The sequence below is a fragment of the Planococcus donghaensis genome, from assembly GCF_001687665.2.
GTDB classification, from domain to species: Bacteria; Bacillota; Bacilli; order Bacillales_A; family Planococcaceae; genus Planococcus; species Planococcus donghaensis.
Window position 1 is genome coordinate 230,686 of the sequence record NZ_CP016543.2, and the last position, 114,816, is coordinate 345,501.

121 protein-coding genes, 1 riboswitch and 1 other annotated feature (1 of these 123 only partly in view) are annotated in these 114,816 nt (G+C 40.2%); of the genes, 81 read left to right on the forward strand and 40 right to left on the reverse strand.

Annotated features, from left to right (window positions below):
- The 19 genes from flgF to BCM40_RS01310 form a co-directional block, all read left to right on the forward strand.
- A protein-coding gene (gene flgF, locus BCM40_RS01220; protein WP_065527516.1) for a flagellar basal-body rod protein FlgF crosses the window boundary here: on the forward strand, positions 1–307 show its 3' end. Its footprint begins 461 nt before the window's first position; only the last 307 of its 768 coding nucleotides appear in the window; its start codon lies off the left edge, out of view; its stop codon occupies positions 305–307.
- A gap of 23 nt (positions 308–330) precedes the next feature.
- Positions 331–546, forward strand: coding sequence for a flagellar FlbD family protein (locus tag BCM40_RS01225; protein ID WP_008431761.1), 216 nt, complete (start codon positions 331–333; stop codon positions 544–546).
- 13 nt (positions 547–559) lie between these two features.
- Positions 560–1,543, forward strand: a complete 984-nt coding sequence (gene fliM, locus BCM40_RS01230; RefSeq protein ID WP_065527515.1) for a flagellar motor switch protein FliM — start codon at positions 560–562, stop codon at positions 1,541–1,543.
- A complete protein-coding gene (gene fliY / locus BCM40_RS01235; RefSeq protein ID WP_065527514.1) occupies positions 1,533–2,588 on the forward strand; it encodes a flagellar motor switch phosphatase FliY in 1,056 nt (351 codons plus the stop codon). The genes fliM and fliY overlap by 11 nt, the downstream gene beginning before the upstream one ends.
- A 26-nt stretch (positions 2,589–2,614) precedes the next feature.
- Positions 2,615–3,256 carry a flagellar biosynthetic protein FliO gene (locus tag BCM40_RS01240; RefSeq protein WP_083394450.1) on the forward strand — a complete coding sequence of 214 codons (642 nt, stop codon included), beginning with the start codon at positions 2,615–2,617 and terminating at the stop codon, positions 3,254–3,256.
- Positions 3,253–3,942 carry a flagellar type III secretion system pore protein FliP gene (gene fliP, locus BCM40_RS01245; RefSeq protein ID WP_008431770.1) on the forward strand — a complete coding sequence of 230 codons (690 nt, stop codon included), beginning with the start codon at positions 3,253–3,255 and terminating at the stop codon, positions 3,940–3,942. Before BCM40_RS01240 ends, fliP begins: the two co-directional genes overlap by 4 nt.
- A 16-nt stretch (positions 3,943–3,958) precedes the next feature.
- Positions 3,959–4,228, forward strand: a complete 270-nt coding sequence (fliQ, locus tag BCM40_RS01250; RefSeq protein ID WP_008431772.1) for a flagellar biosynthesis protein FliQ — start codon at positions 3,959–3,961, stop codon at positions 4,226–4,228.
- Between the two features lie 6 nt (positions 4,229–4,234).
- The gene (gene fliR, locus BCM40_RS01255; RefSeq protein WP_065527513.1) at positions 4,235–5,014 is read left to right on the forward strand and encodes a flagellar biosynthetic protein FliR; all 780 of its coding nucleotides are present in this window, start codon (positions 4,235–4,237) and stop codon (positions 5,012–5,014) included.
- Complete coding sequence (gene flhB / locus BCM40_RS01260; RefSeq protein ID WP_008431775.1) at positions 5,015–6,103, forward strand: flagellar biosynthesis protein FlhB; 1,089 nt, start codon at positions 5,015–5,017, stop codon at positions 6,101–6,103.
- Between the two features lie 24 nt (positions 6,104–6,127).
- Positions 6,128–8,167 (forward strand): flagellar biosynthesis protein FlhA, encoded by a 2,040-nt coding sequence (gene flhA / locus BCM40_RS01265; protein ID WP_065527512.1) that lies wholly within the window; start codon positions 6,128–6,130, stop codon positions 8,165–8,167.
- Complete coding sequence (flhF, locus tag BCM40_RS01270) at positions 8,164–9,273, forward strand: flagellar biosynthesis GTPase FlhF (RefSeq protein ID WP_065527511.1); 1,110 nt, start codon at positions 8,164–8,166, stop codon at positions 9,271–9,273. Before flhA ends, flhF begins: the two co-directional genes overlap by 4 nt.
- Complete coding sequence (locus BCM40_RS01275; protein WP_008431780.1) at positions 9,266–10,135, forward strand: MinD/ParA family protein; 870 nt, start codon at positions 9,266–9,268, stop codon at positions 10,133–10,135. Before flhF ends, BCM40_RS01275 begins: the two co-directional genes overlap by 8 nt.
- A gap of 35 nt (positions 10,136–10,170) precedes the next feature.
- Positions 10,171–10,929, forward strand: coding sequence for a FliA/WhiG family RNA polymerase sigma factor (locus BCM40_RS01280; protein WP_065527773.1), 759 nt, complete (start codon positions 10,171–10,173; stop codon positions 10,927–10,929).
- Between the two features lie 29 nt (positions 10,930–10,958).
- Positions 10,959–11,396: a DUF6115 domain-containing protein gene (locus tag BCM40_RS01285; RefSeq protein ID WP_083394451.1), complete on the forward strand. Its 438-nt coding sequence runs from the start codon at positions 10,959–10,961 to the stop codon at positions 11,394–11,396.
- On the forward strand, positions 11,397–11,834 hold the full coding sequence (locus BCM40_RS01290) for a YaaR family protein (protein WP_065527510.1): 438 nt from the start codon (positions 11,397–11,399) through the stop codon (positions 11,832–11,834).
- A gap of 20 nt (positions 11,835–11,854) precedes the next feature.
- Entirely contained in the window at positions 11,855–12,205 is a 351-nt protein-coding gene (locus BCM40_RS01295) for a PilZ domain-containing protein (protein WP_065527509.1), read from the forward strand.
- 145 nt (positions 12,206–12,350) lie between these two features.
- On the forward strand, positions 12,351–13,115 hold the full coding sequence (locus tag BCM40_RS01300; protein ID WP_065527508.1) for a hypothetical protein: 765 nt from the start codon (positions 12,351–12,353) through the stop codon (positions 13,113–13,115).
- Positions 13,116–13,162: 47 nt separating this feature from the next.
- The gene (locus BCM40_RS01305; RefSeq protein ID WP_065527507.1) at positions 13,163–13,627 is read left to right on the forward strand and encodes a hypothetical protein; all 465 of its coding nucleotides are present in this window, start codon (positions 13,163–13,165) and stop codon (positions 13,625–13,627) included.
- A 25-nt stretch (positions 13,628–13,652) separates the two neighbouring features.
- Positions 13,653–14,282: an NUDIX hydrolase gene (locus BCM40_RS01310; protein WP_065527506.1), complete on the forward strand. Its 630-nt coding sequence runs from the start codon at positions 13,653–13,655 to the stop codon at positions 14,280–14,282.
- Between the two features lie 60 nt (positions 14,283–14,342).
- On the opposite strand, the gene BCM40_RS01315 is transcribed toward BCM40_RS01310, so the two are convergent.
- Positions 14,343–14,714 (reverse strand): DUF3899 domain-containing protein, encoded by a 372-nt coding sequence (locus tag BCM40_RS01315; RefSeq protein WP_065527505.1) that lies wholly within the window; start codon positions 14,712–14,714, stop codon positions 14,343–14,345.
- A gap of 136 nt (positions 14,715–14,850) precedes the next feature.
- Here BCM40_RS01315 and BCM40_RS01320 point away from each other — a divergent pair, with 136 nt between their 5' ends.
- The 4 genes from BCM40_RS01320 to BCM40_RS01335 all read left to right on the forward strand — a co-directional run bounded on the left by BCM40_RS01320 (position 14,851) and on the right by BCM40_RS01335 (position 20,094).
- On the forward strand, positions 14,851–16,494 hold the full coding sequence (locus tag BCM40_RS01320) for a peptide ABC transporter substrate-binding protein (RefSeq protein ID WP_065527504.1): 1,644 nt from the start codon (positions 14,851–14,853) through the stop codon (positions 16,492–16,494).
- A 570-nt stretch (positions 16,495–17,064) separates the two neighbouring features.
- Positions 17,065–17,994 (forward strand): ABC transporter permease, encoded by a 930-nt coding sequence (locus BCM40_RS01325; RefSeq protein WP_008431790.1) that lies wholly within the window; start codon positions 17,065–17,067, stop codon positions 17,992–17,994.
- A complete protein-coding gene (gene opp3C, locus BCM40_RS01330) occupies positions 17,991–19,049 on the forward strand; it encodes an oligopeptide ABC transporter permease (protein WP_065527503.1) in 1,059 nt (352 codons plus the stop codon). Before BCM40_RS01325 ends, opp3C begins: the two co-directional genes overlap by 4 nt.
- Positions 19,050–19,062: 13 nt before the next feature.
- Positions 19,063–20,094 (forward strand): ABC transporter ATP-binding protein, encoded by a 1,032-nt coding sequence (locus BCM40_RS01335; RefSeq protein WP_065527502.1) that lies wholly within the window; start codon positions 19,063–19,065, stop codon positions 20,092–20,094.
- Positions 20,095–20,168: 74 nt separating this feature from the next.
- Here BCM40_RS01335 and BCM40_RS01340 read toward each other — a convergent pair whose 3' ends face one another.
- The 5 genes from BCM40_RS01340 to BCM40_RS01360 all read right to left on the reverse strand — a co-directional run bounded on the left by BCM40_RS01340 (position 20,169) and on the right by BCM40_RS01360 (position 24,935).
- Entirely contained in the window at positions 20,169–21,374 is a 1,206-nt protein-coding gene (locus BCM40_RS01340; protein ID WP_065527501.1) for an NRAMP family divalent metal transporter, read from the reverse strand.
- A 21-nt stretch (positions 21,375–21,395) separates the two neighbouring features.
- Positions 21,396–22,166: a LamB/YcsF family protein gene (locus BCM40_RS01345; RefSeq protein WP_065527500.1), complete on the reverse strand. Its 771-nt coding sequence runs from the start codon at positions 22,164–22,166 to the stop codon at positions 21,396–21,398.
- Positions 22,163–23,143: a 5-oxoprolinase subunit C family protein gene (locus BCM40_RS01350; RefSeq protein ID WP_065527499.1), complete on the reverse strand. Its 981-nt coding sequence runs from the start codon at positions 23,141–23,143 to the stop codon at positions 22,163–22,165. The genes BCM40_RS01345 and BCM40_RS01350 overlap by 4 nt, the downstream gene beginning before the upstream one ends.
- Complete coding sequence (pxpB, locus tag BCM40_RS01355) at positions 23,127–23,825, reverse strand: 5-oxoprolinase subunit PxpB (RefSeq protein WP_065527498.1); 699 nt, start codon at positions 23,823–23,825, stop codon at positions 23,127–23,129. The genes BCM40_RS01350 and pxpB overlap by 17 nt, the downstream gene beginning before the upstream one ends.
- Positions 23,826–24,086: 261 nt before the next feature.
- Positions 24,087–24,935: a transporter substrate-binding domain-containing protein gene (locus BCM40_RS01360; protein WP_065527497.1), complete on the reverse strand. Its 849-nt coding sequence runs from the start codon at positions 24,933–24,935 to the stop codon at positions 24,087–24,089.
- Between the two features lie 311 nt (positions 24,936–25,246).
- Here BCM40_RS01360 and BCM40_RS01365 point away from each other — a divergent pair, with 311 nt between their 5' ends.
- Entirely contained in the window at positions 25,247–26,164 is a 918-nt protein-coding gene (locus tag BCM40_RS01365; RefSeq protein WP_065527496.1) for an ABC transporter ATP-binding protein, read from the forward strand.
- On the forward strand, positions 26,164–27,774 hold the full coding sequence (locus tag BCM40_RS01370) for an ABC transporter permease (protein WP_065527495.1): 1,611 nt from the start codon (positions 26,164–26,166) through the stop codon (positions 27,772–27,774). The genes BCM40_RS01365 and BCM40_RS01370 overlap by 1 nt, the downstream gene beginning before the upstream one ends.
- Positions 27,775–27,820: 46 nt before the next feature.
- Here BCM40_RS01370 and BCM40_RS01375 read toward each other — a convergent pair whose 3' ends face one another.
- Together BCM40_RS01375 and BCM40_RS01380 are read right to left on the reverse strand one after the other, a co-directional pair.
- A complete protein-coding gene (locus BCM40_RS01375) occupies positions 27,821–28,510 on the reverse strand; it encodes an LrgB family protein (RefSeq protein ID WP_065527494.1) in 690 nt (229 codons plus the stop codon).
- Positions 28,510–28,875, reverse strand: a complete 366-nt coding sequence (locus BCM40_RS01380; RefSeq protein ID WP_065527493.1) for a CidA/LrgA family holin-like protein — start codon at positions 28,873–28,875, stop codon at positions 28,510–28,512. The genes BCM40_RS01375 and BCM40_RS01380 overlap by 1 nt, the downstream gene beginning before the upstream one ends.
- Before the next feature lie 519 nt (positions 28,876–29,394).
- Between BCM40_RS01380 and brnQ the strand changes: the two genes are divergently transcribed.
- On the forward strand, positions 29,395–30,765 hold the full coding sequence (gene brnQ, locus BCM40_RS01385) for a branched-chain amino acid transport system II carrier protein (RefSeq protein WP_065527492.1): 1,371 nt from the start codon (positions 29,395–29,397) through the stop codon (positions 30,763–30,765).
- 97 nt (positions 30,766–30,862) lie between these two features.
- Here brnQ and BCM40_RS01390 read toward each other — a convergent pair whose 3' ends face one another.
- On the reverse strand, positions 30,863–31,525 hold the full coding sequence (locus BCM40_RS01390; RefSeq protein ID WP_065527491.1) for a GntR family transcriptional regulator: 663 nt from the start codon (positions 31,523–31,525) through the stop codon (positions 30,863–30,865).
- Between the two features lie 182 nt (positions 31,526–31,707).
- On the opposite strand from BCM40_RS01390, the gene BCM40_RS01395 reads away from it, so the two are divergent.
- Positions 31,708–32,064 (forward strand): SpoIIAA family protein, encoded by a 357-nt coding sequence (locus tag BCM40_RS01395; RefSeq protein WP_065527490.1) that lies wholly within the window; start codon positions 31,708–31,710, stop codon positions 32,062–32,064.
- 49 nt (positions 32,065–32,113) lie between these two features.
- Here BCM40_RS01395 and BCM40_RS01400 read toward each other — a convergent pair whose 3' ends face one another.
- Positions 32,114–32,317, reverse strand: coding sequence for a hypothetical protein (locus BCM40_RS01400; protein WP_065527489.1), 204 nt, complete (start codon positions 32,315–32,317; stop codon positions 32,114–32,116).
- 119 nt (positions 32,318–32,436) lie between these two features.
- Between BCM40_RS01400 and BCM40_RS01405 the strand changes: the two genes are divergently transcribed.
- The 5 genes from BCM40_RS01405 (at position 32,437) to BCM40_RS01425 (ending at position 38,222) form a co-directional block, all read left to right on the forward strand.
- On the forward strand, positions 32,437–33,630 hold the full coding sequence (locus tag BCM40_RS01405) for a class I SAM-dependent rRNA methyltransferase (protein WP_065527488.1): 1,194 nt from the start codon (positions 32,437–32,439) through the stop codon (positions 33,628–33,630).
- Positions 33,631–33,762: 132 nt separating this feature from the next.
- Positions 33,763–34,074 carry a DUF3817 domain-containing protein gene (locus BCM40_RS01410; RefSeq protein ID WP_065527487.1) on the forward strand — a complete coding sequence of 104 codons (312 nt, stop codon included), beginning with the start codon at positions 33,763–33,765 and terminating at the stop codon, positions 34,072–34,074.
- Between the two features lie 121 nt (positions 34,075–34,195).
- Positions 34,196–35,935 carry an ABC transporter ATP-binding protein gene (locus BCM40_RS01415; protein ID WP_065527486.1) on the forward strand — a complete coding sequence of 580 codons (1,740 nt, stop codon included), beginning with the start codon at positions 34,196–34,198 and terminating at the stop codon, positions 35,933–35,935.
- 49 nt (positions 35,936–35,984) lie between these two features.
- Positions 35,985–36,740: a MerR family transcriptional regulator gene (locus tag BCM40_RS01420; RefSeq protein ID WP_065527485.1), complete on the forward strand. Its 756-nt coding sequence runs from the start codon at positions 35,985–35,987 to the stop codon at positions 36,738–36,740.
- A 642-nt stretch (positions 36,741–37,382) separates the two neighbouring features.
- On the forward strand, positions 37,383–38,222 hold the full coding sequence (locus tag BCM40_RS01425; RefSeq protein WP_065527484.1) for an endonuclease/exonuclease/phosphatase family protein: 840 nt from the start codon (positions 37,383–37,385) through the stop codon (positions 38,220–38,222).
- Positions 38,223–38,244: 22 nt separating this feature from the next.
- On the opposite strand, the gene BCM40_RS01430 is transcribed toward BCM40_RS01425, so the two are convergent.
- Together BCM40_RS01430 and queF are read right to left on the reverse strand one after the other, a co-directional pair.
- Complete coding sequence (locus tag BCM40_RS01430) at positions 38,245–38,895, reverse strand: queuosine precursor transporter (RefSeq protein ID WP_065527483.1); 651 nt, start codon at positions 38,893–38,895, stop codon at positions 38,245–38,247.
- A gap of 11 nt (positions 38,896–38,906) precedes the next feature.
- Positions 38,907–39,401, reverse strand: a complete 495-nt coding sequence (queF, locus tag BCM40_RS01435) for a preQ(1) synthase (RefSeq protein ID WP_008428689.1) — start codon at positions 39,399–39,401, stop codon at positions 38,907–38,909.
- A gap of 99 nt (positions 39,402–39,500) precedes the next feature.
- Positions 39,501–39,548, reverse strand: a riboswitch (PreQ1 riboswitch).
- Between the two features lie 107 nt (positions 39,549–39,655).
- Here queF and BCM40_RS01440 point away from each other — a divergent pair.
- From BCM40_RS01440 to BCM40_RS01455, 4 genes are all read left to right on the forward strand, one after another.
- On the forward strand, positions 39,656–40,558 hold the full coding sequence (locus tag BCM40_RS01440) for a cation diffusion facilitator family transporter (RefSeq protein ID WP_065527482.1): 903 nt from the start codon (positions 39,656–39,658) through the stop codon (positions 40,556–40,558).
- A gap of 126 nt (positions 40,559–40,684) precedes the next feature.
- A complete protein-coding gene (locus BCM40_RS01445; RefSeq protein ID WP_065527481.1) occupies positions 40,685–41,620 on the forward strand; it encodes a phosphotransferase family protein in 936 nt (311 codons plus the stop codon).
- Between the two features lie 83 nt (positions 41,621–41,703).
- Positions 41,704–42,231 carry a TraR/DksA C4-type zinc finger protein gene (locus BCM40_RS01450; RefSeq protein ID WP_065527480.1) on the forward strand — a complete coding sequence of 176 codons (528 nt, stop codon included), beginning with the start codon at positions 41,704–41,706 and terminating at the stop codon, positions 42,229–42,231.
- Positions 42,232–42,734: 503 nt separating this feature from the next.
- Complete coding sequence (locus BCM40_RS01455; RefSeq protein WP_065527771.1) at positions 42,735–43,133, forward strand: thiol-disulfide oxidoreductase DCC family protein; 399 nt, start codon at positions 42,735–42,737, stop codon at positions 43,131–43,133.
- Between the two features lie 64 nt (positions 43,134–43,197).
- On the opposite strand, the gene BCM40_RS01460 is transcribed toward BCM40_RS01455, so the two are convergent.
- Entirely contained in the window at positions 43,198–44,391 is a 1,194-nt protein-coding gene (locus BCM40_RS01460; RefSeq protein ID WP_065527479.1) for a DUF3238 domain-containing protein, read from the reverse strand.
- 142 nt (positions 44,392–44,533) lie between these two features.
- Between BCM40_RS01460 and BCM40_RS01465 the strand changes: the two genes are divergently transcribed.
- Positions 44,534–45,403, forward strand: a complete 870-nt coding sequence (locus BCM40_RS01465; protein ID WP_065527478.1) for an STAS domain-containing protein — start codon at positions 44,534–44,536, stop codon at positions 45,401–45,403.
- A 128-nt stretch (positions 45,404–45,531) separates the two neighbouring features.
- On the opposite strand, the gene BCM40_RS01470 is transcribed toward BCM40_RS01465, so the two are convergent.
- On the reverse strand, positions 45,532–46,032 hold the full coding sequence (locus tag BCM40_RS01470; RefSeq protein WP_065527477.1) for a metallophosphoesterase family protein: 501 nt from the start codon (positions 46,030–46,032) through the stop codon (positions 45,532–45,534).
- A gap of 288 nt (positions 46,033–46,320) precedes the next feature.
- Here BCM40_RS01470 and BCM40_RS01475 point away from each other — a divergent pair, with 288 nt between their 5' ends.
- From BCM40_RS01475 to BCM40_RS01485, 3 genes are all read left to right on the forward strand, one after another.
- Positions 46,321–46,944, forward strand: a complete 624-nt coding sequence (locus tag BCM40_RS01475) for a cell wall hydrolase (protein ID WP_065527476.1) — start codon at positions 46,321–46,323, stop codon at positions 46,942–46,944.
- 103 nt (positions 46,945–47,047) lie between these two features.
- Entirely contained in the window at positions 47,048–47,395 is a 348-nt protein-coding gene (locus BCM40_RS01480) for an ASCH domain-containing protein (RefSeq protein WP_065527475.1), read from the forward strand.
- Positions 47,396–47,402: 7 nt separating this feature from the next.
- A complete protein-coding gene (locus BCM40_RS01485) occupies positions 47,403–47,837 on the forward strand; it encodes a hypothetical protein (RefSeq protein ID WP_065527474.1) in 435 nt (144 codons plus the stop codon).
- A gap of 37 nt (positions 47,838–47,874) precedes the next feature.
- On the opposite strand, the gene BCM40_RS01490 is transcribed toward BCM40_RS01485, so the two are convergent.
- From BCM40_RS01490 to BCM40_RS01500, 3 genes are read right to left on the reverse strand one after another with little or no spacing between them, the layout of a single operon-like run.
- The gene (locus BCM40_RS01490) at positions 47,875–48,681 is read right to left on the reverse strand and encodes a carbohydrate ABC transporter permease (protein ID WP_065527473.1); all 807 of its coding nucleotides are present in this window, start codon (positions 48,679–48,681) and stop codon (positions 47,875–47,877) included.
- Positions 48,682–48,699: 18 nt separating this feature from the next.
- On the reverse strand, positions 48,700–49,575 hold the full coding sequence (locus BCM40_RS01495; protein ID WP_065527472.1) for a carbohydrate ABC transporter permease: 876 nt from the start codon (positions 49,573–49,575) through the stop codon (positions 48,700–48,702).
- 4 nt (positions 49,576–49,579) lie between these two features.
- Entirely contained in the window at positions 49,580–50,833 is a 1,254-nt protein-coding gene (locus BCM40_RS01500; RefSeq protein ID WP_065527471.1) for an ABC transporter substrate-binding protein, read from the reverse strand.
- Positions 50,834–51,047: 214 nt separating this feature from the next.
- Positions 51,048–51,257, forward strand: a binding site (T-box leader).
- 98 nt (positions 51,258–51,355) lie between these two features.
- Between BCM40_RS01500 and trpE the strand changes: the two genes are divergently transcribed.
- Both trpE and BCM40_RS01510 read left to right on the forward strand, forming a co-directional pair.
- Positions 51,356–52,705 (forward strand): anthranilate synthase component I, encoded by a 1,350-nt coding sequence (gene trpE / locus BCM40_RS01505; RefSeq protein ID WP_065527470.1) that lies wholly within the window; start codon positions 51,356–51,358, stop codon positions 52,703–52,705.
- A complete protein-coding gene (locus tag BCM40_RS01510; RefSeq protein WP_065527469.1) occupies positions 52,702–53,295 on the forward strand; it encodes an anthranilate synthase component II in 594 nt (197 codons plus the stop codon). Before trpE ends, BCM40_RS01510 begins: the two co-directional genes overlap by 4 nt.
- 37 nt (positions 53,296–53,332) lie before the next feature.
- On the opposite strand, the gene BCM40_RS01515 is transcribed toward BCM40_RS01510, so the two are convergent.
- Positions 53,333–54,187: a dimethylarginine dimethylaminohydrolase family protein gene (locus tag BCM40_RS01515; protein ID WP_065527468.1), complete on the reverse strand. Its 855-nt coding sequence runs from the start codon at positions 54,185–54,187 to the stop codon at positions 53,333–53,335.
- A 140-nt stretch (positions 54,188–54,327) separates the two neighbouring features.
- Here BCM40_RS01515 and BCM40_RS01520 point away from each other — a divergent pair, with 140 nt between their 5' ends.
- Positions 54,328–54,771, forward strand: a complete 444-nt coding sequence (locus BCM40_RS01520; protein ID WP_065527467.1) for a GNAT family N-acetyltransferase — start codon at positions 54,328–54,330, stop codon at positions 54,769–54,771.
- 31 nt (positions 54,772–54,802) lie between these two features.
- Here BCM40_RS01520 and BCM40_RS01525 read toward each other — a convergent pair whose 3' ends face one another.
- Both BCM40_RS01525 and BCM40_RS01530 read right to left on the reverse strand, forming a co-directional pair.
- The gene (locus tag BCM40_RS01525) at positions 54,803–55,186 is read right to left on the reverse strand and encodes a nucleotide excision repair endonuclease (protein ID WP_008428720.1); all 384 of its coding nucleotides are present in this window, start codon (positions 55,184–55,186) and stop codon (positions 54,803–54,805) included.
- Between the two features lie 94 nt (positions 55,187–55,280).
- Positions 55,281–55,928 carry an SDR family oxidoreductase gene (locus tag BCM40_RS01530; RefSeq protein WP_065527466.1) on the reverse strand — a complete coding sequence of 216 codons (648 nt, stop codon included), beginning with the start codon at positions 55,926–55,928 and terminating at the stop codon, positions 55,281–55,283.
- A gap of 131 nt (positions 55,929–56,059) precedes the next feature.
- Here BCM40_RS01530 and BCM40_RS01535 point away from each other — a divergent pair, with 131 nt between their 5' ends.
- Complete coding sequence (locus tag BCM40_RS01535) at positions 56,060–56,341, forward strand: DUF6509 family protein (RefSeq protein ID WP_058386598.1); 282 nt, start codon at positions 56,060–56,062, stop codon at positions 56,339–56,341.
- Between the two features lie 40 nt (positions 56,342–56,381).
- Here BCM40_RS01535 and BCM40_RS01540 read toward each other — a convergent pair whose 3' ends face one another.
- A complete protein-coding gene (locus BCM40_RS01540) occupies positions 56,382–57,113 on the reverse strand; it encodes a SurA N-terminal domain-containing protein (protein ID WP_065527465.1) in 732 nt (243 codons plus the stop codon).
- A 233-nt stretch (positions 57,114–57,346) separates the two neighbouring features.
- Here BCM40_RS01540 and hisC point away from each other — a divergent pair, with 233 nt between their 5' ends.
- Positions 57,347–58,456 carry a histidinol-phosphate transaminase gene (hisC, locus tag BCM40_RS01545; RefSeq protein WP_065527464.1) on the forward strand — a complete coding sequence of 370 codons (1,110 nt, stop codon included), beginning with the start codon at positions 57,347–57,349 and terminating at the stop codon, positions 58,454–58,456.
- Between the two features lie 41 nt (positions 58,457–58,497).
- Here the strand turns inward: hisC and BCM40_RS01550 are convergent, their stop codons facing one another.
- Entirely contained in the window at positions 58,498–59,253 is a 756-nt protein-coding gene (locus tag BCM40_RS01550) for a YwaF family protein (RefSeq protein WP_065527463.1), read from the reverse strand.
- Between the two features lie 166 nt (positions 59,254–59,419).
- Here BCM40_RS01550 and BCM40_RS01555 point away from each other — a divergent pair, with 166 nt between their 5' ends.
- Positions 59,420–59,719 carry a hypothetical protein gene (locus tag BCM40_RS01555; RefSeq protein ID WP_065527462.1) on the forward strand — a complete coding sequence of 100 codons (300 nt, stop codon included), beginning with the start codon at positions 59,420–59,422 and terminating at the stop codon, positions 59,717–59,719.
- Positions 59,720–59,807: 88 nt separating this feature from the next.
- Entirely contained in the window at positions 59,808–60,176 is a 369-nt protein-coding gene (locus tag BCM40_RS01560) for a nuclear transport factor 2 family protein (protein ID WP_065527461.1), read from the forward strand.
- A 92-nt stretch (positions 60,177–60,268) separates the two neighbouring features.
- Here the strand turns inward: BCM40_RS01560 and BCM40_RS01565 are convergent, their stop codons facing one another.
- Genes BCM40_RS01565 through BCM40_RS01575 form a run of 3 tightly spaced genes read right to left on the reverse strand, consistent with a single transcriptional unit; the run spans position 60,269 to position 62,689 of the window.
- The gene (locus tag BCM40_RS01565) at positions 60,269–60,841 is read right to left on the reverse strand and encodes a 5' nucleotidase, NT5C type (RefSeq protein ID WP_065527460.1); all 573 of its coding nucleotides are present in this window, start codon (positions 60,839–60,841) and stop codon (positions 60,269–60,271) included.
- Positions 60,838–61,941, reverse strand: coding sequence for a bifunctional diaminohydroxyphosphoribosylaminopyrimidine deaminase/5-amino-6-(5-phosphoribosylamino)uracil reductase RibD (gene ribD, locus BCM40_RS01570; protein WP_065527459.1), 1,104 nt, complete (start codon positions 61,939–61,941; stop codon positions 60,838–60,840). The genes BCM40_RS01565 and ribD overlap by 4 nt, the downstream gene beginning before the upstream one ends.
- Positions 61,928–62,689, reverse strand: coding sequence for a GTP cyclohydrolase II (locus BCM40_RS01575; RefSeq protein ID WP_065527458.1), 762 nt, complete (start codon positions 62,687–62,689; stop codon positions 61,928–61,930). The genes ribD and BCM40_RS01575 overlap by 14 nt, the downstream gene beginning before the upstream one ends.
- 244 nt (positions 62,690–62,933) lie before the next feature.
- Between BCM40_RS01575 and BCM40_RS01580 the strand changes: the two genes are divergently transcribed.
- From BCM40_RS01580 to BCM40_RS01590, 3 genes are all read left to right on the forward strand, one after another.
- Positions 62,934–63,431 carry a ferritin gene (locus BCM40_RS01580; protein ID WP_065527457.1) on the forward strand — a complete coding sequence of 166 codons (498 nt, stop codon included), beginning with the start codon at positions 62,934–62,936 and terminating at the stop codon, positions 63,429–63,431.
- 64 nt (positions 63,432–63,495) lie between these two features.
- The gene (locus tag BCM40_RS01585) at positions 63,496–64,227 is read left to right on the forward strand and encodes an ABC transporter ATP-binding protein (RefSeq protein WP_065527456.1); all 732 of its coding nucleotides are present in this window, start codon (positions 63,496–63,498) and stop codon (positions 64,225–64,227) included.
- Positions 64,224–64,976: an ABC transporter permease gene (locus tag BCM40_RS01590; protein ID WP_065527455.1), complete on the forward strand. Its 753-nt coding sequence runs from the start codon at positions 64,224–64,226 to the stop codon at positions 64,974–64,976. The genes BCM40_RS01585 and BCM40_RS01590 overlap by 4 nt, the downstream gene beginning before the upstream one ends.
- Positions 64,977–65,018: 42 nt before the next feature.
- On the opposite strand, the gene BCM40_RS01595 is transcribed toward BCM40_RS01590, so the two are convergent.
- Complete coding sequence (locus BCM40_RS01595) at positions 65,019–66,080, reverse strand: saccharopine dehydrogenase family protein (RefSeq protein WP_065527454.1); 1,062 nt, start codon at positions 66,078–66,080, stop codon at positions 65,019–65,021.
- Between the two features lie 182 nt (positions 66,081–66,262).
- Here BCM40_RS01595 and BCM40_RS01600 point away from each other — a divergent pair, with 182 nt between their 5' ends.
- The 5 genes from BCM40_RS01600 (at position 66,263) to BCM40_RS01620 (ending at position 71,692) form a co-directional block, all read left to right on the forward strand.
- Positions 66,263–66,658, forward strand: coding sequence for a DUF485 domain-containing protein (locus tag BCM40_RS01600; RefSeq protein ID WP_065527453.1), 396 nt, complete (start codon positions 66,263–66,265; stop codon positions 66,656–66,658).
- Positions 66,655–68,190 carry a solute symporter family protein gene (locus BCM40_RS01605; RefSeq protein WP_008428756.1) on the forward strand — a complete coding sequence of 512 codons (1,536 nt, stop codon included), beginning with the start codon at positions 66,655–66,657 and terminating at the stop codon, positions 68,188–68,190. The genes BCM40_RS01600 and BCM40_RS01605 overlap by 4 nt, the downstream gene beginning before the upstream one ends.
- A gap of 122 nt (positions 68,191–68,312) precedes the next feature.
- Positions 68,313–69,317, forward strand: coding sequence for a S8 family peptidase (locus tag BCM40_RS01610; protein ID WP_065527452.1), 1,005 nt, complete (start codon positions 68,313–68,315; stop codon positions 69,315–69,317).
- 231 nt (positions 69,318–69,548) lie between these two features.
- A complete protein-coding gene (locus BCM40_RS01615) occupies positions 69,549–70,910 on the forward strand; it encodes a copper amine oxidase (protein ID WP_065527451.1) in 1,362 nt (453 codons plus the stop codon).
- A 224-nt stretch (positions 70,911–71,134) separates the two neighbouring features.
- Positions 71,135–71,692, forward strand: coding sequence for a copper resistance CopC family protein (locus tag BCM40_RS01620; RefSeq protein ID WP_065527450.1), 558 nt, complete (start codon positions 71,135–71,137; stop codon positions 71,690–71,692).
- Positions 71,693–71,827: 135 nt separating this feature from the next.
- Here BCM40_RS01620 and BCM40_RS01625 read toward each other — a convergent pair whose 3' ends face one another.
- Positions 71,828–72,733, reverse strand: a complete 906-nt coding sequence (locus BCM40_RS01625) for a sensor domain-containing diguanylate cyclase (RefSeq protein WP_238323741.1) — start codon at positions 72,731–72,733, stop codon at positions 71,828–71,830.
- Between the two features lie 298 nt (positions 72,734–73,031).
- On the opposite strand from BCM40_RS01625, the gene BCM40_RS01630 reads away from it, so the two are divergent.
- Positions 73,032–73,859 (forward strand): mechanosensitive ion channel family protein, encoded by an 828-nt coding sequence (locus BCM40_RS01630; RefSeq protein WP_065527449.1) that lies wholly within the window; start codon positions 73,032–73,034, stop codon positions 73,857–73,859.
- Positions 73,860–73,934: 75 nt separating this feature from the next.
- Here the strand turns inward: BCM40_RS01630 and BCM40_RS01635 are convergent, their stop codons facing one another.
- Entirely contained in the window at positions 73,935–74,411 is a 477-nt protein-coding gene (locus BCM40_RS01635) for a DUF948 domain-containing protein (protein WP_065527448.1), read from the reverse strand.
- A 207-nt stretch (positions 74,412–74,618) separates the two neighbouring features.
- Here BCM40_RS01635 and coaW point away from each other — a divergent pair, with 207 nt between their 5' ends.
- Positions 74,619–75,434, forward strand: coding sequence for a type II pantothenate kinase (gene coaW, locus BCM40_RS01640; RefSeq protein WP_065527447.1), 816 nt, complete (start codon positions 74,619–74,621; stop codon positions 75,432–75,434).
- A gap of 66 nt (positions 75,435–75,500) precedes the next feature.
- Here coaW and BCM40_RS01645 read toward each other — a convergent pair whose 3' ends face one another.
- Positions 75,501–76,058 (reverse strand): nitroreductase family protein, encoded by a 558-nt coding sequence (locus tag BCM40_RS01645; RefSeq protein WP_065527446.1) that lies wholly within the window; start codon positions 76,056–76,058, stop codon positions 75,501–75,503.
- 155 nt (positions 76,059–76,213) lie between these two features.
- Between BCM40_RS01645 and BCM40_RS01650 the strand changes: the two genes are divergently transcribed.
- On the forward strand, positions 76,214–77,617 hold the full coding sequence (locus BCM40_RS01650) for a protoporphyrinogen oxidase (RefSeq protein WP_065527445.1): 1,404 nt from the start codon (positions 76,214–76,216) through the stop codon (positions 77,615–77,617).
- Positions 77,618–77,750: 133 nt separating this feature from the next.
- Here BCM40_RS01650 and BCM40_RS01655 read toward each other — a convergent pair whose 3' ends face one another.
- Positions 77,751–78,806, reverse strand: coding sequence for a C40 family peptidase (locus BCM40_RS01655; protein WP_065527444.1), 1,056 nt, complete (start codon positions 78,804–78,806; stop codon positions 77,751–77,753).
- Positions 78,807–79,206: 400 nt separating this feature from the next.
- On the opposite strand from BCM40_RS01655, the gene BCM40_RS01660 reads away from it, so the two are divergent.
- The 7 genes from BCM40_RS01660 (at position 79,207) to BCM40_RS01690 (ending at position 86,502) form a co-directional block, all read left to right on the forward strand.
- Positions 79,207–80,781 carry a fatty acid--CoA ligase gene (locus tag BCM40_RS01660; RefSeq protein WP_065527443.1) on the forward strand — a complete coding sequence of 525 codons (1,575 nt, stop codon included), beginning with the start codon at positions 79,207–79,209 and terminating at the stop codon, positions 80,779–80,781.
- A 34-nt stretch (positions 80,782–80,815) separates the two neighbouring features.
- Positions 80,816–81,205, forward strand: coding sequence for a hotdog fold thioesterase (locus BCM40_RS01665; protein ID WP_420330056.1), 390 nt, complete (start codon positions 80,816–80,818; stop codon positions 81,203–81,205).
- A gap of 119 nt (positions 81,206–81,324) precedes the next feature.
- Positions 81,325–82,287 (forward strand): hypothetical protein, encoded by a 963-nt coding sequence (locus BCM40_RS01670; protein ID WP_065527441.1) that lies wholly within the window; start codon positions 81,325–81,327, stop codon positions 82,285–82,287.
- A 92-nt stretch (positions 82,288–82,379) separates the two neighbouring features.
- A complete protein-coding gene (locus BCM40_RS01675; protein ID WP_065527440.1) occupies positions 82,380–84,044 on the forward strand; it encodes a formate--tetrahydrofolate ligase in 1,665 nt (554 codons plus the stop codon).
- A gap of 248 nt (positions 84,045–84,292) precedes the next feature.
- Complete coding sequence (locus BCM40_RS01680; RefSeq protein WP_065527439.1) at positions 84,293–84,514, forward strand: hypothetical protein; 222 nt, start codon at positions 84,293–84,295, stop codon at positions 84,512–84,514.
- 16 nt (positions 84,515–84,530) lie between these two features.
- Complete coding sequence (locus BCM40_RS01685) at positions 84,531–85,829, forward strand: DUF4139 domain-containing protein (protein ID WP_065527438.1); 1,299 nt, start codon at positions 84,531–84,533, stop codon at positions 85,827–85,829.
- Between the two features lie 58 nt (positions 85,830–85,887).
- Positions 85,888–86,502, forward strand: coding sequence for a PH domain-containing protein (locus tag BCM40_RS01690; protein WP_065527437.1), 615 nt, complete (start codon positions 85,888–85,890; stop codon positions 86,500–86,502).
- A gap of 44 nt (positions 86,503–86,546) precedes the next feature.
- Here BCM40_RS01690 and BCM40_RS01695 read toward each other — a convergent pair whose 3' ends face one another.
- Positions 86,547–87,542, reverse strand: a complete 996-nt coding sequence (locus BCM40_RS01695; protein WP_083394452.1) for an alpha/beta hydrolase — start codon at positions 87,540–87,542, stop codon at positions 86,547–86,549.
- A 252-nt stretch (positions 87,543–87,794) separates the two neighbouring features.
- Between BCM40_RS01695 and BCM40_RS01700 the strand changes: the two genes are divergently transcribed.
- Both BCM40_RS01700 and BCM40_RS01705 read left to right on the forward strand, forming a co-directional pair.
- The gene (locus BCM40_RS01700) at positions 87,795–88,532 is read left to right on the forward strand and encodes a hypothetical protein (protein ID WP_065527436.1); all 738 of its coding nucleotides are present in this window, start codon (positions 87,795–87,797) and stop codon (positions 88,530–88,532) included.
- 112 nt (positions 88,533–88,644) lie between these two features.
- A complete protein-coding gene (locus BCM40_RS01705) occupies positions 88,645–89,586 on the forward strand; it encodes a ring-cleaving dioxygenase (protein WP_065527435.1) in 942 nt (313 codons plus the stop codon).
- A gap of 43 nt (positions 89,587–89,629) precedes the next feature.
- Here the strand turns inward: BCM40_RS01705 and BCM40_RS01710 are convergent, their stop codons facing one another.
- Entirely contained in the window at positions 89,630–90,538 is a 909-nt protein-coding gene (locus BCM40_RS01710) for a proline dehydrogenase family protein (RefSeq protein ID WP_065527434.1), read from the reverse strand.
- 296 nt (positions 90,539–90,834) lie between these two features.
- On the opposite strand from BCM40_RS01710, the gene BCM40_RS01715 reads away from it, so the two are divergent.
- Positions 90,835–92,244, forward strand: coding sequence for a hypothetical protein (locus BCM40_RS01715; protein WP_065527433.1), 1,410 nt, complete (start codon positions 90,835–90,837; stop codon positions 92,242–92,244).
- A 200-nt stretch (positions 92,245–92,444) separates the two neighbouring features.
- Here BCM40_RS01715 and BCM40_RS01720 read toward each other — a convergent pair whose 3' ends face one another.
- Positions 92,445–93,005, reverse strand: a complete 561-nt coding sequence (locus BCM40_RS01720) for a shikimate kinase (protein ID WP_065527432.1) — start codon at positions 93,003–93,005, stop codon at positions 92,445–92,447.
- Between the two features lie 187 nt (positions 93,006–93,192).
- Between BCM40_RS01720 and BCM40_RS01725 the strand changes: the two genes are divergently transcribed.
- The gene (locus tag BCM40_RS01725; protein WP_065527431.1) at positions 93,193–94,233 is read left to right on the forward strand and encodes a lactonase family protein; all 1,041 of its coding nucleotides are present in this window, start codon (positions 93,193–93,195) and stop codon (positions 94,231–94,233) included.
- A gap of 64 nt (positions 94,234–94,297) precedes the next feature.
- On the opposite strand, the gene BCM40_RS01730 is transcribed toward BCM40_RS01725, so the two are convergent.
- Together BCM40_RS01730 and BCM40_RS01735 are read right to left on the reverse strand one after the other, a co-directional pair.
- Positions 94,298–94,627 (reverse strand): hypothetical protein, encoded by a 330-nt coding sequence (locus BCM40_RS01730; protein WP_065527430.1) that lies wholly within the window; start codon positions 94,625–94,627, stop codon positions 94,298–94,300.
- A 4-nt stretch (positions 94,628–94,631) separates the two neighbouring features.
- Complete coding sequence (locus BCM40_RS01735; protein WP_065527429.1) at positions 94,632–95,210, reverse strand: SCO family protein; 579 nt, start codon at positions 95,208–95,210, stop codon at positions 94,632–94,634.
- A gap of 231 nt (positions 95,211–95,441) precedes the next feature.
- On the opposite strand from BCM40_RS01735, the gene glgB reads away from it, so the two are divergent.
- The 8 genes from glgB to BCM40_RS01775 all read left to right on the forward strand — a co-directional run bounded on the left by glgB (position 95,442) and on the right by BCM40_RS01775 (position 105,598).
- Positions 95,442–97,304 carry a 1,4-alpha-glucan branching protein GlgB gene (glgB, locus tag BCM40_RS01740; protein ID WP_065527428.1) on the forward strand — a complete coding sequence of 621 codons (1,863 nt, stop codon included), beginning with the start codon at positions 95,442–95,444 and terminating at the stop codon, positions 97,302–97,304.
- Positions 97,301–98,449 carry a glucose-1-phosphate adenylyltransferase gene (locus tag BCM40_RS01745; RefSeq protein ID WP_083394453.1) on the forward strand — a complete coding sequence of 383 codons (1,149 nt, stop codon included), beginning with the start codon at positions 97,301–97,303 and terminating at the stop codon, positions 98,447–98,449. Before glgB ends, BCM40_RS01745 begins: the two co-directional genes overlap by 4 nt.
- A complete protein-coding gene (locus tag BCM40_RS01750) occupies positions 98,425–99,468 on the forward strand; it encodes a GlgC family sugar phosphate nucleotidyltransferase (RefSeq protein WP_238323742.1) in 1,044 nt (347 codons plus the stop codon). The genes BCM40_RS01745 and BCM40_RS01750 overlap by 25 nt, the downstream gene beginning before the upstream one ends.
- Positions 99,465–100,892: a glycogen synthase gene (locus BCM40_RS01755; RefSeq protein ID WP_065527426.1), complete on the forward strand. Its 1,428-nt coding sequence runs from the start codon at positions 99,465–99,467 to the stop codon at positions 100,890–100,892. The genes BCM40_RS01750 and BCM40_RS01755 overlap by 4 nt, the downstream gene beginning before the upstream one ends.
- 15 nt (positions 100,893–100,907) lie before the next feature.
- Positions 100,908–103,295, forward strand: a complete 2,388-nt coding sequence (locus tag BCM40_RS01760) for a glycogen/starch/alpha-glucan phosphorylase (protein ID WP_065527425.1) — start codon at positions 100,908–100,910, stop codon at positions 103,293–103,295.
- Positions 103,296–103,314: 19 nt separating this feature from the next.
- Complete coding sequence (locus tag BCM40_RS01765; protein WP_065527424.1) at positions 103,315–104,124, forward strand: SDR family oxidoreductase; 810 nt, start codon at positions 103,315–103,317, stop codon at positions 104,122–104,124.
- An 86-nt stretch (positions 104,125–104,210) separates the two neighbouring features.
- Positions 104,211–105,332, forward strand: a complete 1,122-nt coding sequence (locus BCM40_RS01770) for an MBL fold metallo-hydrolase (protein WP_065527423.1) — start codon at positions 104,211–104,213, stop codon at positions 105,330–105,332.
- Between the two features lie 5 nt (positions 105,333–105,337).
- Positions 105,338–105,598, forward strand: coding sequence for a DUF3006 domain-containing protein (locus BCM40_RS01775; protein WP_065527422.1), 261 nt, complete (start codon positions 105,338–105,340; stop codon positions 105,596–105,598).
- Positions 105,599–105,645: 47 nt separating this feature from the next.
- On the opposite strand, the gene BCM40_RS01780 is transcribed toward BCM40_RS01775, so the two are convergent.
- From BCM40_RS01780 to BCM40_RS01795, 4 genes are all read right to left on the reverse strand, one after another.
- Complete coding sequence (locus BCM40_RS01780; RefSeq protein ID WP_065527421.1) at positions 105,646–105,948, reverse strand: DUF3219 family protein; 303 nt, start codon at positions 105,946–105,948, stop codon at positions 105,646–105,648.
- Positions 105,949–107,115, reverse strand: a complete 1,167-nt coding sequence (locus BCM40_RS01785; RefSeq protein WP_065527420.1) for an acyl-CoA dehydrogenase family protein — start codon at positions 107,113–107,115, stop codon at positions 105,949–105,951.
- A gap of 266 nt (positions 107,116–107,381) precedes the next feature.
- The gene (locus tag BCM40_RS01790) at positions 107,382–108,437 is read right to left on the reverse strand and encodes a YkvI family membrane protein (RefSeq protein WP_197681398.1); all 1,056 of its coding nucleotides are present in this window, start codon (positions 108,435–108,437) and stop codon (positions 107,382–107,384) included.
- 234 nt (positions 108,438–108,671) lie between these two features.
- Positions 108,672–109,001, reverse strand: a complete 330-nt coding sequence (locus tag BCM40_RS01795; protein WP_065527418.1) for a YflT domain-containing protein — start codon at positions 108,999–109,001, stop codon at positions 108,672–108,674.
- Positions 109,002–109,118: 117 nt separating this feature from the next.
- On the opposite strand from BCM40_RS01795, the gene BCM40_RS01800 reads away from it, so the two are divergent.
- The 4 genes from BCM40_RS01800 to BCM40_RS01815 all read left to right on the forward strand — a co-directional run bounded on the left by BCM40_RS01800 (position 109,119) and on the right by BCM40_RS01815 (position 112,461).
- The gene (locus BCM40_RS01800; RefSeq protein ID WP_065527767.1) at positions 109,119–109,853 is read left to right on the forward strand and encodes an MBL fold metallo-hydrolase; all 735 of its coding nucleotides are present in this window, start codon (positions 109,119–109,121) and stop codon (positions 109,851–109,853) included.
- A gap of 157 nt (positions 109,854–110,010) precedes the next feature.
- On the forward strand, positions 110,011–110,655 hold the full coding sequence (locus tag BCM40_RS01805) for an NAD(P)-dependent oxidoreductase (protein WP_065527417.1): 645 nt from the start codon (positions 110,011–110,013) through the stop codon (positions 110,653–110,655).
- 163 nt (positions 110,656–110,818) lie between these two features.
- Entirely contained in the window at positions 110,819–111,085 is a 267-nt protein-coding gene (locus BCM40_RS01810) for a hypothetical protein (RefSeq protein WP_065527416.1), read from the forward strand.
- Between the two features lie 83 nt (positions 111,086–111,168).
- Positions 111,169–112,461, forward strand: coding sequence for a purine/pyrimidine permease (locus tag BCM40_RS01815; protein WP_065527415.1), 1,293 nt, complete (start codon positions 111,169–111,171; stop codon positions 112,459–112,461).
- Positions 112,462–112,722: 261 nt separating this feature from the next.
- On the opposite strand, the gene pepF is transcribed toward BCM40_RS01815, so the two are convergent.
- On the reverse strand, positions 112,723–114,534 hold the full coding sequence (gene pepF / locus BCM40_RS01820; protein WP_065527414.1) for an oligoendopeptidase F: 1,812 nt from the start codon (positions 114,532–114,534) through the stop codon (positions 112,723–112,725).
- Positions 114,535–114,816 lie beyond the last annotated feature (282 nt).

The following is a 114,816-nucleotide window of genomic DNA, read 5'->3' on the forward strand; positions in this document are numbered from 1 at the left end:
AGTAGTGGGAAGACAAGCAGACGGTACAGAAACGACAATTGCATTTGTTGGTATATCGAACCCTGAAAATCCTGAAGGTTTGAAAAAAGTCGGAGGTTCGATGTACGAAGTGCCACCAAATACGCCAACACAAACAGCTGCACTAGCGAATACAGAAATTGGCTCGGGTATGTTGGAAATGTCGAACGTTGACTTAACAGAAGAATTCACAGAAATGATCATTGCACAGCGTGGCTTCCAAGCAAATTCACGAACCATAACTACTTCTGATGAGATTTTACAGGAAGTTATGAACTTGAAACGTTAATAGAGGAGGCTTAGCAAATCGATATGATTCAATTAACTAGGTTAAACCGATCTGCTATCGTTTTAAACGCAATTTATATTGAACGAATAGAATCGACACCCGATACATTGGTGACGTTAACAACAGGAAAGAAACTCCATGTATTGGAAACAGTAGAGGAAGTTATGGATAAAGTAACGGTTTATTACCGGAAACTGAACATTTTACCTCGTTTGCATGAGCCGAACTTGGACGAATGAGGGGGCGAGCAAGTTGACAGATGTTTTATCAGACAAAAATATGGAAGCCATTCTTTCAACCTTAGGAGAAAAAAGCCCAAAAGGGGTTGAAAAGAAAAGAAATGTGCAAGCATACGATTTCAAAAAAGCTTTACGTTTCTCACAAGATCAGATTCGTACTTTGTCTCGTATTCACGAGAACTTTTCTCGCTTATTGTCCTCTTATTTTTCAGCCCAACTTCGCACGTATGTCCAAGTTGGGGTGGAAGTTGTAGCGGAGATTTCTTATCACGAGTTTGTTGATAATGTCCAGAAAAAATCAATGTTAGGAGTTTTCGAAGCCGCACCGCTACAAGGCAGTATGGTAATGGAATTTTCTCCAAACGTGGTCCATGTCATGTTCGATCGACTTTTAGGTGGACAAGGACATGTTTTAGAAAAAGACAGCGAATTAACAGAAATCGAAATCAGCGTTATTGAACGTGTATTTGCTAAAGCACTGGATTGTTTTCAAGAAGCTTGGTTATCGGTAGTGAAACTGTCACCAGAACTTAAAGAGATTGAAGTCAACTCACAATTTTTGACTACCTCTCCACCCAACGAAACGGTTATTCTGGTCAAGTTGCAAACAAAGATAGGAAATGTAGAAGGCGTTATTAATATTTGCTTACCCCACGTTGTGCTGGAGCAGATTTTGCCGAAGTTATCAGCAAAACATTGGTTAGCAAATCAGAAAAAAGCGATCGAAGCGCATGAAGTGATTGCTTTGGAAGAAAAGCTTCATGGCACCAAAATGGAAATTAAAGCTGTACTGGGCCAATCCATGATAGAGTTTGGGGATTTTTTGAATTTGAAAAAAGGGGATGTGATTCGTTTGGACGAATCGTACGATTCTCCTGTAACACTACAGGTAGATAATAAGTTGAAATTTTATGCACAGCCCGGTGTTTCAAAAGGGCGAATGGCTATACAAGTAACAGAAGTATCCGCGCAAGGAATTTTCTTCAATGACGAATAGCCAAAATTCCTTAGAAGAAATCGCGAGCTTACTGAATCAAAAAGAGACGGGGGTGACGACCATGTCAGAAAGTTCATTGACGAAAACAGAAAAAGAAGCAGTCACTGAGCTGTTGAATACTTCACTAGGCGGGTCTGCTGCCGTGCTGTCTTCACTACTTTCCGAACAGGTTTTTGTGACTTCACCAACGTTGAAGATCAAGGAAAAAGATGAGATTTTCGCTTCTGCTACTGCACCGTTTTACGTAGCACTTGGAGAATACACGGGCGCTGCTACTGGAATGCAAATTTTAGCTGTTTCAAAAAGAGAACTCGATGTAGCACTAGTAACTGGGCAGGATCTTACAGAAGAAGACACCAAGTTTAAAGCAGTTCAAGAACTAATTGAACAAATGTTTGTCGCGGTTGCGCAGTCGATGTCTACATTAATGGAAAAAGAAATGGCTCACTCTTTAACGGGCGTAGATATTGTTAACCAAATTGAAGATTTTTCTGTAAATAATTTCACAAAAGAGCAGTGGTTTACGGAATCAGAATTCCAGATAAATGTTAGCAGCAAGCAAAACATTCGCTTGCATCTGTACCTGCCTGTGCTATTTGTTAAAGTTTTAGTATCTATGTTAAATGAACAGTTTGATGAAGAAGAACAAGGAACGAAGGAGGCAGGTGAAATGCCAAAACAGTCAGCGTCAGGCTTCCAATCAGAAGAACAAAGTCCAGAAGCACCAACAGTACAAAATGTTCAATTTTCAAGCTTTGACAACACAGATGTCGCGTCTTCAGAAACGAACAACCTAAACTTGTTACTGGATATTCCACTTCAAGTTACAGTGGAGTTGGGCCGGACAAAACGCATGGTTAAAGACATACTGGAAATTTCACAAGGGTCTATCATAGAACTGGATAAATTAGCGGGTGAACCCGTCGATATTTTAATCAATAACAAGCTAATTGCAGTCGGAGAAGTCGTTGTCATCGATGAGAATTTCGGTGTGCGTGTGACAGATGTACTGAGCACAGCTGAACGAATTTCAAAACTGCGGTAATGACTGATAAAAGGGGTTTATGAAGAGTGAACAAATTATTCTATGTCTACATGTCGCTACTCATGGCAGTTCTACTTTTTAGTGTATTGTCGCTACCGTTAGCTGCTCAAGCCAGCCCCAATGTTGTGGAATGGCTAAACAACGAAACACCGACAGAAGAAGTGCCGGCGGAGTCTGTAGAAGAAACAACTGTAAAAGAAAACAGTCTAGCAGGCATTATCGGTCAGTTAGCACTTTATACATTATTGATCGTAGTGTTGATTTATGGACTCATTAAGTTTTTGGCAGCACGTCAAAAAAATCTTCAACCCAATCAAGCAGTCCAGTTAATGGGCGGAACACCTCTTGGCAACAACAAATCAGTGCAATTGATAAAAGTAGGTGGCCAAATCTACTTGATCGGTGTTGGGGATGAAGTTACGTTGATCAAGGAGTTTTCAGTAGCATCAGAGATTACCACGATTGAACAAGATTTTGAACAGCAATCTGGACTCTCCAAAAATCTTCGCGCTTTTAGAAAGAAAAAGAATAAAAATCTAAAAAGCGATCATGAAGAAGGCTTAGAACAATTGTTCAGTCAAAGTTTAAACAAACAAAAGACCAAACAGCAGTCACTAGAAAAAGAGTTTGGGCAAGGACTGTATGAACGGGAAGGACGTCGGTTATGATTCCGGAAATTTTATCTTCTATCAATATTCCGGGGATTGACTTTGGCGCAGAATCACCTGAAGATGTCTCCTCCACGCTCCAACTGCTGGCGTTATTAACAGTTTTATCGTTAGCGCCAGGCATTCTCATCATGATGACCAGCTTTACACGCATTATTATCGTCTTATCATTTGTCCGCACAGGACTCGGGACACAGTCGATGCCGCCGAACCAAGTGCTGGTCGGCTTAGCACTCTTTCTAACATTTTTTATTATGTCGCCTATAGTCGTGGAGATGAACGACACGGCACTCCAACCTTATTTGGACGGAGAGATGGAACAACAAGAAGCATTAGATACAGCTGTTGTGCCATTAAAAGAATTTATGGCAAAAAATACGCGAGAAAAAGATTTGGCCCTGTTTTTTAAATACGCAGAGCTAGAAAAACCGGATAGCATTGAAGAGATTCCACTCACTTCTTTAGTTCCGGCATTTGCTATTAGTGAAATGAAAACCGCTTTCCAGATCGGCTTTGTGATTTTTATTCCTTTTTTGATTATCGATATGGTGGTGGCGAGTACACTCATGGCGATGGGGATGATGATGTTGCCGCCAGTTATGATTTCGTTGCCATTTAAAATTCTATTGTTCGTCTTAGTGGATGGCTGGTACTTAATAATCGAATCGCTGCTGGTCAGCTTTTGACGAAAGGAAGAAAACAATGACTCCAGATATGGTGATCAAACTAGCCGAACAATCGATTTTTACTGTTATTCTTATATCTGCTCCGATGCTATTAATCGCGTTAGCGGTCGGGTTATTGGTCAGTGTTTTCCAAGCCATGACGCAAATTCAAGAACAAACACTGGCGTTTATTCCAAAAATATTGGCGGTCTTTATCGCACTGGTGGTCTTTGGACCGTGGATGTTGACCTTGCTGCTAGATTACACACGAGATTTGTTTGAGCAGCTGCCAAGAATTATCGGGTAATCGGGTATGAATGAAATTTTTGACATCCTGCCTTATTTTTTACTTATGCTTGTTCGGTTGACAAGCTTTTTCTTACTAGCTCCCGTATTTTCCATGCGAGGTGTACCGACGCAATTTAAAGTCGGAATCGCTGCTTTTTTAGCCTTTGTGGCCGTTTCGACCTTGCCAATCGGAGAAACAATTTTACTGGACTCATCTTATTTCTTATTAATTATTAAAGAGTTAGCAACCGGTTTGGCACTTGGCTTTACCGCAGCGCTTGTGTTGTATACGGTGCAAATTGCAGGAGCGTTTATCGATTTTCAAATGGGATTCTCGATGGCAAACGTACTAGATCCACAAACAGGTGCACAAGTACCGATTATCGGTCATTTCAAGTACATGATGGCGTTGTTGTTCTTATTGACTGTAAACGGTCACCATTTGATGCTTGATGGCGTTATGCAGAGTTTGCGTGTATTTCCTGTAGAACGGTTAGCCATTTCGGTGGAAGCTGGGGATATTGCCCAGTTTATGACAAGCTTATTTGTAGAAATGTTCATGATTGCACTACAAATTGCGTTGCCAATTGTGGGCGCGTTATTTTTAGTAGATATTGCGCTTGGTATTTTAGCGAAAACCGTGCCTCAGTTAAATATTTTTGCTGTTGGGTTGCCGTTGAAAATTTTTGTGGGCTTTATCATGCTTTTTCTAACCATGCCGGTGTTTTTCTATATCTTGCAGATTCTCTTTGAGAAACTCTTGGTGAGCATGGCTCAACTGATCAGTTTATTAGGAGGAACATAAGTGGTAAAACGATATCCCTTAGATCTGCAATTTTTTGCTGGTGAGAAAACTGAAAAAGCGACGCCGCAAAAACGTCAGGAATCTAAGCGGAAGGGCCAAGTAGCGAAAAGTCCGGAAGTCGCCGCTGCCATGATTATTATTGGTGGAATCGTATTGCTAAATTCAATGGGTGGCTGGATGATGGACCGGATTTTAGCTATTTACCGCATCCATTTTACGCAATATATTTCCTGGGAAATAACACCCGCGACGATTCGAACTTTGTTTGAACAAATGGCAATGAATGCATTTTTGTTAATGTTGCCTATCATGCTAGTTGGGATGATTTTTGGTTTTCTAGGGAACTTTATCCAAGTAGGCGCGATTTTCACGGCAGACCCCATTATGGCAAAGTTTGAACGGCTAGATCCGATAAAAGGGGCTAAGCGAATTTTCGCCCTTCGCGCTTTAGTCGAACTGGGAAAATCACTTTTGAAAATTGCCATCATCGGAGGTGCTGCATTCGGCGTACTCTGGGTTGGCAAAGATGAATTGTTTACGTTATCACAGAAAAGCATTGGTTATTCATTTTCCTTTATTGGCTCACTGGTTTTTCAAATGGGCTTGATTGCAGGGCTAATTTTGTTGAGTTTATCCGTCCTGGATTACATTTATCAAAAATACGAATTTGAAAAAGGCATTAAGATGTCAAAACAAGACATTAAAGATGAATACAAAAAAGCGGAAGGCGATCCGCTGATTAAATCCAAAATAAAAGACAAGCAACGTCAAATGAGTATGAACCGCATGATTCAAGATTTGCCAAGTGCCGATGTGTTAATCACCAACCCTACACATTACGCCATAGCGATTAAGTACGACGCCGAAACGATGGAGGCTCCGGTCATCATTGCAATGGGGAAAGATTACTTAGCGTTAAAGATTAAAGAAAAAGCAAAAGAATTTGGCATTGTGACGATGGAAAACAAACCTCTTGCACGAGCGCTTTATGCTCAAGTTGAAGTTGGAGACGTGGTGCCAGAAGAATTATTTCTGGCTGTGGCCGAGGTTTTAGCATATATTTACCGATTAAAAGGAAAAGTTCGATAATAAAGGATAGAGGAGGGGACCCGCGTGAAATTCAGAGATTATGCCATCATGGTAGCCGTTATCATGATTGTGGTGATGATGGTCATCCCTCTTCCGCCGCTCTTGTTAGATGTATTAATCATGATCAATATCAGTCTTGCCTTAACCATTCTATTGGTGGCAATGAATACAAAAGAACCGCTGCAATTTTCTATTTTTCCTACATTACTATTATTAACAACGTTGTTTCGATTAGGATTAAACGTTTCAACGACTCGTTCGATTTTAACCAATCAAACAGGTGGGCAAGTGATTGAGACATTTGGTTCATTCGTGGTCGGGGGAAGCGCCATTATTGGTATTTTGGTCTTCCTAATCTTAGTGATTATCCAGTTTCTTGTTATCACAAAAGGGTCTGAGCGAGTAGCCGAAGTTGCTGCACGTTTTACGCTTGACTCGATGCCAGGTAAACAAATGAGTATTGACGCTGATCTTGGTGCGGGTATGATTTCGGACCAAGAAGCCAAACACCGTCGTGAAAAAGTCGGCTCAGAAGCGGATTTCTACGGGGCTATGGACGGTGCCAGTAAATTTGTTAAAGGAGATGCCATTGCCGGTATCATTATTACCATCATCAATATTATTGGTGGTCTATTAATTGGTGTCATGGTCCATGGTTTGCCGTTTGGAGAAGCTGCTCAGCTGTTTGCACTGTTATCTATTGGAGATGGTTTGGTTTCACAAATTCCTGCGCTCTTGATTTCAACAGCGATGGGTATTGTTGTGACACGTGCCGTATCCGACGGTAATTTAGGTTCAGATATTACGAAGCAACTTTTTGCGTATCCAAAGATGTTGTACATTGTTGCCGGAACGTTAATGATGTTTGCAGTCTTTACGCCGATTAGCCCGATGTTAGTAGGTCCGATTGCGGCCGTTATTGCTTATGGCGCATTCCAAATGCAACGAACATTAACGTCTGAAGAAAAACAGGAAGTTGAAATAGGCAAAGACGATAAAGAAATAGAGGGCATGAAAAGTCCTGAAAGTGTCATCGACTTGTTGCACGTAGATGCCATTGAATTTGAATTTGGTTACGGCCTTATCCCGATTGCCGATAAAAATCAAGGAGGCGATTTGCTCGATCGTGTCATTATGATTCGTCGTCAATGTGCGATGGAGTTAGGCATAGTTGTTCCAGTTATTCGAATACGTGACAATATCCAATTGCAACCAAACGAATATGTGATTAAGATCAAAGGCAACCGTGTGGCATCAGGCGAAATCATGCTGGATCATTATTTAGCGATGAGCCCGGGTGTTGACGATGAATCAGTAGAAGGCATTGAAACGGTTGAACCCGCCTTTGGCATGCCCGCCTTATGGGTAGATGAAGACATGAAAGAAGAAGCAGAAATGGCGGGCTACGCCATTGTCGATCCACCGTCTGTTGTGTCGACTCATTTAACCGAAGTGATCAAACGTCATGCCCATGAATTGATCGGCAGACAAGAAGTGAAATCACTCATTGAAAACATGCGTGAAACGGCACCAGCAGTAGTCGAAGAATTGGTGCCAAACTTAATGACTATTGGTGAAGTTCAAAAAGTGCTGATGAAATTATTAAAAGAAAAAGTATCGATTCGCAATTTGTTGGCAATTTTAGAAACACTAGCCGATTATTCCTCGCAGACAAAAGACACTGATTTATTGACTGAGTATGTTCGCCAAGCTTTATCTCGACAAATCACTTTGCAATACGCAACACCAAAAGAACCGCTGCAAGTCATCACAGCAGGAGCAAGTCTTGAAAAGAAATTCGCTGATTCGGTGCACCGGACAGAGCAAGGTAATTTCTTGTCTATTGACCCGGAATCTTCCCAGACGATTTTTCAGAGAATCACAGAACAAGCAGCGCAGCTTCAGCAAAGCGGCGTTCAACCCATTTTACTGACGTCTCCTGCCATTCGCATTTACATGAGACAATTTGTTGAACGTTTTGCACCGGACCTGCCCATCTTGTCCTATAATGAATTAGAACCGGAAATCGAAATTCAAAGTGTTGGAGTGGTGAACATCTCATGAGATTAAAAACATATATCGTCAGCACAATGGCTGAAGCAATTCCAATGATCAAACGGGATTTGGGTGAAGACGCGTTAATACTAAATACGAAAAAGATCAAAACGGGTGGATTTCTAGGGCTTTTCAAAAAAAACAAGCTAGAAGTTACGGCTGCTATCGATCCAGGAGCAGCTAAAAAACGCAAACAAATCGAAGAATTAGAAGCGGAACCCCCAGCAGCTTCACATGTGCAGCAAGATGCCTCAGCTGACTTGATCAATGAACTAAAAAACATTAAGCAGTTTATGGTGCACCAAATCAATCAAGAAAATCTTCCGAAAGAATTACAAGTAGTGAGAGAGCGATTAACACAACAAGAAGTTGTCGTTGATGTTCAAGAAAAATTAATTGAAAAGTTAATGACAAGAGACGAGTCAGAGACAGCACCTGCTATGGAGAATACGTGGCAAGTAGCTCGCGAAAAGCTAATCAGCATGATCGTAGAAAACCAAACCCAACTTGCTACTGAAAACCCAAGAATTACGTGTTTTATTGGGCCGACCGGTGTTGGGAAAACGACGACAATTGCTAAAATTGCAGCGAGTCATACATTAAATAGTGATAAAAAAGTAGGATTGATAACAGCTGATACGTACCGTATCGCGGCTGTTGAGCAATTGAAAACTTACGGTGGCATTTTGAATATTCCAGTCCAAGTGATTGAATCGGCAGCGGATTTAACAAAAGCAATTGAGGATTTTGAGGATTGTGACATTATTTTAATTGATACTGCAGGACGCAATTATCAACAAACGGAATATGTCGAAGAGTTAAAGAATTTGTTGCCGGCTGACAGCAATGTGCAAGTGCATTTAGTGCTGAGCCTCACCGCTAAGTACGAAGACATGAAAAGAATTATAGACAACTTCCAATCGATTTCGCCGAATGAGTTGCTACTAACTAAAAAAGATGAAACAGGCTCTTCAGGAGCCATATTGAACTTGATTTGTCATTACGATATTCCAATCCGTTATATTGCAAATGGACAAAATGTGCCAGATGATTTATTGGCACTCACTCCTGAATTGGTAGCGGATTTTGTCATGGGGGAAGAAAATCATGCTTGACCAAGTGAGCCAGTTAAGAGAAAAAATGTTGAAGAAGAAGTCTGGAGTCCTTGATTTAAAGCCCATAAAGAAAACTAGAGTATTAGCCGTTACGAGTGGCAAAGGCGGAGTGGGGAAAACCAATTTCGCGTTAAACTTTGGTTTAAGTCTCGTCGAACAAAATAAAAAAGTCTTGATTTTTGATGTGGATCTTGGCTTTGCCAATATTGATGTGTTGCTCGGGCAAATGCCACGGGAAACGATTGCTACCATGATTGAAAAAGATTTAACGGTTTACGACATTATTGAAGAAGGTCCGAATGGCTTACTGTTTATTTCAGGCGGGAACGGCTTTAATGAGTTGTTTCGAATGGATGATTTGAAACTTAAGAAGTTTTTCCAAGAATTAGGGACGCTTCAAGGTCAAGTTGACTACATCATATTGGATACAGGTGCCGGATTGTCTTATGAGAATCTTCGATATATTTTGGCTGCAGATGATGTGATTTTAGTAACCACTCCCGAGCCAACTTCGATTACCGATGCGTATTCGATTGTAAAAATGGTCCATGGAAAAGATCCCAACGTTCACATGAAGCTAGTGGTAAATCAATGCGTTAGTTTGAAAGAAGGACAGCGAACAGCTGCCAATTTCAAGCAAGCAGCTGAGCAGTTTTTAGGGAAAGAAATTGGAACGTTAGGATCTATTCCTAACGACTCCCATATTCCAGAAGCGGTGAAAAAGCAGCAACCGCTTATGTTGGCCTACCCATCTAGTGAATCGGCAATAGCCATTCGCCAAATGACTGGAGAATTTCTACAACTTCGGATGCCTTATAAATTAGGCCTGAAAGGGTTTATCATGAAAATGTTATTTAAATAAGAGCGGCTTATCGCTTGGAAATGGTGGTGAAAATCATGCTGAATCATAAATTATCAAAAGAAGAGCTTGTTTGTTGGAGTGACTGGCAACAACACCGTGACCCAGATGCTGGTGAATACCTAGTGGAACAGTATCTTCCTTTGGTCGATTACGTGATTCAACGATTCATGATCAGTTTGCCCAAGACTGTCGAAAAAGATGACGTTCGCAGTTATGCTTATGAGGGATTGCTCGATGCTCTCAGCAAATTCAACATTGAGAGAGATTTGAAATTTGAAACTTATGCTTCTTGGCGTATTAAAGGAGCCATCATTGACGGGCTTCGTCAAAGTGACTGGCTACCGAGGTCCGTTAGAGACAAAGTAAAAAAAATTGAAAAAGCCTTTCTGTTATTAGAGCAACAAAGCAGTGCTTCAGTTTCTGATGAGGAAGTCAGCTCTTATTTAGGGATTACAAAAGCAGAACTCAATAAAACAGTTTCTGAAGCGGCTTTATCAACAATGATATCAATGGACGACGAGAATTTTGAAGAACAAGGAAAGCTGGTAAATTACCACGTGGCTTCACCAGAGCGTCATTTATCAGAACAAATAATGAAAGAATCATTGGTCCGTGCGATTGAACGCCTGCCAGAAAAAGAAAAAATTACAGTGTCCTTGTGTTATTTTGAAGAAATGAAGTTAACGGAAATCGCCGAAATTCTAAACGTTAGCGTCTCGAGAGTATCTCAACTTCACTCAAAAGCGATGCTCCGATTACACGCTTCAGTTTTATCTGTACATGACAATTACTAAAAGTAAAAAACAGATTGGAGGCCAAAGTGATGACAATGGAATATTTATTAATTGCGGGGAGTATTTTTCTGTTGTTGCTAAATCTCTTGTTGATGCTGACAGTCAAAAGTAAGAGAAACGATGAAGGCTCAGATGGAGTCTATGAAAGTATGGCCAATTTTGTAACGCAACTCGAAGAAGAAAACAATGAACTTTACGATAAATTAATCACCTATATAAAAAATAGTGAAATGCAACTATCAGAACGAATTAAGCAATTGGAAAAAAAAGATGTTTCAACGTTTCTTGAGCAAGCTATGCCTTATGAAACGTCTATAGAAATAGAAAAGATTATGCAGCTTTCTAAACAAGGGTTTTCTTCTAAGCAAATTGCTAAAGTGCTGCAAATCGATTATGGCAAAGTAGATCTTATTGTTCATATGAATAGCATGAAGCGAAGCAATTACAAAGGGAATGGAGTGTTGTAATTGCGTATTGATAGCCAAACGACTATTTCAAACGACAGGGTTTCTAAACAATTAACCAATAGCAAAACGAATACTCCTTTTGCCTCTGCTATGAACAAGTCTCAGTCAAAATTACATCACGACTCGTTAAATCGTTTAATGGAACATGTAGATAAACAAGGCCAAAAGCTAGCAAATCAGCGAACCTTTGAAAACTTGGTTAGTTATAAACAAGCAGTAAAGAAATTTGTTAGTGAATCGGTTCAATATGGTCTGCATCTATCAGATGAACAAAGCTTTACTTCAGACGGTAGTATAAAGCCCCAACAAATTGTAAAAATTATCGATAAAAAACTAATTGAAATCCAAGACCAAATATTGGATAATGAAAAAGAAGGTATCGGTACTTTAGATCTAGTTGGTGAAATCAAAGGGTTGCTCATTAACTTATACATGTGAGTAAGGATGGAGAGGGCGAAATGTCGGATAATCGTCGAGAGTTTTTTCGAGTTAGTTTCAATCAAGCTTTAAGTGGAAAAGTTTCAGTGTACGGAGGCAGTTTTTTACCGATTCAAATTTATGATGTAAGTGCAGGGGGCCTAGTATTTTCTTCTCCTCTCAATCTCCCAATCGGAGAAAGCGTATCTTGTAGCTTTGAATTATTAGAGAAAGACTTTTTACTTGAAGGATCGATTGTACGAAAGGCAACAGGAGTAGATGTAGTGGAATGCGGAGTAGAATTTTCTGTGAGCCAAGGAGCATCTTCGGAATTATTCAAGCAACTAAACTACTATCAAATTCGTCAGCGAAAAAGTTTATTGGATGATTAACTTCACCACCTCAAAAAAGAGCAGGCCATGTGCCTGTTCTTTTTTATTTCGTAAAATTAGATAGAAAGTGGTTTTCCTTGCGAGAAGGAATTTCAAAAGAAAAAATAGAAGTAATAGCCAAGCGAATAAGAAAAAGAAGGTGGATATGATAGAAGCACCAGCAGCAATTCTTACGGTATGGCACCAGTTTGATGGCTTTCCAGTGGAGACGTTGACCAAGGCTTGGTACTACCAGCGCTCAGGAGAGAATAAGCAACGTAGCGTGGAACAAATGCAGAAACATTACCATCAGTACAAGATCACAGGAAATTGTTTTGATTTGGCGATTTGGTTGCTGTCAGCTTTTGATGCGGAGGGTGTTAAAGCGTATCCAATAGGCAGCCACTTGAAAACAGTACAAGCTCATGCAGCCATACTTGCTGAAGATCAATCTGGTCGGAGATTTTTATGTGATTTGGGGGACCAATGGATTCAACCAATTTTAATCGACTTTACGAGTAAAGCGTTTGATAGCAATAAACAGACGGGTTTTTTCCCGGGAGCGGAAGTGCAAGTACGGCCGGTTGAAAAAGGATTTGAGATTGTGTATTTTCGACCGAATGGCAAAAAGTCTAGTCAAGTTTATATGACAGAACCCATTGAACGTGATTACTTTTGGGAAGCAGCCGAATATTCTCAACATCACATTCACCCGGAGCCGCTGGTGGAAGTTCGGTTACAGGAAAAAGGTGAAACGGTTCATTGGGAATTTGATAATTGGCATAGCTTTCGGAGTACGAAAACGGGACTGTATCGGGATTCAAATGTTGAGACCTTACAAGAATGGGTAGCAAGAATTCATGAAAAAACACAGTATGATAAAGAATTTTTACTAGAAGCTTTAAGTTACTATGAAGATTTAAAACAATGAACAATAGTATTGATAAGCTGCAATAAAAAAGGGCAGGTGACACATGTATGGAACTTAAAACACAATTGCAGTTTGAACTGACAGAGTTTGTAGACAATCGAGGAGAAGAACGAATCCCGGTTATTGGTAATTATGATTATTGGCTCTTGCTAATGGAATATTTTCTGGCCAAATCCGATAGTTTTGAAATTCATTGTTGGAACGAAGAAGTGGTCGCCATTGAAGAATTTACGTCAAATGTGCCAGGGCTTTTTGAAATTACAGTAAAAGATGGCATGACGATTTTTACGGGTTTACTAACTGTAGAAATCGCTGAATTTTTGATCACGCGTCCTATGAAGCGAGAAAGAAGGCTGGCTTGGTTTGCCGTGTTTTTAAGTAATGGCGAGCAACATGTTTTTTCTTCCGAGCAGTGGGGAACGGAATTTTTTGTGCCGGATGTAACCGAAGAAGATTTGTTGTTTATTAAACATGTTGCACCTGATGGCACTCTTTTTAATCAATATACTTAATACTATGGAAAACGAGGCAATAAAAATGGAAACGGAAAACTTACGTATTTACGATGAACACCGAGTGGCACAAGGCGTAGCGAGTCGGCAGGTGGTACATGAAAAAGGTTACTGGCATGAAACTTTTCATTGTTGGGTGGTTAGTCGCGAGAAGGATAGAGATATGATTTATCTGCAGTTGCGCAGTAATGACAAAAAAGATTTTCCTGGTCTGTTTGATATTACAGCTGCAGGACATTTGTTAGCAGATGAAACAGTTAAAGACGGAGTTCGAGAAGTACGAGAAGAGCTTGGACTCAGAGTGGAGTTTAACGAACTCTTCCCTCTTGGTACCATTCAAGATCAACTAGCTATAGGAAATTTCGTCGACAATGAGCATTGCCATTGCTTTTTATATCGCAAAAAAGACAACTATGACGAAACGTTCGAGTTACAAAAAGAAGAAGTTGCGGGTATGGCAAAAGTTGATTTTAGAGAATTGGCGGCGTTAATTGCAAGAGAGAACGAGAGAATAGAAGTGGAAGGGTTTTTGTCAACGTTAGAAGAAAGACAATATTTTAAGAAAGAGATTAGCTTAACGGATTTGGTGCCGCACAGCACCGGCTATCTAGAAAAGATTATAGAGCAAATCGAAATCGCCTTAACCGGAGAATAAGATCTTTGTAATGGAAAACGGCAACGCCTTTTGGAGGCGTTGCCGTTTTTTACTAGTCGATTAAGTTAAAAAATAGATAGCAGATGAGATCAATAAACTCCCAATGCAAAAGAGTAAGCCAACTTGTAGAAAAGATGCGCGATCAGGAAATTCTTTACGGAAACTTACGGATTCTAACGAACGTTTTTCACTTTCTCGAATGAGTTGATCTTTTTTATTTGTTTTTGCAAAAAAGTTTCGAGTGCTTTTTAAAAACGCTGTAAAAAACTGTCCTTCGACTAATACCATCACGGAATAAATCATTAATAATAATAGGCCAATCAAAAATAATGCGTCAAACCAAGCTACGAGAGTCCATTGCTTATATAGAAGGAAGGGTGAAACAAGTGAAACACTCAACGAAATAAATAATAAAATAAGTTTGAAATTCATGAGGTATATTCCTTTCTAGTCTTAATTAAAGATTACCATGCCATATATATATTTGAAAATTTAAACATCTTGTTGCCTATTTGTACAATAACAATTATGATTAATAAGAATTATCAAAATAATTGGGGGTAGGAATATGTGGAGAGAAAGAAAAACACAAATTTTCATGATCATGATTGCATTTGTTTTATTCTTAGCAGGCTGTAACTTTAATTCTTCAGACAGTTCGAATGAAGAAAGTGGCGGCTCAGAAGGGGAAGCTGGACAAGTATTAAACATCTCAACTGCAGCAGATATCCCTACGTTAGATTCTACAAAAGCACATGACGGCATCGCCTTTACGGTATTGAATAACGTCAACGAAGGTCTTTACCGCCAAGACGAAAACCATGAACCAATTGAAGCTTTAGTAACAGACCATACAGAAAATGAAGACAAAACTGTTCATACGTTTACATTGCGCGATTCAAACTGGAGTAATGGAGAACCGGTTACTGCACAAGATTTCGAATTCGCTTGGAAACGTGTAATGAAAGATGCAAGCCCATATAGCTTTATGTTTGTTACAGCAGGCATTAAAAACGCTGAAGCGATCATGAACGAAGAAATGGACGCAGAAGATTTAGGGGTTAAAGCACTTGATGAAAAAACGTTGGAAGTTACATTGGAAGCAGCTAACCCATTGTTCCAATCATTAATGACGTTCCCAACCTTCTTGCCTCAAAACCAGAAGTTTGTTGAAGAGCAAGGTGATCAATATGCATTAGAAGCAGAAAACATCCTATTCAACGGACCATTCACATTAGTAGACTGGACGCATGAGCAAGGTTGGAACTACGAAAAGAACGAAGACTACTGGGATGCAGATGCAGTTAAGTTAGACGCGATTAATGCATATGTAGTAAAAGACCCGGCAGCAGGTATCAACTTATACGAAACAAACAAAGTGGACCGCGTCGTATTAAGTTCAGAAGCAGTTGATCAAAACAAAGGCGACGAAAACTTTGAAACAATTTTAGAGCCGGAAATCTTTTTCCTACGCTTTAATCACAACCATCCGGTACTAGGTAATAAAAACATCCGTAAAGCCGTTAACATGGCAATCGACAAAGAAAGTTTAACAGAAGTTATTTTGAAAGACGGTTCTACAGCTTTAAACGGTGTGGTTCCAAAAGGATTCTTCCAATCGCCAGCAGGTGAAGATTTCCGCGACTTAAACGGAGATTTCAACACAGGCACAGTAGAAGAAGCACAGAAACTGTGGGAAGAAGGGCTTAAAGAAACTGGTGCAACAGATGTAGCGGTTTCGATTAACATTGCAGACTCAGAAGACCACAAAAAAGTGGCTGAGTATATTCAAGCACAATTGGAAGACAACCTTCCTGGATTTAAATTGAATATTAAAGCTGTACCATTTGCGCAACGTTTAGAAATCGAAAAAGCGATTGAATACGATTTGTCTCTATCTTCATGGGGACCAGATTACAGCGATCCAATGACTTACTTGGATATGTGGTTAGAAGGCGGATCTGCTAACCGTATGGATTATTCAAATGAAAAAATTCAAGAATTGGTTGCATCAGCAAGAACGGAAACGGATGCTGAGAAACGTTACCAAATGTTGTTGGAGATTGAAAAAGTCTTGCTAGAAGAAGATGCAGCAATCGCACCTCTTTACCAAGGTGGAACAGCTGTATTGATGAGAAGCAAAATTAAAAATCTATTAGTGCACCCAACAGGCGCTTCATTCTCGTACAAATGGGTGACGATCGAAGAATAAAACAGGTTTGCAGCTTATAGATACGAGGGTGTAGCCGGTTTCCCGGGCACCCTCGTATTTTTGATGGTTTAAGAGAAACTAAATTTGTTAGCTTTTATTTAGAAAATGAACAAAGTGAGGTTCTACAACTGGTACTTCCAGTAAACTAAATTAGCGACGGCGCGTCCACGGGCTAGGCGAAGCTATGAGACGAGGGGTTTTCTCGGCTCGTAGCGGGAGCCATGCCCAAAGCGGCCGGAGCGATGTATAACAGGTAGCTTGTTACTTGAGTTTTCTTATATATCATTTTTTGCATCTTGTTTGTCTAGCTACAGCTGCCAGATTCTCGGGGTCATAAGCCACCTCGGCTGTGCGACTGAAACCATGTCGCTTCGCCAATGCATCTTATGCCCGTCGAATCTAAACGGCAGCTTGCGCTTTTCATGTCTAGCTCCAGCACCCAGCTCTTAGGGTCATAAGTCAACCCAGCGGCGTGGCAAAGAACGCCACTCTGCTGGTCTGTCTTATGCCCGTCAGAGCTACATGGGTGCTTGCGCTTTTCATTTCACCCTATAGAACTGAGGTGTTCATATGACACGTTATTTACTGCAGCGAATTGGCTTTATGCTTATTACGCTTTTCATTATTGTCACAGCGACGTTTTTCTTAATGCAGCTCTTACCAGGAACACCGTTTACTAATCCAGAAAAATTAACGGATAGCCAATTAGCGATTTTAAATGCTAAATATGGACTGGACCAACCTGTTGCTATGCAATACATACAGTACATTGGGAACTTGCTTCAAGGGGATTTGGGGTATTCGTTCCAACATGAAGGACGGACGGTTACAAGTATGATTAGCGACCGGATTGGACCTTCTGCATTTATCGGCCTCCAAGCTTTAGTGTTTGGTGCTGTTGTTGGATTGTTACTCGGAATTGTTTCAGCTTTAAAACATAACTCGATTTTGGATTATGGTTCCGTAACCTTGGCTGTATTGGGAATGTCGATTCCGTCATTCGTCTTTGCGGCGTTATTGCAATATTACGTTGGCGTTAAATTGGGTTGGCTGCCTGTTGCTTTATGGGAAGGTTACTCCAGTACGCTGTTACCATCCATCGCTTTGTCCGTGACGGTCACAGCGACTGTTGCCAGGTTTATCCGCAGTGAGATGCTTGAAGTAATCGGACAAGATTATATCATCACAGCGAGAGCAAAAGGATTAAAAGAAAACCAAGTAATGGTCAAACACGTAATCCGCAATGCGCTAATTCCGGTTGTGACGATGTTAGGGCCACTGGCGGTTTCAATCATGACAGGTACGTTAGTGATCGAAAAGATATTCGCCGTACCAGGACTAGGTGAACAATTCACGTTATCGATTCTTGTGCTCGACTACAGCGTAATTATGGGAATCACCATCTTTTATAGTGCGTTGTTTATTTTTGTGGTCTTTGTTGTAGATATCATTTACAGCTTATTGGATCCACGTATTAACTATAAGGGGGGAGCGGCATGACCAAAAATACACCAAACCTTCCTCCGCACCAAGATTTGCAAGTACAAAACCAATATGCGTATGATGAAATTCCATCAGACTTATTTGTGAAAGCACCGCTTGACCAACGAAAAAGTGAAGAAATTGGAACGCCTGCTGTTTCTTTTTGGAAAGAAGCGTTTCAACGTCTCATTAAAAACAAGGGAGCGATGATTTCATTAATTTTGCTGGTCTTCTTAATTGTTTTAGCGTTAATTGGACCCGGAATGAACGAATTTTCTTATCGCGAACAAAACTTAGCACATTCTAATTTGCCACCAAAAATTGAAGGGTTAGAGTGGATGGGCTTTAACGGATTAAACTCACAAGGCGTCGATCAATACGCGGAGCGAGATGTTCAGATCAATTATTGGTTTGGAACTGATGAATTTGGACGCGATCTTTGGACGCGTGTGTGGAGAGGAACGCAGATTTCGCTGTTTATCGCTTTAGTAGCAGCGGCCCTCGATTTGGTGATAGGTGTGATTTATGGCGGTATTTCTTCTTTTTATGGAGGGCGTATCGATAATGTGATGCAGCGAATCATTGAAATTTTAATGGGGATTCCAAACTTGATCGTTATTATTTTATTTATATTGGTGCTAGAACCTGGAATTACATCGATTATTTTGGCGATGGTCATAACGGGATGGGTTGGAATGGCGCGTGTGGTGCGTGGCCAAGTGCTGCAGTTGAAAGGTCAGGAGTTTGTATTGGCTTCACGGACACTCGGAGCTTCAAACCCAAGGCTTATTTCCAAGCATCTTTTGCCGAATGTTATGGGACCGATTATTGTCACGGTGATGTTCACGATTCCAACGGCGATTTTCTTTGAAGCCTTTTTAAGTTTTATCGGACTGGGGCTACAAGCACCACTGGCATCTCTTGGGGTACTCATTGAAGATGGATACAAATCGATGCGTTATTTCCCATATAAATTAATTTTCCCGGCGTTAGTGATCAGCATTATCATGATTTCTTTCAATTTGCTTGGCGATGGACTGCGTGATGCACTCGATCCGAAAATGAGAAAATAAAGGAGTTCCGACCATGACCAATACCATTTTGACAGTCGAAGATTTGCATGTAGCGTTTAAAACTCAACACGGTAAACTGACAGCGGTACGGGGCGTGAACTTTGAGTTGAAAAAAGGAGAAACACTCGCAATTGTTGGGGAATCGGGTTCGGGTAAATCGGTAACCGCGAAATCCATTATGCAGTTGTTGCCGAAAGCGACAACGGAAGTGACAAAAGGAGATATTACCTATAAAAGTGAAAGTTTATTGAAAATGACGAAAAACCAAATTACCGATTTGCGCGGTTCGGAAATTTCAATGGTGTTTCAAGATCCGATGACTTCTTTAAACCCAACAATGAAAGTCGGCAAACAAATTATGGAAGGCGTTCAGCGGCACGAAAACTTAACAAAAGCTCAGGCGCGTGAACGCGCACTAGATATGCTGAAGTTAGTAGGGATTCCGCAAGCAGAAAGCCGGCTTGATAATTATCCGCACCAATTTTCAGGTGGGATGAGGCAGCGTGTGGTAATCGCGTTAGCACTTGCGTGTAACCCAAAGGTGTTGATTGCCGATGAACCGACGACTGCTTTGGATGTAACCATTCAAGCGCAAATTCTGGAATTGATGAAAGACCTGCAAAAGAAAACCGAAACAGCCATTATTTTAATCACTCATGACTTAGGTGTAGTGGCCAATATGGCTGACCGTGTAGCTGTGATGTACGGGGGCAAAATTGTCGAGCAAGGAACTTTGGATGAAATTTTCTACAATCCTCAGCATCCATATACACTCGGACTTTTACGTTCCATGCCCAAATTAAATGAAGACCGTGGTCAACCGTTAATGCCAATTGCCGGTTCCCCGCCTAACTTAGCAACGCTTGGAGAAGGGTGTGCATTTGCTGCGAGGTGTCCACATACGATGACCGTATGCCATACGTATACCCCACGCGACACGGTGACGGAAACAGGGCATTCTGTAGCTTGTTGGTTACAAGATTCGCGCGTAACTGAGGCGACAAGTAAAAGTGAACTTCTAGAATCGGGAACTTCTTCTAAATAGGTACGATCAAAAAAACCAGGAAGACCTCGGGTGAGGCCTTCCTGGTTTTTTGTGTTGTTAACTCGCATGAGAAGTTATTTGAATAGTGCTGGAATACCATTCATTAATGTATATGTTCCCATCCATGCCATAGAAACGACAATGATAAGTCCGAAAATCGTCATCCATAAAGGATGTTTGTAGTCGCCAACAATTTTGACTTTGTGAGCAGCGATCAACATAACGCCCAGTGCGATCGGTAAAATTAATCCGTTAACCGATCCAACAAGCACTAAAATCAAGACAGGTTTTCCAATAATCACGAAAACGGCTGTCGAGATGACAATAAAACTAATAGTCAACAAGCGGTGGTATTTTTCAAGCGCTGGGCTGAACGAACGAATAAAGGATACAGATGTGTAAGCAGCACCGACAACTGAAGTTACGGCAGCTGCCCACATAACGATCCCGAACATTTTGTAACCAACGTTACCCGCGGCAAGCTGGAAGACAGATGCAGGTGGGTTGTCTGGGTCTAGAGAAAGACCTTGAGATACGACGCCTAACACCGCTAAAAATAAAATAATACGCATTAGTGAAGCAATCCCGATTGCATAAATCGAGCTTCTCGTAACTTCTGGTAACGCGGCTTTACCGGTCAGTCCCGCATCAATCAATCGGTGACCGCCGGCAAACGTGATGTAACCACCAACGGTACCGCCGACCAATGTGACAATGGCAAAGATGTCAATGTTATCTGGAATAAAGGTTTTGGTAATCGCTTCACCAACAGGTGGTTGAGCTGTAATCATGACGTAAACCGTTAAGCCGATCATCACAAAGCCAAGAATTTGGGCGAAACGGTCCATTGCACGTCCTGCTTCTTTTACAACAAAGATGCCAATCGCCAGCACACCACTTAATAGAGCGCCGGTTTTTGGATCGATTCCAAACAATACGTTTGTCCCAAGTCCAGCACCACCGATATTTCCGATGTTAAATGCTAGACCTCCCATGACAACGAGTAAGGCCAGGAAATAACCGAGGCCTGGTAACACGTCATTGGCAATATCTTGAGCTCGTTTTCCTGACACTGCGATGATGCGCCAAATGTTTGTTTGTGCACCGATATCAATAATAATTGAGATTAAAATAACAAATCCAAAAGAAGCGAGTAAGGTCTCTGTAAAAACAGTTGTTTGTGTTAAAAAGCCGGGCCCAATCGCTGAAGTTGCCATTAGGAAAGCTGCGCCAAGCAAGACGCTGCGGTTTGTATTTTTCATTTTTGGTGCACTCTTCATCAAAATCCCCCTAAGTATGTATTAAACAAATTCCTGTACTTTTACGATGTTGATATTCGATTCTTTTAGAGATTTTGAAATTTGAACCGCAAAATCCAGTGCGTGAATCCCATCGCCGTGAATGCAAATCGTATCTGCTTGTAGCAACGCATCTGTTTGATCGACCGTCGTGACTTTATTTTCTTTGACCATCCGAACCACTTGATCTATAGCGAGCTTGGAATCCGTGATTAACGCATTGCTTTGTGACCTTGGTGTTAACGAGCCGTCTCGCTGGTACGTGCGATCTGAAAAGACTTCATTGGCTGTGCGCAGTCCGATGTTTTTTCCAGCTTTTACGATTTCACTGCCAGACAGTCCAAACAGTACAAGCTCTGGGTCAATTTTATAAACGGCTTCAGCAATTGCTTCTGACAACGCAGCATCTTTTACAGCCATATTGTATAAAGCACCGTGCGCTTTGACGTGTTGCAATTGACCGCCTTCTGCTTTGACAAAGCCTGACAAAGCGCCAATTTGATAGACGACTAGGTCATAAGCTTCTTGAGGAGATAATGCGATATTCCGACGTCCAAAGCCGACCAAGTCTTGAAGGCCGGGATGAGCACCGATCCCGACGTTTTTCTCGAGCGCTAATTTGACGGTTTTCCTCATCGTCGTTGGGTCGCCTGCATGAAAGCCACAAGCGATGTTCGCTGACGTTACATAATCGAGAATTTCTTCGTCGTTGCCCATTGTGTAAGCGCCAAAACTTTCACCCATATCGCAGTTTAAATCTACTCGATAAGTCATTTCCATTCCTCCTGTTTTAGTTGGATTGAGGCTTTTATTTCTCGAATGTGCTGCTCTTGTTCGATCAACCGTTGTTGAGCATCGGCTAAGGAAATTTCTTTAAAGCGTAACCACTCGCCTTGTTTTAATTGCGCGATCAGTGGCAAGTCGACAGATGCCACTTGTCCGATTTTCGGGTAGCCGCCTGTCGTTTGCCGGTCAGCCATTAAAATAATCGGGTTGCCGTCACTCGGAACTTGAACAGAACCAAACGCCACCGCTTCGGAAATCAATTCAGTAGGCTCTTCTAAAGCTAGATTCGGACCTTCTAATCGGTAACCCATGCGGTCAGAGTTGCCGGAGACAGAGAATGCTTCGGTGAAAATCTGTTCTTTGCTCGCCTCATTAAACAACTCAAATTGTTTACCTTTGATCATCCGAATAATGGGTTCTTCAAAATAACGAGCGGGTGGAACAAGCCAATCAAATTCACTGTCACTGCTTCGCTCGAGTGCTTTTAGTTGCATGGGAGTTAGCTCACCCGTATGTATGTCATCGCCTTTTGTTAAAGACCGTCCTTGAAATCCGCCGATTCCAGCACGCAAGTATGTAGAACGACTACCCATTACCTCTTCGACTTGAATACCGCCAGCAACAGCTAAGTAACAGCGTGCACCGATACGAGGCTCACCAAACGTTAGGGTACTGTCTTTTTTCACGACGAGCATTCGCCACGTTTTAATAGGAGAGCCGTCTATTTTGGGACTTAAATCTCCACCGCATAAAGCGATAAGGGCATCTTCGGTAAATTGAATTTTCGGTCCAACTAGCGAAATTTCAAGGGTGGCCGATTGTTCGTCGTTTCCAACAAGTAAATTAGCTAAGCGGTGCGCGAAAGGATCCATAACCCCGCTTGCAATGACGCCATACTTTTGGAATCCAGTACGTCCCAAGTCTTGAACCGAAGTTTGCAAGCCGCCTTTATGTATTTTCAGCATTTGGCTCGTCCTCCCATGCATCATACTCTTTTTTTGAAATTTCCTTGAAAATAATTTTGTCGCCTGCTTGAAGTAAGCTTGGAATCTCGTCTTCCGGTCGAAACAATCGAATCGGAGTTCGCCCAATTAGTTGCCAACCACCAGGAGTTTCGATTGGATAAGCCCCGGTTTGATTGCCCGCAATGCCAACAGTACGTTCTGGAATGCGGAGGCGCGGGGAATCGCGACGAGGTGCGGCAATTTTTTCAGACATGCCTCCGATAAACGGAAATCCTGGAGCAAAGCCAATCATATGAACAGAATAATCTCCAGATGTATGAATATCGATCACTTCGCGAGCTGTTAAGTTATTATGCTGTGCGACAAATTCTAAGTCGGGTCCGAATTCACCGCCATAACAAACGGGAATTTCGATGGTTCTTGATTGGATGGGGAGGTCGTCACCTAAATGATTCAGAAGTTCTTCAATTTCTGCTTTCACGACATCGTATGTTGCGATACACGGATCGTAAAAGACGGATACAGTAACAAAAGCGGGTATCACTTCGATCAACCATTCCGGTTGGCGACTTTCTAGAAGAATAGAAAGTTTTCTTACTTGTTGTTCCGTTTCTTCATCGATTTTATTGCCAAGATCTACTGCAATCGCCTGGTCACCGAGCGGCGAAAAAAAAGCGTTCATCAACATCCCTCCATATCCAGATAATTCTTACATATTCATTCTAGTATACGGGTTATAGAGGTGTACAGAATAGATTAGAAAGAAGCAAATCCAGTTTGGACAGTATTTCCTATCATTTGGACAGTATTTGTCCCCATTTGGACAGTATTTTCATTGATATGGACAGTATTGCTCATTTTTTGGACAGTATATCCAATAAGTGGGAGGATGATTAGTTTACATCAAAAAAAAGCTGCTCAAAGGATGAGCAGCTTTTTGATATTATTCTTCAATATTTACTTTTTGAGTTACATCGGCACCGTTAAAGAATTCTGCAGAGATTTCAGCGATAGTGCCGTCTTCTAGCATTTCTTCAATGACACCATTCACATTGTCCGCTAGTTCTGAGTTGTCTTTGTTCATAACCACGCCAACTTCAGAAGGGCTGTATTTCAAGTTTGGATGGATTGTAATTTCTAGCTCTGGAAACGCAGCTAGCGCTAAAGTTTGTAGGTAGTAGTCGTTTAAAATAACGTCTGTACGCCCAATTGCCACATCGCGCAAGTAAGTTTCGTTTGTTGCGTTGTCGTATACCACTTCTTCAGCGCCGTATTCACGAGCCATTTGCATGTAAACAGAAGTTGAAGCACCTGCAGCTTTTTTGCCTTCTAAATCTTCTAGCGTCTCAATTCCAGACAAATCTCCTGAACGAACAATTGCTGTTCCGTAAGAGTATTTGAAGGGTGTCGAGAAGATGAAGTTTTCTTCACGGTCTTCTGTGATTTCGATGTCGTTCGCAGCCAAATCAACTTGTCCTGTTTGAACAGAAGTTAACATTTCATCAAATCCAAGTTCCGTGAACTCAATTTCAAGTTCAAGACGCTCGCCAATTTCACGTACAACTTCCACTTCAAATCCCGTTAATTCATCAGATCCTTCAGAACGGTAAGATGTCGGAAATAATGTACCAGATGTAGCAACAGTTAAGCTGCCCTCTTCTTGGATGTCGTCCCAAGCTGATTTTTCTTCTTCTGTAGCTGTATCCTCGTCATTTCCACAAGCGCTTAAAAGCGACACAATCGCAAGACCAGCAACCATGGACAATTTTTTACTCCAAAATAATTTTTTCAATTGTTATTCCTCCTATAGTTTTGTAGCCTATAAAACATAGCATTATTGGCGAGCGGAGACAACGTTTTCGTGACTATATTATCAATAAAAACTAATATTTTATTAAAAGGCGGAAAAGTCTGATAATTAAGTCTGATTTGTGGAACAGTTTGAACAATAGTTGTATTCTAGAATAGAACAAGTCCGTGTAAAACACAAAATGATAAGACCATAATAAATGGCCGAGTTGGATTTGGAATCGTATTGGGTAAGGTTGACGAATATTTTGATATTCAACAGAAAAGCTTTTACACCAGTAAGGAGGAAGAATCATGACAGTTTTAAGAACGGTCGATTTGACGAAAAAATTTGGCGATTTTGCGGCTTTAGATAAGGTGAATATTGAAGTGGGTGAAGGAGAAGTATATGGGTTTATCGGACCCAATGGCTCTGGGAAATCGACAACTTTGCGTGTGCTTCTAGGGATATTAAAAGCGACAGAAGGACGAGCTGAAATTTTTGGCAAAGATTCTTGGAAAGAGGCAGTGGAAATCCATAAGCGGGTTGCTTACGTTCCGGGAGAAGTGAGTTTGTGGCCGAACTTAACCGGAGGGGAAGTCATCGATTTATTGGTTAAACTGCGCGGTGGCAATGATTACAACCGCCGGGAAGAATTGATCCAGAAATTTGATTTGGACCCGAGCAAGAAATGCCGTACGTATTCCAAAGGGAATCGTCAAAAAGTGGCATTGATTGCGGCGCTCTCTTCAGATGTCGATTTGTATATATTAGATGAACCTACTTCTGGTCTCGATCCATTGATGGAACGAACCTTTCAAGAATATATTATCGAGGAAAAAAAACAAGGCAAAAGTATTTTATTATCAAGTCATATTTTGTCTGAAGTTGAAAAACTTTGCGACAAAGTGGCGATTATTCGCGAAGGCAAAATTATCGAAACCGGGTCATTAAAAGACTTACGTCATTTGACAGGAACGATTTTGTTGGTAGAGACAAAAAAACCAATTTTGGATTTGGCTAACGTACGAGGAGTGAGTGGGATTCAACCAAAAGGAAATGCGGTATCTTTTCAAGTAGATAGCGGAGAAGTGGCGGGTGTGATTAGTTACATTAGCCAGTTTGAAATTGTTCGCATCGAAAGCTCACCTCCAACATTGGAACAATTATTTATGCGTCACTATGAAGTCACTGATAAAACGACTGGAGCAGGAGCGGGGGGCGAGGCTTAATGAACCGGCACCTTTTTGAAGGAACAGGCACATTAATCCGGTTTATTCTACGTCGAGATCGACTGCGATTACCGATTTGGCTCGCCTCTTTTATTGCGATTTCGGTAATTGTGGCCTTAGCTTTTGCGGGGCTCTATCCAACCAATGCAGACAGACTAGTGATAGCTGAAACAATGCAAAATCCGGCTGTGATCGCCATGCTCGGTCCAGGCTATGGTTATGGACTGGAAACTTATCCGATTGGGGCGATTACGGCTCACGAAATGTTGTTAATGACTTCCATAGTGGTTGCGCTAATGAATATCTTATTGATGATTCGCCATACACGGACAGATGAAGAAGATGGTCGAATTGAACTGGTTCGCTCTTTGCCGGTAGGGAGACTGTCTAATTTACTATCGACTTTAATTGTGTTGACTAGCGTGAATGTTGTCTTGGCGTTATTTTTAGGCTTTTCATTAGCAGTGCTCGGCATAGAAGGCATGGGACTTGCAGGGTCACTCCTGTACGGTTCGGCTTTAGGAGCAAGTGGATTGATTTTTGCGGGCGTCGCCGCTGTTTGTGCGCAGTTGTCTTCAAATGCTCGAAGCACACTGGGGTTAGCGTTTACCTTTTTGTTAGTGTCTTACATCATTCGTGTAATTGGCGACTTAAGAAATGAGACGTTGTCTTGGTTTTCACCCCTTAGCTGGGTTTTGCGGACAGAAGTATACGTCAACAATTATTGGTGGCCGATTGGATTGGCCGTATCGGTAGCTTTGCTGTTAATGGGTTTAGCTTTATACCTCAATTCCATTAGAGATCTTGGCTCGGGCTTTCTCCCTTCACGATCTGGGAAAGAAAAAGCTTCAAAAGCGCTTCTCAGTTCGCTTGGTCTAGTCTTCCGACTACAACGAACCGGCTTTATCATTTGGGGAATTGGGCTTTTGGTTATTGGCGTGATATATGGCTCGCTTTTTGGAGAGTTAGAAACCTATTTTGAGGATATTGATCTGATGCAGCAAATGGTTATTTTAGTAGAAGGGTTTTCACTAACGGAACAATTCATCCCGTTACTCATGTCCATCATTGCTATTTTATCTACCATTCCGGTATTAATGTCGATATTAAAAGTGAAAACAGAAGAAAAAAACGACCGACTGGAGCATCTGGTAAGTCGGGCGGTTTCTAGAAATCGACTGCTGGGCAGTTACTTGGTTATGTCGATTTTAACCGGATTTGTTATGTTGACTGTATCGTCTATCGGTTTGGGCGTGATGGGGAATATGGTAATGGAGGAAAGTTTACCGCTTGGCACTTATTATAGCTCGGCCATGGTTTATTTTCCGGCAATTCTTGCTATGATCGGAGTAGCGGTACTATTGTTTGGTTGGCTCCCGAAATGGACAGGTTTAGTGTGGCTGTATTTGGCGCTTGCATTTTTCATTGTCTACATGGGAAGTTTGTTCCAGTTCAAAGATTGGGTAGAAAAGTTAACGCCATTTGGCTATGTGACGAAAATTCCGATCGAAGACATGGACTACTGGAGTGCCGGGATTATGGTTGTGCTAGCGATTGGTTTTATTGGAATCGGAATGATTGGCTTTAACCGTAGAGATATTGGAAGATAAAGAAAACCCTGTTATCCATGTAAAAAGGATAACAGGGTTTTTTCTGTTATAACAGCAACCACGCAGCAATTGGTCCGAGTAAAGCACCGAGTACGGCGCTTAATGTCATCGCAACGGAACTCATCGAGGCTTCTTGTTGACCGTATTCAAAGGCTTTTGCTGTGCCCATGCCGTGAGCAGAAGTGCCGAGGGCAATACCTCGACCAATCGCCGAGTCGATATGTAGCCAATGCAATAGAGAAGGTCCGAGAATATACCCGGTGAATCCAGCTACCATAACAAACACTGCCGCTAAGGAAGGGATACCGCCTAAATTGCTAGCCACTTGCATCGCAACAGGAGTCGTTAACGATTTTGGTAAAACTGTCAAAATGAGTTGTTCTGAAAAACGAAACAATTGAGTGAACAAGACTCCACTGGCCATACCGACGGTTACCCCAGCTACGATACCTGAAATTACCGGTATCAAGTTTGTGAAAAGCAACTCTCTTTGTTTGTACAAAGGAATTGCTAATGCAACAACTGCCGGACCGAGCAATGTACCAATCCAACTACCGCCTGTCATATACGTATCGTAAGGGACATTAGCTATTACTAAAATGATGGCGAGAATGGCAGTAGAAGCAAGTACAGGGTTTAGCAAGGTTTTACGATACCGTAAATAAACGATATTCGTAAGAAAATAAGTAGCTACGGTTAACGTGGCAAAAAAAGCAGCGAGTAAGTTAAATTCCATTAATCGGATCGCTCCTTCCGTTTTGCAGCATACTGACTGACCCACCCGGCTACAGCCATCGCAAGAAATGTACTAGCCATAACAATGGGAATGAGCAAAATCCCTTTTCCTGAAAATAGCTCGCCGTACTCAATAACCCCAACAGTCGCTGGGATAAAATAAAGCGGCAAAAAAGCTAAGATGAAATGCGCGCCTGATTCAATCCATTCCAAACGATAAATTTTCAACATAAGAGCAGCGAAAAGCAAAAGAAACCCGATAATGCTGCCCGGCAAAGGAATATTGAAAAAATCCTGTAGTTGTTCACCTATTAGATAAAATCCAACAATAACAAGAATATGAAGTAGAGTATAAACATATTTCAAAAGATACGCCGCCTTTCGAATAGAGTGAGGTGACTACCAATTCTTTCCGTAATAAATTATTTTACAGCATTATGGTTGAAAAGCGAGAGCAGTTGAGCTTCTTTTGCAGCTAGCTTAAGCAATTGATATGAAAAATCGAATGAAATACTTTAAATTACATGAAAATTTATTAGGAAAATAGAGTAAAAGTGTTAATGAATACAGAATGAATACTATTTTGACTTTCTAACAGCCGATGCATGTGGTGCCTCTAAAAACGGCTGGGAAAATCAGTATTTTTCTTGATTTTTATACATCTAAAAGTATATGTAGTATATCGAGATAATGATCACGTATTGATGAATTGATAAAATAGCAAGAAATTTTAAAAAATGTGCATTAGAAGGCTTGCATTTCAAATAACATGCTGTATTATTACTTTATGCAATATATCGCAATCTTTTTTGAAAAGGAAATGTATTATATTGGTATATATAAAGTACGTATGTTTAAGCGTTAAAATTTTAGGAGGAATTAGCAGTGGATAGTAAATTATCATTTAAGTCGTATGCGGTAGTAGGAATGATGTTGTTTGCACTTTTCTTTGGAGCAGGTAACTTAATCTTTCCTGCACAGCTAGGACAGTATGCCGGAACAAATGTCTGGATTGCCATTTTTGGTTTTCTAATCACAGGTGTTGGTTTACCGTTACTTGGAATCTTGGCGATTGGTTATTCGAAAAGTAACGATTTGCAAGATTTATCAAGTCGTGTGCATCCGGTTTATGGACTGGTTTTCACAGCGTTATTGTATTTGACGATTGGCCCATTTTTTGCTTTACCAAGAACCGGCGCAGTTTCTTATGAAGTTGGGGTTGCCCCATTTATCGGAGATGCCAATGCAACAATCGGTTTGCTTATATTCTCTCTCATCTTTTTCGGGGTTTCACTTTTGGTTTCCTTAAACCCAACGAAAATAGTAGATAGCATCGGGAAAATTCTTTCACCAGCTATTTTAATAACGTTAGGTGTGTTGCTAGTTGCCGCTTTTGTAAATCCAATGGGCAGTCAAGAAGCACCACAGCCAGTTTATTCAACAGGCGCTTTCTTTACAGGTTTCACAGAAGGTTATAACACAATGGACGCTCTTGCTTCTCTTGTATTTGGGATTATTGTGATCTCAGCTGTTCGTAAAATGGGCGTAACGTCGTCTAAAGGTGTCTTGATGGCGACCATGAAGAGTGGTATTGTCGCATCCGCCTTATTAGCCATCGTTTACACTGGAATTGCTTATTTAGGTTCAACAAGTACATCTACTTTAGGTGTGATGGAAACGGGTGGACCTGTGTTGAGCGGCGCTTCGAATTATTATTTTGGAACGTTTGGTGCCACATTGCTAGCGGTCATTATCATTCTTGCTTGTTTGACAACGGCAATTGGTTTAACGGTAGCTAACGCTGAGTTTTTCCACAAATTGACGCCGAAAGTTAGCTATAAAATGTATGTTGTTATTTTCTCTGTCTTTTCATTGGTTGTAACCAATGCAGGACTTTCCAACATCATTACGTATTCGATTCCAGTATTAATGTTCCTGTATCCGTTAGCGATTGTACTGATCATATTAACGTTTGTGTCTCCATTATTTAAACACGCTCAATTGGTGTATGTATCGACTATTATCGTTACATTTTTGATCAGCATTATTGACGGATTTAAAACCTTGACTGCTTTGTTAGGTGTCGAAAATCCAACATGGCTTCAGTCAGTAATTGATTTTTACTCAGCTACATTACCGCTTTATAACAATGGACTGGGATGGCTCTTGCCAGCGATTATTGTTATCGCCATCACGACGATGATTGCTCGTAGCAAAAAGAATGTAAAAGTTCAAACAGCTCAGCAAAATTCATAATTGAAGGAATAAAGGTGGGTTCGGAAAACCGGGTCTGCTTCAACATAAAAGCTGTATCAAAAGCATTTTCGCTTTTGATACAGCTTTTTATAATGGCTTATAAACTTTTTTCGGTTGTAAGGTCATCTATCGTTCGAGCCCAATTTATTTTCATCAATTGGGTCACTTTTTCTGGGTTTTTCTCTTTTAAAGTTTGAATAATTTCGACATGTTCGTCATACGAGCTTTTTGTCAGCATTAATGAATGATGGAAAAATTGTCTTCTTACATGAGATTGAAGGCTGCTGAGTATCGAGTGAATATAAGGATTGTTAGCGGCATCGACAATGATTTGGTGAAACTCTTGATCAATTTTCAAAGCGGAAAAACCGTCTTGGATTTCAATGGCTTCAAGAAAGCGTTGGTTTGTTTCTTCTAATAAAGTGAAGATGTCTTGATTGAGATTAGGGATGGCTAACTCTGCCGATAGGGCTTGCAAAACGGCAAGAGGTGGGAGTAAATCTTTCAAGTCCCCTTTTTTTATGTTCGTAACGCGCGTGGCTTTGCCCGGGAACATTTCTACAAATCCTTGCACTTCTAACAATTGCAAAGCTTCACGGATAGGGGTTCTGCTTAAGCTCAATGCTTGTGCTAAATCCGTATCAATTAGTTTTTCTTCAGGTTGTAACGTGCCATCAATAATCCATTGCTGCAATTGAAGATAAGCACTTTCTTTGGCTGAGACACGGACAGGCTTTGTGTAGTTCACTGGAATAGGCATTGCGAGCTCTCCTTTTCTACTGCTAGATTACTCCTATTATACAGTAATACTCGCTTACGACAAAATATATTATACAATATATCGGTATACACCCAAAAACAGTCTACAAATAGCCGTTTGTGGTCTTTAAAATCGGGAATGATAAAAGGAAGAATAGATTTATATACTGAGGGGGACTAAGAATGCTATCAATCGTGCCGAGTAAGGACGTTGAAACTATTGCCATTGAATTTGAAGGCGAAGTAACACATGAAGATGCCATGAAAATTGATAAAATTATTCAAGATAAATACGCAGATAAAGGAAAGTTTAATATTTACGCCATTATAAGTGAAGAACATGGAGCAACATTTGAAGGCCTTGAAGAAAGCATGAGGCAAAATAGAGAGGCGTGGAATCACTTTCACAAATTCGCGGTGATTAGTTCGAGTCATGGAGAAGAACAATTAGTTGAAATGAAACTTCTATTGCCAGATATTGAAGTAAAGTATTTTAAGTTAGATGAAATGAATGAAGCATGGGAATGGATTCAAGAGTGAAGAAAAGCGTTTTGCATGATTGCAAAACGCTTTTTTTAATAGAGCTTTTTTAGGATTCTTCAATTTTGAGCAAATCAGCTTTAACGATGTGAAAAATACTTAACACAATGGTGTTTCCTTCTGCGTCTTTTACAGGAAACAGACTTACGGCTATCCCTGAGAAATGATTTTCTAGAGGACCTTCAATGCGAATGTTCTCCAAGTATTCCCCAGTGGTCAATCGAATATTGTAAATATAGAACTTCTTCTTCATGACAAATCCCTCCTAAGCATCGTATTAGGAAATTCACATGACGAGGGTGGGCATAAGCTCAGCTATCGTATACACTAATTATAAAACAAAACGATGTTTTACAGATAGGATGAGAGACGATGAAATCGGAAATTTCGATTAAGATAAATGATAAATTTAAAGCGGAGTATGCGAAAGGCTATCCGTTAATTACGAAAGAAGCTTTAGAAAACCCAGACATGTTAAATAAGGAAGGCAGCATTCTAAAGCTAGTGGATAAGCAAGGTCGCTTTTTGGCAAAAGGCTATTATGGCCGACAAAACAAAGGGTATGGTTGGGTTTTGACAACTAGTGAAAATGAAACCATCGATCAGTCTTTTATTGAACAAAGATTAGCGACTGCCCTATCACGTCGCCAAGCATTTTTTAACAATCCAGAGACCACGGCTTTTCGCGTTTTTAATGGGGAAGGTGATGGATTTGGTGGGTTAATCATTGATTACTATGATGGTTTTTATTTGCTAAGTTGGTATAGCGAAGGTGTTTATACGTTTAAAGACGAAGTGATTGCAGCGCTTCAAAACGTCACAGATTGCAAAGGCATTTATCAGAAAAAGCGTTTTGATACAAAAGGTCAATATATTGAAGAAGATGATTTTGTTGCAGGTGAACGTGGCGAATTTCCGCTAGTGGTTAAAGAAAATGGCGTAAACTTTGCTGTGTACTTGAATGATGGCGCAATGACGGGCATCTTTTTAGATCAACGAGACGTACGAAACACCATTAAACAAAAATACGCCAAAGGCAAAACCGTACTCAATACGTTTTCTTATACAGGTGCATTTTCAGTAGCAGCGGCACTTGGTGGCGCGACAAAAACAACGAGCGTGGATTTGGCGAAACGCAGTTCGAGTAAGACAATTGAGCAATTTAGTGTCAATGGCCTCGATTTTGAAAGCCAAGACATTTTGGTTATGGATGTTTTTAATTATTTTAAATACGCCAAGCGAAAAGAATTGAAATTCGATTTGGTTGTTTTGGATCCTCCAAGTTTTGCGCGTTCGAAAAAGTACACGTTCAGCACATCAAAGGATTATACGAACTTGATGAAAGAAGCGATTGCCATTACTGAAAAAAATGGCGTTATTGTGGCTTCAACAAACAGCGCTTCTTTCGGAATGAAAAAATTCAAAGGGTTTATCGATAAAGCCTTTAAAGAAATTGGCGGCAAGTACAGCATTGTTGAAGAGTTTACATTGCCAAGTGATTTCCGCGTGCAAAAAGAATTTAAAGAAGGCAATTATTTAAAAGTGCTATTTGTGAAATTGGGCTAATTCGAAATAAATACGAATAGTTTGTGACGAAATGTATTGTCGGTGTGTAAAAACAGTCGAATTGTTTTAGCAATCGCTGTACAGCGTCCGCTATGCCTTCTATAATGGATAGCAGATTGAGAGGGATAGTTGATGTTTAAAGATGCCTTACGTACGTTTCGTTTTATGGGACTTCTTGAAGGAAGTTCGTTGTTAATCTTACTTTTCATCGCAATGCCGTTAAAATACCTTTTTGACTTTCCGGAAGCGGTTAGCATGATCGGACCGATTCATGGTGCATTGTTTAGTCTCTATATTTTACTGACGATTTATATGACGTTTGTTTTTAAGTGGCCGTTTCGTTTCTCGGTAGGAGCTGTGATTTCTGCGTTCTTGCCTTTCGGAAACTTCGTTTTGGATAAGCGTCTTGAACAATGGCAGCAATATAAAGCTTCTGCCGCCTGACCTAAACACTTGTGGAATTTTCCGCAAGTGTTTTATTTTATGGAAATATAATGAGCTCCTCTATAATAGAGTTATTGAAATGAAATAGGCGTATGCGAACAGAAGAACAGGAGTTTTTAACATGAAAAAGAAAAACAACGAAATTGGTTTAAAGCCATTTTTGTCTTTGTTATTAACGTTGAAAATTCCAAAGCTGGCACTTGCGATTGGATTGATTGCTAGTTTAATCACGACACTTGTCGGCTTGGTCGTACCATTGCTGACAAAAAACTTAGTAGATGGGTTTTCGCTAGAGTCACTGAGTGTGCCGTTAATGATAGGAATTGCTGTTGCTTTTATTGTGCAAGCTGTGATTAATGGGGTGTCGATTTACTTGCTCAGCATGGTAGGACAGCGAGTCGTGGCGGGATTGAGAGAACGAATGTGGGCAAAGTTAATCCGATTGCGTGTAGGTTATTTTGATCAGCATTCAAGCGGAGAAACGGTCAGCCGCGTTGTAAACGATACTGGCATAGTGCGGAATTTGATCACCGATCATTTTCCTTCGTTTATTACCGGGATCATCTCGATTATTGGTGCAGTGATCATTTTAGTCGTTTTGGATTGGAAGATGACGCTCGTCATGATGATATCGGTGCCATTAACCATCGCCGTCATGTTCCCATTAGGGCGCAAAATGTCGAAAATCTCTCGAAATTTGCAAGACGAGACGGCCCATTTTACAGGGCACGTTCAACAAACTTTAGGTGAAATTCGGTTAATGAAATCTTCGACAGCGGAAGATACAGAAGAAACAAGAGGCGTTGAAGGCATTGATAAATTATTTAAGTTGGGCATGAAAGAAGCGAAAATTTATGCGTTGATTGCACCGCTTATGTATTTGGTCGTTATGGTGGTTATCGTGTCGATTATCGGCTATGGCGGAATTCGTGTTGCGAATGGCGAAATGTCGACTGGATCGCTCGTCGCTTTTTTGTTGTATTTATTCCAAATTATCGTTCCGATGGCGACATTTGCACGATTTTTTACAGAGCTTCAAAAAGCAAAAGGAGCGACAGAACGCATTATTGGCATTTTAGAATTGCCTCTTGAAGAAGCGGCAAAACAAACAGTTTTAGATATAGCTGGGAAAACTTTGAGTGTGAAAAATTTGAGTTTTTCGTACGATCAAGGAGAGCCTGTCCTACAAGACGTATCATTTAAAGCGCAACCCGGGGAAATGATTGCTTTTGCAGGGCCAAGCGGAGGCGGGAAAACGACCGTTTTTGGGTTGCTTGAACGATTTTATGAACCATCGTCAGGGGAGATTTTGATTGGCGACATGCCGATTCGAGACATCTCTATCGCTTCATGGCGAGATCAAATTGGTTATGTGTCACAAGAAAGTGCCATGATGGGCGGAACGATTCGGGAAAATTTAACGTATGGATTGCCAAACGCTGAGACCATTCATACTGAAGAGTTATGGCGCGTTACGCGTATGGCTTATGCTGAAGATTTTATTCGTGAATTTCCAGATGGACTGGACACGGAAGTTGGAGAACGTGGTGTCAAATTATCAGGTGGGCAGCGTCAACGAATTGCCATTGCGCGCGCCTTTTTACGAGATCCAAAAATTTTGATGATGGACGAAGCTACTGCGAGTTTGGATAGTCAGTCAGAAGGCATCGTCCAGCAAGCATTAAGTCGCTTAATGGAAGGACGCACCACTTTAGTTATCGCACACCGTTTATCAACCATTGTGGATGCGGACAAAATTGTCTTTATTGAAAAGGGGCGGGTGACCGGAGTCGGGACCCATCAAGAATTGATCGCGACGCATTCGCTTTATCGTGATTTTGCGGCGCAACAACTTACTTGACCTTAACGTAACGTAAAGGTGTAAGCTGAGCTTATCAGGAGGTGGCGAGATGGAATACACCGTGAACAAGCTTGCGAGACTATCTGGAATTAGCACACGAACGTTGCGTTACTACGATGAAATTGATTTGTTAAAGCCAGCACGTAAAAATTCTTCAGGCTACCGAATTTACGGTCAGTCCGAAGTGGATAAGCTGCAGCAAATTTTGTTTTACCGGGAACTAGGACTTGAACTTGAACAAATAAAGAGCATCGTCAATAATCCCGAATTCGATGGTTCGCAAGCTTTGGTTGAACACCGAGAAAAACTTCTCGCTAAGCGTGTGCAATTAGACCTCTTGATTAGCAATGTGGAAAAAACCATTTCCGCAAAAAAAGGAGCGAGCACGATGACAGACAACGAGAAATTTCAAGGTTTTAAGCAGAAGCTAGTCGACGACAACGAACAGCAGTATGGCAATGAAATCCGTGACAACTATGGTGACGAGCTAGTCGATCGATCCAATGCAAAAATGTTGAAGCTTAGTGAAGAAGACTATCAGGAATTTATGAAGCTCGAACAGCAAATTTTGAGTGCTTTAGTTGAAGCGATGGAAACGGGTGACCCAACGAGTGAAGCGGCACGGCAAACAGTCGATTTGCATCGTCAGTGGTTAAGTTTTACATGGTCGACATATAGTAAAGAAGCGCACCGGGGGTTAGCGGAAATGTATATAGCAGACGAACGATTTGCTGCGTACTATGACAAAGTCCAACCGGGTGCTGCACAATTTTTGCGAGATGCGATTGTAGCGTATACGTCGTAATTTCTTGATTAGGTAGGCAGTCCGATGTTTCGGACTGCCTTTTTTTATGGGGATTTTTGGTTGTGCGCGCGTAAATTGTGAGGAGCGCGCATATTTTTGGTTGTGCGCGCGTAAGTTTTGAGGAACGCGCATATTTTTGGTTGTGCGTGCGTAAGTTGTGAGAAGCGCGCATATTTTTTGGCTGCGCGCGCGTAAGTTGTGAGGAACGCGCATATTTTTGGTTGTGCGTGCGTAAGTTGTGAGGAGCGCGCATATTTTTTGGCTGCGCGCGCGTAAGTTGTGAGGAACTCGCGAATTTTTGGTTGTGCGTGCGTAAGTTGTGAGGAGCGCGCGAATTTTTGGTTGTGCGCGCGTAAATTGTGAGGACCGCGCATATTTTTGGTGGTGCGCGCGTAAATTGTGAGGAGCGCGGGAATTTTTCGACTACCGTGCATAAATTCTGAGGAACGCGCATATTCTCCGACCAACGTGCATAAGTTCGCCACACCGCGCATAAGACCCGAAATGCTACAGAAAAGCAGTGTTTACAAAGCTTTAACAATTGTTTACACGCGTGTCACGGCATCTTCATAAAGGCTTGTTATACTAAAGCCAATTAAGCAACTGCCAACGATTCGTTTTAGTCGAAAAGGAGAGGTTTGCATGAACGGGAAGAATAAGAAGTCACCAATTGTAAAAGTCATGTCGTTTAATATTGCTCATGGATTAGGGATGGACGGGATCGTGGATTTAGAGAAGACCGCGCAAGTGATTGAAGATTCGTGTGCGACCATCATCGCTTTGCAAGAAGTTGATCGTCACTTTTCAGTCCGCAGTTCGTTTGTGGACCAAGTAGGTTGGTTAAGTGAAAGACTAGGAATGTATGCAGCTTACGGGGCCAACATGGATGTGGCACCATTAGATTCCGAGCGTCCAAACCAACAATACGGTAATGTCATTTTAAGCAAATACCCAATCAAATACAGCGAAAATCATTTATTGAGCCAAGTGTATTGTCCTTTTGGAAATAATGAACAACGCGGCATATTGGAAACCGTCATCGAAGTGGATGGCAGTTATGTTAGTGTCTTTAACACGCATTTGGCACTTAAAGATGAAGAGTTAGAAGTAAGTGTCGACGAAATTTTAGCCATTACTGGAAAAAGCCATTTTCCGCGTATCATTGCAGGCGACTTTAATGCCCCTGCTTCAAATATCCATATCCAAAAGCTCAAGAGCCATTTTCGAGATGCATTTCTGAAAATGAAAAGAGGCGACGCTTATACCTACCCTTCGCCTTACGTAAACAAAGAAACGGGTGAGGTTTTCCGACCAGCCACACGCATCGACTATATTTTTGCAGATCCTTATTTAGATGTGATACAAGCAGCAGTCATCGAAACTGCCGTTTCCGATCATTTGCCGATAGCGGCGGATATGATTTTATCGGGTGCTAAAGTGGACGATCAAGTTTACACACGCAAAGCACGTGTAACTGTATAAAGAATTTAAAAAACCGGGAGCTCTAAAGAAGAGCTTCCGGTTTTTGGTATCCGTAAAGGTGTGGGTCTGTTTGTTGGCGTCTGCATAACTTCACAAGTAAATAAACAACAGGAGTGTCGGCAACTGCAACGATCCACTTAAAGATGTATTGCGTGACGATCATGCCAAGCAATACACTAGTTGGCATCGTGCCGTAAAAAGCGATGGTGATAAAAAGACTCGTATCCACTAATTGGCTTGCCATTGTCGAAGCATTATTGCGCAACCATAATCGAGAGTTGCCATGTTTATTTTTCAGCTTATGAAAAATCGTGACATCTAGGTTTTGGCTAATAAAATAAGACACAAGACTCGCTAAAGTTACGCGGAAGCCTGCAGAAAAGATGGTTTCAAATGATTCTTGGTTTGCGAAAAATGGGGCAGAAGGCAAATGAATCGCAAGAAAAATAAAAGCCAACGCACAAAGTTGTGTGATAAATCCAGCTGTCACGGTTTGGCGTGCGGCTTTTTTGCCGTACACTTCTGCGATGGTATCAGTAATCGGAAATGTAAAGACATAAACGATTACAGCGGCTGGTAACACTGCCCATTCCCCAATGCTAAATAATTTGACTGCTAAAATGTTCGAAAGGATTAAGAGACCGACAAATGCACCATTTAAGTAAAGTAACATGTGCAGACTCCTTATCGATTAGTAATCGTTTCAGGATTCAAGTCGTGGTTCATCATCCGATACGACGCCATTTCTTCGTATTTTGTTCCAGGTTTGCCGTAGTTTGTGTAAGGGTCGATTGAAAGGCCACCACGTGGTGTGAATTTCCCCCATACTTCGATGTAACGAGGGTCCATCAATTTGATTAAATCGTTCATAATGATATTAACGACATCTTCATGGAAATCTCCGTGGTTACGGAAGCTGAACAAATAAAGCTTGAGTGATTTGCTTTCTACTAATGTTTTATCAGGGATAAAGCTTAAGTAGATTGTCGCGAAATCAGGCTGTCCTGTTTGCGGGCAAAGTGAAGTAAATTCAGGGCAGTTAAACTTTACGAAATAATCGCGCGTGTGTAGGTTGTCAATTGGTTCTAACACGTCTGGATCGTATTCAAATTTATACTTCGTGTTCTGATTGCCTAGCAATGATAAATGATCGAGTGTATCTTCGTTTCTTCCTGCCATAATAAACGGCCTCCTTTTAGATGACCGACTGGGAAGAGGGCTATAAAAAAACGGACAAAAGAAAAAGCCAAATCGCATGTGGATTTGGCGGAGTTTCGACAATCCATAGTTTTTTATAGAGGGTGAAATGCTATGAACCTCTCCCGTTGCCGGGTTATTAATTTTTTTACTCACTTATCTTATAAGACTTACTATTCGTTGTCAATCGGACAAATTTGTTAAAATAACAGCATGGAGATAGAGGAGCGGATAGCATGAGTCACGATCACGATCATTTTGAAATGACGCGAAATAACAATCGAAAAGCATTAACGATTGCGCTGGCCATTACAGCTGGGATTATGCTGCTAGAGTTTTTCGGGGGGCTTTTCACCAATAGTTTAGCTTTAATCGCAGATAGTGGTCATATGCTGTCGGATACCGTATCGCTCGTACTTAGTTTGTCTGCAATTTGGTTTGCTGGAAAAGCAGTTTCTACTAAGAAAACGTATGGGTATTATCGTTTTGAAATTCTTACCGCTTTTATTAACGGCATTACATTGTTTATCATGGCGGGCTTTATTATTTATGAAGCCATTCAACGAGTATACGAGCCGTCGGAAGTTCAAGGGGGCTGGATGTTGGTCATTGCGGCAATTGGTCTTGTGGCCAACTTATTGAGTGCTTGGGTCTTGAATCGCGGAGCAGATGTGCATGGCAATTTGAATATGAAGAGTGCTTATATGCACATTATTGGGGATGCATTAGGTTCAGTCGGAGCGATAGTCGCCGGGTTATTAATTCTTCTATTTGACTGGACGATAGCCGATCCAATTATTTCTGTTGTCGTTGCGCTATTAATTTTGCGGAGTGCTTGGGGCATTCTTCAAAACAGTTTGCACATTTTAATGGAAGGAACGCCAAGAGACCTCGATTTGCAAGAAATAACAGCGCGTCTTCTCGAAATTGAGGGAGTCGTAGATGTTCATGACCTTCACGTTTGGACCATCACGTCTGGATTGGATCAATTTACGTGTCACATTGATGTGGAAGAGAACGTAGATGAACAACAAATTCTGCAACAAGCACTAAAGTTGGTACATGATATTTGTGACATTGAACATGCCACCATCCAAATTGAAAAACCAAACACTCATCACTCTTCTTTAAAGGTGTAAATTTGTTATAAAAAAGACTTTTATACAAAGAAAAACAGACGAATTTATGTTCTTTACGAATTGCTGGAACCTGCACTTTTTCATGGTAAACTAAAGCTAAAAGCTAGGCAGAAAGGAGCGGCAAGGATGGCAGGAAACAATGGGCATGCATTGCAGGAGCAAACGGTAGAGTGGATAAAAGCACAATTTGATGAACCTGTAGAAATTACGAACGTTCAGTCGCTGACAGGAGCAACTTCCTCAACTTTATTTGAATTGGTTGTTACCTCAAATGGTTTGGAACGTTCTTATGTGTTACGACTTTTTCATAAAAGGGATTGGCTACAGAAAGAACCTGATTTAGCAAAACATGAAGCCTTTAGTCTTCAATACGCAGAAAAAATGGGCCTTGCTGTTCCGCATTTAGTTGCTTATGACGCAACCGGTGAAGAAAGTGGCATACCTGCAGTGTTAATGTCGAAGATGCCTGGATCGGTCGTTCTTCAACCTTCGAATGATGAAGTATGGATAGATGAACTGGCATCTACTCTAGCCAAGTTGCATCAAACAAATGCAGAGGACTTTCCTTATGAATATTCTCCATATAATGACGTTTTTTTACTGGAAAAACCGACATGGTCGAAAGTTCAGAACGAGTGGATGCGCGCTTTCTATATTGTTTCTGGTAGCCGTCCGGCTTTTCGAGAATGTTTGATTCACCGCGACTTTCATCCAGCTAATGTGCTATGGGAAAATCGCCAAGTGACTGCCATCGTCGATTGGGTCAATGCTTGCCGTGGCCCCGCAGGAATTGACGTTGGACATTGTCGCGTAAACTTAGCGCAAATGTACGGAATTTCTGTCGCCAATGATTTTTTGGCGGCTTATGAACGTCATGCAGGGAGTGATTTTACGTACGATCCTTATTGGGATCTTGTTTCGCTAACAGATATTTTAGATGGCTCACCCACTGTTTATCCAGGCTGGAAAGCTTTTGGCATGAAAGGCTTATCTAACGAGTTAGTACGTCACCGATTAGACGATTATTTATTGAGTTTACTGGATCGATTCGATGATTATTAAGCTAGCTCAGTAGATTTCTAGGTTTGATTTCTCCGATAAAGGCAATATACAACAATAAGTGAGTTTTTTGAGGAGGAAATCAAATGACAGATAACCAATTACATCAATTAAAAAAACAACTAGAAGAACAAGTAGCATCATTAGAAGAACGAGTTGAGCAAACAGAAGAGTTTGAGTCAACTGAGCTTTCCCATTATGATAATCATCCAGGTGATAATGCTACCGAGTTATACGACCAAGAACGTGACTTAGCGATGGAGCAATTTAAAGAAGGCGAACTGGAAAAAACAAAAGCAGCACTGGCTGCAATTGAAGAAGGTACTTATGGAAAGTGTGCAGTTTGCGGTAAGGATATTCCATTCGAACGGTTGGAAGCATTGCCAACAGCGCTTACATGCATCGACCATGCCGACCAAGAACCTGATTTGGAAAGCCGCCCAGCAGAAGAAGATGTTTTGCAAGCTTCTACAAAACAGCCTGTTGAAAAAGAAGACGGAGCTATTCGTGATTACGAGGATAGCTTTGAAGATGTAGAAGATTTCGGCTCATCAGATACGCCGCAAGATCAGCCAAACGAAGATCCACAAAAATTTTTTAAAGACGAAAACTAATAGTAAATCCCCTTCTGCCTATGGGCATGAAGGGGATTTGAGCATTAATCGTATTTCCCGGGAAATATGAGCAGAGGAGAATGCGCATGAGTACGTTAGAAAAAGAGATATATGCCTTAGAATGCAGTCATTTAAAGCCAGATGTCCGAGTTTCTGCCGAAAAACTGGGAGATGTATTGGACGCTGAATTTTTTGAGTTTGGCAGTTCGGGTGGCGTATTCAAAAGAGTAGATTACAATGGCGATCATCCACTAAATCCAGATCCAATGGAAATCAATTTTTTCACTGTGCATGAATTAGGACCAACCGCTGTTTTGACGACTTACCAAGTACATAATCACAAAACAGGAAGACTAACGAATCGAAGTTCAGTATGGAAAAAAGATCTAATGGATGGAAGTTATTTTTTCATCAAGGAACGGTTTCGAACGGAGACGTGTTTGAATAAGCGCTTAAGAGGCTATTCACATAACAGTACTATTATTGGCGAAGGAGGAAACGATATGGAACACGCCATCGTATTATTTGATGGAGATTGTAATTTTTGTGATTCGAGCGTTCAATTTATCATAAATCATGATCCGGCAGGTTATTATCAGTTTGCTTCACTGCAAAGTGAAATTGGCCAAGAGCTCTCTAAAAAACACAATGTGCCGGATGATGTAGACAGTTTAGTATTGATAAAAGATGGTCAAGCTTATGTGAAATCTGAAGGGGCGCTAATGATTTCAAATCATTTAACGGGGCTTTGGAAATTGGCGCATTACTTAAAACCTTTTCCTCGCGCACTGCGAGACGGAGCGTATGACATCATTGCCAAAAATCGTTACAAAGTATTTGGTAAACTAGATAGCTGCATGTTGCCACCGCCTCATATTCGCAAACGATTTTTAGATAAGTAAATTCAAAAGCCCGAACCTGGGAATTGTTCAGTTCGGACTTTTTTGTGGCTAAAGCTATAAAGCATCAGCTGAAGTTCGATAGTCGCCAATACTTATTAGCGGTAGGTCCTGCCATATAAGACAAACCTTCACTTTCTGATTGGTGAATTTCTGTCCACTGATGATCTTCGCCATGTTTTAAATATACTTCATGGTTGGGTGATTGATCATGGACACCGAAAATCGTGTAAGTACCATCACGATAAAAATCAGCGGAAAGAGTATAGTCGATATTCGGTGAAGTGGTGAGTGGGTTTCCTACAGCATGTGTTAGGGCGATAGAAACCTTCTCATCGGACTCAGCCGTTTTTACCAATTCAACTTCTTCAGCTGAAGCGACATCTGCTTTACTGAATTTTTTTCGCCAATTGTACCCAATCGTCGGACCAACGTGTTTATCCCAAGCTATTGTTGGATCGTTCTCGTTAAATGATACAGAGAAATTGACGTGAGTTCGGTACTCGGGTGAATCTGGATCAAAGGCGCGATCATCTCCTTTAAAGTAATGAAAAGGTGAAAGGAGATTCGGGTTTTTTAACAAAGTCTCCGGTAAAAAAGTGTTATAACGGAAATGCCAAACAGGCAAAACCACAGACTTAGATTGATCGGATAATAAGGAATCTAAAGGAGCTATTTTCTGGGTGATCCAAAAATCTTCCGTTGCAGATTTTTCTTTAGAAGAGTCTTGCTGCAATGCGCCGAACACTTTATGAAGCGATAATTTTTTCTCGTTCCCTTTTTTGTCTTCTCGGGAAACTGGACGTTTGCCACGAATCCAATACGTGAGTGGTTGGTCACTTAATACCTCATCGTCTGTATACTGGTTTTTTTCAACAGATTCGATAAACTGACCGTTGCGATAAATATCGAATGTGGAAATGCCTTCAATTTTTCCCCACGCCAAAGAAATACGGCCTTCAGAAACGATGGTAGTTAATACGATTCCAGCAAGCACGTTGTCTTTAGTAGTTTTTCGGTTTTCTGTTCCTGTTTGCAACCGGATTTTGTCTACCCACTTTCCCGAACTATCTAATCGTTCGATAGTGTAAGTGTACAAATGGTCCTCTTGCAACCCTTCATCTTTAAAAAAGTTTTGAGTGCCGGTATAAACGACTTGTGTTCCGCGTTTGACTCGGCAAACAGCTTCTGTAGTTGACCATCTAAAATATATTAATGTATCAGATTGCTCTAATACGAGAATATCCAATCCACCTGTCATTTCTCCACCTCCGTATGCTATTGTTAGGCATATACCCTTTTTAAAAACAGGATGAACCTGTTCCTGTAATTTGTATGAAATTAATAATAATAAAAAATAATTCGAGTTTAAGCATAAAGGTCGGATAATTAGGAGGATTTCAATGGACAGTAAAAAATCAGTAAAGAATTTTGGTGATTTTGATGAAGCAGCTGCGTACATTTTACAGTTGTTAAGCAAACAAATCGGAATCAATTCTTTGTTTATCGCAAAAAATGACGGACACATAAACAATATTCTCAAAGTACATAATGCTGACAAAAAGCTAGTAGAAGAAGGCAGTTCGATGCCTCTAATTCAGTCATACTGTAGCTTAAGTATCAATCATGGTGCAGTTCCATTAATAATAGATGACGTTTCCAAAAATGAATTAACGCGCTCTATGGAGATTACGAAAAATTATGGCCAAGGCACGTTTGTTGGAGTGCCAGTTTACTATAGCGATAATACAGTTTACGGAACGATTTGTGGATTGGACGATCAATTCCATAAACTTTCCGAAGAAGACCTATACACGTTTGAAATGATGTCGACGTTACTGACCTATGTATTGGAACTCGAAAAAGCCAACCAGCAAATCCAAACATTGACGGCACCGATTGTACCGGTAACGAAAGGGGTAGCAATCGTGCCAGTGATTGGTGACATTACGGCTCCTCGAGCAGAAGTTATCATTAAACATGTACTTGAAAAATGTAGCAGTGAACCTATGGACTATTTGATTATCGATGTTTCTGGAGTCTTACAAATTAATGCTGTCGTTGGCGAATACTTGTTAAAGCTTGTCAGTATTTTAAAAGTGATTGGTGTGACGCCAGTTATTACGGGGATTCAACCTTTTATGGCATTAAAAGTTCCGCATTTTGCGGCAGCTTTAAAAGACGTCTTGATAGAAGCAAACCTTGAAGCAGCGTTAAAAAATCTTGGATTTGTACTCATAAAAAATGAAAAGAAAAACCAGACTTTCGTTTAGAAAGTCTGGTTTTAGTTTATCTAAAATTAATTTCATCCAAGTGGTCTACTTTTTATTTGGAGAAACGAATCGCTCTCGCTAGTGTGCGGTTCTCCTTTTTCAAGGTTAGAAGAGGATTCAATGTTTCACTAGCTTTCCTTATCAAAAAATACATGCTTGAGTTCCCACGTGTCACCGATTTCTAACAAGCCAAATGAAAATTGTGCTTGGCGGCGTTTATCGGTCGGAGAGCCTGGATTAAATAAGGTAACGCCATCAACTTCTCTCATTACCGGAATGTGAGAATGCCCAAAAACAATAATGTCTACATCGTCATCAACAAACGTATCATAAGCTTGTTGCTCAGTCGGTTTCCGATTGCTGTCTCCGTGAACTACGCCAATTTTTAAGTGGCCAAACGTTAAAATTTTCTTGCGGCCAAACTTATCTAGAATATCCCACGGATCGACATTGCCAGTAACGCCATCAATATCTGCATATGCGGCAAGTTCATGATAAACATCCATCGTTTGCCAATCCCCCGCATGAATGATGAAATCTGCTTTTTCACATGCATCTACTAGTTGTTTCGGTAATTTTTTAGCACGGAATGGAATATGGGTATCTGAAACAATCACAATGTTCTTCATCTAAACGCCTCCCGTCAGTTTCTTTCACTTTACCAAATAAATACCTTGAGGTCGAAATCTAACTGTAGTTCTCTTTAATAAGCTATAAAATCTTTCGTTTTTGTGAGTGAAAAGGCCCGTGATTCACTAGAATAAAAACCGAATCTTTCTCAAAATATCAATAATGTGTTGAAACTAAGTATATTTCTACAACATTAAAGTAGTTATGATGGATTGAATTCGTATAATTCCAATTATATACTGTTAATAAGAAATATTGTTGATTCTTGGAAAAGAAGGGAAGAGAGTATGAAAAAGTTAAAAGTTTTGATCTTTGCTTTATTTACAATGGTGTTTCTAGGTTTTTCTCAAACCTCTGCTGAAGCGCATGCCCCAAATTTACATATCGGTGTTTCTGGAGATGGTGTAAAAGAACTTCAAACTAAACTAAAAAAATTAGGTTATTTTAACACCTCTGCTACCGGCTATTATGGACCTATAACTCAAAATGCAGTAATCGAATTTCAGCGGGACTTTAATGTAGCTGCTACGGGTTTCACGGGCCCGTTAACACGTGCTCGACTTGCAGAAGTTGATATGATGGCACATGTAGTAAATGGGGAAGCGCGAGGAGAAAGCTATACCGGACAAGTAGCAGTAGCGGCTGTCATTTTGAACCGTATTGATTCGGCTAAATTCCCAAATAGTACGTACAATGTCATTTTTCAGCGCAATGCATTTACGGCTGTAAATGACGGACAATACAATTACGAACCAAATGCTTCGGCCTATCAAGCTGTAAGGGCTGCTGTGAAAGGGTCAGATCCTTCACTAGGAGCAACTTATTACTATAATCCAAGAGGCGTTACAGATACATGGATTTTCTCACGTACAACGATTACCAAAATCGGCAAGCACGTATTTGCCAAATAAACGCCAAAATCGCTCTGTATAAACAGAGCGATTTTTATATGGGGTGAATAAGCGTATCGAAAAGGCTATACTGAATTAGCAACTAACGAGAGGTGGAATACAAATGACTGAAACAAATGCGCAGCAATTGGCGCCTAAAACATGCAGCATTGAAAGACTGGTAACGAATAAGCAAGACGTAGAAAGAGTGTTGCTCGGTAAAAAAGTAGCCACGCGTCGAAATGGTCGTTATGCAGATGTTGGAGAAATAATGGTGCTTGAAGATAAAAAATTTTTGGTAGACCGTGTATACCAACAAACTCTTGGAGAGTTAACGGATGAAATCGTAGCAGGAGAAGGATACGCGACTGTTGAGGAATATAAGCAAGCGATTTTGTCTACTCATGCAGGTATGCCTTGGTTGCCACAGATGACTGTCTGGGTTCACGAATTTCATTTAACGGAAGAGTAAGTACGAAATGTACACACTCATTTTGTTTGCTCATATTTTAAGTGCGGTTTTATCGATTGGTCCGTTTTTTGTGCTACTTCCTTTAGTCAAGCGAATGGAGACCGCTGCGGGGGATGTTCTCCTGTCACATATTATCACGTTTAAATCGGCAACTCGCCTTGTGAAACATGCGGGACATGTATTAGTCACAACGGGTGTTTTGTTGATTTGGCAAGGCCCGTGGGGGTGGGGAACTTCGTGGATACTAGGCACGATTGGCGTTATGGTGGCTTCCGTGTTTTTCCTAGCACGTGCATTTACACCCACTCTCCGTAAGTTTAATGACGAAAAATTTGATCAGCTAACATTGGTTAAAAAGTTAAATCGCTCTTTATGGATTTATATTTTTTTATTAATGTTGATGATGTGGTTTATGGTAGATAAGCCAATGTTATGGCAATAAAAAAGACGACATCGCTCTAGTTGAGCGATGTCGCTTTTTATTTTATTGCCCCAGCCGTCATACCAGCGACAAAATAGCGTTGTAAGAAAACATAAGCAATAACCATAGGTGCCGAAGCAATAATCACCCCTGTAAAGAGCATTGGGTAATTTGTGGAGTACTCGCCTTGGAATTCTAACAAAGCAAGCGGTAAGGTTTTGTATGCATTATCTGTAATAAACAGTAACGGATACAACAAATCATTCCAATGCATCACAAATAAAAAAATGGCTGTTGCCGATAAAGAAGGCAATGACAGCGGAATCGCTACTTTTGTGTAGATTTTCCAATTTCCTGCACCGTCAATTGTGGAAGCCTCAAATAACTCTTTCGGCAAAGTTTTCATAAAGCCCGTTAAAATGAAAACAGCAATTGGTAAAGTTGTAGCGATGTTTACAAGAATGAGGCCTAACAAACTATTAGTTAAATTTAAATCCAGCATGAGTGAATAAAGGGGCACCATGCTAACTTGTGCAGGAACCATCATGCCAAGCGTAAATAAAATAAATATTAGATTGCCGATCCAATTGTTGAGTCGCGTAATGCCGTAACCAATTAGCGATGCAAAGAATAATGTCAACGACACGGAGAACAATGTCACAATGACGCTGTTTAAAAAATAACCAGCCATTGTTTGTTCTTGAAAAATGGAGGAGTAATTTTCAAATTGAAATCCCGATTCTGGCCAACCAAGAGGATTTCTAAACGTTTCTTGAATGGTCTTTAAAGACGTTAAGACAACAATTAATAAAGGAATCAAAATTAGCAAGGCATAAATAATGAGTGAAAATCTTCGGAAGAACAACCCGTTTTTCCTCCTCTCTTAATACGAAATACGATTAGAGCGTAAAACCTTGAACTGCAGGTAAGTAATAATCGCAATAATCACCATGAAAATAACTGAAATCGCACTAGCATAGCCAAATTGATAGCTTCTAAAGGCGATATCAAAAATATAAGTGGCGACAATTTCTGTTGAATTATTTGGGCCGCCACCTGTCATCGCGAACACTAGATCAAATGCTTTGAAAGACTGGATGGTTGTATACGCAACAACGATGGTAGCAGAAGGTGCGAGTAGCGGCCACGTCACATTGCGAAACGTTTGCCATTTCGAAGCACCTTCAATTTTCGCCACTTCGTAAAGTTCTTCTGGAATGGCTTGCAAGCCAGCAACAAAAATAATCAGCATTTGTCCCGCGTGGAACCATATTTGTGTAACGGCTAAAGAGTAAATCGCAATATTTGCGTTGCCGAGCCAGTTTTGTGCTAAAAATTCCAACCCGATTAACTCTAATAGCTGATTTAATATACCGAGAGAAGGGTCGTAAATAAACGACCATATAAAAGCGACTGAGACAGACGATAAAATGGTCGGGAAAAAGTAAAGTGCCCGTAAGAAAATAGTCGTCTTTGTATTTTTCAAAACGATTAACGCAAAAGCTAAGGCGACAAGCGTTTGAAATACCACAACAACTAACATGAATTTCAAGTTGTTGCCAATCGTTTTCCGGAAAACAGTATCTCCTGTAAAGGCACGTTCATAATTTTCAACCCCAACAAACTGAAAGCTCGAACTTAAGCCGTCCCAATCTGTAAACGAATAAAACAATGCGCTAATCGTCGGATACACAAAGAAAATCGCATATAAAAAAAGCCCCGGTAAAAAGAATAAGTAAATTGATTTCGAAGTTTTCATGCTGTTAATCCCTATTTTCGTCTACAATCTGTTGCGCTTCTTTTGCAGCTTCCATTGGCTCTGCTCCACCGAGAACGTTTTCAATAGAACTTAAAACAGCAGCTTCAATTTGAGCATTCGTAATCAAGAATCGGGGCTGGAAACGTGTTTTTCTTTCGTCAATCCAATAAGCTGTATTTTGCAACACTTCAGATTCATATTCAACATCATTAATCGTTAAATGTTGACCTGTTTCATTAGCATATTGTGAGGCGATTTCAGGCTGGCTAAGAAAAGCGATAAATTCTTTTGCTTGTTCTTTTTTCTCTGATTTGCTATTAACCGCAAGCATGAAAGTCGCTGTGTTAATGCCCTCGTACATCGCTTCGCTTTCTTCTACTGTAATTGGCGCCATCAAATCAAGTTCGAGGTCAGGGTTTAAGTCAAGTAAAGCTGACATATGATAAGAACCCGTTGCTAGCATGGCAGCTTCTTCGTTAGCGACCATCGCCATTGCCGAATCTTGTGAAGTGCCTAGTGCATCTTTTTGAATATAAGACTTTTGTTCAAGTAGCTGGAAATCTTCTAAAGTTTTCACCCACCACTCATTTGTTAAAGATTCTTCACCATTTTGAAGTTTTTCGAAAACATCTTCATCAGGTGCATTATTCATCATCATACTGTTCATAAATTGGTTCGGGCCAATATCTGCACCCGGAAAGGCAATTGGAGTAATATCATTTTCTAAAAGAGTATCAGCCATTGTTTGAAATTCACTCCAGCTTTTTGGAACTTCAAGACCAAGCTCTTCAAACATGCCTTTGTTGTAAACGGGCATATTGAAGACCAATTGATAAGGTAACGCTAGCTGAGCCCCATCTTTTTGACCAACACTAATCAATTCTTCATCAAAATTGGAAACAAAATCTTCTCCGCTTAAATCTTCAAACAACCCAGCGCTAGCAATTGCTTCGAACTGAGCTCCTGGGAAGGAGGTGAAGACGTCACCTGTTGAACCATCTTGCAACAGACGTTGACCGGTAGCTTGATATTGTTCAGATGGATAAATGGTCATTTCTACGGAAACAGCAGGGTTTTCTTCTTCGAATTGAGCAATAAGATCATCTAATACTGCTTTATCCTCGCCGCGCCAATGGATAAAACTAATTTTCGTGCGATCTTCCTCTCCTTCAGTACCCGAATTGCTTTCACCTGCACAGCCTGTGAGAAATAGCGCTCCAGATAAAAATCCGGAAGTTAGAAGTAAAGAACGTTTCATTGATATTTCTCCTCCTTCATAATTGGAAATTAAATAACACTTACTCTATTTATACATGATTCTGAATAGAAATAACAGAATTATCTAAAATCATTGAATATAGTTGACAAATCCCTTTGGATTTAATAAGATGAGCACAACCTTTTTGTACGGATTGCGGTAGAAGGGGTCGGGAGCGACGTCGCCGAATTCTAGTTGAGAAGAGCATAGTAGAGCCAAATCGATGAATAAGAAAAGTAGCGCAGATTAACCTCTCAAAGAGAGCCAGTGGCAGGTGGAAACTGGTGGGGTGTCTGAGTGAATGGACTTATGAGTGATTCTTTGAACAGTAGTAGAAGAGTCCGTTTCCCTACGTTATCGGGGGTAGAGTGAAAGCTGTAAGAGCTTTAACATGAGGTGGTACCACGGTCAATCCGTCCTCTGCAAGGAACAATTCTGTTTCTTGCAGGGGACTTTTTTGTTTATAACAGGTAAGAAAAATGCACGAGTAACGGCGTTTTTCAGAAATGGAGATGAGTTGAGATGAGTAAAGAAATGAAGACGAGAAAAATTGATGGGGATTCGTTAACACCTATTGCGGTGTTTAATCGATTAGCAGGAGAACGCAAATGCTTGCTTGAAAGTTCATTAAAGACGAGTGTAACAGGTCGTTATTCGTTTATCGGAGCAAATCCGACAGTGGGTTATATCGGCCACGGACAACAATTGCGAGAACTTAATTTTCGGACAGGTACTGAAACCTTACATGAAGGAAAACCATTAGAGCTCATCAAAAAGTTAATGCCGCGCTATGATGCGGAAATAGAGGGGCTACCTTTTACAGGTGGAGCTCTAGGTTACATTGGGTACGATGCGATTCAAGTTTACGAACCTGTTAAAGCACCAAAAGAAGATAGCCTTCAAATGCCGGATATTCATCTGCAGATTTACGAGACGATTGTAGTATTTGATCATGTGAAAAATGATGTGACCATTTTGTCATTTGAGGATAAGCTAGATGAAATTGAGCAGCAATTAGCTGTTCCAGAAAAGTCAGTGACAACAGACCAACAATCGCTGCAATTCAATTCCAAAACAAGTGATTCTTTTTTCCGCAAACAAGTAGAGCAAGCAAAAGACCACATTCGTAAAGGTGATGTGTTCCAATTGGTTTTGTCGCAGCGTTTGTCTGCAAGTTACAAAGGAGATGCTTTTACGCTGTATCGTAAATTACGCAAGCAAAATCCGTCGCCTTATCAATTTTTCATTGATTTTGATGGCTATGCAGTAGTTGGGGCTTCGCCAGAAAGTTTGTTGACGATACGTGACAGTCATATGATTACCAATCCGATTGCAGGCACGCGCAAACGTGGAAAAACGGAAAATGAAGACAATCGTTTGGCAGAAGAATTGGCTGGTGATGAAAAAGAACAGGCTGAGCATAAAATGCTTGTCGATCTCAGTCGTAATGATGTCGGACGCGTTGCTCAAATTGGGACGGTAGATGTACCAAAGTATATGGTCATTGAAAAGTATCAACATGTCATGCACCTAGTGTCGGAAGTAACAGGAGAACTAGACCCGAAAATGCATCCACTAGACGCATTGGTATCATGTTTACCTGCTGGAACAGTTTCAGGAGCACCTAAAGTTCGTGCTATGCAATTGATACAAGAGTTTGAAGAAGAACGAAGAGGTGTTTACGGTGGGGCAATTGGTTATTTAGGGTTTAATGGCAACCTTGATGTAGCCCTCGCCATTCGGACTTTTGTTGTGAAAGATGGGATGGTTCACGTTCAAGCAGGAGCGGGTATTGTGTTTGACTCGGACCCTCAAGCAGAGTACGAAGAAACGCTTCATAAAGCGCGTTCACTTACGGAGGTGTTCGGATGATTTTATTAATCGATCACTATGACTCATTTACGTATAATATTTATCAAGCGGTCGCAGCAATGGGTGTCGAAGTTGAAGTAGTGCGTTATGGTGTCTTGACGCTTGAAGAGATTAAAGAAAAAAATCCTCAAGCGATTATTCTTTCACCAGGACCAGGTCATCCGCGGGAATTGCCCGAATCGATTGAGCTAATTCAGAAATTACACAAGTCTGTTCCAATTTTGGGGATTTGCCTCGGCCAACAATTAATTGGCGCAGCATTCGGCGGGAACGTTGTCGAAGCACCGTTTATCCGTCACGGTAAAGTGTCGGATGTATCGCATAGTCATCAAGGGCTGTTTAAAAACATGCCTTTGCCGTTACCAGTCATGCGCTACCATTCGCTTGTGTTAGAACCAGAAACATTGGCGAGTTGTTTAGAAGTTCAGTCTAAAGCACTTGATGACGATACGATTATGGCGGTAAAGCATAAAGAATATCCGGTTTATGGGATTCAATTTCATCCGGAATCTATCGGTACGCCAGATGGTGTCGAATTGATGAAAGAATTTATCGTACAAAGTCGTCAAGAAGCAACGCAACAACGATAAAAAATAACCGTAAGCCAAAAGAGGCTTACGGTTATTTTTATGAACGAATTAATGGCATGGTGCAGCAACGGAATGCACCGCCAGATTTAATGATTTCAGAATAATCGACTTCGATGACGTGAAAACCACGAGCAGTCAAATGCTTATTCACTTGCACATTTTGTGGTTGGCTAAACACTTTACGATCGCCAATTGACAGTACGTTAGTACCTAATGCAAACTGTTCTTTTTCATTAACGCGTATTAACGTGTATCGTTCAGCGAGCATACGAATGGTAGCCTTATCAAGCGCTTCTGGGAAAATTAGTGCTTCAGTTGGAGATAAAATATTAAAGACACAATCCAAGTGCAAGTACTTCTCATTAAAAGCAATCGGAACAATTTCGAAATCGCGCAGCTCAGCTTGCAGTTTTTGAATGGCTTTTTTAGAAGTTCGACTACTAACTCCAACAAAGGCCGTATCCCGGTCAATGATGACGTCGCCCCCTTCAATTCGGTGGCCCGCTAATCGCTTGAAATTAATATGATAATTTTCCATCCACTTTTCGAGCTCTTGTTCTTCACCTTGGCGAATACCAGAAGCCATTTCACTAATGAATACCGTGTCGCCAATGGTAAAGCCAATGTCACGTGTGAAAACTTGTTCCGGATACTTCTCTGATGGCTCGATCAGATCTGTATGAACGCCGTTTTCGATTAATGCTTGAACAAATGTATTGTGTTGATCCAATGCTTTGTCTACATCAATATTTTCATCTTTGTATCTTTTTTGAACGTCATTGATGACGTCTTTTATTTCCATAAAGCGAGGGGGACATAACAAAACCCGTCGAAGCGGATCGTATTCACTTTGGCTGTGAGCAGATAAACTTTCTTTTGTCGTTGTAGCCATATTATTTCCTCCAAAAAACATAGTTGGTACTTTACTATTCCTTTTGAAAAGAGAATTAAAACATGATTGTTAATAGAAGATGCACAAAAACTGGAGAAAATGAGAGAATAAAGTGAGTTTAAAAAAGGAGGAATACCTTCATGGAAATTATTCAACAAAATGCGCCAGATGACCGTGAGTTTATACGGAAAAAAGTGATTGAACACAACATGGCTAATTTATCTGCAGAAGCCAAATCTCCAATTGAGCAAATGAATTTTATTGTGCGCAACGAGGAAGGGGAGATTGTAGGGGGGATTACGACTACAAGCTTCTGGAAAAGCTTACATATCGATTTTTTGTGGGTAGCTCCTTCAATGAGAGGTCAGCGCGTGGCAGAAAAGCTAATGGCTCAAGTGGAGGCTTATGCACACAGCAAAAAATACAGAGTAATGATTGTTGATACATTCAGTTTTCAAGCACCTGAATTTTATAAGAAGCAAGGTTTCATGGAATTTGGGCGAGTGAACGATCACCCAGAAGGACATAGCCATCATTATTTTGAAAAGTGGCTTGTTGATCCTACTGAGATTAAAAAGCACTAAAAAAAGGAAGCCCGCGGGCTTCCTTTTTTGACTATTCTTGGTCTTTGTAAAACACTTTGTCTACGTTGTATCTAGCTTTATGAGCGTTGATTAAATACGTTTCGTAGATTTCGCGTTCCATTGGATCTTCAACGAAAGAAACCGTAATGCGGTAAACTTCTTCACGGTGATTTTTCAATGGTGATACTGAATCTTCAAAATGCTTTTTCACACGTTGACGTAGTTTGCGGGCTTTTCCGACAAACAATAGCTCGCCGCTATGGTTGAAGAATTGAATAATGCCGCCTTTATCGCGTGGAATATCGTGCAAATCGATAAAGCCGAATAATGGTTTGATGACAGCTTCGTCACCTGTAATTTCTTGTTTGCGCTGTGTAATCGTCACATCAGCTTTTGGTGGTTGAATATTAATCATGCTTATCACGTCCTCTAGTTATCGTATTGCCTATTTTAACACAAAAAAGAGCGAAAATCCATTCGCTCTTTTTTACTGTAGATTCTAGTCGTTCCTACAAGGAATTTAGTTGATCGCTGGCTGGTTGATCACCTTGCAGCACTTCAAATACTTTATGGTACGTGTTGTTGCGATCGAGCACATCCACTAGAACATGGGCCACGTCTGCTCGTGGAATAGATCTGCCTTCTAAAGAACTAAAGCCGTCAAGCGACACTTCAATCTTGCCAGACTTTTCTTCATCTGAAAGTGCGCCTGGGCGAACAATGGTATAGTCTAAATCGGTTGTTTTCAATAAATCATCTGCTGTGCGTTTAGCGACAAGGTATGGCTTCATCGCTTCGCCGCCGGCATCTGGGTTGTCTGATCCAACCGAACCTAGTTGTACAAAGCGTTTTACCCCTTTTTGTTGTGCATATTGTGCAGCTTTTACTGAACCCCATAAATCAATAGTAAGTGTTTTATCAGCGCCTGTTTTTGGACCAGATCCTGCTGCAAAAATCACAGCATCTACGCCTTCAAAAGCATCACTGAAATCTTGCTCTAAATCGCCTAAAACCACATTAGTAGCACCAAGCTCTTTTAGTTTATCTATTTGTTCTTCTTTACGAACCATCGCAGTTGCTTTGTGATTCGTTTCAGCTAATTCTTTGACAATGTTGCGGCCGACTTGACCGTTTGCTCCAATAACTAATACGTTCATTCGATTCCACTCCTTTAATTGTCTTCACTTTCTTTATGTTCCCGGTTATGAGGAGAGTAAACGTTTTATTTTGCCGTGTAACTGTCCAAACGGGGTGAGACAAGCTAGAATAGAAGAACGGAGGTGTTACAATGCAAATTACAGATTACGTATTTCACAAAATCAATGACCCGACGGGTATCATGGTGGGCGATCGCTATGAATTCTTGTTAAACGTTGAAGTGGACGAAGAAGATGAATTATATACGGAAGGCGGCTTAGAACTGCGTGTCATTATCGCGGCAGAAGAAGCTGGAGCCCGTATCGCACATTATAACTTTATCGATAAACAAACAAGAGGCGCGCTTGAATTTGGACTTGAAGACGAGGAAGAAGAAGAAATTCTTGCTTACTGTTCAGAAAAATTAGCGTAACCCAAAAACATCCTGCTTAACGCGAGCAGGATGTTTTGTTTTATATGTTGACTTCGATTTTGGCTGATTTTTTCAACTCTTCAATTTTGGCGAATACCGCATCTTGTGTTTTTTGTCCTACTAGCGACTGACGGATTGTTGGCTCCATTTTTTCTAGAGGTGGGGCTTCTGCTTCAGAAGATGCTACAAAGTCTTCATATGCTTTTTTGACTTCTTCGTCAGTTACTTTATCCACTTCGACTTCTTCTGCAACATATTGTTCATATACCAATTGTTCGCGTAGTTGCAATTCCATTTCTTCTAGTGTAAATCCGGTTTCGTTTAATGCGGCGTTCATTGCTTCTTCTGTTTCAAACTGTTCTTTCAATTCTGTTAGGCGTTCTTTAACTGTTGCATCATCAGCTTGATAGCCTTTTTCCTCTGCATCTTGCAAAATCACGTGATTGCCAACTAATACAGACAAAGCTTGTTCTTTTAGAAGTTCTGCACTTTCCGCGTCGGAAACCGATTGTCCTTGAGCAGCTAGTGTAGCTTCAAGCTGACGTGCCACACTATTATAAACTTTTCCTAAAATCTCTTCTCCATTTACGATAACCACAACCTCTTCTTTTTCGGGCAACTCAAGTGTATAGGCTGCAGGAGTTGTAGCGCCTGATTGCTTGGTTGTTTCAGGCTCGGATTTTTCTTTTGATGCTTTTTCATCATCAGTGCATGCACTTAGTGTTAGTAATAATAAGAACGGGACCAATGCGAATGTCATTTTCTTCATCATGTTAAAACTCCTCTATCGATCTATCTGTTTAACAGTTAATCACATTCCTTTCTCCGATACAAATAGTTGGAGATGCTTGTGCAAATAATGTTGCAATTCTGTATAATGAGATGAAACGTAATTCTCTATTGAATAACTCAAAAGCCAATTGAATTTAAAATGTTTTATGGCAATGGTATGATTGAAAAATACATAGATAACACTACATCACTTATACTTTTGGAGGAATCCCTATGACAAGCTCAAGTAAAATCACAGCACGTAAAACATTAGACAAAATTCAGCCGTACTCACCAGGAAAGCCGATTTGGGAAGTGCAAAAAGAGTTAGGGTTAGACCGTGTCGTCAAGTTAGCGTCTAACGAAAATCCGTTAGGTCCATCACCTAAAGCAGTAGCAGCTATCCAAAACGGATTAGCAGGATTAAACCGTTACCCGGATGCAGATGCGAGTGCATTAAAAAAAGCGATTGGTGAAAAATATCAGGTAACACCAAAACAAGTGATTACAACCAACGGAGCAGATGAATTGATCACATTAATCTCTGAGGCTTTTCTTGAAGCAGGGGACGAAGTAATTGTTCCATCTCCTTCATTTAGTGAATACGACTTCGGAGCACATATTATGGGCGCTACCGTGGTACCTGTTCAATTTAAAGAAGGTTTCGAGTATGATGTAGACGCATTGATTTCAGCCGTTACGGAAAAAACGAAGATTATTTACATTTGTACGCCAAACAACCCAACAGGGACATATATTCCGAAATCGGATTTGGATAAGTTAGTCAATGCACTTGATGATGTATTAGTAGTGATTGATGCAGCTTACGATCATTTTGCAGATGCATCAGATTACACAAATGGTGTGGAATATGTGAATGCAGGGTACCCAGTTGTCACGTTGGAGACGTTCTCAAAAATTTACGGCATTGCTGGTGTACGCGTTGGTTTCGGAATTGCGCCTGAAGCGATTATTCAATCCATTTTAAAAGTAAAAGAGCCATTTAACGTCAATACATTAGCGCAACTTGCAGCGACCGCAGCCGTTGGAGATGCTGAACACGTTAAAACTTCACAAGAAACCAATAAAGCAGGCCGCCAGCAATTATACACAGCTTTTGACGAGCTTGGATTAACGTATATTGAAAGCATGGCTAACTTCGTGTTAGTACAAATTGGAGAAGATGGAGAAAACTTATACAAACAACTAATGGCTAAAGGTGTCATTGTTCGCCACGGGAAAATTTGGGGATTGCCTGATTACGTCCGAGTTTCCGTTGGGACAGAAGAAGAAAACCAATTCTTCATTGATGCGTTAACAAGTTTAGTAGTAAAACAAGCGTAGAGAAAAAGCTTCCGGTTCCGGAAGCTTTTTTATGTGTACTATTACCTTGCGTTAAACTTTTTAAGTCCTAAGTTTTTATGAGTGGGCTTGACGAATTTACGGAATAACATATATTGAATAGAAAATAACGCGAAAGTGGTTAAGCAAAGGTTAATGTAATACCACAGACCTTCTCCAAAAAAATCTAGAGGGGAAGTGGTTGTGGGACGTTGCATTAAAAAGAGGAAATTGGAATCTGTCCATGGATTGAGAAAAAATCCTACTATAGCGGCGTATAAAAGAAGTAAACCATAAACAGAAAAAAGAGACCGCATCGTAATAACTTGAGGACGACTTAAGGCTAAAAACAAGCAGGCCCATGTTATAGCAGTATGGTGAATAAAGAATTTCCAAAACCGAAAATGATGGTAGTCATAAGGTAATTCTGGAGTCACTAGTGCTAAAAAAGCGGGCAGTACTCCTAAAAAGAAGGCCAGTTGAATCCAGAAAGGACGCATAGTGAGTAGGCCAATTATGGAAACAACAGAAGCGACTCCGCATAGATGAAAAGGCATTTGGTTATGAAAGCGCCAAACGTCATTAGCGATAGCCCAGTAATGATAAGAAATTTCCGACGCTAAGAGGAAAACTAGCAATAACCAGCGTAACCAATAGACCCCTTGTTGGGTTTCTTTTAACTTATTTTTAAACGAGAAAAGAAGAAGACTCCCAATAAGAGCGATAGTGAGTACGATCAAGTGGCTCGTAGAAAAAAGAGTGAAATAATGAGTAGACGTCGCACCAAACCAGCTTTCCATGACGCATCACCTCCATCCAAAAAAATATTGTGAGAATAGTTTAACATTAATGGGCTGTTTAAGTGAATTGAAGCTGGTCGTTTCATCTAAGCATAAACAGATGTTTTGCATGAAAGGCTCTTTGTAAGATAAACTGCTTTAAAAGCTCCTTAGGAGGAATGCCGACATGGATCAACTAAAGTTATTGTCGTCTATCACTTATATCGACACGGAACGTTCCATTGAGGCTGGCGAAATGAAAATCGTTGAAACCGAGCGCAATATTGACTTATATAGAGATGCATTGATAACCCCAGGCACACAATTTCATGTTGCGAATGTATGGGATATCTCTTATAAGTCGTTTTCTTCAGAAGCTAGATTGTTATACCTTCATACACACCGTGGCGTACTGACATATATGATTTACACAGACCCGGATAAATTCGTAAAAACGTTTAAAAAATTGAAAAACGAGAATTATTAAAGAAGATAGGTTTTTTCCTGTCTTCTTTTTCGACTTTATAGAGTTACGTAGAAACGTATATGCATGTGATAGGAGAGGAGAAAAGAACATGGAGAACACTATCAACATTGCAAAACAATGGATTGAAAAAGTGAACGACAAAAACATTAACGCCGTACTAGAAGTTTCAGATCCTCATATTGAATTGGTCGGGCCAAGAGGTGTAGCAGAAGGCCACGATATTTTGCGGAAATGGATTGAACAGTCAGGCATTCATATGGAGACACAAGACTACTACGCGAAAGGTGACGAAGTAATTTGTGTTCAAAAAGCTACGTGGGAACACCAAAGTGGGCATGTCACAATCTATACGTATATGCAAATGAGAAATGGAAAAGTCCATCGCTTAGGAAGATACGACACATTGGATGATGCTTTCGGAGAATGTCATTTAAGTGAAGAAGACTTAGTTGAATAGAAAAAAGGACGGAGATAATTCTCCGTCCTTTTTTGATGATGTTGAATAGTGAGAGATACGCCAGCTGATAAAATAAAGAAATCGTCTGGCACTTACTTTAATTCACTATTTATCAAATCGCCCAACTCATCCCAATTTTTAACGCGGGGCAAATCAAGGTGGCGGTTATAAGATTGATCTTTAACAATCACGGTAACGGATTCACCCGTTAATGTATTTAAGACAGCTGGCTTGTCATCAAAATAATAATCCAACTGCAAACTTTTAATGATATCCACTTTTTCCGAATCTTTCATGCCACAAAAAAAGTTTTCTCTTGCGATAGGAAAGCCTTGTTCAACCATCCAATTGAATGTTTTTTCCGTGAATGCGATAGGACGCGACGTTATATAGTAGATTTCATGCCCATCTGATTCGAGCTGCTTTAACAAGTCGAGTGCATCGGCATACAATGGACAATCGGTGAAATACAGAAACTCTAACGAGCGATTCCACATGTTTTTACCTTCTTCGTCGCTCAATCCAAATGCCTCATGTATTTCCACACGGTTCAACTCGTGGAAAACAGCCAGATCTACGGGTTTGTTTAATTGTTTTTGGTAATAGTGAAAGGCGTATTCACGCAAATTAATCAAGGTATCGTCTATATCAAAACCGAATTTCATATGCTACTGCCTCGCTTTTCAGGGTAACCTGTAAATTTAAAGTCTTTGCCCACTTTGCTGAATTCACCATCGCGCAATTCTATGGCATCTTTCATCCACTCTACACCTGTTCCTTCAATAAAAGTCGGTGCCATTTTTCCACCTACAAGTTTTGGCGCAAAATAAAATACCACTTTATCGATCAAGTCATTTTCTAAGAATGCTGCATTGATCGTGCCGCCACCTTCGATAAATAATGAAGAAATGCCTTTTTCACCGAGCGTGCGAACAACGTCGACGACATCTACTTGCGTATCATGACTAGTTTCGAATACCAAAACGCCTAATTCTTCTAACGCTTTTCTTTTGTCGGCATCGTAATTTTGACTAGTAAAAATCCAAGTGTCCACAATCCCATCTGTAACAAGTTTGGAATCGAGTGGAATACGCAGTGTAGAATCTAATACAATGCGAAGCGGATTTCGACCATTTGAAATACGAGCTGTTAATTCAGGGTCGTCTTCAATAACGGTGCCTACCCCAACTAGAATAGCCATATGCTGACTACGCATTAAGTGAACATCTAATCGCGCTTCTTCTGCTGTAATCCATTTGCTATCCAGAGCGTGTGTAGCAATCTTGCCATCAAGTGTAGACGCTGCTTTTAAAGTCACAAAAGGAGTTTTCGTTACGATGAATTTATTGAAAACTTCGTTCATCTTTATGGCTTCTTCTTCACGAACCCCCACAATTACTTCGATTCCTGCTTTTTTTAACATTTGTACACCATTTCCGGCAACGATGGGATTGGGGTCTAAAGTTGCGATGACCACTTTATCAATGCCAGCATCGATAATTGCTTGCGCGCAAGGACCGGTCCGGCCGAAATGAGAGCAAGGTTCAAGCGTTACATAAATGGTAGCGCCACGACTCATGTCACCTGCCATGCGGAGTGCATGAATTTCAGCATGTGGCTCACCAGCTTTAAGGTGCGTTCCAATGCCAACTATTCGGTTGTCATTAACAATCACAGAGCCGACGAGAGGGTTAGGATCTGTTTGTCCTTTTAAGGTTTGTGCATTCGTCAAAGCAAGGTTCATATAAAAGTCATGGTTTGACATGCATAATGTCCTCCTCGTCCTTTAGGTGACCAGAACGATCGATTTTTGTTTGCAAGTAGTCTTGATTGTATTCGGATTTGTCTCCCCATAGAGAGGTTCGAGATGCAATTTGCAATCCGGCTTTTTCGATAGCATCGACTTTTTTAGGATTGTTGGTCATTAACGTAACAGGCTTAGTGCGAAGCGCTTGTAATACAGCAATCGCGTCCCCATAATTTCTAGAATCATCTACGTACCCTAGTTGTTCATTTGCTTCAACGGTATCATAGCCGTTTTCTTGTAGAACGTAAGCCATTGCTTTACTGAAAAGGCCAATGCCGCGCCCTTCATGATTGGCTAAATAAAACAATGCACCTGTGCCATGTTCGGTAATTCGTTTCATCGATTGTTTTAGTTGATAACCACAATCACAACGTTTACTACCAAAAATATCACCAGTGTGACAAATCGAGTGCATGCGGATTAATGCGTCTTCATTGTTTTCAAAATCTCCGTATACGAGAACACTCGATTGCTGGTATTCAGCAAGATTTGCTGAGTTGAGTTTTTCGATGATACTTTCGTAATCTTCTGTAACTTCATCAAGACTCAACCAGCAATACCAATTGAATACATAAGTTTCTTCATATAAATTCACGGGTAGCCGGATTGGTCCTACTAAGTATACGGCTCCTTCTTCAGTTTGAATCATTTGGATTTTCTCTTTTAATATCGCAAATACTTTTGGATCTAGCTTCATGTTTGTCATTTTAGTTCCCCCTACATGACTATCTACATAATATCGTACTACATCTTGTTACTAAAAGTAAGCTATTAGTCTCAGGAGGTTTTAAATGATAATAATTATCGTCTGGGAAAGGGTTATTCACTTCATAAGTGACATCTATTCTCAATTAAAAATCTTTATTCTCATTTGATTTGATTGTTTGCAGTGGCTATGTTATATTAACTACATTATAATAATTCTAAATAAGAAATAGGAGGAATAAAACATGTTATCAGAAAAACTAACGAATGCGTTAAATGATCAGTTCAATAATGAATTGCAAGCGGCACATGCGTATACGGCAATGGCGGCGTATTTTTCGAAAAAAGGGTACCATGGTTTTGCCAACTTCTATTTAATCCAATCGAAAGAAGAACATTACCATGCGATGAAATTTTATCATTATTTAGTAACAATGGATGAAAAGCCAGTGTTGCAGGCGTTAACTGAACCAAAAAATCATTTTAATAGTGCATTAGACGTTCTGGAAAATTCATTGGCTCAAGAGAAAAGCGTGACAAGCAATATTTATGCACTGGTCACATTGGCTGGTGAATTAGAAGAACATGCGACGTTATCGTTCTTAGATTGGTTTATCGAAGAACAAATGGAAGAAGAAAAATCGTTCCGTGATATTATTGCGAGAGTAAAAGCCATTGAAGAAGGCGGAGAATACTTCTTGAAAATGGATGATGAATTTGCTCAACGTAAACTAGAAGATTAATAGCAAGCCAAGCAGCACACTATAAAACGTGTGCTGTTTTTCTGCCTGAAAGGAAGTGACAATAATGTCTGTGAAATATAAACCGGCTATCCACTTTAATCATGTGGATTTTTCATTTGGCCAAATGCCAATTTTAAAAGGCATTACGGGTTCTTTTCCAGAAGGGAAAATTACGACGTTGGTCGGCCCGTCGGGAGCAGGGAAAACCACTTTACTGAAATTGTGTAACGGATTATTATCTCCACAATCGGGAGAAGTGTACATTAAGGAGCGCGAGATTGAAAGCTATGAGCCAGTGGAGCTGCGCCGCTTAGTTGGAATTGCACTTCAAAGTGCGCCGATGATTACAGGCAGCGTGTATGAAAATTTAAATTTGCCACTAGAGCTTCAAGGAGAGTCGCTCTCGAAAGACGATGCGCTTGAATTGTTGCATGATGTCGGATTGGAAAAAGAGCTTCTTGAGCGGAAAGTAAAAGATTTATCAGGTGGTCAACGTCAAAAAGTTTCCATTGCCAGAACACTTGTCAACAAACCGGAAGTTTTGTTACTTGATGAAATTACGTCTTCTTTAGATCGCACTTCTTTAAGAGAAATTGAAGAATTAATAGTTAAAATCAACCGGAAATACCACACCACGATTATTTGGATTACGCATAACTTGCAACAAGCGCTTGAAATTGGGGATTATACGTGGGTAATGATGGACGGTGAAGTGGTAGAAACCGGTGAAAGTGAGTTACTTAAAGGTCCGGTAAATGATAAAGTTAAACGGTTTGTTAGGGGGGAAGCGGAATGAGCTATTTGACGTTATCGATTACCTTAATTTTCGTATTGATTCCTCTCGTACTGTCTAAAACCTTAAAGCTTGGATTAGAAAAAGACACAATTATTGCCACGCTACGCTCGATTGTTCAATTATTGGCAGTTGGTTATGTACTCAAATTCGTTTTTGATTCGGATAGCTTACTTTATATTTTCATGATGGTTGGTTTGATGGTCGTTGCGGCTACCCATAACGCTCAGAAAAAAGGAGCGGCAATTCAAGGTATCACGACCAAAGTGGCGGTTACGTTAATCTCTGTAGAAGTACTCACGCAAAGTATTTTACTGGGCTTTAATATCACACCAGCAACTGCACAATACATTATCCCGATTAGCGGCATGGTCATTGGAAACTCGATGGTCTTATCCATCTTGTTCTTGAATCGCTTTACAGCAGAAGTAGAATCGCAGCAAGATCAAACCGAATTGATCTTATCGCTCGGGGGGACACCTAAACAGGCCATTCATCGACAATTAATCACGTCGATCAAAGCCAGTATGATTCCGACAATCGAAAGCCAGAAAACGGTAGGACTTGTTCAGTTGCCGGGAATGATGAGCGGTCAAATTATTGCGGGGGCCGACCCGATTCAAGCCGTGCAATTTCAATTGCTTATTATGTTCTTACTCTTAACAACTGCTGCTGTGACCAGTGTGATGCTAGGTTACTTATCATATCCGACGTTATTTAATCAACGGATGCAATTATTGAGAAGTAAATAATCGCTAAAAAGAGCCAAATTCGAATTACGAATTTGGCTCTTTTTAACGAGGGTAGAACGTATCGACTTCAAAGGCTCCTGAACCTGGTAGTTTTTCTACTAAACTAGAACCGAAAAGACCAGCAGGCGTGTAATAGCCCCCGTCAATTTTTTCCTTTAAAAGACGTTGAACAATATCTAGTGCCCCATAAACGGTTAAATCGTAAACATTCGCGGTTTGAATGCGAACAACTTTGACCACGCCCTCCGCATTTCTTGCTTCGCCCCATATGTAAGCAGGTGTATTTGCACGAAATTCATCATTCGGACCTTTTACTCGCTGCTCTACTTGTTTCTGCAATTTCTCTTTTACCCAATCGGATGCAAACAAAGGACTCGCCACTTTCATTAAACGAGCGCTTTGAACTTTTGACTTGCTCATTGGTATCCAAGTAGAAATGTTCGGAATTCCTGTCGTATAAAATGCGGTCGAAACATCACCCCACGGAATTCCCATTGCCGAACGCGAACCTCGACCAAAATCAATAGTGCGATGCTGACTGCCAAGTGCGACAGGTTCCAGCACACCATTTTTTCTATGCATACTACTTGATCCGAGGCCTTGAATCATGGTTTTAAACGTTCCTGGTGAAACGCCTGAATCTGAATCGAAACCAAGAGATAATTCAATTGCATCAGGTAGTTCTTCTTTTAACTTTAAAGCAGTGCAGTCTGTCGGGATAACATCAAAGCCGACCCCAGAACAAAGGATAATGTCTTTTTCTACTGCGTACATATGTTGGGAGTGGGTATATTCGAATACAGAAATTTCTCCTGTAATATCGAGGTAGTGGGTTTGTGCTTGCAAACATGCTTGAATCATCGGTTTACTAGTTTGTTCAAAAGGACCGGCACAGTGAAGAACCAAATCTATATCTTTTAATGAGTTTGCTGCCTGTCCATCTAACGGAAATGCTTGAAATGCTAGTGACAGTTCCTCGGCTAATGGTCGGATTTTATCAGCACTACGTCCTGCGAGTATAGGAGAAAACCCTCTTTTTACAGCTTCTCTAGCAATCAATTCACCTGTGTAGCCATTCGCCCCATAAATCATCCATTTCTTCATTTTATCGGCTCCCCTTGTTTTAGCTATTCTACTGTATTCTCTATATTTGTATAAAAACCTTTATGTAAAAGAGTTAAAAGAACTATCCTTACATTTTTTTACTTATAATGATTGACGTGGAAAATCAAAAGTGCTTTAATTATTTTAGATTCAGAAAAGTCTGATATTAAGGGGTGAAAGACGTGACGAAAGTAATCACAGAAAATGACACACAGCAGGATGCGAGGGGAGAGAAAAAGGTAACGCATGAAAGGCCAGTGGTTAAGGAGCCAGACTTTCAAAAAATCGAGAACTCTTCCGGTTTCAGAGAGTTGATGCATAAGAAGAAAAAATTTCTCATCTCGACAACCGCATTATTTTTGGGGCTGTATCTCTTATTTAATATCGTGATTTCCTATACCAATTGGTTGGACGCGCCTTTCATTGGAGACATAACATGGGTGTGGGTATTCGCTTTTTCTTTATTCGCCATGACGTGGATTCTTGTAACCGTTTACATGAAAAAAGCCGAAAAGTTTGATGCTATGGCTAAAGCTACGTTAAAAGAATTTGATTATGACGAGGAGGACACAAAATGAATGCTACGGTTATTTCTATTTTTATTTTTATCGTTGGAATTACCCTTGTCATAACTTATTTTGCAGCAAAACGTACAAATTCCGCTAGTGATTTTTATACAGCAGGTGGTGGTCTGACTGGCTGGCAAAATGGTTTGGCCATTGCAGGAGATTATCTATCAGCAGCTTCTTTTCTAGGGATTGCAGGAGCTATCGCTTTGTTTGGGTTTGATGGGTTCTTATTTTCTATCGGCTATCTGGTTGCCTATTTAGTGGTTCTTTTTATCGTTGCTGAACCGCTGCGTAATCTAGGGAAATACACGCTTGCTGATATGATCAATGCACGTTTTAACGCTAAAAAAGTTCGAGGAGCAGCAGCATTAAGTTCTATCACAATTGTCATATTCTATATGATTGCTCAATTGGTTGGGGCAGGAGCATTGATTCAATTGCTGTTTGGCATTGATTACATATGGGCTGTGTTGCTAGTTGGTATCATGATGACCATCTATGTATTATTTGGAGGGATGACAGCGACAAGCTGGGTACAAATTATCAAAGCAGTGTTATTGATGGTTGGTACGGTTATTTTATCGTTCTTAGTACTGAAGAATTTCAATTTTAACATTCTAGACATGTTCACGCAGATGAAGACAGCAACACCTCATGGTGAAGCGTATTTAAGTCCTGGAGTTAAATACAAAATCCCGTTGGATACCATTTCACTCATGCTTGCCTTGGTTCTTGGAACAGCAGGACTGCCACACATTTTAATGCGCTTTTTCACAGTCAAAGATGCAAAAACAGCACGAAGCTCAGTTATGTGGGCAACTTGGATTGTGGGGATTTTTTATGTCATGACCATTTTCCTTGGTTTCGGGGCTGCAGCTTTTGTGGGGTCTGACTTGATCACTTCAACAAATCCTGCTGGGAATATGGCTGCACCGCTATTGGCACAAGCCTTGGGTGGCGATATTTTAATGTCGTTTATTTCTGCAGTCGCGTTTGCGACGATTCTTGCTGTAGTAGCGGGTCTGGTATTGACCGGGGCTTCGGCTTTTGCTCATGATATTTATGGTCAAATTATTAAAAAAGGTCAAGCAACGGAACGGCAGCAAATGTTGGCAGCTCGTTATGCTTCTCTTGGGGTATCCGCATTTTCAATTTTGTTGGCGATTTTTGCGCAAAGCCTGAATGTCGCGTTTCTCGTGTCCCTAGCATTCTGTATTGCGGCGAGTGCCAATTTACCAGTTATTCTTTACACGATTTTCTGGAAACGATTTAATACGACAGGAGCAATATCGGCAATTTTAACAGGATTGATATCAGCATTAGTACTGGTGTCTTTAAGTCCGAGTGTGATGAATCCGGTGGCGGGCGCTGCGATTTTCGTAGGAGATCCAATTTTCCCATTAACTAACCCGGCATTATTCTCTGTGCCCCTTGGATTTATCGGTGGATGGGTTGGAACGATGCTGTCTAAAGAACTTGATGTCAAAAAATATTCTGAAGTCAATGTCCGTGCAAACACAGGTGGATTTAGACAATTGTAAAGAGCGCAAACCCGATGTTAAACATGCATCGGGTTTTTCAAATGGCAGAAAAAAGGATTCAACGAAACTACGCCGAATTAGGACAGTAAGAACAAAATCGGAAACTAAAGGGAGCGAGTTAAATGGCAAATCTAAAGTTAATTCCTTACCGAGTAGAAGAAATCGCCGATCAAGCACCACAGATTCCTCGAGGCGTAAGGATGATTCAAGCGCCGGAAATATGGCGGTGGGCAGAAAGAGGAAGAGGGAAAATCATCGCGATATTAGATACAGGATGCCAGCCTGATCACCCTGATTTAGAAGGTCGAATTGTAGATGGCAAAAACTTCACGCCTGATTACGATGGAGATCCAACAAATTTTGACGATAACAATGGTCATGGTACACATGTTGCAGGAACTGTTGCTGCTTCTTATCGAGAAAGCGGAGGCATAGCAGGTGTGGCTCCAGAAGCTCAGCTACTTATTTTAAAGGTGTTGTCCGGTGAAGGCAGTGGAGACTATCAAGGAATTATCGACGGGATTCAGTATGCAATTGATTGGAGAGGGCCAAATGGCGAGCATGTCCATGTCATTTCCATGTCTTTGGGAGGTCCGGAAGATGTGGAAGAGTTGCATGCAGTAGTGAAACGGGCAGTAGATGCAGGAATTCCAGTAGTGTGTGCAGCTGGTAACGAAGGAGACAATAAATACGATACAAATGAATACGCTTATCCGGGAGCTTACGGAGAAGTGATTCAAGTAGGGGCTGCGGATTTTAATCGTCGGATTGCCACTTTCAGCAATACGAATGATGAAATCGATTTAGTCGCTCCGGGAGTTGATATTTATTCAACCTTTCCAGGAGGCAAGTACGCGAGCTTTTCAGGAACTTCAATGGCGACACCGCATGTTTCAGGCGCATTAGCGCTGATTAAGAACATTGCAGAAAAAGAGTTTGCTCGTGAACTGACAGAGGCTGAGTTGTATGCGCAACTCGTTCGGCGAACCATGTCTATTGGTTATCCAAAAACCGCAGAAGGAAACGGATTATTAGCACTAGACATATTGAATAAGATTGAACAATTAGTTAAAGTGATCAATCAAGCGTATAACACAGATGAAAAACTGGACGTAAGAAAATTTTAAATTGCAAAAGCCACACATCTAATAGGCAACAACTTTTAGATACATGACTAGGATGAAGAAGAACCGGGTGCTCACGAGGCATTCGGTTTTTTTATTGGTAATTTTTAATAGCGCTTAATCAATATAAAATAATAAATTCAATTTAATTTCAAAAAAAGTGATCTAAAAGAAAACCCGTTGCGTTATGCCTGTATAACGAAAAAAAAAAAGAAAAAAAGGGAGCGATTTTAGATGAAATTAAACAAAGTACTTTTAGCCGTACCACTTAGTCTAGCATTATTGGTACCAACGGCGGCACTTGCCGACAGCCACGGAGGCCATTCTACAGCGAGTGAAGCATCTATGGAAATGGCGACCGCAACACCTGCAGGGGAATTGCGCATTGCACTGGATACAACTTTAACGGAGCATGCGTTCCTTGCAATCGAAGCAATGCGTAAAGGCGTCGACGGCGCAGAAGATTTTGACCAAGCAGCGGGCGCGTTACTTGCGAACGCCGATGACTTATCTGCCGCAGTTGGTTCGGTTTACGGCGACGAAGGCGCTGCGCAATTTGACGAAGTATGGAAGTCACACATTGGCTATTTCGTCGATTACGTAACAGCTACCGCTGAAGACAACCAAGAAGGCAAAGACCAAGCGTTAGCGGAACTGGAAAAATACAAAGTCGAACAATCGAAATTCTTTGACTCGGCAACAGGCGGCTTACTGCCAGCGGCAGCGGTTCAAGAAGGATTGGACATGCACGTTGATCAGTTGATCAACGCGTTTGACGCATACGTAGCCGGCGATTTTGAAACAGCATACTCACTTGAGCGTGAAGCAATTCACCACATGAGCATGTTCGCAGAAAGCTTGTCCATTGCGATCACAACACAGTTCCCAGACAAATTTGACAACACAAGTGCCGATACACCAGCGATTGATTTGCGTGCCACGTTAAACCAAACGTTCACTGAACACGCTGGACTTGCCGTGATGGCCATGCAAGACGGTGCCGATGGCGCGGAAAGCTTTGACCAAGCAGCGGGCGCGTTACTCGCGAACGCCGATGACTTGTCAGCGGCAGTTGGATCCGTTTACGGCGAAGAAGCCGGTGCACAATTTGAAGAAACATGGAAGTCACACATTGGCTACTTTGTGGATTACGTAACAGCAACCGGTGAAGGCAACAAAGAAGGACAAGAACAAGCCCGTGCGGAGCTGGATCAGTATATCCTAGACCAAGCGGCATTCTTAGACGCAGCAACTGAAGGACGCGTACCAGCGGATGCACTTGAAGAAGGCTTAACTGCCCATGTTGGGCAACTACTAGGCGCATTTGATTCGTACGTAGCAGGCGACTTTGACGCAGCGTACAGCTCAATTCGCGAAGCGTATGCACATATGCAAATGCCAGCAGCCGGCTTGTCAGCGGCCATCGTCGATCAATTCCCAGATCAATTTAACGCAACGGAAATGCCATCTGAAATGCCAAAAACAGGCATGGGCGGCATGGCCGATCAAAACTCATTCCCAATCTTGTGGGTTCTTGTAGGCTTGATGTTAGCTACATTGACAACGGTAGTAGCAGTACGTACACGCAAACAGTAATTAAAGGGATAACAAAAAAGCTAGCCCTCTTGGCTAGCTTTTTGTTTGGCTAAAAACTGAACGACAAAAGATTCAGTAGCTATTTTCCAATTTATTATGTTTTATTTTTTACTGTATTGTGTCAAAATCTCTAAAATAGGTAAAAGTTTTGGATATAGCAACAATATAAAGAAGAATACAACTAGAACTACTGTAAAATCAAAACAGAAATGGAGATGAACCGCATGAAAAAAATAATGATTTTATTGATCTTAGCTATTTTTGCATTGCCGGTAGTGGGACAAGCACATACGACATTGTCCTCATCGACACCTGCAGAAGGTTCTGTCGTCACGGAGACTTTAGAAGAAGTAGTCTTGACCTTTGGGACAGTTATTGAACAAGGAAGTACATTAACATTGGAAAGTGAAGGAGTGACTTATGATTTTGAAGAAATCACGCTTTCAAGTGAAGCCATGACGGGAGCTATAAAAGAAGAGTTACCGAATGGCATGTATACGATTCAATGGACAATCATCGGAGTAGATGGTCACCTGATTGAAGGAGAAATTCCTTTTGAGTTAGCGGTTGAAGTTGTTGAAGAGGAGCCAGTAGAAGAAGAGTCTGTAGTTGAAACTGTAGAAGAGCCCGTTGTTGAAGAAGCAACGGTTACAGAAGAACAGACTGCTCAAGCGACAGAAACCACTGAAGACGAAGGTGGCAATCTGCTCGTCACTATCCTACTTATTTTAGCAGTTGCGGTTATCGGATTTTTTGGATTCCGTCTATTGAAGAAGAAATAAATTTATTCATGTTGAAAATAAAGGGAAGGTACAGAAGAACCCCGACTGATTACCACTTTAAAAGTGAAATCAATTGGGGTTCGTTTAATATATACTTGTTTAGAAATTGTTTATTCTTAATCTAAAAGGACAATTTTACGCGATAACGACTTGGTTTTTGCCTTTATCTTTTGCTAAATACAATGCATCATCTACCCATTCAACCATACAATTAAGAGACAAATCACTTGTAAAACTTTTCCCCCCAATTGATACAGTAACGTCAATTTGACTGTGTTGTCCTTGGATTTTCAATTGTTGGATTTCTTGACTTAACCTATTAGCTATACATTCTAATTCTACCTTACTGGTGTTAGGGAACAGTACAGCAAATTCGTCTCCTCCAATACGCGCTACAGTATCAGAAGATCTCGTGGTCTCCGTAATTTGACGAGCTAACTCTTTTAACACTTGGTCACCAGCAGGATGTCCATAAGTATCATTGATGTCTTTGAAATTGTCGGTATCAATGTATAACAATGAAATAGGTACGTTCTTTTGAATGGCATAGTGGACTTCTTTTTTTAATTGTTCCTGAAAATAGCGTCTATTAAAAAGAGAAGTTAAAGAATCTTTTTCGGCATATTCTTTTAGTTGTAGTTCTGTCAGCTTTTGTTTTGTGATATCTACATGCCGAATGACCACACCTTCAATAGCTGATGCATTTGCTTGAAGAGGAGTTGCTTGTATCAAAAACCACCTACTGGTGGAAGTTGAATCACAAAAGTATTCGAAGTCAAAGCAATCGGTTTCCCCAGATAAGACGGCTTGTACCCCTTGTTGAACAGCAGGTTCTTTTTCAAAATGCTGAAAATAATTTGTGCCGATCTCATAGTTCGAAAAACTCTCCCCATTTTGAACCTCAAACTGATGCCATTCTTCATTGGTAAAACAGATAGTTCCAGTAGAATCGATTAAGCAGATAGGATCTCTCAGTGAATTTAATATCGATTTATTTATCCCTGGGTCAATCGATAAAAAAGTATTAACATGTGTATGCAATAGAATCATCATCTTTCTATAGGTGAGGTAAGTTCAGGTTGTAACTTTCTTATTCCCTTTCAATCAATTTTAAAAACTTTAAAATATTTCCATTTCATTTTTTATGAAAATGCGAGAAAGATATGAGTTTTGAAAAAATGAAAAATGTAAGTTCTTTAAAAGTAGAAAAAATCCGAAAGCGATGTTAAGAAATGAAATCACTAGAACATGTGTGTTATAAAGGAAAGGGAATATTGAAAGTGATTGTGGCAACTAAAATTTATTACGTTGTTCTATCAGAAATGGAAAGGATGATTTTTTGTTAGACTTAGGAAATTTCGAATGGGAAGTGCTCCTGATTGGTGCAGGAGTGATAGTAGCGCAAATAATCGGCGTGTTAATTGCTTTTCTTATCGTAAGGGCAATTGGAAAAAAATTAATCAACCGATTTTTCGAGAGGTTATTGGTGAAAGAAGATGTTACGAAAGGTCGCGCCTTAACACTTCAAAGCTTGTCAGAAAATATTTTTTCTTATATTTTAATTTTTGTCCTAGTCACGACAGTTTTTAATATATTTGGGTTATCTGTAGCAAGTTTGATTGCGGGTGCTGGGATTATCGGATTGGCAATTGGCTTTGGGGCACAAGGATTAGTGAGTGACGTCGTTACAGGTTTCTTTTTACTACTAGAAAAACAGCTTGATGTGAACGATTATGTAACCGTAGGAAGCATTGATGGCATTGTTGAAGCTGTGGGTTTAAGAACAACGAAACTGCGGAGCTTTGACGGCACGTTAAATTATATTCCGAACCGAGACATCTTAACTGTCAGCAATCACTCGCGAGGCAATATGCGTGCGCTTGTGGATATTGGTATTTCTTATGATGAGAATATCGACGAAGCAATGGCGGTTATACAAGAAGCTTGTACGCAAATGGCATCAAAAGATATCGGAATTGTCGATGGACCTGATGTTATTGGTGTGCAAGCATTTGGTGCATCAGACGTTACATTGCGCGTCATCGCAAGAGCAGAAAATGGCGAGCAATGGGCGGTAGAACGGCAATTGCGCAAAGCCATTAAAGAAGCGCTTGATGCAAATGGAATTGAAATTCCATTCCCACATCAAGTAAACATTCAAAAATAATGACGCTTTAGAACAATAATCGCTTTTTAAATAGAAGAACGCAAAAAGGCAGCCGTCTAGGCTGCCTTTTATGGGCTAATACTGTTTTTCGTTACGTAGAGATGGTGAAGTGTACGTAGGACGATTGCTCTCGGTACGTCTTTGGTTTTCCCATAGTGTGAGTAGCTTAACGGCACCGTTACTCCATTCATTAACTTGTGCAATGTTTTCTCGGTCGTGATCGACTCTCGAAGCGATGTTCTTTGTGATGGCGCGAACAGAAGCGTTCAAGTCAATGACTGAATTCATTGTCCCTTTTGCAGCATCAATTAGCACAGTAACTTTTTCGGTTTTCATTTGAATATCTTCTTTTAGTTCATTAGCATGATGAGACAAGTTGGCTGCTTCTAATTGAAGTTTATCTGCACGTTCTTTCAGTTTGTTTGCGGAACCTTTTATTTCCTTCATTGGTTCTTTCATCCCTACTATTAGTAGAACAACGCCAATGATTGCTATAATCAGCCCTGCTAAAAAGATGCCCAGTGCTATGTATAGCCATGTTGCAGAGTCCATGCGATTTCCTCCTCTATTTTATAGATGTCTTGAATATGCTATACCCGTTAAACTTCTCTAATTAACCTATCAAATAGAAGGAATAGCTCCTTGAGGTTTGCTAATCGTTAAACAACTCCCATAATATAAACGAGTATGGTAGAATTTTATCATATATGTATAAATTATCTGGCATTTTTTTAAATGTGAGAAAGAGCAGGTGCGGAAATGATTGTCGGAATAGATGCAGGCGGTACATTGATCAAAGTGGCTTATACCAAAAAAGGGGAGGTCCATTTTGAAAAGTATCCAATTGCTGAAATCGAGCAAGTTGCCGACTGGGTAAATAATCTAGTTGACTGCAAAGTTTGTGTAACAGGAGGAAGGTCGGGAGTTCTCGTTTCGTTACTCGATCAACCAGCACAAGAGATGGTAGAATTTGAAGCTACGCATCTTGGGGTCCAAGTTCTACTCGAGAAAGCTGGAACTTTAGAAGATGCGTATTTGGTGACAAACGTTGGAACTGGAACGTCCATTCATTGTATACAAGATAATATGCAAGAGCGATTAGGCGGTACGGGTGTTGGCGGCGGTACGTTAGTTGGGTTAAGTCACTTATTGACTGGAGTTACCCGGTATGACGAAATTGTAGAGTTGGCAAGCCGTGGATCGCGCGATCGCCTCGATTTGAAAGTGAAAGATATATACGAAGATAAAGAGCCACCTATTTCAGGAGAGTTAACAGCTAGTAATTTTGGTCAGAATTTGTTTGCGATTTCAGATGGTGTGACGAAAGAAGAGTTGTTAGCGGCAGTAATAGGGCTTGTAGGTGAAACGGTTAGCACAGTAAGTGTCCAAGCAGCTCGCCAATGCAGAAGTTCTACTATTGTTTATATTGGTTCTTCATTTATCGATAATCCGCTACTCAAAGAAGTTGTAACAAGTTACACCATTTTACGAGGTTCTATTCCGGTGTTTCCTGATAACGGAGAGTTTTCTGGAGCAATGGGCGCGATGACTGCGTTAACTAAAAAAGCAGTATAGTTTCTATAGAAAAACGTCTTGTCTAACCAGTCGAATGGTCGGACAAGACGTTTTTAAAGTTCTTTCTTATTCACTAATAATCGTCAACTTTTCACGAATATCAGTACGTTCTTGTTTTGCTGGGATGTGAGCAGGGTAGCCAATCATCATCGTCGCAACAATTTTTTCTCCTGGTTGGACGCCGATAGCTTCGCGGAACACAGGGTTATATATCCAGTCGTTAGAACGCCAAATCATACCAATGCCACGTTCCCAGGCAGCGAGTTGGAAATTTTGAAGCATCGAAGAAATGGCGCCGTAATCTTCATCCCATCTTCTTTGTCTCGGATCTTCAGGCATGATTACGACTAAGTGAAGCGGGATGCTGCGGAAATAATCCGCTTTGTTCAATGCTTTTGCAGGCGTTTCTCCATCAGCTGTTTTCATAGCTTCAAGAAAAGCTTGAACAAATTTTTCTTTGCCAGCACCAGTATAGAGTTGGAAACGCCAAGGTTCGTTCACTTTATGGTTAGGTGCCCATTTGGCGACATTTAACAGTTCAATAATTTCTTCGGTACTGACGGCGTCAACTTTAAACTTCTTAATTGAGCGTCTTTCCATGATATTCTGGTCAATAAGGTTCATCAGTAAACAGCTCTCCTTTTCGCATAAAAATTACGAGTACTTATTTTTTATCCTACCATGACAAAGCAACAAAGCGTATTAAAACGGACAAAAAGAACAATGTAGTCCGTCAGAAATATTGGTAGAATAGACACATAGGCAAGGAGTGGATCAGATTGAAGAAAATTGTAGTCATTGGGGGAGGCATTACGGGTCTTTCCGCCATGTATTATTTGCAAAAGTTAAACATACAGGAGAACCTTGGACTAGAGTTGGTTTTGGTGGAGCGTTCGCATCAGTTGGGAGGCAAAATTAAGACAGTAAAGAAAGAAGAGTTCATTATGGAAGTCGGGGCAGACTCCATTGTTGCACGTCATGCCAGTGTTATGCCGCTCATCGAAGAGTTGGGGTTAAAAGAGCGAATGGTTTATAACGGGACAGGAATTTCTTATTTGTATGCGAATAATGTACTGCATGCGATTCCAAAAGACAGTGTCTTTGGTATTCCAATGAGCAAAGAAGCATTATTTAGTTCAACGCTTGTTTCAGAAGAAGGAAAGCAGGCAGCGTTAAAAGATTTTACTAGCTCGAACGAAAACTATACACGGGATAGTTCAATTGGTGAATTTCTAGAAGCTTTTTTAGGCAAAGAGTTGGTTGAAAACCAAATTGCGCCAGTGCTATCTGGCGTCTATTCAGGGAATCTTTATGAGTTAACCTTATCATCGACCTTACCTTATTTAGTTGACTATAAAAACAAATACGGCAGTATTATCAAAGGTTTTGAAGCAAACAAAGAATTTTTCCAAGGAGCAGCAAATAAAAAGTTCATTTCTTTTGATGAAGGGATGGAAGTGCTGATTGATACGTTAGAAAGCAAACTAGCGCCAGCTCGAATCATCAAAGGGATCGGAACGACGGCTATCCAAAAAGACAAAGCCGGCTACCTTGTAGAGCTTGAAAATGGTGAAGCATTAAAAGCTGATTACGTAATTATGGCGACGCCTCATCAAGTGGCACAAACCTTACTCAACTTACCAGAATTAGACGCAGAATTTGATCAGTTCTTGAACTCTTCATTAATCAGTGTTTACCTTGGATATGATATTCCAGACAATCGTTTGCCAGAAGACGGTACAGGTTTTATCGTATCGCAAGAAAGCGATCTGCATTGTAATGCATGTACATGGACAAGTCGTAAATGGCAACATACATCTGAAAATCAAAAGTTATTGGTGCGGTTATTTTATAAAAGCTCACACCCATCATACGGTCAGTTGAAAGATTTATCTGAAGAAGAATTGGTGAAAGTGGCCATGAGTGATATCCAGAAGAGTTTGGGGATTGAAGACATGCCATTAACTGCAGAAGTGACAGGATGGAAAGATTTGATGCCCAATTATCATATGGCGCATAAAAATGCGATTAATGCATTGGAGTTGAAAATGGAAGCAATGGTTCCGCGTATTAAACTCGCAGGCTCTTCGTACTTTGGAGTGGGAATTGGCGCGTGCATTCAAAATGGTGCTGATTTTGCAAAGATTATTGTAAATAATTTAGCCGAAAGAGATGAAAAATAAAAAAACACTCATCTAGCAGAGGCAAAGAGATGTAGGAATAGAATTTTGCTCCTATCTATATTGGCAACTAAAAAACGAAAAACCAGCAGTCTAGATAAATTCTAGGCTGCTGGTTTTTGGTATTGCGTATTTTTTATTTCATGACGTTTAAACGTTTGTAACTATCGAATTTTGAACCCCAATATTTATCATTCAAACTTGTAATTTGAACGCGGTCACCACCAGCATGGATAAAGCTATTGTTCCCGATGAAAATTCCCATATGTGAGATTCCTGGGCGGTACGTATCTTTAAAGAATACCAAGTCACCAACTTCAGGAGAACTAACTGGTGAAGATAGTGCATAAAAGCCTGTTGTGTTCGTTCTTGGAACGCTGAAGCCGGCTTGATTGTAAACATAGTAAATATAACCACTGCAATCAAATCCACCTGGTGCAGAGCCGCCCCATTTGTACGGTGTCCCAAGAAAAGAACTTGCGGATGTTACTAATGTAGAAATCGCTCCAGAATTGACAGGAGGAGTGACCAATGGATTTGAAACAGTTACTAATGAACTAGAGGCTGACTTGCCATCAACTTTTAAAACTTGTCCGATGCGAATTGAGCTAGATTTTAAACCATTTAAGCTCATTAATTGTGAAACAGATGTATTATGGCGTTTAGCGATGTTCGTTAGTGTATCACCGCTTACTACGCGATACGTACTTGTACTCGAAACAGTAGGTGCAGCTGCTGGAACTTTAACAGTAGTTGTCGGGGTAGTAACAACTACTTTTCCGCTAACGGTTAGCTTTTGACCAGGGAAGATGTTGCTTCCAGAAAGCTTATTCAACTGTTGAATTGAACTAACGCTCGTGCTGTGAAGTCGAGCAATACGTGACAACGTATCTCCTGACTTGACGGTATATGTATTTGCCGAACTTACCGGTGTGCTAGAAACAGTAGGTTTTGCTGGAGCAGCAACCGTTGTTGAAGCGGCTGAAACTTTAATTGTTTGGTTTGGATAAATAGAATTTGATGATAAGTTGTTCCACGAAAGAAGCTGATTAACCGAAATGTTATTGCTAGATGCGATCTTCCATAACGTATCTCCCGATTTAACTGTATAAGTACTTGCCTCTGTGTTTGAAGTTCCGATAGCCATTGACAATGCTGTAGCTGCAAATAATGTGAAAATAATCTTTTTCATCCTCAAACCCCTTTTTTTCATTTATTTTATAAATACTTTGGTCTGTTCTTTTCGAGTTACTTAATTCTATATAATTAATACAATATAGGCAATAAGTTTCAATATTACAATTGTGTTACAAAGATGAAAGTAATGAAAATGGTAATCAAAATATTGTTAGTAACAAATATATGGAAAATTAAAGGACTTTATAATCTCACAAATACTATATCGGGAATTTTTAATAAAAGTTAATAGTTTATATTAAATTATTGTTTATTTTATGTGGGATAGGTGAAAGTCTTTTTTTAGAGGACGTTTTTAGCGGGTATGTAGAACTTAAAATTGTTGCAATATTACCTTTTTTCTGACATTATGAAGGGATATAATGTGGACAAATTAGAAGGAGGCGGAGCAAAGAATGTACGCAACACTTGGGAAGATCTTTGATCAGACAGTTAGTATGTATCCGAACAAAGAAGCGCTAGTTGATATGAGAAGAGAGAAGAGATGGACCTATTCACAATGGAGTGAGGAGGTTCATCGTTTAGCGAATGCGCTTATTACAGCAGGTGTTTGCAAAGGTGACCGTGTTTCAAGCTTTCTTTTCAATAATAGTGAACTGCCTACTGCCCTATTTGCTTGTGCAAAAATTGGAGCTGTTTTCAATCCAATCAACTTCCGCTTAAAGCCTGAAGAACTGAGTTATATACTAGATGATGCAACACCCGAAATTGTCCTTTTTGAAGAAGCATTAAAAGATACAGTCGGAAAAATAGCTGGGCAATTTCCAAGTATTCAATTTTGGTTTATAGACGAAGAGGTGCCTGATTATGCAGTGAGTTACCAGGAACGAGTTAATGCAGCCATAGCGACAGATCCTTTTGTAGAAGTAGATGAAACAGATATATACGCCATCATGTATACGAGTGGAACGACTGGCCGACCAAAAGGCGTTATCCATTCTCATCGCAATATGGCAGAACAAAGTATGACGTGTATTGCGATGTTGAAATATACGAAAAAAGATGTAGGTTTAGTAATTGCGCCAATGTTCCATTGTGCGGAATTGCATTGTTGCATCATTCCACGTGTTCAAGCTGGTGCTTCAAGTATTATCATGCATCAATTCGATCCTCAAGCAACGGTCGATACGGTTGAAAAGGAAAAGGTGACCGTCATGTTCGCAGTACCAACAATGTGGAGCATGATGACAGAGGTGGACGGGGCGAATTCGAAAGTGAAGACCTTGCAACGTGGACTATATGGAGCAGCTCCCATGGCACCTGTTCTCGTAAAGCGAGTTAAAGAAGTGCTTGGCGTTGAGCTAATTCAGGCGTATGGTCAAACGGAGATGGGACCAGCGATTACTTTTTTAGCTGAAGATGAACAGTTAACTAAAGCAGGGTCTGCTGGAAAACCTGCTTTTAATCATGAAATTCGAATTGTTCGTCCACAAGACCATGGACCTTCAGAACCAGATGATCAAGTAGACCCATTTGAAGTAGGAGAAATTATTGTTCGAGGTCCAAGTATGATGTTGGGTTATTTCCATCGACCACAAGCTACAGCTCGTGTGATGTATAAAGGTTGGTATCATACTAGTGACTTAGGTTATATGGATGAAGAAGGTTATTTGTATGTATCCGATCGAGTCGATGACATGATTATTAGCGGTGGAGAAAATATTTATCCTCGTGAAGTAGAAGATGCCCTTCATGGACATGAACTTGTTCAAGATGTTGCGGTATTAGGTATCCCTGATGAGAAATGGGGAGAATCGGTAATGGCATTTATCGTGGTAAAAAATGAGTTGTTGACGGAGGATCAATTAGAAGAATATTGTCTGAACAACGAGAATTTAGCACGATTTAAACGCCCTAGAACGTACTATTTTGTTGAGGAATTACCACGTAACGCCAGTGGCAAAATACAGAAATTCTTGTTACGTGAACTATACGCAGATAAAAAACCAAAAGAAAATGAAGGAAACTAAGGTTGTGCGGAAGAAGGAGAATGTTGACGTGGAAATGAAGCCAATGAATGAGACCATTATTGGCCTACTAGGAATCGAATTAGGTGAAATGACTTCAGATAAAGCCATGGCTACCATGCCAGTGCACGGTCCTACGCACCAAGTTTTTGGTCAACTACATGGAGGGGCATCCGTCGTATTAGCGGAAACCGTTGCAAGTTTTGGGACTTGGAATTTAATCGATCAAGAAAACGAAATAGCAGTAGGTCTCGAAATTAATGCCAATCATCTACGGGGCAAACGGGATGGAATAGTGACGGCGATCGGTACCCCCTTGCATAAAGGAAGAACCACGATGGTTTGGGATGTGAAAATCGTTGATGAAGAAGAAAAGTTGATTTGTGTGTCGAGGTGCACAGTAGCGATTGTTCAAAAGAAAAAGTAGTACCACAAAGAGAATCCCTTGCTCAGAAGAGCGAGGGATTCTCTTTGCCTATAATAAGTTTTTCATTTGCAAGCATGTTAGTATAAACAATAAAGAAATGTAAAGAGAGAGTGGTTTATATGTTCAATTCTTTGACTGAATTAATGGAAGCAAAAAACTTGAAAGACAAACGTTCGATTCCGTGGAACCAAATTTGTCAAGAAGAGCAATTGACTGAGCAATTTATTAAAGAAAATATAGACCAAGTAAATTGGAAGTTAATCTCTGGTCATCAAGAATTATCGGAAAACTTTATTCGGAAATACAAAAATCGTTTGTACTGGGATGAAGTGATTCAAACGCAAAAGTTATCGGAAAGTTTTATCGAGAAGTATGCCAATAAAGAGAAATGGCAGCCAGTTGCGATTGAAGAGTTGAGTAAAAAACAGCAAAAGACATTTGAAAAAGAAAGTCGACCATTTGATGCAACATATTATTGGCAGCTTGTTTCAAAAAAGCAGCAATTAGCAAATGCAAAAGGCTTATCACCTATGTTTATCGAAAAACATCAGGATAAATTAGATTGGACAGAGCTTAGTCGTTATCAGCATTTACCGATGCCATTAATTTATCGGCATGCTCATCAAGTCGACTGGACGTTAGTTACACGTCATCAAACCCTATCCGAACGCTTTATTGAAAAATACAGCAATCGAGTGGAGTGGGAGACGATTTCTTTTCACCAATCTCTGTCCGAACGCTTTATCAATCGCCATCATGGGAAAATGAGTTTTATCTCAGCGCAGGAGAGACGTTCTGAAATGTTCCTTTATACGCATTTTGATAAATTGGATCCCGCTTCAATAGTGGAGTATCAGCAATTGGCTAATGTGAAAAGGTACGAACCGTTTGATGTTTATATCCTGACAAAAGGGGATCAAAAAAAATACATCATGAAATTTCATGAACTGTATGAAGGCTTGGAAGCGATTCGTAAGGTTGATGAAGAAGAGCTGTATGATCACTTAGAAGAGAATGGGTTGCTAATCGTAATCGAAGAAGATTTTCCGGAGCTAACGATTATTGGGGATATGCGGTTTTAATATTCTATTTACAAGGCTCTAACAAGCGAGCACTGATTTTTAATAAAAAACAGGTTATACTAAATAAAAAAATGAAAGTTGGGATTTTACTCATGGCTTTTACGGATTTATCGATTGCGAGCGCAGCGACTATACAACCGATTCTAGAAATTGCAGAACAGGCTGGCATTACAAAAGATGCTTTGGAATTATACGGAAACTTTAAAGCGAAAATCAATGTAGATCAATTGCCGCCTGTTCAAAAGTTAGGACAAGTGGTGTTAGTCACAGCGATTAGTCCGACTCCTGCAGGGGAAGGGAAATCTACTGTTACTGTAGGGTTAGCTGATGCGTTTAAGCAATTGAAAGAATCAGTTGCGGTAGCTCTTCGTGAACCATCGTTAGGTCCAGTTATGGGTGTGAAAGGCGGCGCGACAGGCGGTGGCTTTGCACAAGTCTTGCCAATGGAAGACATCAATTTGCATTTTACAGGCGATATTCATGCCATTACTTCAGCAAATAATGCGTTAGCGGCTTTAATCGACAATCATTTGCATCAAAACAATGTTTTGAACATTGATCCACGACGCATTACTTGGAAACGGGTGTTGGATATGAATGACCGTGCACTGCGTCAAGTAACGATTGGCTTAGGCGGTCCGGGACAAGGGATTCCGCGTCAGGACGGTTTTGATATTACTGTGGCCTCAGAAATCATGGCTGTACTATGTTTAGCGACGTCTCTACCTGATTTGAAAGAGCGGTTAGCACAAATGGTTATTGGCTACACATACGACAGAGAGCCAGTTACAGTTAGAGACCTCGAAGCAGAAGGCGCATTAACGTTATTGCTAAAAGAAGCTTTCAAACCAAATTTAGTTCAAACCATTGAAGGAACGCCTGCAATCATTCATGGTGGGCCATTTGCGAATATTGCGCATGGCTGTAATTCGCTAATTGCGACAAATACAGCAAGACGGGTAGCGGATATCGTGGTAACAGAAGCGGGATTCGGTGCCGATTTGGGTGCCGAGAAGTTTATGCACATCAAGTCGAGAAAAGGAGATTTCAATCCTGATGCAGTTGTCATCGTAGCTACTGTCCGAGCGCTTAAAATGCATGGCGGCGTAGCGAAAGATCAGTTAAAAGAGGCCAATGCGGATGCTGTAAAACGGGGAATGGTCAATTTGGCGAAACATGTGGACACCATTCAACAATTTGGGATTGAACCAGTCGTCGCGTTAAATCGCTTTGCTGGGGATAGTGAAGAAGAATTAGCGACAGTATTAGAGTGGGCACAACAACAAGGTGTGGCGATTGCTTTAACAGAAGTGTGGGAAAAAGGCGGGCAAGGTGGACTCGTTTTAGCTAAACTTGTAAAGCAAGAACTGCAGCGGCCGAAAAACTTCCAACTTCTTTACAAAGAAGAAGATTCAATCGAAGACAAACTTCGGACAATCGTTCAAAAAGTGTATGGAGGAGCAGATATTCAATTGTCTGATCTTGCCCAAAAGCAGCTTGTTGAATTGAAAAAGTTCGGCTGGGATTCCTTGCCGATTTGTATGGCGAAAACGCAATATTCATTATCGGATCAGCCTAAATTATTAGGACGTCCAAAAGGATTTACTATTACCATTCGAGAGATTATGCCGAAATTAGGTGCCGGATTTTTGGTGTGCTTGACGGGTGATATTATGACTATGCCAGGTCTTCCTAAAAAGCCCGCCGCTTTAAGTATGGATGTCACTGAAAGTGGACAGGCAGTTGGTTTATTTTAAATAAAAAAGCTTGGAATTAACACCAAGTTCGTATAAAAGAGGTGTAGGGATGAGTCAATTCCGACACCTCTTTTTTTCTACTAACCGACATAAATTGCGTCACTATATTCCTGCTAATATATTCTTTTTAATGTAATTGAACAATCAGTAAAATAAGGCGTGTCATGAAAATAGATGGTAGAATATAGGGAATAAGACTGGGCGGCATGAAGCTGCCAGTATAGCTGGACTCTATAGGAGGAACGAATATGAAATGCCAAATTGCTGTTACGGATTTTATAGAACAACAAACAGCGATTTATTTGAAAGTGGAAGTTTATGATCCACAAACAAATAAACGTTATCAAGAAGAACTTCGGTTTTTAGGAGATTTGTTGTACGGGGATTTAGTGCATGAAAAAAAATCTCCTTTAACAGAACAATGTCGGCTAGAGACTGTGGCTTATTTGAAATCTTATTTTGATCGATAAATAAGGGGGGATTTGAATGGAATTCCAATCAACACACCAACATTTAAGGTCTCAAAGTTTAACCGTTTATAATGATGGATTTGGGTTGGTCAAGGAAATAAGAGCCGTCCCAACGAACAAAGAAGTGACGGAAATCCAATTTATGAACCTCTCGCCCAAAATTGAAGTAGGTTCTATTTTGGTAGAAGGACTTCATGTATTGGAACAAAGTTATACATCTGACTTGGTCAGTAAAGCAATATTGTTAGAAAAGTATATTGATGAAATCATAATGGTGAAAAATGAAAAGTTAAACAACTCAGTGGAGGTTCGATTGCTAAGTAGTTCTGACCATATCATTGGTGAGCGAATGGATACAGGAGAAATCATTCTTGATCCAAGTGGACAATTGGTTTTCCCAGCGCTACCTGAAGGCTTGTTAACGAGACCAGCATTAGTTTGCCAAATCAAGTCTAATGAATCAGATTCTGAAGTGGGGATTTCTTATTTGACTCAAGGAATCGAATGGCGAGCAAACTATGTTGCAAAAGTAAATGGCTCTACATTGGACCTTACTGGATGGTTTCAACTTACCAATACTAGCGGTATGTCCTTTTCGATCAGTCGGCTTAAGCTGGCTGCAGGAAAAGTAAATCGGTATATAAACACTGAGCCATTATTTGCCCAGTCCAAAGTGTTTTCAGAAGGAGAGTCAGCACCTAGTTTTCATGAATATAGTTTAGCTGATGCACATGTGTATAGCGTGGATCGTCCAGTGACTATTTCAAACAAACAAACAAAACAAATCAGTTTCTTGAACATAATGAAAGTTGTTTTTCGGAAATTATATAAAGTAGATGCACACAGCAATCAGGCGAAAGTTGTCATTGAATTTGATAACTTAGAGACTAACAAGCTAGGGATTCCATTGCCTCAAGGAATTTTAAAAGTATATCACCAAGATAAGAATGGAGAAATGGAATTTAGTGGTGAGGACACTTTCAAAAATACAGCGGTGCAACAAAAAATATCTTTGACGATAGGTCGAGCCTTCGACATTGTTAGTGAAAGTTGGGAAAAACAGCGTGTTCGAAGCGGCCACTTTGACTGCATTACTTATATGTACCAAGTGCATAACCGGAAATCAGAGCACGTCCGAGTGGATGTTAAGCACGAGGTATTTGAACAAATGTGGGAAATGGAGTCCTCTAGCCATGATTACGAGCTAAAGCAATCAAATGAATTGGAATTTCGTGTGCACATATCTTCAGGAAAAACAGTGGAAGTAGAGTTTACTTATAAAGTGGATAGAAGGATGGTAGAACAGCTTAAGTAAATTTTGATAAAATAAGGTTGATAGAACAATCAGTTTAAAAGCAAAGGGGTAGAGAGACATGTTCAAAAAAATGGCTTCAGAAGCGCTAGGATTATCGGATATCGGAAAAATAATTGATCCGCAGGACTTTGATAAAACAGACTCAGATGATTACGTTATGCACGAAGATGGGGAGAAAATCTATTTTTTGATTAAAACAAAAGCCGACGAGTATTGCTTTACAAATCTGGCAATTATTCATGTGGATGGAGATAGTGCAATGTCATCTAAACGAGTATTAAAGCGTTACACTTATTCGCAGCACACCATTTCAAGTGTCGTATTAGAAACGGCAGGGAAAATTGATTTAGATGTTGAACTTGCCTTTGTTGTAGGAGCAGTGCCTTTTAAAATTGATGTTCAAAAACAGCAAGCCAATCGTCTAACTGATTTGTACAAATCTTTATTAAGAGTTGCTGAAATTATGCATGAAAATGCCATTATCACGAATATGGCAAACGATAGTTTGAATAAGGCGGTCACCGTTTTACAAAATTCAAGAACAAGTGACGTGACGCTGGATGATCAATACTCCAAGCTGACTGATTTTGGTTTTACATGGATGACGTCTGTTCGCAATCAATATCATGTAAAAGATTTTGGAGATGTATTTGAAAAGTACATTAACAATTAAAGTGTAAAAAAAGAAGCAAGCCGCGTATGCGACTTGCTTCTTTTTTATTTGCTATAAATAGCAAGAAAGTCGATCGTTTTTTTGAGTGTTTCTCTTGCATCATCGGTATATAAATCATATTGATAGCCATGTTTCAAATTTTTCTGAGTGTCTTTAAAAAATACAGAAGCGACCTGAACCTCGTAAGACTGTAAAACATCAACTAGTTCAGTAGATTGAGAGACAAAAGGATCTGCATCCCCAACAGTTATAAAAACAGGTGGGAAGTCTGAATTAATGTGTTGAACGGTAGAAAGTTCATCGATTTTCGCAAATGACTCAAAAGGTTCTGCGCCTGTATAGGCTGTTAAATAACGATCGATATTAGGGAAAGCTGTGGCTCTTAATGTATTCATATTGTATATCCCGCATAACAACAAGGCTCCTTGAAGTTGGTCGCTAGAGATAGAGGGTCGAATCGCCATCGCAGTAGCGAGTTCCGCATTAGATACAAGAGCGGCAACTTGGCTGGCAATCTGTGCCCCTGCGGAATCTCCTCCGATAAATACTCGTTCCATGTCACCGCCGTAGGTGCTAGCGTGAATTTTCATATAAGCAAGTGCCTCATTTGCTTGAATAATAGGACTTGGATAACGAGTTGCTGGAGCTAAAGAATAATCAATATTCGCTACGACGTATCCAGCATCCGCAAGTGACATGGCGTAATCTTGTCGACTTTCTTTAGAACCTCCCACATAACCGCCCCCATGTATCCATAAAACGATAGGCATTGACTCGATTGTTTTTTTAGGATAATAAATATCCAATAGACTATTTGAAGAATCGTGATAAGACAAGTTCTTTACGACTGCGACTCGCTTCTCAATTTCATGAATATTGGGAGGGGGACTAAAAGCAGCAGACCCTGATATGTGAATAGATGCTGAAACATCAGGAGGAGCGGTAGTTTCCTCGAATGCGACCATTATAAAGATTAAAGCTATAAAGAGCGAAGCAATCATCCATTTTTTTTGAGTTCCACGTTTACTGTTTACTCTCACACGATCCGTCCTTTAAAGTGGATTTTTACTTGTTGAAGTATGTTGAATATTTGTCCATTCGGGTATAGGTTAACTATCTCATTGATTCTGATTTCTTTTCTTATTAATTATGCTAACACGAATGCTATGAATGACCAACGGACTAATTTCGCTGAGTTGAAATATATTTGAAATGCCGAACGAGTAAGGTTACAACACAAGAGGGTAAGTTAAGAGGTGCTATTTTTTTGTATTATCGAAAGGAGTGAGTAAATGTTTGGAATACCCGATTTAATAGCATTAGTAATATCTGCATTTATTATTTTACCGGTAGTGGTCTTTCTAAGACAATCGGGCTATTTGTTGATGAGCTTGATCTTAGGTGTGAAAAATCCGAGATTAACGATTGGATCAGGTCCAAGAGTATTCAAAATCGGCTTGTTTGATATACGGAAATATTACCATTTATATAGCTGGTTTTCATATGATTCGCTAAAACGACAAGGAAAGTTCGCTTATGTCGCCCTTTACGCAAGCCCGATTTTATTAAATACAGTGGTGGCTATTACGTTAAATGCCTTGGTGGCCAACGGCATGTTTGAAGATCGTGCTACTTTTTTCAATCGGTTTGTTTTTTATGCATTTTATTTTGTCTTATTTGATGTTATTCCCATGAAGACTGCTAACGGAATGCCGAATAACGGATTGATTATTTATGAAATGCTTCGTTATGGTAAAAGAACGGATTTTAACAACGAACCTTTTCTTCCCTCTACTTCAGAAGTGGAAGAGCAATATACCGAAGATATAGAGAAAATGGAAGAACTTAAAGAACATCAAAAAGATCAAGTAGAACAAGAACGAAAAAACCACAATATCTCTAGATCCGAAGAACAAGATCGAAAAGAAGAAATTGAAGAAGACAAAGAAGAAAGCCAAGAAGATCTCGAGGAAATCAAAAATCAAAAGAAAAAACAGTTAGAACAATACGAAGATAATATTCCTCGATGAGAATATATCGAAAAATAAGAATTGTGTAGGCGTGAATGTGGATATCTTTAACCTGGATTACTAGAATGATAAGATTAGCATATAGATTTACCCACAAAAGGAGTGCTCCAAAATGACAAAGAAATCAATGGGAATTCATCACATTACGGCGATTGTCGCAGATCCTCAAGAAAATGTAGACTTTTATGCCGGTGTGTTGGGGTTGCGGTTAGTCAAGAAAACCGTTAATTTTGATGACCCAGAAACATATCACCTGTATTTCGGCGACGAATCAGCGAAGCCAGGTACCATTATTACGTTCTTTCCTTGGGGTAACGCCTATAAAGGGAAAATTGGTGATGGCCAAGTGGGCGTTACAACATATGCAGTTCCCATCGGGGCTTTAACCTTTTGGGAAAAGAGACTCCAGAAATTCAATATTTCTTTTTCAAAAGAAAGTCGTTTCGAAGAACACTATTTAGCATTTGATGACCCACATGGCCTTCATTTAGAATTAGTCGAAAGACAAGAGGGAGAGTCCAGTAATTGGGAGACGCAAGGAGTAACAAAAGATGTCGCGATTAAAGGGTTTGGTGGGGCAACATTGTACACAGCTAATGCAGAAAAAACAGCTGAGTTATTAGAAACAGTGATGGGCCTTGAAAAAATTGGGGAAGAGGTTGGCTTATTGCGTCTCCGCGCAGCGAGTGAGATAGGGAACATGATTGATGTGAAATTGTCTCCTGTTGGAGTAGGGCAAATGGGCGTTGGGACGGTTCACCATATTGCTTGGCGTGCACAAGATGATGCCGACCAATTGGAATGGAAAAAGCAAATCGAGACATATGGCTTAGGTGTAACACCGGTTCAAGATCGCCAGTATTTTAATGCGATTTATTTCCGTGAATATGGAGACATTCTATTTGAGATTGCGACAGACCCGCCAGGATTTGCGATAGACGAGTCATTAAATTCGTTAGGGGAAAACTTGATGCTACCGGAACAGTATGAACGGCATCGAAAAAACATTCAACGTCTCTTACCGCCTATTCAAGTGCGGAATGTGGATAAATAAAAAGAAGCATCTCTGAACTTGTTTCAGAGGTGCTTCTTTATAGTTATTTCGAAATCATGCTTCTTAACATCAAGTTGATGTTTTGAGGTCTTTCAGCAAGTCTTCTCATATAGTACGCATACCAGTCCTGACCAAAAGGTACATAAGTAGTAAAGGCATACCCTTCTTTGGCTAAATCTTTTTGCATTTCAGAACGAAAACCATATAACATCTGAAACTCAAAGCGATTCAAAGGAATGTTTTCTTCTTTTACAAATGCTTTTACTTTTTCAATAATGTGGTGATCATGTGTAGCAATCGAAGTAAATCCAGGGGATTTAAGATGAATCTTAATGAGCTTTAAATAATTTTCATCGACTTCGTGTTTTTCTTGGAATGAAACTTCGGCACTTTCTTTATAGGCCCCTTTTACGAGGCGAAGTCGAACGTCTTTTAAAGTTTCCACATCTTTTTCGGAGCGATACAAATAGGCTTGGATGACTGTGCCGACATTCTCATACTCTTTACGTAAAGCTTCTAATATATCGAGTGTTTGTTGGAGGTGAGCATAATCTTCCATATCTAAGTTGATGAAGATGTCGTAGTGGAAAGCTGCAGCTACGATTTCTTGAATGTTTTTCAAGCAAAAATCGAAATCTACATCTAATCCAATTTGTGTCAACTTCACAGACATATGGGCATTGACACCATAAACTTGAATAGCTTCCAGTGTCTCTAATATCGCCTCTTTGGCTTTTGTAGCTTCTTCTTTTGTGTGAACAAATTCGCCGAGACTGTCGATTGTGGCGCTAATTCCGTCAGCATTCAACTCTTTTACCGACTGCATCATACTTGCGATGTCAGTTCCGGCAACAACTTTTCCAGCCCCTAATTTCAAGCCCCACTTTTTAGCAGCACTGTTTAATGGTTGATTTTTGGATAATGCAATAAAGAAGTTTTTTGTTACACCCACATTTGATTCCCCCTATACTGTTAAAGCGCTTTGTTGAGCAGTTAAGCTTTTATACAGGAATGTCCTGCTTAATGTAATATGGTCTATATTCCAAGGGAGTTGATATGCAATCCTTTGTTAACTCAGAGCATATCACATATTAACTGAAAACTAAAAATCTAAGAAAGTAGAAGGTTTTGTAAGAGTTGTGTGTGCTAAGGTTTAAACTTAAATAGGAAATATCAAATTGGAAAAGATAAAGATACAAAAAAGTGTAGAATGGAACAAGCAATTAAAGATAAGTGAGGGGGGATAAAATGAATCCGAAAGCTGCCAAAGGCTTTATATTTTCAGTTACAGGCTATGGTTTGCTGCATTTTGTCACCTATTTTTATGAAACGGCATTATTAACGTTAATGCTTTCGGTATTAGGTGTTTTGCTGTTACTATTTGCTGCAATCTTACTGCCTTTTAAAAAGTTTCAATTGCAAATGGGGTTAGTGATTATGGCGATAGCTATGTTGTTTTTCACAAGCGATTCGTTGGGTAATGACTTAATCCGCGGGTTACAGCAAATGAGAAATTTAGTAGGTTTGCTATTAGTAGTGCCAATGATTAGTTGGGTTTTAAAGGAAGAGCCTTATATAGAAGAAATTATGAGTTATGCTCATAACTTTTTAAATCAAAGCCAAAAATTTTACTTTGGTCTTATGGCAATGACTCAAGTTATTTCGCATTTTCTACTATTTGGTGTCGTGCCAATGATGTATCATTTTATCGATAATTTTTTAAAAGATCACAAAGGGGAAGCGTGGGAAAATTTTAAAGGAACCGCAATTCTCCGTGGTTTTGGACTTTCTACATTATGGGTAATTAGTATTCCGAGCTTCATTTTTGCGGTGGAGGCCTTGGGTGCAACACTTTGGAAGTCCATGGCGCTTGGTTTTCTCTTTGCGTTAGCCGGGACGATTTTATCGGTCATGTTTTCTTATTATCAAGAAAAGAAAGATGGAGTGGACTTTTCAGGGATATTAGGAGATGAAATTGAAAAAGCCATGAAAAATTCTCGGAATCAAGGAAAATGGAATAAGGATGTGGCAGAATTTGCTTTTTTGTTTATCTCTTTGTTTGGAACCATTTTCTTTGTTCACGAAATTACAGGGCTCGAGTTTTTGCTGACCATCCCGCTAGTTATACTTGTATGGACTTTTCTCTATTTTCTTATTAAACGAAGATTGCCAAGTTTTATTGGTGAAAGCGAGTATTATCTTTCAACAGGAATCGCAAAACAAGCGCAACAATACAGTATTTTAGTCGCAGCGGGCCTACTAATTTATATTTTAAATCAATCGAATGTTGGAGAGTATGTTGTGGGGGGCATGAATTTTTTGACGGGGATTATCCCTTTGTTAAACATATTGTTTCTTTTGCCGTTCATTGTAATTTTACTTGGTTTTATAGGCTTAGGTCCGTTACCAGTTATCGTATTAGTAACAGGTATATTAGAAGCCATTCCATTTCCCTACCCCCCAGAATTAGTCGTGTTAGCAGTTACGTCAGGAAGCGTTATTTCTATTGTTTTATCACCTTTCGTTATGCCAGTGATTATATTAAGCAGTGTCAACGGACTAAGTGGTGTCCGTAACGGTCTGCAATTCAATTTGAAATTTGCCATTGCTTTTTATATTATGGTGCAATTATTTATTCAAACAGTGATTCATTTATAGCGCAACGATTGATGCACGAAAAAGCTTTGACAAGCTTTTTCGTGCATTTTAAATATTCAAAAGAAGGAACATTGAAAGCCTGTTACCCATAGCGTATAATTTGAAATAACTGAATATTAAAACGAGGAGTGTGTACAAGGTAACATAGAGGTGAAATTCTATAACGACAAAACCGCCACATTTAAGTGGCGGTTTCCTTTTTATTTAGGTTGAGGCGCATGAATTTCCCAAGATAATTTCAGCGCATCTGCTAAGTAATCTGCAGCTTCTTCCGCTTTAAAGTTATCGATTTGAAATTTAGAGTGGTTTAGGGAGTAACTATTTTGTCGTTCAAGAAATAACGATTTAATATCTTCGAGAGAACGTCCTTTTAGTAAAGGTCGGTTATCTGTGAGAATGTGGATTCGGTCTTTCCAAGATTCCCATGAAATATCGAGAAATAAGACGATGCAATTAGTCATGCAAAGGTCTTGAATTTCTTTTTGCAAAAAGGCACCACCTCCAACAGAAATAATGTTGAGCGGTTGTTGACTGTACCTCTCGATCAATTCCTTTTCTTTAGCACGAAAAACTTGTTCGCCGTAGAGCTCGAATATTTGTGGGATGGCCATAGCGAACTCTTTTTCAATTTCAGCATCGATATCTACAAAATTGCGGTACAGTTTTAAGGCTAATAACTTTCCGACAGTAGTTTTTCCAACGCCCATAAAACCGATACACACAATGCTTTTTTCACGGATAGATAAACCGAAATTTCTCATGGACAACCTTCTTTCTTTTTAGAGTGATTCGTCGGGTTCATAGCCTACTTTACCTTATTTGTATCAAAAATTCATCGGATTTACTGAATATATATGTTTTATTTTCAAAGTGATATTCAACTTTAGTTGGAAGAAGGGTTCAGCTGTTTTTTGAGTAGAACACTTATTTAGTTTAGGGGGTAGTTTGATGGGAACGAGTTATATACTGACAGGATCATATGCATCCGAAATAGAGCCAGGTATTAAACTTTGGGAATTTGAAAAGAGTACTGGGGAGCTAACTGAGTTAACGAGTATTGGAGGCATCGAACGTCCTTCGTTTCTTGCTATTCATCCAAATGGCACAAGTTTCGTTGCTACTAGCGAAGTTGGGAATGGTGAACTAGTGAGTTACTGGATTCATCCTACTACTAAAAAAATGATGGAAATTAATAGGCAACCTTCGAATGGCGACCATCCAGCGCATGTGACCATCGATGAAACAGGAAATTGGCTATTATCTGTTACTTATTCAGGAGCAACTATTAATGTTCATCCTCTATTAGCAGATGGGGCAATTGGCGAGTTAGCATTTTCTACAAAGCATGAAGGTTCTGGACCAAATAGCGATCGACAAGATGCGGCTCATCCACATTCAATTATCCAAGTGCCAGACAGAAATCTATTTCTTGTATCCGATTTAGGGACCGATACAATTACTACCTACAAATTAAATACGGCTGATGGAAAGTTGACGCATCAGCATACTGTCCAAACAGAAGCGGGAGCGGGACCGCGTCATTTAAGTTTTCACCCTACAAGGCCTTTTGTCTATTCAGTAAATGAACTGAATTCTACGTTAATGGTCTATAAAATCAGTCGTGACGGACAATTGGAATTTCTTCAATTAGTGCCGTTAGTGCCAGATAGTTATGAAGGGGAAAATACGAGTGCAGAAATCGCAGTATCGAGCGATGGCAAATTTGTTTATGCTTCAAATCGTGGACACGATAGTATTGCTTCTTTTGCTGTTCAGGCTAATGGGACATTAGAAAATTTAGGATTGGCGAGTTCAGGAGGGGAAGGGCCTAGACATTTTGGGCTAATTTCTGGAAATGACTGGTTAATTGTGGCGAATGAAAACTCGCATACGCTTACAGCTTTGAAGATGGGGCGTGCGGGTACCCCATGCACAGTTGAGAATATTATCCAAACGACCGCACCGGTTTGTGTCAAAGTCATTAAATAAAACATAGGAGACAAAAACACCTAAAATCGAAGGCCTGAAAACCTGACGAATTTAGGTGTTTTTTTTACCAATCCTTTGATTGTTTTTCAATAATGCCAAGCTCTTTCATAAGACGTGTAAAACCACTATCCCGATTTCCCGCAAAAGCGATTTCGGTGCAAGTGGAATGAGGAGGATAATTAAGCTCTTGAGCCTTTGCTAACGTCGATTCTTCTAAAAAGTTTGTAGCGTCAGCCTCTTCAAAACAAGAAGGCGCGATATATGTTCTATACGTATGTTCAAGTATGACACGACTTTCTGGTGCTGGTTTATTTTCTCTTGGTAGAAAAAACAACAGCAACAACACTGCGACAGCCAATAGAAGAGCACTCATCCAAATTTCTTTTTTTTTCATAAAGTTAGTCCTCCGTCAGTAAAATTTCCGCATCCGCCAGAATTTCTTCTACTGGTGGGTTTAATCCTTCATACGATTTCATAATCACACCTTCTTGGTTGACCAAGTAAAAATAAGTGCCATGAATCACTTGGTCATCATTTTCAGGTTTTCTCGCTAAAGTTTGGAAATTATCCATCGCGAAATCATCAATTTCTTGTGGAGTATAACCTGTCAGCAAGTTCCAAGTAGATAAATCTGCCCCATAATTTTCAGCATAAGATTTTAAAACTTCAGGTTTATCAAACAATGGATCAACACTAAAGGAAACGATTTGAACGTCTAGTCCTTGTTCTTTTAATTGTTCTTGCAAACCTGTCATATTCGACATCATGGGCAAACAAACAGTGGTGCAATTAGTAAAGACAAAATCGGCCAGCCACACTTCACCTTCTAAATCAGTTAAACCAAATTCTTCATTGTTTTGGTTAGTAAATGTAAAATCCTCAATTTCCCATTCAAGCGGATCTTCAATACTTGGGCTACATGCACCCAAAAAAATGCTGATTAACACAGCAAATAATAGATTTTTATACTTTCGCAAAAACGTCAACCTCTCTTTCGATAAACGGTGATCTTCCTAAGCGTAGTAGATATTCTGTTTTCAAACAAGAGCCTAAGTAGAAAGAAATGTGTAGACATTGCGAACAGAAGGGTTTTAAAGTTTTTGAATTTAACTAAATTTTTGAATAATCAAGAATCTTAACAAGGAATTCACACTACTTATGTAGAATTAAAAGAGACACGGAACGGCTAAAACTCTGGAGGTGTGAAAATGAATCAATCAATCATCCAACTTACTGAAGACAAGTTGGAGGCTTTCCATACTGGACAAATGACGGATGCATATTGTTATTTTGGAGCACATACCTCAGTAGATCAAACAAGTTTCACACTGTGGGCTCCGGATGTGACAAAAGTATGGGTAGCTTGTACCAATCCTGAAACACTAGTAGAAGAAGTTTTTCACATGGAACAGCATCCTCTTGATAAGACTATCTGGCAAGTACAAGTGCCACGAAAGTTATTGGGATATGCCTATGAATATATTCTTGAAACACCAAACGGAGAAACTTTACGAAAAGCGGATCCTTATGCTCAGGCGAGTGAAAAGCGACCGCAAACTAAATCGATAATAGTTGGACCGTCTAAGCATACGTGGTCAAAAACGGTGTTGCAGCAAAAAAAAATTCAAAACAACAATCATTTCGAAAAACCCATGGCTATTTATGAATTGCATATTGGCACATGGAAGCGTAATGCTCAAGGGGATTTTTTAAACTACCGTGAATTAGCGTCCGAATTGATTCCTTATGTGTTAGAAATGGGATTCACTCACATCGAAATTTTGCCAATAACGGAACATCCATTAGATGAATCTTGGGGTTATCAAACGACGGGGTATTTTGCACCGACGAGTCGATATGGTACGAGTGATGATTTAAAGTACTTTATTGCCCAGTGTGCAGAAAATAAGGTTGGTTTAATACTAGATTGGATTCCAGGACATTTCTGTGCCGACGAACACGCTTTAGCACTTTTTAATGGAAATTATTTATATGAAAGCGAGATAGAGGAACGACGCATGAATCCCGATTGGGGAACCTTAAATTTCGATGTCGAAAAAGGAGAAGTGGTAAGTTTTCTCTTATCGAGTAGCCATTATTGGCTGGAAGAATTTAAGTTTGACGGCTTCCGTATGGATGCACTGATTTGTTTGTTATTTGTTCCAAACATAGAAGAGCGGCACTATAACCAACAAGGAACCAGTTTTTTACAAAAACTAACGAGTAGCTTAAAAGCAGCTCACCCTGAAGTGATATTAATTGCTGAGGATGCTTGGAATTACCCTAAAGTGACTCATACCGTTGCAAAAGGCGGAATCGGATTTCACTACAAATGGAATTTCGGATGGATGCGAGACACACTTGACTATATGGAAGTACAACCTTCGAAGCGCTCCGAAGTACATGAGAAAATGAATTTCTCTTTAATGTATCAATACGAAGAACGTTACCTTCTTGCTCTTTCTCATGACGAAGTAGTTCATGGGGAAGCTTCTTTACTAAATAAACTCCCTGGGACACTCGACGAGCGATTTTCGCAGCTGAGATTATTGCTAGGCTTTTGGATAACTCACCCGGGAAAGAAATTGCTATTTATGGGTCAGGAATTTGGTCATTTCGAAGAATGGGAGTTTAAGCCCGAATTGGATTGGGCATCGTTAGAAACTGAAAATCATAAAAAAATGGCGGATTTCACAAAAGAGTTATTGGCTTTTTATAAAAAAGAAAAGGCCCTTTTTGAATTAGACGATCATCCGGACGGCTTTTCGTGGATCGATGCGGATAATCACCACCAAAGCGTAGCAGCTTTTATCCGGAGAGGGCGTATGGAAGAAGATGAGTGCATTGTTGTTTGCAATTTTTCAGAGCGGCATTATGAGAACTTCAAGCTAGGAGTTCCAAAATATGCAGGGTATGAAAAGGTTTTCACAACAAACAATAGAGATCAAAGACTTATTGTAGATGCAACCGAAGAACCAAGTGATGACTTGCCGTATTCCATCCAAATGAATTTGCCTGCATTTACGATGAATATATGGAAACAAAAAAAGAATGGGAGTGAAGCACAGTGAATAATAAAGTAGTTGCGATGCTTTTAGCAGGCGGACAAGGAAGTCGACTTAAATCATTAACGTATACAATAGCCAAACCGGCACTTCCGTTTGGTGGGAAATATCGAATCATCGACTTTCCTCTATCGAATTGCACCAATTCAGGAATCGAAACAGTCGGCGTTTTGACTCAATATCAACCCCATGTTCTGCATTCCTATATAGGACTTGGCACACCATGGGATTTGGATCGCCGCAATGGTGGAGTAACCATGCTTCCTCCTTATGCTGAAATAGATGGAAACAAGTGGTATGCAGGAACTGCAAGCGCAATTTATCAAAACATCACTTTTCTTCAGTCATGCGATCCGGAATACGTACTGATTTTATCCGGAGATCATATTTATAAAATGGACTATGAAGTTTTGGTTGATTATCACAAAGCACATGAAGCGGATGTAACCATTTCTGTACTAGAAGTGCCGTGGGAAGAAGCAAGTCGATTTGGGATTATTAATGTCGATGAAAACATGAAGGTGCTGGAATTTGACGAAAAACCAGAAAATCCAAAAAGCAATTTGGCTTCAATGGGCGTCTATATATTTACATGGAAAAAACTAAAAGAATATTTAGAAGCAGATAATTTAAATGAAGAATCTTCCCATGATTTTGGGCATGACATTCTTCCGGCCATGATGGACAATGGGGATAAAATGATTGCCTATCCGTTTAAAGGATATTGGAAAGATGTTGGAACTGTAGATAGTTTCTGGGAAGCGAATATGGATTTACTGGATTTAAATTCTGGCTTGAATCTGCATGATTCTGGATGGCGTATTTATTCTTCGAATCCCCAACTTCCACCACAAGTTATTAACAAAACGGGCAATGTTCAATCCTCTATGGTAAACGAGGGGTGCGTTATTTCAGGCGATGTTACAAAGTCCATCATATTCCAAAAGGTAGTTATTGAAGAAGGTGCTGTAATTTCGGAAAGTGTCATCATGAGTGGAGTGACGATTCACAAAGGGGCTAAATTACATCGAGTGATTGTTCCACCCCAATTTGAAGTGCCGGAAGGATTTGAGGTAGTGGATCAACAGGACAAAGTGGTTCTCTTAACAGACGAAGAAGTAGAAAAATGGAAGGAGCGTGGCGAACGATGAATTTACTTGCAGTAGTAGATGCCTCTATAAAAAAAGAGGGGTTGCAAGATTTAACGATGCAACGAACTGTGTCGTCTGTTCCTTTTGCTGGACGTTATCGGTTAATCGATTTTACATTATCTAACCTTGTTAATTCAGGGGTAAGTACGGTTGGAGTATTTCCATCTTACCCGCTTGCTTCTTTACTAGATCATATTGGTGTAGGGAAAAGTTGGGATTTAGACAGAAGAAAGAATGGGCTATACTTTCTTCCGGTTACGCAGCGAGATGGTGGAATATCGAGTGTTGGAGCATTTGCTGGATTGGAAGAACATCTGCAATTTTTCACAAAGAGCAGCCAACCTTACGTAATTGTTACGAATAGCTTTATCGTTACTCAACTAGACTATAAAGACATGTTTGAAAAGCATATCAAATCAGGAGCGGACTTTACGGAAGCTATCAGCAAAGGAGTACAGTTAAAAACGTATATTTTATCTAAAGAACTATTGATCGAACTAATTCAAACGTATCAAGATAAACAAGTAGTAAGCGTTGAAGATGTTGTTAACTTAAAGAAAAGTCCCTATACATTTAATGAGTATGAATACAAAGGTTATTTTGCGGTTATCGATTCGATTCAAAGTTATTTTGAAGCTTCAATGGATTTACTAAATGAAGATAAGAGAGAACAACTGTTTCTCGAAAATCGACCGATTTTCACAAAAGTGAAAGACGAACCACCAACACGGTATGTCAGTGGTTCACATGTTGAGCGTGCACTTATCGCAAACGGTAGCACGATTGTGGGAGATGTAATTGATAGTCTTATAAGTCGTGGAGTGTATATTAAAAAAGGGGCACGTGTAGAAAATTGCATTATCATGCAAAAAAGTACAGTGGAAGAAAATTGCGACTTAGCTTATGTAATTGCTGATAAAGATGTATATATCGGCGAAGGAGTGGTGTTACACGGAACGCCAGAACGACCGATTGTTCTCCGCAAAGGGGCAAATGTTACGAAGGAGGATATACGATGAAGATTGTAATGGCAGCAGCAGAATGTGCGCCTTTTGCAAAAGCTGGAGGGTTAGCTGATGTATTAGGAGCATTACCGAAAGAGCTTAGCAGATTAGGCCATGAAATCACTGTAATTATACCCAAATATAGTGTGATAGCCGATAAGTATGTGTCAGAATTTGTTCTTAAAGAAACAATCGAAATTCCTTTTAAAGGACAACAAAAAACCTTTCGAGTTTTTCAATACGAACAAGCTGGTGTTGACTACCTTTTTATGGAACATAATGACTATTTTGAACGAGATCAAATTTATGGACAGTCAGACGATGCGGAACGTTATGCCTTTTTTAACCGAACCGTACTTGAGATTGTTCAACAGCGTAACTTAAATCCAGACATTATTCATGTTCATGATTGGCATACGGCTGCAATTCCATTTTTATTAAGAGAAGATGCGCGTTATCAATCGATTAAGTCAGCTAAAGCTGTTTTGACCATTCATAACCTGCAATTCCAAGGCAAGTACTCGAAACAAACGTTTTTAGAAAACTTCGAAATGGATGCACGTTATTATGACGAAGGACCGGTAGAGTGGGATGGCAATTTCAACGCGTTAAAGACCGGCATTTTCTATGCAGATAAAGTAACGACTGTGAGTCCTACTTACCGAGATGAAATTTTAACCGATTTTTATGGCGAAAAGTTGAATGGCTTTTTACAAGAAAAAGAGCAAGATTTAATCGGGATTTTAAATGGCATCGATTTAGAAGTTTACAATCCAGCTGCGGATTCATCCATTGCACGAGAATTTGATGTAATGAGTATGGAAGGTAAGCAAGTTAACAAACGTGCTATTCAGTTGAAAGCAGGGTTGCCAGAGCGAGGAGATGTTCCATTATTAACGATGATCTCGAGACTCTCAGGACAAAAGGGCATCGATGTTTTGCAGGAAGTACTTCCAGACTTATTATCAAACGAAGACGTTCAATTTGTATTATTAGGATCTGGAGAAGAGCAGTACGAAGCATTTTTCAAAGAACTAGACATTGATTTTCCAGGTCAAGTTTCAATCTATATAGGCTTTGATGAAGCGTTTGCCCATTTACTATACGCAGGAGCGGATATCTTCTTAATGCCTTCGCATTTTGAACCTTGCGGACTAAGTCAATTAATCTCAATGCGGTATGGAACTGTTCCTGTAGCTAATAAAACAGGAGGATTAAAAGACACAGTAATAGAGTATGATGAAAATTTAAAATCAGGAAATGGATTTTTAAGTGATTTTTCAAAAGACGAGTCATTTGATAGTGCTTTGCAGCGTTGCTTGAGTTTTTACCAACAGTCGGATCACTGGGAAGCAATCAAGAAAAACGGCATGAAAGGTGATTATTCTTGGTCGCGTTCTGCGGCAGAATACGCTGAACTTTATGAACGGCTAATTTAAAGGGGCGTGCCAATTATGTTTTCTTCCAAAGAAGAGTTCAAGAAAAGTTTTATCAATCGAATAGAAGCCAAAGGAACTGAAAAAAATTTAGAACTTGCGCATGAAACTTTATGGGAAATGACTTGTGAATGGGTTCAAGAAAGTTGGAAGCGCACCAACCAGTTATATGAAGAAAATCACGACAAACAGTTGTATTATATTTCAATTGAATTTTTAATTGGGCGTGTACTTGGACAAAACCTTTTAAATTTAAACTTTTACAATTTGGTCAAAGAAGGTCTTGATGAACTAGGGCTCGAGCTTTCTGAAATAGAGGAACTAGAAATCGAGCCGGGTCTTGGAAATGGTGGATTGGGAAGGTTAGCAGCTTGTTTCATGGACTCACTTGCCTCACTTGAATTGCCTGGACATGGCTATGGGTTACGTTACAGAAGCGGTTTGTTTACGCAACATTTTGTGGATGGAAACCAAACAGAGCAGCCTACAAAGTGGATTAAAGAGAAGAATAATGTAGATATCCGTAGAGAAGACCTAGCAGTGGACATTCCTTATTATGGAGAAGTTCAATTAGTCATGGGAATTGATGGCATGCATACAAAAGTAGAAAATCCAGAATGGGTCAAAGCTGTACCGTATGATATACCAATTGTTGGAGCAAATGGTGGCACGGTTAATACACTTCGCTTATGGCAAGCGGAAGTTTCAGAACGTGCATCTTCCGTTGGCAAAGAGTATGCAGTTTATGAGCGTGAGACAGCTAAAATCACAGATCGTCTTTATCCTGACGACTCTCTAGAGGCGGGGAAAATATTACGCTTGAAACAGCAGTATTTGCTTTGCAGTGCATCGCTTCAAAATATTATTAGCAATCATAAATCGTCTTTAGAGAAACTTCCTAACAGTATTGCCATTCAAATAAATGATACGCATCCAGCTCTGGCCGTGCCAGAATTGATGCGCATCTTAATCGATGATTATACGCTAGACTGGGAACAAGCATGGGACATTACAACGCGTACGATATCCTATACAAATCACACAATTTTAGAAGAAGCTATGGAAAAATGGGGCAGTCATTTAATCCAATCGTTATTGCCCCGAATTTATTTGATCATTGAAGAAATAGATCGGCGCTTTAAAGAGAGCTTGCAAAACCAAGGCAAAGATGATGAAACTCTGCACAAATTGTCCATCATTGAAGATGGAGTTATCAAAATGGCAGTGTTAGCGGTAGTCGGCAGCTACAAAGTAAATGGTGTAGCAAAATTGCATACAGAGATTTTAAAGAAACGTGAAATGAAAGAATTGAACGAACAATTCCCTAACAAGTTTCACAATAAAACGAATGGCATTACACATCGACGATGGTTAATCAAAGCCAATCAAGAGTTATCGGGATTGATCACAGAAACCATCGGTTCGCAGTGGATGAAAGAGCCTGAGCGCTTGAGTGAGTTGCATTATTTCTCTCAAAACCAAAACTTTCTTCAAGATTTCCAAGAAATAAAAAGTTTGAAAAAAGAACAGTTAATTCATCATCTTCAGCGAGATCAAAACATTATTGTGGATCCATCCTCTATTTTTGATATCCATATTAAACGATTTCATGGTTATAAACGGCAGTTGATGAACATTTTGCATATTCAAATGTTATACGACCGAATCAAGCGGGATTCTACTTATCGACCATATCCGCGTACTTTCTTTTTTGGTGGAAAAGCTGCGCCGAGTTATCACTTTGCAAAACAAGTGATTAAAATGATTAATACAGTAGCGAACAAAGTGAATAACGATCCTCTAGCCAGACAGCATCTGCATGTTGTGTTTGTTGAAAATTACAATGTGACCCACGCAGAATATTTAATCCCTGCAGCTGATGTGAGCGAACAAATATCGACGGCTTCTAAAGAAGCTTCTGGTACCGGGAATATGAAATTTATGATGAATGGTGCCCTGACAATTGGTACTTTTGATGGTGCGAATGTCGAGATATTTGAACAAGTTGGCCAAGAAAATGCGTTTGTATTCGGCATGAGAGCAGAAGAAGTAATGGACTATGAAAAAAATCATTCCTATGATCCGAAAGAAATAATTGAATCGGACGTAGAAATTAAGAAGTTAATGGAAGAACTGGTTAAAGGCGATTGGACAGAAGGAAAAGCGAATGTTGACTTTATCGTGGGGCAGTTGTTGCATGAAGGAGATCCTTATTTTGTATTAAAAGATCTACAAAGTTATTCAAAAGAACATGAGAAAATCTTAGATGCCTATGCAAACCCAATTAACTGGGCAGAAATGGGTGTTAAAAATATAGCTGCTTCGGGTATTTTCTCCAGCGACCGCACGATTCAACAATATTCAGATGATGTTTGGCAGTTAACGAAAGTTCCCAGTATGTATTAGAAATTGAAAGGGTGGCAATATGGCAGATCACGCATTTGATAATACTGACTTAACAGACTATAAAGCGAGTGGTGCGTTAGTCGGTAAAGTCGCAATCGTCACGGGTGCGAGCAGTGGCATCGGTCAGGCGGTAGCAATTGCTTATGCAAAAGAAGGCGCAAGAGTCATCATTGGCTATCTCGGAGATGACGAAGGTGCTCAAAAAACCATTGAGTTGATCGAGGATTATGGTGGGGAGGCCAAAGCGCTAAGTGGTGATTTGGGTAAGTCGGAGAATTGTGACGCACTCGTACAATTTGCTTTGGCGGAATTTGGTCAAATAGATATCCTCGTCAACAACGCAGGCTACCAATATCCTCAAACGTCTCCACTCGATATTACGGATGAACAACTTTTAAAAACATTTGAAATTAAAGCGTTTGCCATGTTTTATTTGACGAGAGCGGCACTTCCTCATTTAAAAAAAGGCTCACGAATCATCAATACAGCATCCATTAACGCTTACCGTGGGCACTCAGATTTGATTGATTATTCCGGAGCGAATGGTGCGATGGTAGCTATGACTCGCTCGTTAGCACGCCGACTGGTGCGAGAAGAAATTGCCGTAAATGGAATTGCACCGGGACCCATCTGGACTCCTCTCATCACCAAAACTTTTAGTGATTTAAATCCGAATGTCGGAGACGATTTTGGTGAAGATGTGCCGGCAGGACGACCTGGTCAACCTTACGAACTTGTGAAAGCTTATGTGTTTTTAGCAGATCCGCAAAATTCGTACATGACCGGGCAATTTCTGCATATGAACGGTGGAGACTATATGTCTACTTGATAAAAGCAGGCCAAGAGAGCATCTTGGTCTGCTTTTTCATGCGGTTTAGTATATGATAAAATTCACTAAAGAACGGGAGTGAGTTTTTGAAAAAAAGGATATGGATCTTACTACTGATAATTTTTAGTTTAGGCTTACTGACAGCTTGTACGGATAGAGCTGATCCACCAAAAGAAGCAAGTAAAGACAGTCAAAAAAACCAAGAAAAGGCAGAGCAGCCGATTGTTGTTGAAAACGATAAAGAAGTAATGCATGTCCATTACATCGATGTGGGTCAAGGAGATTCGACGTTAATAGAAGTTGAAGGATTTTCGCTATTAATTGATGCAGGAAATTGGAAATCAACTGAAGTAATCGATTACTTAAAGCAGCAAGAAATTAAAAATATTGATATTGTTGTTGGGACTCATCCAGATGCTGATCATATTGGTCAGCTGGCACAAGTGATTGGGGAATTTGATGTCGGGGAAGTGTGGATGTCTGGCAATTCAAGTAGCTCTGCTACATTCATAAATGCGTTACAGGCAATCGAAGCAAGTGGAACAGAATATGTTGAACCGAGAACCGGTGATGTTTTTGATGTTGGCTCTCTTCAAATCGAAGTGCTGCATCCAAGTGAAATAAGCGGTGCTACCAACGAAGAATCCGTGTCGTTGAAAATGACTTATGGGGAGATTGAGTTTATCTTTACTGGAGATGCAGGAGTTAGAGAAGAACAAGAAATGATCGACTCAAGCATTGATCTCAATGCAGAGATTTTACATTTAGGTCATCACGGTTCGAACACATCCACAAGTTTGGCTTTTTTAAAGGCTGTGACTCCTGAAATAGCAATTTATAGTGCTGGAGCTGATAATTCATACGGACACCCACATGCAGAAGTAATTGCAGCTGTAGAAAATGCAGGAGCGGAAGTGTATGGAACAGATGTAAATGGCACAATTGTAGTGGAAACAAACGGTGAGACGTATAACGTTAATACGCAACAAGAAGGTGTGCCTACAGAAGGACAAAATCGATGTGTTGATATAAACATTGCGTCCTCAGCAGAATTACAAGAGATTTCAGGAATAGGCGAAACGTATGCAAAAGCGATTATTAACAAACGACCATTTGAAAATATAGAACAATTAGTCGACATTAAAGGAATTGGCCAAGGTACGCTAGATGCTATTCAAGATCAGGGCCTAGCTTGTATAGGAGGGTAAGGATAATGAAAGGGATTTTGGACCGTATTGAAGATGAGCGATATGCAGTCATCTTAGTAGAAGAAGAAGGACTTGAATTGATCTTACCTGCCAATCGATTGCCAGCTGGTAGTCAAGTCGATTCCTGGTTTACAATAGATGTGGAAAATGGTCAGCTAGCAGTCACGTTAGACCACGAAACGTCCTTTATAAAAACAAGTCAGGCTGAAGAATTGATGGCAAGACTGAGAACAAAGAAAACGGGTAGCCGCTTTAAGCGGGAGTAAAAAAGTCCAGATTCTCTAAGGAGAATCTGGACTTTTTAAATTTAGAGCTAGTTGATTTCAGTCAATTCTAAATGATAATCAGCTACTTGATCCGGTTTGTACAAATCGGTAATCGATGTGGAATAATCCGTAATGGAGGCGTTAAATTCGGCATCTAGAGCCGGTATACGGATTCGGAAATTCATTTTATACAAAAGGGTAGCAATGTGATGATACTCTTCGCTCGTAACGTTAAAGTCGAAGGTGATTTTTCGGTTGTGTTGGTGAGAGTTGGCCTCTTCATGCGTTTCTTCTTTAAAATTAGAAGCGTATACTTTTGTGTCATCAATCCAAATGATTGTGTTGGTCACTTATTTCCCCTCTGTTTCCAATTGTTGAGTAAACTGCTGAATGGCTTTTATGGCCATTTGGCTTTTAATCATATCTTCCATAGGTGGATTGTAAAGGCCAGCCCGAACATTAAGGTAATGGCGGTGCATCGGATTGCTTTCAGAAAGTGCACGAGATCCGACAATTTTCATCGCTTTGTCTACGATTTCCATAGCGGCATGGGTCACGGCTATTTTTGTTATATTTAACGCTTCATCCATTCCGGCTTTGTTGTCTGTTAAATTGTAACGTTCTACAGTGCCATATAACAGATGCCGTGCGGTAGCTAACTGGAGTTCCATTTCACCGATCGTTTGTTGGATGGCCGGTGTCTGTGCAATGGGCTTTCCAAGTGATGCTGGGATGTAGTTTGCTGCAAACTTCACTGCATAAGCTCTTGCAGCGGCAGCAATGCCAATATAGCAGGCAGGAATATGAAGTAGCCAACCTTTAGTAGATGCTGAAGTTCCTGAACGTTTTAGTGTATGTGTTTTGGGAATGCGGACATGATCAAGGATCAATGTGTGGCTTGCGGTGCCTCTCATCGCTAACATGTCCCACGTTTCATCTATTGATACTCCATCCAACTGCCGGGGGATCACAACTGTGATAACTTCATCATTTTCAGTGGTGGCCGTGACAAAAATATAATCGAGTACAGGTGCCATGGAAGTGTAGGTTTTTTGCCCAGTAACAATATAGAAGTCACCATCACTAACAACAGTAGTGCGAGGCAATGCGCCTCTCGTAGGACTACCGGCGTTTGATTCTGTTGCAGCGGTATTAATAAATGCGCCATTAGCGATTTCGGTCATTAGCCAATCTGCAGGTTCTTCCAGCCAATGGCGATTCTCAGCATACTCCAATACAATGCCAACATGCCATCCAATTGATAGAGCGGTCGCTCCAGAACCTTCCGCTATCGCTTCTTGGGCTAAGACGTATTCGTATAGCCCAAAGCCCTGACCACCATGTTCTTGGGGAAGGGTCAAGGTATGATAATTTATTTTTTTCAAATCGGTAATGTTTTCAAAAGGGAAAGAGCCGCGTTTATCCAGTTCCTTCTCGCGGGATTGGAAAATCGGTTGTAAGGAACGAATTTGATCAATGAGTAGTTGCTGCTGAGGTGTTTTGATAAATTGATTCATAAACTAGACTCCCTCCTTGTTTTGCTAGATTGCTTAAAGTTTGTCGGAGCTAAACGGGCACCTCCGCTTTTCTTATTGTCTAGCTCGGGCAGCCAGATTCTCGGGGACATAAGTCACACCGACTGTACGGCTGAAAACATGCCGTTTCGCCGATGCGTCTTATGTCCGTCGAATCTACATGGCTGCCTCCGCTTTTCTTTTTACCGTACCATAAAAAAGCCGTCAAAGCAGTAGATCAGGCTTTGACGGCTGGGGAAGATATTTAGTTAGGAAAGGTTCTTTTTATGTGGCTTTCGGATGTCGGCAACGATTAAAGCTCCGACAAGAAATAGGCCGAGATAACCAATGATCGGATAGAAAAGGCTGACCAGATTTTTAAACCCTAAAAAGCTTAGGATATAGGCAACAAGCACAACAGCAGTAATGAAAATTCGGGATTTTGTTGTGCCCATCACTACAAAACGCGCTGAAAATGAAAAGAGCATGCTAACTGCGGTGTTGTAAATCATACCGAAAAGAATAAGGGACATAAAGATGCCGAGAACCGGCGATAGGTTATCGGCGATTAAAAGCAATGGCATTGCTGAACTACCGACACTATCCACTTGTGAGAAAATCGCTAAGTGACTCAATATGATAAGTCCACCTAAAATGAGTCCGCCAATGAGACCACCGCGTGCGGCAATTTTTTCGTCTTTTTCAGTTCCTCCCATAACGATCGCCATTGATGCTCCAACAGCAATGTTAAACGATACATAGTTGATGGCAGATAAGAACCAGTTTGGCAAAGCGGAATCTTGTTCGTTCGCAACTGAATTTAATGATGCAAATGTATTATCCATCGTCAGCAAACTATAAGCAGCTAGTCCGATAACAGCAACGATTAAAAATGGTGTGATACTACCGATGATCGCAATCACTTTTTTTACATTTAACATAATCGTCATAGCAACTAAAATCGCCATGAGGGTACTGCCAAGAGGAGCAGGTAAGTTAAATTGCTGTGAGAAAATTGACCCTGCACCCGCAATCATCACAACGCCTACGCCAAATAATGTCAGGATAATTATGTAATCCACAATAGAACCAATTATTTTGCCACTAATGCCAAAAATAGCTTCTTTATGTGATGTTGTTTTCATCCGGCTTCCAAGTCGAGTTAAACTCATTCCTAAATAGGCAAATAAAGCGGTTGCAAAAATTGCTGCAACGGTTCCCATATAGCCAAAACTTGTGAAGTATTGAAGGATTTCTTGGCCAGAAGCAAATCCGGCTCCAACGATGATGCCAACAAAGGCACTCCCCATTTTTAAACTTTTCATGATGTTCCTCCTAGATGCTGGTTAATACATGGATAAGTTTTTTAAAAATTATAAAATTCTTATTTAAATATAACAAAAATCGAGAGGGTTCACAATTGGAAAAGAAATAATAGACACATTATCCTAGTGAATCTAGCTATTAAAGTATTTAGAGAAAAATATCAACATAATGAAAAGGGGTGAAAAAACACAAAAAAGCATCGCCAGTTAGACTGGCGATGCTTGGGTAACTTATTAGTTTAGGTCTTTGTTTGCGATAATAACTAATTTACCTTTATCGAGTTCTTCTTCGTATTCTTCTGCTTCTTGTTTAGATAAACCAGCTGCTGCCATTTTAGCGCGTAATTCATCGCCTCTTGAGACAGTCATATTTTTCATGCTGTCTAAAAAGCCTTGTTCTTTCATGCCGACTTCTTCTGTGTCTAATGCTTTTGAGATATCTTTTCCGCGTTTTTTATCATGGGCGAAAATGTAAATATCATCGTGCGTGTAACCTTGTGTTTCTAATTTCTCGATTTCTGATTTTGCTTGAAGTGCGTTTTCGACTGTCATTTTCAAAGTCAATGTAATCCCTCCAATTAATTTCTTATTACTATGCATACCACGGTCAATTAGAGCTTAAACAAAAAATAGGTTGAAATCCGTTATACTAAAGAAAAAGTAGAAGGGAGAGTGGGTTTTTTGAAGATTATTCCGATTGGTATTTGGGGAGGTTATCCTAATAAAAATGAAGCAACTTCCGCATTTTTAATCGAACAAGATGGCTTTCGGTGTTTAGTAGATTGTGGCAGTGGTGTATTAGGGGCTGTTCAAAATTACACGGAATTACGTGAGATAGATGCGGTGATCATCAGTCATTATCATCCAGATCATGTGGCTGATATTGGTGTATTACAGCATGCAGCTATGGTTGGTATGCAATTGAAAGAGTGGAATACACCACTGTACATCTATGCACATGATAAAGATCCAGAGGAATTTCACAAGCTTTCTTATAAAGGCGTTACAGAAGGTCGAGCGATACAAGCTTCGGACACACTTGAGCTTGGACCGTGGCAAGTTACATTCTGTGAAACGATTCATCCTGTCTATTGTTTAGCTATGAGGTTTACTGCGAACGGGCGGACTGCTGTATTTACTGCAGACACGGCTTGGAAAGATGAGTTGGTGGATTTTTCAAGGGGCGCGGATCTTTTAATCGCAGAATCGAATCTTTACGAAAAATACATCGGTATTATTGGGGGGCATATGAGTGGTAGCCAAGCAGGTAAACTTGCGGAACAGTCTGGTGCAAAGCAATTATTACTGACGCACCTTCCTCAATACGGCGAGTTAAAGGAAATTTTAACCTCTGCAAAGTCTACCTATACCGGTGAAGTCGAGTTCGCGGTAATCGGCAAAACCTACCAAATTTGATAAGTTAAAAATAAGCAGATAGTTTGTGTATCAATTGGCTTCCTTTTATTCTTTAAGTAAAAGCAAAGAACGTCGAAATGTCGTCGCCGTCCAATGGCTTAAGAAAAGGCTGATTCTTTTATTGTCTATCTAGAGAATAAGACTGGAGGAGAATAAGATGAAAATAGGAATTATCGGGGCAACAGGTAAAGCGGGGAGTTTGATTTTAAAAGAAGCGTCAAGAAGACGTCATGAAGTGACTGCAATTGTTAGAGATTCACAAAAAGCCGAAAATTTAAACGTGCCGATTATAGAAAAGGATGTTTTTAGTCTGACCGCGGAAGATTTAGCTCCATTTGATGTAGTGGTCAATGCATTTGGTGTTCCGCCTGAAAGAGCAGAGCAACATATTGAAGCCGGCAAAATTTTGATCAACGCACTTAAAGAAACGCCGAACACGCGTTTAATTGTAGTTGGGGCCGCTGGCAGTTTGTTTGTGGACGAAGCAAGAACGACGCGGCTAGCGGAAACTCCAGAGTTTCCTGAAGCATTTAAGTCGATAGCTAGTAGCCAATCGCAAAATTTGGCTAATTTAGAAAGAGCAGAAGGAATTCGATGGACATATTTAACCCCAGCAGCGTTTTTCGATCCGAAAGGTCATCGGACAGGTCGTTATCAAAAAGGTGATGATGGGTTTATCGTTAATAGCAAAGGCAAGAGTTATATTAGCTATGCTGATTACGCCATCGCGCTTGTTGATGAAATCGAAAGTGGAGAGCATCAGAATAGACGGTTTACCGTGGTTTCTGAAAAACACTTGTAGGTTGAAAGAGTCGGTTTCTGAGAAAACCGGCTTTTTTCTGTTTGTAAAGTGAGCAAGGATTGAAAAGCATTTGCCATGAAATGTTCACGTTCCTCAATTAAACAGTGGCTTGAATCATGTATAATAAGATGAAACTTGAGGTTTAAAGGTGGGAATCAACACAATGGATTTTTTATATTTTCCTGATGACAAATCGGAATACATCCCTGGGATTATTTCTGTCGTAATTATATTTATATTGTCTGTACTAATCGTACGATTATTGATTAGAGCTTCACGTAAGCAAGTGAAAAGTTTAGAAGATCAAGGGTATCCTGTTGTATATAAAGACGGTTTTGAGGATGGCAAGACAAAAGATGAAATGATAGAGCCGCAAAAAGCAGCAGATCGTGCAAACGAAAAGAACATGCATGAGAAAAAAGAGACCTGACAGCCGTCAGGTCTTTTTTTGGTTCTTTCACTAGGTGTATACTGGAAGAACATGATGAAAATGAAGTGGTGGAGGTGTTGGTTATGAAAAATATCTTTGGCGGAGTGCAATGGGCAGTTTTTCTAATCGCTTCTTCCATCGCAGCACCAATTGCGATTGCCAGTATTTTTGGCATGGATACGACAGATACAACCCTCTTCTTACAACGGACAATGTTTGTTTTAGGAATTGCTTGTTTAGTGCAAGCCTTTATCGGACACCGCATGCCAATCAACGAAGGACCAGCTGGCTTGTGGTGGGGAATATTTATTGTTTACGCTGGATTAGTCGGGATTATGTATGCCACGATGGAAGAATCCTTACAAGCCCTGCAAAGCGGATTGTTGTACAGTGGCGTTTTGTTTATCGTTTTTGCTTATACGGGTCTTGTAGATAAGTTGAAGGTTTTGTTTACGCCTACCATTACCTTTGTGTATCTCTTGTTATTGGTCTTGCAAATTAGTGAGTCCATTATCGCAGGCTTACTAGGCATTGTAGTAGAAGGAGATCCAGTAGATGGCAAGGTTTTGTTCGGTAGTATTATTGTTATTTTATTAACTTTCTTTTTTATGAATCATAAACTGCCATGGGTGAGTCGTTACTCAGTATTATTTGCAATTGCTACAGGTTGGGTCATTTTCTGGATTCTTGGAAAACTACCAGAAACTGCAGAAACGACAAGTGCATTAATATCCTTGCCAGAGATGTTTGTTTTTGGTCCGTTAATTTGGGACAGTGGCATGTTCGTCACTGCGTTGTTTTTAACGATTTTACTACTTGCCAATATGATGGCATCGATTCGGGTAATGGAAAGTGTATTAAAGAACTCCTTTTCGATTCATGCACCTGATCGGATTAAACAAGCATCGGCAGCCTCTGGTATTAATCATATTGTGGCAGGCTTGTTTTCTTCTATCGGGCCTGTGCCGATCTCAGGGGCGGCTGGATTTGTTAGTGCGACTAGAACACCTACACTTAGACCTTTTATTTTTGGGGGTATCCTGGTAGTACTGATTAGTTTTTTTCCAACACTTATGGCAACGCTTGCGTCTTTACCAGCTCCTGTAGCATATGCTGTTATTTTTGCGGTATTTACCAAAATGGTTGAGATGGCTTTTGTTGAATTGGAAAATGAAAAAGACCGCCTTCATTCTTATAAAGTAGCAGCTTTCGGACTGATGAGTGGAGTGGGCATTATGTTTGTTTCTCCAGAAAGCATGGCTAACTTGCCATCGGTTGTAGCAGCAACGCTATCAAACGGATTAATCACAGGAACCATTATTGCCATTTTGATAGAACAGTTATTAAAACAACGTAAAAAAACCGGACGCGTGTAGGAAGTGCGTCCGGTTTTTCTAATGTCCAGGCTCCAGGGGCTAGCTCCTTGGGTCATAAGCCATCTTGGCTGTGCGGCAAAGAACGCCGCTTCACCAATCTGTCTTATGCCCGGCAGAGCTACACAGCCGCTTGCGCTTTTCTTATTGTCCAGGCTCCAGCGGCTAGTCCCTCGGGGTCTTAAGGCAGCCCACTACGGAAATCGGGATTTCCTGCGTGTTCTGCCTTAAGCCTGTCGGGACTACACAGCCGCTTGCGCTTTTCTAGTCAGCTTCGATTTCTTCTGTTAGGTTAACCAGTTCATCAATTAGTTCGCCGATGTAAGCGATAGTATCGCGAAGCGGTTGTTCACTCGTGATGTCGACGCCGGCCATTTGTGCAAGTTCTACCGGATTTTTAGTGCCTCCAGCTTTTAGAACTTCTAGCCATTCGTCTACAGCAGGTTGTCCTTCTTTTAAAATACGTTTAGATACTTGTGTGGAGATAGTTAGACCGGCACTGTACGTATATGGATACAAGCCCATATAGTAATGAGGCTGACGCATCCAAGTTAACTCCGCACCATCATTTATCTCTACAGTATCTCCCCAGAAATCTTCTAGTACACCTCGTTTGATCGAGTTTAAAATGCCGGCATTTACACTTTGTCCTGCATCAATGCGCTCGTACACTTTACGTTGATAAGCGGCTTCAAGCAAATGAGTAACAAAGTTATGGTAATAAGTTCTAGCAACGATTGATGAAATGACCCAGCGTTTAAACTTCGGGTCCGCCGAGTTTTTTAATAAATGATTGGCAACGAGCATTTCATTCATTGTCGAAGGAGCTTCGATAAAGTAAAGCGACGGCCTTCCGTTAAAGATGTTTTGTTCTTGATGCGCATGATAAAAATGGCCAGCATGGCCAAGTTCGTGAGCTAATACAAAGACCTCATTCATCCGACCTGTCCAAGAAATTAAAATATAGGGATGGTCACCGTAAGGACTTGAACAGAAAGCTCCTGTTGACTTTCCTTTGTTTTGTGCAAAATCAATCCATCTTTCAGAATAAGAACGATCGACCATTTCAAGATAATCAGGTCCCATAATCGAAAGAGCGTCATCAATATACTGTTTAGATTCAGCTACTGTAATCTCAGGTTCATAGCTCGGATCTAAAGAAATTTTTAAATCAGCAAAAGTCATCCGGTCGAGTCCGTGAACTTTTTGCAGCAATTTCGCATATTTGCGCATATGTGGAGCGAGTTCAGTTGTGATCAAATCTATTTGGCGATCGTAAAGAGTACGGTCTACTTCCTGATTAAACAACAGGTAGTCAAAAATACTGTCATATCCCCGCAAGTCAGCAGTGGTTTTTTCTGTTTGTAATTGCATATCATAAGTTTTGGCAGTTGTTTGTTGATACTCTTTTAATTTTTTTGAAAAAGCATCAAACGCTGCCCGTCTGAGCTCAGTATTTGTCTCAGCTTCCCAGTCGCCTTCAAAAGAGCCATAGCTTAAAGGATACTTCTGCCCGTTTACTTCGAAATCTTCAAAATCGATATCGCTCATTTTTGTAGTGTTGTAAAGACCATAAGGTGCGCTAAAAGTGGAAGAATAAGCAGCTAAGCTTTTTTCCGCTTCTGGATGCAATTGATAAGGTTTTTTACGCAGTAATTTTTTTAGGAAAACACGGAATTCCGTTGATTCTTCCATCGCTTGTTCGAGTGTTTCGGTGGGCAAAGCAAGAAGTTCACTTGTGATAAAAGACAGTTGACTCCCGATTTTAGCAGCAGTAGCACCAAATTTACTCGCTTGCAATTGAGCTTCATCATTGGTTTGATCTGTACTTGCGGTTAAGTTTGCGTGCGTACTTAACAACACCATTTTTTCCATAAACCTCATATACGCTGTTAAGACCTGAGTAATTGATTCTGTATCTATAATTGTGCCTTGAAATTTTTCGTTTATAGCTTCTGCTTGTTGTTCCAAATCTTCTAGTTGTTGGTTGAAGTCAGGAGAACTACTAATTAAACTAGATAAATCCCATGTTTCTTCAACAGGAACAGCTGAGCGTGCGGGCAAACTTTTAACCAAACAAATCTCTCCTCTATGTATTACGGATATCGAACTAATTATTAGTATAATCGGCAATTACAAAAATGTAAAAAAAATAGTTAAGAATATAAAAAATATTTAAAAAATAGGTTTATATATATCATTAAGGTGGGTACTATACAAATACAAGGCGGAATTACCGTTGAAAGACACGACTGGATTCGATTCAGAATCGCCTTTTAACGAGAAACTGCACAGCCTTGGCGGGAAATTTGCTTTACTGACGATATTCACTCTTGTCAGGAACCATAGTTAATCAGG

Excerpts from the sequence above, each read along its gene's own strand:
- BCM40_RS01725 (WP_065527431.1), top strand. The coding sequence starts at position 93,193 with ATGGGAACGAGTTATATACTGACAGGATCATATGCATCCGAAATAGAG.
- BCM40_RS01805 (WP_065527417.1), top strand. The coding sequence starts at position 110,011 with ATGAAAATAGGAATTATCGGGGCAACAGGTAAAGCGGGGAGTTTGATT.
- BCM40_RS01340 (WP_065527501.1), bottom strand. The coding sequence starts at position 21,374 with ATGAAGAGTGCACCAAAAATGAAAAATACAAACCGCAGCGTCTTGCTT.
- BCM40_RS01315 (WP_065527505.1), bottom strand. The coding sequence starts at position 14,714 with ATGAATTTCAAACTTATTTTATTATTTATTTCGTTGAGTGTTTCACTT.
- BCM40_RS01670 (WP_065527441.1), top strand. The coding sequence starts at position 81,325 with ATGTTCAATTCTTTGACTGAATTAATGGAAGCAAAAAACTTGAAAGAC.
- queF (WP_008428689.1), bottom strand. The coding sequence starts at position 39,401 with ATGGCAGGAAGAAACGAAGATACACTCGATCATTTATCATTGCTAGGC.
- BCM40_RS01690 (WP_065527437.1), top strand. The coding sequence starts at position 85,888 with ATGTTCAAAAAAATGGCTTCAGAAGCGCTAGGATTATCGGATATCGGA.
- coaW (WP_065527447.1), top strand. The coding sequence starts at position 74,619 with ATGATTGTCGGAATAGATGCAGGCGGTACATTGATCAAAGTGGCTTAT.
- BCM40_RS01700 (WP_065527436.1), top strand. The coding sequence starts at position 87,795 with ATGTTTGGAATACCCGATTTAATAGCATTAGTAATATCTGCATTTATT.
- ribD (WP_065527459.1), bottom strand. The coding sequence starts at position 61,941 with ATGTCAAACCATGACTTTTATATGAACCTTGCTTTGACGAATGCACAA.
- BCM40_RS01280 (WP_065527773.1), top strand. The coding sequence starts at position 10,171 with ATGCTGAATCATAAATTATCAAAAGAAGAGCTTGTTTGTTGGAGTGAC.
- BCM40_RS01655 (WP_065527444.1), bottom strand. The coding sequence starts at position 78,806 with ATGAAAAAGATTATTTTCACATTATTTGCAGCTACAGCATTGTCAATG.
- BCM40_RS01395 (WP_065527490.1), top strand. The coding sequence starts at position 31,708 with ATGCTATCAATCGTGCCGAGTAAGGACGTTGAAACTATTGCCATTGAA.
- BCM40_RS01275 (WP_008431780.1), top strand. The coding sequence starts at position 9,266 with ATGCTTGACCAAGTGAGCCAGTTAAGAGAAAAAATGTTGAAGAAGAAG.
- BCM40_RS01715 (WP_065527433.1), top strand. The coding sequence starts at position 90,835 with ATGAATCCGAAAGCTGCCAAAGGCTTTATATTTTCAGTTACAGGCTAT.
- BCM40_RS01400 (WP_065527489.1), bottom strand. The coding sequence starts at position 32,317 with ATGAAGAAGAAGTTCTATATTTACAATATTCGATTGACCACTGGGGAA.
- BCM40_RS01530 (WP_065527466.1), bottom strand. The coding sequence starts at position 55,928 with ATGAACGTATTAGTTATTGGAGCAAACGGTCAAGTCGGCCGCAACATT.
- BCM40_RS01430 (WP_065527483.1), bottom strand. The coding sequence starts at position 38,895 with ATGTTACTTTACTTAAATGGTGCATTTGTCGGTCTCTTAATCCTTTCG.
- BCM40_RS01225 (WP_008431761.1), top strand. The coding sequence starts at position 331 with ATGATTCAATTAACTAGGTTAAACCGATCTGCTATCGTTTTAAACGCA.
- BCM40_RS01320 (WP_065527504.1), top strand. The coding sequence starts at position 14,851 with ATGTGGAGAGAAAGAAAAACACAAATTTTCATGATCATGATTGCATTT.
- BCM40_RS01310 (WP_065527506.1), top strand. The coding sequence starts at position 13,653 with ATGGAAACGGAAAACTTACGTATTTACGATGAACACCGAGTGGCACAA.
- BCM40_RS01510 (WP_065527469.1), top strand. The coding sequence starts at position 52,702 with ATGATTTTATTAATCGATCACTATGACTCATTTACGTATAATATTTAT.
- BCM40_RS01730 (WP_065527430.1), bottom strand. The coding sequence starts at position 94,627 with ATGAAAAAAAAAGAAATTTGGATGAGTGCTCTTCTATTGGCTGTCGCA.
- BCM40_RS01445 (WP_065527481.1), top strand. The coding sequence starts at position 40,685 with ATGGCAGGAAACAATGGGCATGCATTGCAGGAGCAAACGGTAGAGTGG.
- fliR (WP_065527513.1), top strand. The coding sequence starts at position 4,235 with ATGAATGAAATTTTTGACATCCTGCCTTATTTTTTACTTATGCTTGTT.
- BCM40_RS01370 (WP_065527495.1), top strand. The coding sequence starts at position 26,164 with ATGAACCGGCACCTTTTTGAAGGAACAGGCACATTAATCCGGTTTATT.
- BCM40_RS01660 (WP_065527443.1), top strand. The coding sequence starts at position 79,207 with ATGTACGCAACACTTGGGAAGATCTTTGATCAGACAGTTAGTATGTAT.
- BCM40_RS01565 (WP_065527460.1), bottom strand. The coding sequence starts at position 60,841 with ATGAAATTCGGTTTTGATATAGACGATACCTTGATTAATTTGCGTGAA.
- BCM40_RS01720 (WP_065527432.1), bottom strand. The coding sequence starts at position 93,005 with ATGAGAAATTTCGGTTTATCTATCCGTGAAAAAAGCATTGTGTGTATC.
- BCM40_RS01790 (WP_197681398.1), bottom strand. The coding sequence starts at position 108,437 with ATGAAAAGTTTAAAAATGGGGAGTGCCTTTGTTGGCATCATCGTTGGA.
- opp3C (WP_065527503.1), top strand. The coding sequence starts at position 17,991 with ATGACCAAAAATACACCAAACCTTCCTCCGCACCAAGATTTGCAAGTA.
- BCM40_RS01335 (WP_065527502.1), top strand. The coding sequence starts at position 19,063 with ATGACCAATACCATTTTGACAGTCGAAGATTTGCATGTAGCGTTTAAA.
- BCM40_RS01525 (WP_008428720.1), bottom strand. The coding sequence starts at position 55,186 with ATGATTAATATTCAACCACCAAAAGCTGATGTGACGATTACACAGCGC.
- BCM40_RS01590 (WP_065527455.1), top strand. The coding sequence starts at position 64,224 with ATGAGCTATTTGACGTTATCGATTACCTTAATTTTCGTATTGATTCCT.
- BCM40_RS01345 (WP_065527500.1), bottom strand. The coding sequence starts at position 22,166 with ATGACTTATCGAGTAGATTTAAACTGCGATATGGGTGAAAGTTTTGGC.
- BCM40_RS01580 (WP_065527457.1), top strand. The coding sequence starts at position 62,934 with ATGTTATCAGAAAAACTAACGAATGCGTTAAATGATCAGTTCAATAAT.
- BCM40_RS01680 (WP_065527439.1), top strand. The coding sequence starts at position 84,293 with ATGAAATGCCAAATTGCTGTTACGGATTTTATAGAACAACAAACAGCG.
- BCM40_RS01535 (WP_058386598.1), top strand. The coding sequence starts at position 56,060 with ATGCAAATTACAGATTACGTATTTCACAAAATCAATGACCCGACGGGT.
- BCM40_RS01495 (WP_065527472.1), bottom strand. The coding sequence starts at position 49,575 with ATGAAAACTTCGAAATCAATTTACTTATTCTTTTTACCGGGGCTTTTT.
- BCM40_RS01485 (WP_065527474.1), top strand. The coding sequence starts at position 47,403 with ATGTACACACTCATTTTGTTTGCTCATATTTTAAGTGCGGTTTTATCG.
- BCM40_RS01475 (WP_065527476.1), top strand. The coding sequence starts at position 46,321 with ATGAAAAAGTTAAAAGTTTTGATCTTTGCTTTATTTACAATGGTGTTT.
- BCM40_RS01685 (WP_065527438.1), top strand. The coding sequence starts at position 84,531 with ATGGAATTCCAATCAACACACCAACATTTAAGGTCTCAAAGTTTAACC.
- BCM40_RS01610 (WP_065527452.1), top strand. The coding sequence starts at position 68,313 with ATGGCAAATCTAAAGTTAATTCCTTACCGAGTAGAAGAAATCGCCGAT.
- BCM40_RS01615 (WP_065527451.1), top strand. The coding sequence starts at position 69,549 with ATGAAATTAAACAAAGTACTTTTAGCCGTACCACTTAGTCTAGCATTA.
- BCM40_RS01595 (WP_065527454.1), bottom strand. The coding sequence starts at position 66,080 with ATGAAGAAATGGATGATTTATGGGGCGAATGGCTACACAGGTGAATTG.
- BCM40_RS01410 (WP_065527487.1), top strand. The coding sequence starts at position 33,763 with ATGTTTAAAGATGCCTTACGTACGTTTCGTTTTATGGGACTTCTTGAA.
- BCM40_RS01515 (WP_065527468.1), bottom strand. The coding sequence starts at position 54,187 with ATGGCTACAACGACAAAAGAAAGTTTATCTGCTCACAGCCAAAGTGAA.
- BCM40_RS01705 (WP_065527435.1), top strand. The coding sequence starts at position 88,645 with ATGACAAAGAAATCAATGGGAATTCATCACATTACGGCGATTGTCGCA.
- BCM40_RS01460 (WP_065527479.1), bottom strand. The coding sequence starts at position 44,391 with ATGACAGGTGGATTGGATATTCTCGTATTAGAGCAATCTGATACATTA.
- BCM40_RS01450 (WP_065527480.1), top strand. The coding sequence starts at position 41,704 with ATGACAGATAACCAATTACATCAATTAAAAAAACAACTAGAAGAACAA.
- BCM40_RS01325 (WP_008431790.1), top strand. The coding sequence starts at position 17,065 with ATGACACGTTATTTACTGCAGCGAATTGGCTTTATGCTTATTACGCTT.
- BCM40_RS01350 (WP_065527499.1), bottom strand. The coding sequence starts at position 23,143 with ATGCTGAAAATACATAAAGGCGGCTTGCAAACTTCGGTTCAAGACTTG.
- BCM40_RS01765 (WP_065527424.1), top strand. The coding sequence starts at position 103,315 with ATGGCAGATCACGCATTTGATAATACTGACTTAACAGACTATAAAGCG.
- pxpB (WP_065527498.1), bottom strand. The coding sequence starts at position 23,825 with ATGAACGCTTTTTTTTCGCCGCTCGGTGACCAGGCGATTGCAGTAGAT.
- fliP (WP_008431770.1), top strand. The coding sequence starts at position 3,253 with ATGATTCCGGAAATTTTATCTTCTATCAATATTCCGGGGATTGACTTT.
- flhF (WP_065527511.1), top strand. The coding sequence starts at position 8,164 with ATGAGATTAAAAACATATATCGTCAGCACAATGGCTGAAGCAATTCCA.
- BCM40_RS01295 (WP_065527509.1), top strand. The coding sequence starts at position 11,855 with ATGTCGGATAATCGTCGAGAGTTTTTTCGAGTTAGTTTCAATCAAGCT.
- BCM40_RS01300 (WP_065527508.1), top strand. The coding sequence starts at position 12,351 with ATGATAGAAGCACCAGCAGCAATTCTTACGGTATGGCACCAGTTTGAT.
- BCM40_RS01605 (WP_008428756.1), top strand. The coding sequence starts at position 66,655 with ATGAATGCTACGGTTATTTCTATTTTTATTTTTATCGTTGGAATTACC.
- BCM40_RS01550 (WP_065527463.1), bottom strand. The coding sequence starts at position 59,253 with ATGGAAAGCTGGTTTGGTGCGACGTCTACTCATTATTTCACTCTTTTT.
- BCM40_RS01645 (WP_065527446.1), bottom strand. The coding sequence starts at position 76,058 with ATGAACCTTATTGACCAGAATATCATGGAAAGACGCTCAATTAAGAAG.
- BCM40_RS01305 (WP_065527507.1), top strand. The coding sequence starts at position 13,163 with ATGGAACTTAAAACACAATTGCAGTTTGAACTGACAGAGTTTGTAGAC.
- fliY (WP_065527514.1), top strand. The coding sequence starts at position 1,533 with ATGACGAATAGCCAAAATTCCTTAGAAGAAATCGCGAGCTTACTGAAT.
- trpE (WP_065527470.1), top strand. The coding sequence starts at position 51,356 with ATGAGTAAAGAAATGAAGACGAGAAAAATTGATGGGGATTCGTTAACA.
- fliQ (WP_008431772.1), top strand. The coding sequence starts at position 3,959 with ATGACTCCAGATATGGTGATCAAACTAGCCGAACAATCGATTTTTACT.
- BCM40_RS01365 (WP_065527496.1), top strand. The coding sequence starts at position 25,247 with ATGACAGTTTTAAGAACGGTCGATTTGACGAAAAAATTTGGCGATTTT.
- BCM40_RS01470 (WP_065527477.1), bottom strand. The coding sequence starts at position 46,032 with ATGAAGAACATTGTGATTGTTTCAGATACCCATATTCCATTCCGTGCT.
- BCM40_RS01815 (WP_065527415.1), top strand. The coding sequence starts at position 111,169 with ATGAAAAATATCTTTGGCGGAGTGCAATGGGCAGTTTTTCTAATCGCT.
- BCM40_RS01440 (WP_065527482.1), top strand. The coding sequence starts at position 39,656 with ATGAGTCACGATCACGATCATTTTGAAATGACGCGAAATAACAATCGA.
- BCM40_RS01405 (WP_065527488.1), top strand. The coding sequence starts at position 32,437 with ATGAAATCGGAAATTTCGATTAAGATAAATGATAAATTTAAAGCGGAG.
- glgB (WP_065527428.1), top strand. The coding sequence starts at position 95,442 with ATGAATCAATCAATCATCCAACTTACTGAAGACAAGTTGGAGGCTTTC.
- BCM40_RS01810 (WP_065527416.1), top strand. The coding sequence starts at position 110,819 with ATGGATTTTTTATATTTTCCTGATGACAAATCGGAATACATCCCTGGG.
- BCM40_RS01500 (WP_065527471.1), bottom strand. The coding sequence starts at position 50,833 with ATGAAACGTTCTTTACTTCTAACTTCCGGATTTTTATCTGGAGCGCTA.
- hisC (WP_065527464.1), top strand. The coding sequence starts at position 57,347 with ATGACAAGCTCAAGTAAAATCACAGCACGTAAAACATTAGACAAAATT.
- BCM40_RS01675 (WP_065527440.1), top strand. The coding sequence starts at position 82,380 with ATGGCTTTTACGGATTTATCGATTGCGAGCGCAGCGACTATACAACCG.
- BCM40_RS01620 (WP_065527450.1), top strand. The coding sequence starts at position 71,135 with ATGAAAAAAATAATGATTTTATTGATCTTAGCTATTTTTGCATTGCCG.
- BCM40_RS01415 (WP_065527486.1), top strand. The coding sequence starts at position 34,196 with ATGAAAAAGAAAAACAACGAAATTGGTTTAAAGCCATTTTTGTCTTTG.
- BCM40_RS01560 (WP_065527461.1), top strand. The coding sequence starts at position 59,808 with ATGGAGAACACTATCAACATTGCAAAACAATGGATTGAAAAAGTGAAC.
- BCM40_RS01455 (WP_065527771.1), top strand. The coding sequence starts at position 42,735 with ATGGAACACGCCATCGTATTATTTGATGGAGATTGTAATTTTTGTGAT.
- BCM40_RS01635 (WP_065527448.1), bottom strand. The coding sequence starts at position 74,411 with ATGGACTCTGCAACATGGCTATACATAGCACTGGGCATCTTTTTAGCA.
- BCM40_RS01575 (WP_065527458.1), bottom strand. The coding sequence starts at position 62,689 with ATGACAAACATGAAGCTAGATCCAAAAGTATTTGCGATATTAAAAGAG.
- BCM40_RS01480 (WP_065527475.1), top strand. The coding sequence starts at position 47,048 with ATGACTGAAACAAATGCGCAGCAATTGGCGCCTAAAACATGCAGCATT.
- BCM40_RS01375 (WP_065527494.1), bottom strand. The coding sequence starts at position 28,510 with ATGGAATTTAACTTACTCGCTGCTTTTTTTGCCACGTTAACCGTAGCT.
- BCM40_RS01390 (WP_065527491.1), bottom strand. The coding sequence starts at position 31,525 with ATGCCTATTCCAGTGAACTACACAAAGCCTGTCCGTGTCTCAGCCAAA.
- BCM40_RS01555 (WP_065527462.1), top strand. The coding sequence starts at position 59,420 with ATGGATCAACTAAAGTTATTGTCGTCTATCACTTATATCGACACGGAA.
- BCM40_RS01585 (WP_065527456.1), top strand. The coding sequence starts at position 63,496 with ATGTCTGTGAAATATAAACCGGCTATCCACTTTAATCATGTGGATTTT.
- BCM40_RS01785 (WP_065527420.1), bottom strand. The coding sequence starts at position 107,115 with ATGAATCAATTTATCAAAACACCTCAGCAGCAACTACTCATTGATCAA.
- BCM40_RS01755 (WP_065527426.1), top strand. The coding sequence starts at position 99,465 with ATGAAGATTGTAATGGCAGCAGCAGAATGTGCGCCTTTTGCAAAAGCT.
- BCM40_RS01540 (WP_065527465.1), bottom strand. The coding sequence starts at position 57,113 with ATGATGAAGAAAATGACATTCGCATTGGTCCCGTTCTTATTATTACTA.
- BCM40_RS01760 (WP_065527425.1), top strand. The coding sequence starts at position 100,908 with ATGTTTTCTTCCAAAGAAGAGTTCAAGAAAAGTTTTATCAATCGAATA.
- BCM40_RS01520 (WP_065527467.1), top strand. The coding sequence starts at position 54,328 with ATGGAAATTATTCAACAAAATGCGCCAGATGACCGTGAGTTTATACGG.
- BCM40_RS01285 (WP_083394451.1), top strand. The coding sequence starts at position 10,959 with ATGACAATGGAATATTTATTAATTGCGGGGAGTATTTTTCTGTTGTTG.
- BCM40_RS01775 (WP_065527422.1), top strand. The coding sequence starts at position 105,338 with ATGAAAGGGATTTTGGACCGTATTGAAGATGAGCGATATGCAGTCATC.
- BCM40_RS01665 (WP_420330056.1), top strand. The coding sequence starts at position 80,816 with ATGAAGCCAATGAATGAGACCATTATTGGCCTACTAGGAATCGAATTA.
- BCM40_RS01750 (WP_238323742.1), top strand. The coding sequence starts at position 98,425 with ATGGAAGGAGCGTGGCGAACGATGAATTTACTTGCAGTAGTAGATGCC.
- BCM40_RS01425 (WP_065527484.1), top strand. The coding sequence starts at position 37,383 with ATGAACGGGAAGAATAAGAAGTCACCAATTGTAAAAGTCATGTCGTTT.
- BCM40_RS01420 (WP_065527485.1), top strand. The coding sequence starts at position 35,985 with ATGGAATACACCGTGAACAAGCTTGCGAGACTATCTGGAATTAGCACA.
- BCM40_RS01465 (WP_065527478.1), top strand. The coding sequence starts at position 44,534 with ATGGACAGTAAAAAATCAGTAAAGAATTTTGGTGATTTTGATGAAGCA.